Annotated in this window: 89 protein-coding genes and 6 tRNA genes; 50 read left to right on the top strand and 45 right to left on the bottom strand. The window is 66.0% G+C overall.

Translation table 11 applies throughout. The features are described 5' to 3' along the window. The 10 genes from AC5RW2_RS29535 to AC5RW2_RS29490 form a co-directional block, all read left to right on the top strand. Positions 1–839, top strand: an 839-nt coding sequence (locus AC5RW2_RS29535; RefSeq protein ID WP_494074812.1) for an SseB family protein, incomplete at its 5' end; no start/stop codon positions are given. Position 840: 1 nt separating this feature from the next. Next, on the top strand, positions 841–1,914 hold the full coding sequence (locus AC5RW2_RS29530) for an Imm61 family immunity protein (RefSeq protein WP_493962332.1): 1,074 nt from the start codon (positions 841–843) through the stop codon (positions 1,912–1,914). Positions 1,915–1,990: 76 nt separating this feature from the next. Further along, positions 1,991–2,440 (top strand): hypothetical protein, encoded by a 450-nt coding sequence (locus AC5RW2_RS29525; protein ID WP_493949389.1) that lies wholly within the window; start codon positions 1,991–1,993, stop codon positions 2,438–2,440. A gap of 49 nt (positions 2,441–2,489) precedes the next feature. Beyond that, positions 2,490–2,972 (top strand): hypothetical protein, encoded by a 483-nt coding sequence (locus AC5RW2_RS29520; protein WP_493962331.1) that lies wholly within the window; start codon positions 2,490–2,492, stop codon positions 2,970–2,972. Between the two features lie 58 nt (positions 2,973–3,030). Beyond that, positions 3,031–3,486, top strand: coding sequence for a hypothetical protein (locus AC5RW2_RS29515; protein WP_493949391.1), 456 nt, complete (start codon positions 3,031–3,033; stop codon positions 3,484–3,486). Between the two features lie 79 nt (positions 3,487–3,565). Continuing rightward, on the top strand, positions 3,566–4,015 hold the full coding sequence (locus AC5RW2_RS29510; protein ID WP_493962330.1) for a hypothetical protein: 450 nt from the start codon (positions 3,566–3,568) through the stop codon (positions 4,013–4,015). Positions 4,016–4,109: 94 nt separating this feature from the next. Next, positions 4,110–4,568: a hypothetical protein gene (locus AC5RW2_RS29505; RefSeq protein ID WP_493962329.1), complete on the top strand. Its 459-nt coding sequence runs from the start codon at positions 4,110–4,112 to the stop codon at positions 4,566–4,568. Positions 4,569–4,655: 87 nt separating this feature from the next. Continuing rightward, the gene (locus tag AC5RW2_RS29500) at positions 4,656–4,892 is read left to right on the top strand and encodes a hypothetical protein (RefSeq protein ID WP_493962328.1); all 237 of its coding nucleotides are present in this window, start codon (positions 4,656–4,658) and stop codon (positions 4,890–4,892) included. A 20-nt stretch (positions 4,893–4,912) separates the two neighbouring features. Beyond that, positions 4,913–5,815 (top strand): hypothetical protein, encoded by a 903-nt coding sequence (locus tag AC5RW2_RS29495; RefSeq protein WP_493962327.1) that lies wholly within the window; start codon positions 4,913–4,915, stop codon positions 5,813–5,815. 119 nt (positions 5,816–5,934) lie between these two features. After that, positions 5,935–7,362, top strand: coding sequence for an FAD-dependent oxidoreductase (locus AC5RW2_RS29490; protein WP_493949397.1), 1,428 nt, complete (start codon positions 5,935–5,937; stop codon positions 7,360–7,362). Between the two features lie 59 nt (positions 7,363–7,421). Here AC5RW2_RS29490 and AC5RW2_RS29485 read toward each other — a convergent pair whose 3' ends face one another. Continuing rightward, on the bottom strand, positions 7,422–7,655 hold the full coding sequence (locus AC5RW2_RS29485; RefSeq protein ID WP_494074811.1) for a hypothetical protein: 234 nt from the start codon (positions 7,653–7,655) through the stop codon (positions 7,422–7,424). A gap of 278 nt (positions 7,656–7,933) precedes the next feature. On the opposite strand from AC5RW2_RS29485, the gene AC5RW2_RS29480 reads away from it, so the two are divergent. Together AC5RW2_RS29480 and AC5RW2_RS29475 are read left to right on the top strand one after the other, a co-directional pair. Further along, positions 7,934–8,533 carry a TetR/AcrR family transcriptional regulator gene (locus tag AC5RW2_RS29480; RefSeq protein ID WP_493962325.1) on the top strand — a complete coding sequence of 200 codons (600 nt, stop codon included), beginning with the start codon at positions 7,934–7,936 and terminating at the stop codon, positions 8,531–8,533. Positions 8,534–8,626: 93 nt separating this feature from the next. Continuing rightward, positions 8,627–9,004 carry an ankyrin repeat domain-containing protein gene (locus tag AC5RW2_RS29475; protein ID WP_493962789.1) on the top strand — a complete coding sequence of 126 codons (378 nt, stop codon included), beginning with the start codon at positions 8,627–8,629 and terminating at the stop codon, positions 9,002–9,004. Positions 9,005–9,087: 83 nt separating this feature from the next. Here the strand turns inward: AC5RW2_RS29475 and AC5RW2_RS29470 are convergent, their stop codons facing one another. Next, complete coding sequence (locus tag AC5RW2_RS29470) at positions 9,088–10,587, bottom strand: catalase (protein ID WP_493939547.1); 1,500 nt, start codon at positions 10,585–10,587, stop codon at positions 9,088–9,090. After that, positions 10,588–11,049 carry a Fur family transcriptional regulator gene (locus AC5RW2_RS29465; protein WP_493962324.1) on the bottom strand — a complete coding sequence of 154 codons (462 nt, stop codon included), beginning with the start codon at positions 11,047–11,049 and terminating at the stop codon, positions 10,588–10,590. A 198-nt stretch (positions 11,050–11,247) separates the two neighbouring features. On the opposite strand from AC5RW2_RS29465, the gene AC5RW2_RS29460 reads away from it, so the two are divergent. The 4 genes from AC5RW2_RS29460 to AC5RW2_RS29445 all read left to right on the top strand — a co-directional run bounded on the left by AC5RW2_RS29460 (position 11,248) and on the right by AC5RW2_RS29445 (position 15,564). Beyond that, entirely contained in the window at positions 11,248–12,528 is a 1,281-nt protein-coding gene (locus AC5RW2_RS29460) for an MFS transporter (protein WP_493962323.1), read from the top strand. Positions 12,529–12,658: 130 nt separating this feature from the next. After that, positions 12,659–13,528 carry a zinc metalloprotease HtpX gene (htpX, locus tag AC5RW2_RS29455; protein ID WP_493949402.1) on the top strand — a complete coding sequence of 290 codons (870 nt, stop codon included), beginning with the start codon at positions 12,659–12,661 and terminating at the stop codon, positions 13,526–13,528. 7 nt (positions 13,529–13,535) lie between these two features. Next, positions 13,536–14,222 carry a histidine phosphatase family protein gene (locus AC5RW2_RS29450; RefSeq protein ID WP_493949403.1) on the top strand — a complete coding sequence of 229 codons (687 nt, stop codon included), beginning with the start codon at positions 13,536–13,538 and terminating at the stop codon, positions 14,220–14,222. 172 nt (positions 14,223–14,394) lie between these two features. After that, positions 14,395–15,564, top strand: a complete 1,170-nt coding sequence (locus AC5RW2_RS29445; RefSeq protein ID WP_493962322.1) for an NAD(P)/FAD-dependent oxidoreductase — start codon at positions 14,395–14,397, stop codon at positions 15,562–15,564. Between the two features lie 107 nt (positions 15,565–15,671). Here the strand turns inward: AC5RW2_RS29445 and AC5RW2_RS29440 are convergent, their stop codons facing one another. Further along, positions 15,672–15,854, bottom strand: coding sequence for a hypothetical protein (locus AC5RW2_RS29440; protein ID WP_493962321.1), 183 nt, complete (start codon positions 15,852–15,854; stop codon positions 15,672–15,674). A gap of 239 nt (positions 15,855–16,093) precedes the next feature. Further along, a complete protein-coding gene (locus tag AC5RW2_RS29435) occupies positions 16,094–16,585 on the bottom strand; it encodes a YajQ family cyclic di-GMP-binding protein (RefSeq protein ID WP_136787638.1) in 492 nt (163 codons plus the stop codon). 360 nt (positions 16,586–16,945) lie between these two features. On the opposite strand from AC5RW2_RS29435, the gene AC5RW2_RS29430 reads away from it, so the two are divergent. The 3 genes from AC5RW2_RS29430 to AC5RW2_RS29420 all read left to right on the top strand — a co-directional run bounded on the left by AC5RW2_RS29430 (position 16,946) and on the right by AC5RW2_RS29420 (position 18,670). Then, complete coding sequence (locus tag AC5RW2_RS29430; protein WP_493962320.1) at positions 16,946–17,245, top strand: hypothetical protein; 300 nt, start codon at positions 16,946–16,948, stop codon at positions 17,243–17,245. Positions 17,246–17,340: 95 nt separating this feature from the next. Continuing rightward, positions 17,341–17,422, top strand: a tRNA-Tyr gene (locus tag AC5RW2_RS29425). 174 nt (positions 17,423–17,596) lie between these two features. Next, a complete protein-coding gene (locus AC5RW2_RS29420; protein ID WP_493949407.1) occupies positions 17,597–18,670 on the top strand; it encodes a lipid II:glycine glycyltransferase FemX in 1,074 nt (357 codons plus the stop codon). A gap of 88 nt (positions 18,671–18,758) precedes the next feature. Here AC5RW2_RS29420 and AC5RW2_RS29415 read toward each other — a convergent pair whose 3' ends face one another. Next, positions 18,759–19,166, bottom strand: coding sequence for a hypothetical protein (locus tag AC5RW2_RS29415; RefSeq protein ID WP_493962319.1), 408 nt, complete (start codon positions 19,164–19,166; stop codon positions 18,759–18,761). Positions 19,167–19,369: 203 nt separating this feature from the next. On the opposite strand from AC5RW2_RS29415, the gene trxA reads away from it, so the two are divergent. Beyond that, entirely contained in the window at positions 19,370–19,759 is a 390-nt protein-coding gene (gene trxA / locus AC5RW2_RS29410; protein ID WP_493962318.1) for a thioredoxin, read from the top strand. Between the two features lie 99 nt (positions 19,760–19,858). On the opposite strand, the gene AC5RW2_RS29405 is transcribed toward trxA, so the two are convergent. Beyond that, positions 19,859–20,896, bottom strand: a complete 1,038-nt coding sequence (locus AC5RW2_RS29405) for a DNA-3-methyladenine glycosylase family protein (RefSeq protein WP_493962317.1) — start codon at positions 20,894–20,896, stop codon at positions 19,859–19,861. A gap of 130 nt (positions 20,897–21,026) precedes the next feature. On the opposite strand from AC5RW2_RS29405, the gene AC5RW2_RS29400 reads away from it, so the two are divergent. From AC5RW2_RS29400 to AC5RW2_RS29370, 7 genes are all read left to right on the top strand, one after another. Further along, on the top strand, positions 21,027–22,403 hold the full coding sequence (locus AC5RW2_RS29400) for a cystathionine beta-synthase (RefSeq protein ID WP_493962316.1): 1,377 nt from the start codon (positions 21,027–21,029) through the stop codon (positions 22,401–22,403). Between the two features lie 11 nt (positions 22,404–22,414). Then, positions 22,415–23,575 carry a cystathionine gamma-synthase gene (locus AC5RW2_RS29395; protein WP_493962315.1) on the top strand — a complete coding sequence of 387 codons (1,161 nt, stop codon included), beginning with the start codon at positions 22,415–22,417 and terminating at the stop codon, positions 23,573–23,575. A gap of 103 nt (positions 23,576–23,678) precedes the next feature. After that, the gene (locus AC5RW2_RS29390) at positions 23,679–24,134 is read left to right on the top strand and encodes a VOC family protein (RefSeq protein WP_493962314.1); all 456 of its coding nucleotides are present in this window, start codon (positions 23,679–23,681) and stop codon (positions 24,132–24,134) included. Positions 24,135–24,164: 30 nt separating this feature from the next. After that, entirely contained in the window at positions 24,165–24,824 is a 660-nt protein-coding gene (locus AC5RW2_RS29385) for an MOSC domain-containing protein (protein WP_493962313.1), read from the top strand. A 130-nt stretch (positions 24,825–24,954) separates the two neighbouring features. Then, entirely contained in the window at positions 24,955–27,024 is a 2,070-nt protein-coding gene (locus AC5RW2_RS29380; protein WP_493962312.1) for an oxidoreductase, read from the top strand. A gap of 16 nt (positions 27,025–27,040) precedes the next feature. Beyond that, entirely contained in the window at positions 27,041–27,589 is a 549-nt protein-coding gene (locus AC5RW2_RS29375; RefSeq protein ID WP_493962311.1) for a PadR family transcriptional regulator, read from the top strand. 365 nt (positions 27,590–27,954) lie between these two features. Then, the gene (locus tag AC5RW2_RS29370) at positions 27,955–29,934 is read left to right on the top strand and encodes a DEAD/DEAH box helicase (RefSeq protein ID WP_493962310.1); all 1,980 of its coding nucleotides are present in this window, start codon (positions 27,955–27,957) and stop codon (positions 29,932–29,934) included. 80 nt (positions 29,935–30,014) lie between these two features. Here AC5RW2_RS29370 and AC5RW2_RS29365 read toward each other — a convergent pair whose 3' ends face one another. Continuing rightward, positions 30,015–30,803 carry a putative protein N(5)-glutamine methyltransferase gene (locus tag AC5RW2_RS29365; protein WP_493962309.1) on the bottom strand — a complete coding sequence of 263 codons (789 nt, stop codon included), beginning with the start codon at positions 30,801–30,803 and terminating at the stop codon, positions 30,015–30,017. A 207-nt stretch (positions 30,804–31,010) separates the two neighbouring features. Here AC5RW2_RS29365 and AC5RW2_RS29360 point away from each other — a divergent pair. The 7 genes from AC5RW2_RS29360 (at position 31,011) to AC5RW2_RS29330 (ending at position 34,611) form a co-directional block, all read left to right on the top strand. After that, positions 31,011–31,082 (top strand) — tRNA-Thr (locus AC5RW2_RS29360). Positions 31,083–31,139: 57 nt separating this feature from the next. Then, positions 31,140–31,213 (top strand) — tRNA-Met (locus AC5RW2_RS29355). A gap of 104 nt (positions 31,214–31,317) precedes the next feature. Further along, positions 31,318–32,226: a DUF2797 domain-containing protein gene (locus AC5RW2_RS29350; RefSeq protein ID WP_493949418.1), complete on the top strand. Its 909-nt coding sequence runs from the start codon at positions 31,318–31,320 to the stop codon at positions 32,224–32,226. Between the two features lie 81 nt (positions 32,227–32,307). Next, the gene (locus AC5RW2_RS29345) at positions 32,308–32,562 is read left to right on the top strand and encodes a hypothetical protein (protein WP_493962308.1); all 255 of its coding nucleotides are present in this window, start codon (positions 32,308–32,310) and stop codon (positions 32,560–32,562) included. A gap of 33 nt (positions 32,563–32,595) precedes the next feature. Then, positions 32,596–33,057, top strand: a complete 462-nt coding sequence (locus tag AC5RW2_RS29340) for an FAS1-like dehydratase domain-containing protein (protein WP_493949420.1) — start codon at positions 32,596–32,598, stop codon at positions 33,055–33,057. Further along, positions 33,054–33,482: a MaoC family dehydratase gene (locus AC5RW2_RS29335; protein ID WP_493949421.1), complete on the top strand. Its 429-nt coding sequence runs from the start codon at positions 33,054–33,056 to the stop codon at positions 33,480–33,482. The genes AC5RW2_RS29340 and AC5RW2_RS29335 overlap by 4 nt, the downstream gene beginning before the upstream one ends. A 49-nt stretch (positions 33,483–33,531) precedes the next feature. Continuing rightward, positions 33,532–34,611, top strand: coding sequence for a UDP-N-acetylmuramate dehydrogenase (locus tag AC5RW2_RS29330; RefSeq protein ID WP_493962307.1), 1,080 nt, complete (start codon positions 33,532–33,534; stop codon positions 34,609–34,611). A gap of 13 nt (positions 34,612–34,624) precedes the next feature. Here AC5RW2_RS29330 and AC5RW2_RS29325 read toward each other — a convergent pair whose 3' ends face one another. The 4 genes from AC5RW2_RS29325 to AC5RW2_RS29310 form a co-directional block, all read right to left on the bottom strand. Further along, positions 34,625–34,945 (bottom strand): hypothetical protein, encoded by a 321-nt coding sequence (locus tag AC5RW2_RS29325; RefSeq protein WP_493949423.1) that lies wholly within the window; start codon positions 34,943–34,945, stop codon positions 34,625–34,627. 208 nt (positions 34,946–35,153) lie between these two features. Continuing rightward, positions 35,154–37,004: an HNH endonuclease signature motif containing protein gene (locus AC5RW2_RS29320; protein ID WP_494074810.1), complete on the bottom strand. Its 1,851-nt coding sequence runs from the start codon at positions 37,002–37,004 to the stop codon at positions 35,154–35,156. A gap of 391 nt (positions 37,005–37,395) precedes the next feature. Next, positions 37,396–37,734: a P-II family nitrogen regulator gene (locus AC5RW2_RS29315; RefSeq protein ID WP_414961419.1), complete on the bottom strand. Its 339-nt coding sequence runs from the start codon at positions 37,732–37,734 to the stop codon at positions 37,396–37,398. Beyond that, positions 37,731–39,050, bottom strand: a complete 1,320-nt coding sequence (locus AC5RW2_RS29310; RefSeq protein WP_493964238.1) for an ammonium transporter — start codon at positions 39,048–39,050, stop codon at positions 37,731–37,733. Before AC5RW2_RS29310 ends, AC5RW2_RS29315 begins: the two co-directional genes overlap by 4 nt. Positions 39,051–39,389: 339 nt before the next feature. Between AC5RW2_RS29310 and AC5RW2_RS29305 the strand changes: the two genes are divergently transcribed. Then, positions 39,390–40,637 (top strand): MFS transporter, encoded by a 1,248-nt coding sequence (locus tag AC5RW2_RS29305; protein WP_493964337.1) that lies wholly within the window; start codon positions 39,390–39,392, stop codon positions 40,635–40,637. A 50-nt stretch (positions 40,638–40,687) separates the two neighbouring features. Next, positions 40,688–41,485 (top strand): hypothetical protein, encoded by a 798-nt coding sequence (locus AC5RW2_RS29300; RefSeq protein ID WP_493964239.1) that lies wholly within the window; start codon positions 40,688–40,690, stop codon positions 41,483–41,485. A 99-nt stretch (positions 41,486–41,584) separates the two neighbouring features. On the opposite strand, the gene ftsY is transcribed toward AC5RW2_RS29300, so the two are convergent. Next, positions 41,585–42,805 (bottom strand): signal recognition particle-docking protein FtsY, encoded by a 1,221-nt coding sequence (gene ftsY / locus AC5RW2_RS29295; RefSeq protein WP_493950017.1) that lies wholly within the window; start codon positions 42,803–42,805, stop codon positions 41,585–41,587. A 79-nt stretch (positions 42,806–42,884) separates the two neighbouring features. Between ftsY and AC5RW2_RS29290 the strand changes: the two genes are divergently transcribed. The 3 genes from AC5RW2_RS29290 to AC5RW2_RS29280 all read left to right on the top strand — a co-directional run bounded on the left by AC5RW2_RS29290 (position 42,885) and on the right by AC5RW2_RS29280 (position 45,354). After that, positions 42,885–43,964 carry a CHAD domain-containing protein gene (locus AC5RW2_RS29290; RefSeq protein ID WP_493964240.1) on the top strand — a complete coding sequence of 360 codons (1,080 nt, stop codon included), beginning with the start codon at positions 42,885–42,887 and terminating at the stop codon, positions 43,962–43,964. 133 nt (positions 43,965–44,097) lie between these two features. Continuing rightward, positions 44,098–44,832 carry a glutamine amidotransferase gene (locus AC5RW2_RS29285; protein ID WP_493964241.1) on the top strand — a complete coding sequence of 245 codons (735 nt, stop codon included), beginning with the start codon at positions 44,098–44,100 and terminating at the stop codon, positions 44,830–44,832. A gap of 54 nt (positions 44,833–44,886) precedes the next feature. Next, positions 44,887–45,354 carry a GatB/YqeY domain-containing protein gene (locus tag AC5RW2_RS29280; RefSeq protein ID WP_493964242.1) on the top strand — a complete coding sequence of 156 codons (468 nt, stop codon included), beginning with the start codon at positions 44,887–44,889 and terminating at the stop codon, positions 45,352–45,354. 86 nt (positions 45,355–45,440) lie between these two features. Here the strand turns inward: AC5RW2_RS29280 and AC5RW2_RS29275 are convergent, their stop codons facing one another. Further along, on the bottom strand, positions 45,441–46,139 hold the full coding sequence (locus AC5RW2_RS29275; protein ID WP_493964243.1) for a flavin reductase family protein: 699 nt from the start codon (positions 46,137–46,139) through the stop codon (positions 45,441–45,443). 23 nt (positions 46,140–46,162) lie between these two features. On the opposite strand from AC5RW2_RS29275, the gene AC5RW2_RS29270 reads away from it, so the two are divergent. Next, positions 46,163–47,452 (top strand): ATP-grasp domain-containing protein, encoded by a 1,290-nt coding sequence (locus AC5RW2_RS29270; RefSeq protein ID WP_493964244.1) that lies wholly within the window; start codon positions 46,163–46,165, stop codon positions 47,450–47,452. Between the two features lie 164 nt (positions 47,453–47,616). Then, positions 47,617–49,653 (top strand): CocE/NonD family hydrolase, encoded by a 2,037-nt coding sequence (locus tag AC5RW2_RS29265; protein WP_493964245.1) that lies wholly within the window; start codon positions 47,617–47,619, stop codon positions 49,651–49,653. A gap of 9 nt (positions 49,654–49,662) precedes the next feature. Here the strand turns inward: AC5RW2_RS29265 and AC5RW2_RS29260 are convergent, their stop codons facing one another. The 7 genes from AC5RW2_RS29260 to smc all read right to left on the bottom strand — a co-directional run bounded on the left by AC5RW2_RS29260 (position 49,663) and on the right by smc (position 59,801). Further along, positions 49,663–50,145: a hypothetical protein gene (locus tag AC5RW2_RS29260; protein WP_493964246.1), complete on the bottom strand. Its 483-nt coding sequence runs from the start codon at positions 50,143–50,145 to the stop codon at positions 49,663–49,665. After that, the gene (locus AC5RW2_RS29255; protein WP_493964247.1) at positions 50,142–52,607 is read right to left on the bottom strand and encodes a molybdopterin oxidoreductase family protein; all 2,466 of its coding nucleotides are present in this window, start codon (positions 52,605–52,607) and stop codon (positions 50,142–50,144) included. Before AC5RW2_RS29255 ends, AC5RW2_RS29260 begins: the two co-directional genes overlap by 4 nt. 41 nt (positions 52,608–52,648) lie before the next feature. Further along, positions 52,649–53,431: a 5'/3'-nucleotidase SurE gene (gene surE / locus AC5RW2_RS29250; protein ID WP_493964248.1), complete on the bottom strand. Its 783-nt coding sequence runs from the start codon at positions 53,429–53,431 to the stop codon at positions 52,649–52,651. Then, positions 53,428–54,411 carry a 1-phosphofructokinase family hexose kinase gene (locus AC5RW2_RS29245; RefSeq protein WP_493964249.1) on the bottom strand — a complete coding sequence of 328 codons (984 nt, stop codon included), beginning with the start codon at positions 54,409–54,411 and terminating at the stop codon, positions 53,428–53,430. Before AC5RW2_RS29245 ends, surE begins: the two co-directional genes overlap by 4 nt. A 287-nt stretch (positions 54,412–54,698) precedes the next feature. After that, positions 54,699–55,400, bottom strand: a complete 702-nt coding sequence (locus AC5RW2_RS29240) for an esterase/lipase family protein (protein ID WP_493964250.1) — start codon at positions 55,398–55,400, stop codon at positions 54,699–54,701. After that, positions 55,397–56,176: an alpha/beta fold hydrolase gene (locus AC5RW2_RS29235; RefSeq protein WP_493964251.1), complete on the bottom strand. Its 780-nt coding sequence runs from the start codon at positions 56,174–56,176 to the stop codon at positions 55,397–55,399. The genes AC5RW2_RS29240 and AC5RW2_RS29235 overlap by 4 nt, the downstream gene beginning before the upstream one ends. A 16-nt stretch (positions 56,177–56,192) precedes the next feature. Then, a complete protein-coding gene (gene smc, locus AC5RW2_RS29230; protein ID WP_493964252.1) occupies positions 56,193–59,801 on the bottom strand; it encodes a chromosome segregation protein SMC in 3,609 nt (1,202 codons plus the stop codon). A 401-nt stretch (positions 59,802–60,202) separates the two neighbouring features. Between smc and AC5RW2_RS29225 the strand changes: the two genes are divergently transcribed. From AC5RW2_RS29225 to AC5RW2_RS29210, 4 genes are all read left to right on the top strand, one after another. Continuing rightward, complete coding sequence (locus tag AC5RW2_RS29225) at positions 60,203–61,228, top strand: 3-oxoacyl-ACP synthase III (protein ID WP_493964253.1); 1,026 nt, start codon at positions 60,203–60,205, stop codon at positions 61,226–61,228. After that, positions 61,174–63,963 (top strand): alpha/beta fold hydrolase, encoded by a 2,790-nt coding sequence (locus AC5RW2_RS29220; protein WP_494074809.1) that lies wholly within the window; start codon positions 61,174–61,176, stop codon positions 63,961–63,963. The genes AC5RW2_RS29225 and AC5RW2_RS29220 overlap by 55 nt, the downstream gene beginning before the upstream one ends. A 104-nt stretch (positions 63,964–64,067) precedes the next feature. Next, positions 64,068–65,093, top strand: coding sequence for an NAD-dependent epimerase/dehydratase family protein (locus AC5RW2_RS29215; RefSeq protein WP_493964338.1), 1,026 nt, complete (start codon positions 64,068–64,070; stop codon positions 65,091–65,093). A gap of 17 nt (positions 65,094–65,110) precedes the next feature. Then, positions 65,111–65,917, top strand: a complete 807-nt coding sequence (locus AC5RW2_RS29210; RefSeq protein WP_493964339.1) for a serine hydrolase domain-containing protein — start codon at positions 65,111–65,113, stop codon at positions 65,915–65,917. A gap of 2 nt (positions 65,918–65,919) precedes the next feature. Here the strand turns inward: AC5RW2_RS29210 and mutM are convergent, their stop codons facing one another. The 6 genes from mutM to coaD form a co-directional block, all read right to left on the bottom strand. After that, positions 65,920–66,912: a bifunctional DNA-formamidopyrimidine glycosylase/DNA-(apurinic or apyrimidinic site) lyase gene (gene mutM / locus AC5RW2_RS29205; RefSeq protein ID WP_493964255.1), complete on the bottom strand. Its 993-nt coding sequence runs from the start codon at positions 66,910–66,912 to the stop codon at positions 65,920–65,922. After that, entirely contained in the window at positions 66,905–67,624 is a 720-nt protein-coding gene (gene rnc, locus AC5RW2_RS29200; protein ID WP_493964256.1) for a ribonuclease III, read from the bottom strand. Before rnc ends, mutM begins: the two co-directional genes overlap by 8 nt. Before the next feature lie 11 nt (positions 67,625–67,635). Beyond that, positions 67,636–67,839, bottom strand: a complete 204-nt coding sequence (rpmF, locus tag AC5RW2_RS29195; RefSeq protein ID WP_127511582.1) for a 50S ribosomal protein L32 — start codon at positions 67,837–67,839, stop codon at positions 67,636–67,638. Positions 67,840–67,841: 2 nt separating this feature from the next. After that, on the bottom strand, positions 67,842–68,405 hold the full coding sequence (locus tag AC5RW2_RS29190; protein ID WP_493964257.1) for a YceD family protein: 564 nt from the start codon (positions 68,403–68,405) through the stop codon (positions 67,842–67,844). A 125-nt stretch (positions 68,406–68,530) separates the two neighbouring features. Next, positions 68,531–69,457, bottom strand: a complete 927-nt coding sequence (gene galU, locus AC5RW2_RS29185) for a UTP--glucose-1-phosphate uridylyltransferase GalU (protein WP_493964258.1) — start codon at positions 69,455–69,457, stop codon at positions 68,531–68,533. A gap of 45 nt (positions 69,458–69,502) precedes the next feature. Next, entirely contained in the window at positions 69,503–70,003 is a 501-nt protein-coding gene (gene coaD / locus AC5RW2_RS29180) for a pantetheine-phosphate adenylyltransferase (protein ID WP_493964259.1), read from the bottom strand. A gap of 62 nt (positions 70,004–70,065) precedes the next feature. On the opposite strand from coaD, the gene AC5RW2_RS29175 reads away from it, so the two are divergent. Next, entirely contained in the window at positions 70,066–71,307 is a 1,242-nt protein-coding gene (locus tag AC5RW2_RS29175) for an aminotransferase class I/II-fold pyridoxal phosphate-dependent enzyme (RefSeq protein ID WP_493964260.1), read from the top strand. A 3-nt stretch (positions 71,308–71,310) separates the two neighbouring features. Further along, on the top strand, positions 71,311–72,081 hold the full coding sequence (locus AC5RW2_RS29170) for a spermidine synthase (protein WP_493964261.1): 771 nt from the start codon (positions 71,311–71,313) through the stop codon (positions 72,079–72,081). Here the strand turns inward: AC5RW2_RS29170 and rsmD are convergent. From rsmD to AC5RW2_RS29150, 4 genes are all read right to left on the bottom strand, one after another. After that, entirely contained in the window at positions 72,064–72,654 is a 591-nt protein-coding gene (gene rsmD / locus AC5RW2_RS29165) for a 16S rRNA (guanine(966)-N(2))-methyltransferase RsmD (RefSeq protein ID WP_493964262.1), read from the bottom strand. The genes AC5RW2_RS29170 and rsmD overlap by 18 nt on opposite strands. Positions 72,655–72,657: 3 nt before the next feature. Next, positions 72,658–74,847 carry an ATP-dependent DNA helicase RecG gene (locus AC5RW2_RS29160; RefSeq protein WP_494074808.1) on the bottom strand — a complete coding sequence of 730 codons (2,190 nt, stop codon included), beginning with the start codon at positions 74,845–74,847 and terminating at the stop codon, positions 72,658–72,660. Beyond that, the gene (locus AC5RW2_RS29155) at positions 74,837–75,775 is read right to left on the bottom strand and encodes a DAK2 domain-containing protein (protein WP_493964341.1); all 939 of its coding nucleotides are present in this window, start codon (positions 75,773–75,775) and stop codon (positions 74,837–74,839) included. The genes AC5RW2_RS29160 and AC5RW2_RS29155 overlap by 11 nt, the downstream gene beginning before the upstream one ends. Positions 75,776–75,927: 152 nt before the next feature. Further along, a complete protein-coding gene (locus AC5RW2_RS29150) occupies positions 75,928–76,944 on the bottom strand; it encodes an LCP family protein (protein ID WP_494074807.1) in 1,017 nt (338 codons plus the stop codon). Between the two features lie 135 nt (positions 76,945–77,079). On the opposite strand from AC5RW2_RS29150, the gene AC5RW2_RS29145 reads away from it, so the two are divergent. Continuing rightward, entirely contained in the window at positions 77,080–77,556 is a 477-nt protein-coding gene (locus AC5RW2_RS29145) for a DUF3515 domain-containing protein (protein WP_493964264.1), read from the top strand. Positions 77,557–77,678: 122 nt separating this feature from the next. Here AC5RW2_RS29145 and AC5RW2_RS29140 read toward each other — a convergent pair whose 3' ends face one another. From AC5RW2_RS29140 to leuC, 6 genes are all read right to left on the bottom strand, one after another. Next, on the bottom strand, positions 77,679–78,830 hold the full coding sequence (locus AC5RW2_RS29140) for a D-alanine--D-alanine ligase family protein (protein ID WP_493964265.1): 1,152 nt from the start codon (positions 78,828–78,830) through the stop codon (positions 77,679–77,681). Beyond that, positions 78,827–79,861, bottom strand: coding sequence for an NAD(P)H-dependent glycerol-3-phosphate dehydrogenase (locus AC5RW2_RS29135; protein ID WP_493964266.1), 1,035 nt, complete (start codon positions 79,859–79,861; stop codon positions 78,827–78,829). Before AC5RW2_RS29135 ends, AC5RW2_RS29140 begins: the two co-directional genes overlap by 4 nt. Beyond that, on the bottom strand, positions 79,858–80,643 hold the full coding sequence (locus tag AC5RW2_RS29130) for a lysophospholipid acyltransferase family protein (RefSeq protein WP_493964267.1): 786 nt from the start codon (positions 80,641–80,643) through the stop codon (positions 79,858–79,860). The genes AC5RW2_RS29135 and AC5RW2_RS29130 overlap by 4 nt, the downstream gene beginning before the upstream one ends. A 6-nt stretch (positions 80,644–80,649) precedes the next feature. Next, on the bottom strand, positions 80,650–81,966 hold the full coding sequence (gene murA, locus AC5RW2_RS29125; protein WP_493949988.1) for a UDP-N-acetylglucosamine 1-carboxyvinyltransferase: 1,317 nt from the start codon (positions 81,964–81,966) through the stop codon (positions 80,650–80,652). Positions 81,967–82,192: 226 nt separating this feature from the next. Continuing rightward, positions 82,193–82,792: a 3-isopropylmalate dehydratase small subunit gene (gene leuD, locus AC5RW2_RS29120; protein ID WP_493941597.1), complete on the bottom strand. Its 600-nt coding sequence runs from the start codon at positions 82,790–82,792 to the stop codon at positions 82,193–82,195. Positions 82,793–82,807: 15 nt separating this feature from the next. Beyond that, complete coding sequence (leuC, locus tag AC5RW2_RS29115; protein ID WP_493964268.1) at positions 82,808–84,253, bottom strand: 3-isopropylmalate dehydratase large subunit; 1,446 nt, start codon at positions 84,251–84,253, stop codon at positions 82,808–82,810. A gap of 168 nt (positions 84,254–84,421) precedes the next feature. On the opposite strand from leuC, the gene AC5RW2_RS29110 reads away from it, so the two are divergent. Continuing rightward, positions 84,422–85,141 (top strand): IclR family transcriptional regulator, encoded by a 720-nt coding sequence (locus tag AC5RW2_RS29110; protein ID WP_493941599.1) that lies wholly within the window; start codon positions 84,422–84,424, stop codon positions 85,139–85,141. A gap of 7 nt (positions 85,142–85,148) precedes the next feature. On the opposite strand, the gene AC5RW2_RS29105 is transcribed toward AC5RW2_RS29110, so the two are convergent. From AC5RW2_RS29105 to AC5RW2_RS29070, 8 genes are all read right to left on the bottom strand, one after another. Beyond that, positions 85,149–86,147 carry a thiamine-phosphate kinase gene (locus tag AC5RW2_RS29105; protein ID WP_493964269.1) on the bottom strand — a complete coding sequence of 333 codons (999 nt, stop codon included), beginning with the start codon at positions 86,145–86,147 and terminating at the stop codon, positions 85,149–85,151. A gap of 71 nt (positions 86,148–86,218) precedes the next feature. After that, on the bottom strand, positions 86,219–87,829 hold the full coding sequence (locus tag AC5RW2_RS29100; RefSeq protein WP_493964270.1) for a GTPase: 1,611 nt from the start codon (positions 87,827–87,829) through the stop codon (positions 86,219–86,221). Continuing rightward, positions 87,826–89,598: a dynamin family protein gene (locus AC5RW2_RS29095; RefSeq protein WP_493964342.1), complete on the bottom strand. Its 1,773-nt coding sequence runs from the start codon at positions 89,596–89,598 to the stop codon at positions 87,826–87,828. Before AC5RW2_RS29095 ends, AC5RW2_RS29100 begins: the two co-directional genes overlap by 4 nt. A 122-nt stretch (positions 89,599–89,720) precedes the next feature. Further along, a tRNA-Glu gene (locus AC5RW2_RS29090) sits at positions 89,721–89,796 on the bottom strand. 50 nt (positions 89,797–89,846) lie between these two features. Beyond that, a tRNA-Glu gene (locus AC5RW2_RS29085) sits at positions 89,847–89,919 on the bottom strand. A 62-nt stretch (positions 89,920–89,981) separates the two neighbouring features. Continuing rightward, positions 89,982–90,053, bottom strand: a tRNA-Gln gene (locus AC5RW2_RS29080). Positions 90,054–90,197: 144 nt separating this feature from the next. Beyond that, a complete protein-coding gene (gltX, locus tag AC5RW2_RS29075) occupies positions 90,198–91,697 on the bottom strand; it encodes a glutamate--tRNA ligase (protein WP_493964271.1) in 1,500 nt (499 codons plus the stop codon). Between the two features lie 260 nt (positions 91,698–91,957). Beyond that, positions 91,958–92,731, bottom strand: coding sequence for a fumarylacetoacetate hydrolase family protein (locus AC5RW2_RS29070; protein ID WP_493943379.1), 774 nt, complete (start codon positions 92,729–92,731; stop codon positions 91,958–91,960). 109 nt (positions 92,732–92,840) lie between these two features. Here AC5RW2_RS29070 and AC5RW2_RS29065 point away from each other — a divergent pair. Beyond that, on the top strand, positions 92,841–93,840 hold a 1,000-nt coding region (locus AC5RW2_RS29065), incomplete at its 3' end, for a fibronectin type III domain-containing protein (RefSeq protein ID WP_494074806.1).

The following is a 93,840-nucleotide window of genomic DNA, read 5'->3' as shown; positions in this document are numbered from 1 at the left end:
CGGAACCGAAATACTCCCTGGACACCTACTTCAATTTCGACCAGCCCGCGCCCGATTTCGGTCTGGGAGAACCGGCCGACCAGGGGCCCGCATCAGCAGCCGGGCAGGAACAGGCAGGCCGGCGCGGGCTGGACAACCGCTTGGTCGCCGACGCCGTAACGAGATTCAGCGAGAATCCGGGGAAGGCGGCGGCGGTCAATGTGTTGCGCCACCTGATCGGCAGCGAAGTGTTGCTCGATGCCACAGATAACCCCGGGCGCCCGGGCATCAGCGTCGTCGAAGTCCACGGTTCGCCGTCCGTGCTCGCCTTCACCTCGCAGGAGAAGCTGGCCGAATTCCGGGCCTCCACGGGCCGGCCGGGGGCACCGGTGTCCTGGGTCCAGCCCGGCGAGGAACTGGTGAAGTTCGTCGACGGCCACCGGGACATTGCCTACCTCTACATCAATCCCGCTGGCCCCGCCTGCGCCCTCGGTCGTCCGGAAATCGGCTTCGCGGCCGGGAGCCTGGCCAATGTCGACCTGAAGCGGGCCGTGGCAAGCCAGAGCGGCACCGACGCCGTCGCCGAACAGCTCAAGCGGCCCGGCGCCGTCGTTCTGACGGTTGACCGTCCGGACGAGGGTGTCTCCGACGGAGGCCCGATCCTGCTCAAGGGCCAGGACGGCGGGCCGATTCTTCCCGTATTCTCGTCCGGGCCGGAAGTTGCCGCCTTCCGGCCGGCGGCGCGGTTCAGGGAAGTGCCGGCAACCTGGGCCATCGACATGCTGCGCCAGAGGCCCGAACTGTCGATGGTGGTGGACCCCGCCGGCCCGGAAGCGCTGCTCCGCGCCTCGGACTTCTGACATGGCAGCCTACCTGGGGCAGCTGGACGAAGCCCTGCTGGCGACAGCTGCAGAGTGGTTCGGGGGCCGCAGTTCCCTGGAGGACGGCGCCTGGACCGTCCGGAACAACTACGGCGTCCGGATGTCCATCGCCGCCGAGGCCGACGGCTTCGTCTTCCGGGACGTCATCGCGCCTTACTGGCCCGGGAAGCCGGAATACGTCCGCACCGCGGACCCGGAGGCCCTGCTGCGCTGCCTGTTGTTCCGGGCGGCGTTCTGGCAGCGCAAACGCCGCGGCCTGCGCTTTCTGGCTCTCTCCGACCAGGGGATGGATGACGCCGGCGGCTGGACGCTTCGCACCAAGCCGCACAAGTCGCCCGCCGTGCTCGAACGTACGGGACCCGGCGGCACCGTCACCGCCGGCTTTCCGGTGGCACGCGACGCGCGGATCTTCACTCGGTATGCTGCACTTCCGCTGGAGTCCCTCGTGGTGTCACTCGTCGCGGCGGACGGTGCCCCGCTGTTCGGGCCGGGCAGGCCGGGCCACGTTCTCCAAGGGCTGCCGGGCCGGCTGGCGGAACTGCCGCCCGAACGGATGGACAAGGCCGTCCAGTACGCCGCCCTAGCCGAACCGCTGATCCGTGACGATCAGTGGGCGTTCATGAACGCGGCCGGAGAGCGCACGACCGTCAGCGCGACAGCCGAAAGGTACATCCTGGACTTTGAAATGCCGCACGACAACGCGGACCGGAAAAGGTCCTACGTGCGCACCGAGGACCCGGACATACTTACGCGGTGCCTCTTGTTCCTCAGCGGCCGGGCCAACCGGTTCCTGGAGGCAGCGGACGCCGGGGACGGTTTCCTGCCCTACACCGACCGATACGGTTGCCGGGTCGAGGACCCCGACCAGGCCTACCCGGTTACCCTCACCGGCACCAGCGAGCGAGGGGAGTTCCGGGCCTTCTTCCCGACCGGCACCGGGGCGCGCCACCTGACCTATTACTCCGGGGCGCCCATCGAGGAGCTGCTGGCGTCGATCGAGTCGGACGACGGCTCGCCGCTGTTCGGCCCGGACCGGCTGGGAGCCGCCGGCTGAGGGCCGGATGATGCGGCAAGCCTGAGGAGCCGCACCGGTCCCTGGCCCGGCGACGCACCGCCGGCAGCCCATGTGGATGAGTGACGGGACGAAGCTTTCCGGGTCGTACGGCATCTGGCGAGGCGAAGAGATCGAACTGAACAGTACCCGGGCAGTCGCTGGAAAACTTGTCCTGATTCAGGATGGCGGGGAGCAGCCGGGTCCCGAATGGTCGCGACACACTTTTCCGAATCGTTTTGCTCGCACCCCGATTCGCTTCCGACGCATAGTGGATGCGAACGAGGTTTCGGAAGTTCATTCCATTCGTGCCACGGCAAAGCTGGACGCTGTGTCCGTTGAACTGCTGGCGGAGGACCACGAAGGTCGCCTAGCCGTCCGGACACTTGGCCAGGCTGCACCAAACTTCATGAACGGGTTCGTCGAGAAATTTGGGTTTGAGCGCTACGAGAATGCCTTTGTTTTCGGATGGGTTCCCCGGCACGCCCTCGCCGATATCACCATTGAACGCACTGAGCGGGACAAATGACGTCCCGCCATCCAACCGAGGCGCGGGAGGCCGGGAAGGGGGTTAGGCCATGTGGATGCAGGATGGAACGAAACTGACTGGCTATTACGGTACGTGGCGGAATCGTGAACTGGAACTGCGCTCACCGGTCTCATCCAGAGGCGAGTACACCCTTATTCAGGACGGGGGAGACCAGCCCGGGCCCGAATGGAAGCGCGACATCTTTCCGAACAGGTTCGGTCGGACGCCCGTGCGCTATCGTTTCCGCGTTCCGGAAGCCGATGTCTCCGATGTGCACGAGATCCTGACCACGGGCTTCGTCCCGCTGCACGACTCAACTGGCCACGATATACAGGTTTACGTGCGTGTCATCGCGCAGGACGATCAGGGCCGCCTAGCGGTCGAGACAGAACCCCGTGAACCGTGTCACCATTGGGATGCGCTGATCCGGAAATACGGATTCGAAGAATACGACCGTTCGTGGGTCTTCGGGTGGGTCCCAGGAAATGCGCTGACAGACCTCAAAGTCGAACGAATAGAACGATCGTCATGACTTTGACTGTCCTAGTTCAGGCCATGCCCCAGAGGACGGCTGGAGTGGAAATCGGAATATGTGGCGCAACGACGGCTCGAAACTGAGTGGTACCTACGGGACGTGGCAGGGACACGAATGGGAGCTGTGGAGTTCTGCTAGTGATCGCGGGTACCTGACTCTGGTTCAAGATGGTGGAGAACAGCCACGACAGGACTGGGAACGGCTGGATTTTCCCAACAGATTCGCTCGGACACCAGTCCGTTTCTACAAGGATGTCGACGCAGCTTCTGTCTCCGACGTCCATTCCGTTCGGGCGACGGCCAGGCTTGATAGCGTCGCCGTGGAGCTTCTGGCGGAGGACGGCGAGGGACGACTTGCCGTTCAAACGTTGGGTCCGGTACCGCCGAACTTCATGGATAGGCTCGTGGAGGAATTCGAGTTCGAGCGCTACGAGAACGCGTTCGTTTTCGGATGGGTCCCATCGCATGCCCTCGTCGGCATCTCTATCGAACGCACCGAGATATCAGAATGAATCCTGCTCGACACCCTGAGCGTCCACTCATATCAAGGTCGCGGCGCGAAACAGTAGGGGCATGGTGCGCTGTATGTGGATGAGTAACGGAACCAAGCTTTCAGGCTCGTACGGCACGTGGCGCGACGAGGCGTTCGAATTGGACAGCACCCGGCCGCTCAGGGGGAAGCTCGTCCTGATTCAGGATGGGGGCGACAGCCCGGGGCAGGAGTGGGCTGAGCAGCATTTTCCAAACCGGTTTGCCCGCACCCCGGTTCACTTCCGACGCATCGTGGACGCGAACGAAGTGTCGGACTTACATTCCATTCGTGCCACGGCCAAGCTGGACCGCGTGTCGGTCGAGCTGCTGGCGGAGGACCACGAAGGTCGCCTCGCCGTGCAGACTTTCGGACAGGCCGCACCGAACTTCATGGACGGGTTCGTGCAGGAGTTCGGATTCAAGCGCTATGAGAACGCCTTTGTTTTCGGATGGGTTCCACGACAGGCTCTCGCCGATATCGCCATCGAACGAACTGAGCGCCATGGATGATTTCCCGTCGTGGGGCGTCCAAGGTTCTGGGCGGGATATTCGACGGAGATCATTGGATTAGGGTGTGAACATGTGGCTTCGCAATGGAACTCCGTTGGACGGGATCTACGGAACGTGGAACGGCCGGGTGGTGGAGATCCAGCGGCGCACCCCCTACCAGGGGAGGCTGACGATCATTCAGGATGGCGGCGAGAAGCCTTCGCCGGAATGGTCCACACTGGAGTTTCCGAATCGGTTTGGCCGGACGCCTACCCGGCACTATCTGGAGGTTCCCGAATCAGAGGTATCCGATCTCCATGAGATCGCCGCTACGGGATCTGTTCCGCTCACCGGCAGCACGGGTCACGACATCCAGGCCCATGTGCGCATCATCGCGCAGGACCAAGGAGGGCGGTTGGCCGTTGAGACCATGCCGCGCGAATCCCGCATCCATTGGGATGCGCTCGTCCGGGAATATAGCTTCGAAGAATATGACCGCAGCTGGGTCTTCGGCTGGATTCCAGAGCATGCGCTGACGGATTTCAAATCGGAACGAGTGGAGCTGACAGCATGACCCGGACAATCCTGCAGAGGGCAGCGAGCCCAGTCTCGGGCCGCAACTACCTGCCCGGCAGCGGCCAGCAGGGGGTAGCACGTGTGGATGAGTGACGGTACGAAACTGACAGGTACCTATGGGACCTGGCAGGGGCGCGAATGGGAACTGGACGGTTCTGCTCCTTACAACGGCAAACTCACCCTTATCCGTGACGGCGGTGAGCAGCCGGGGCCGGACTGCAAGCAAATGGTCCATGAGAATGCCCTCGTGTTCGGCTGGGTCGAGCCACATGCCCTGCAGGACCTGAACATCGAGCGCACCGAGCGGGCGCACACAGCGTGATTAAGAGTGGAGCGAAAAGCATGACCCGGACAATCCTGCAGAAGGCCGTGAGCCCGGCCCTGAGCCGCAACTATCGAGCCAACTCCGCGGACACCGTGGCCGGCTACGTGCTGCGGGCGGCGGACGTCGTCGGGGCACGAACCCCGGACCTGCTGTTCGACGCCCACGGGCTGGGGTTTTCAGGGTCTCCGTGGCAGCGGGATGCGGAAACGATCGATGTGCTCCGCTTCCAGTCTCCGGTCGGGAACTACCTGCACGACGCGCTGGCTCCGGAGTTTGTGGACCGCGAGCCGTTCACCGGAACGGGCTTCACGTCCTGGAACGGTGGCCAAGCCCCGCTGTTCTATCTCGACGAAGTGCGGCTGCCGGCCGGCGCGGAACTCTGGCGCATCGGCCGAAACGGCTCGGAGGATCTCCTCGCGGTCTATGTCGATGTAGCCCGCGGCTGGGCGGCGGTCGCCGATGAGGCGAGGGTGGAGCCGAAGCCCGTACCGCCGTCGTCGTTGCTGGGCTGGCGTGCCACATGGCGCGGAGCAGATTTCATTGCCGACATGGTTGACGACGGCAACACCGTGGTGCTCGCATCGGCCGGGGAGCCCCCGGCGGACGTGTCGGGTTTCGCGAAGACCCCGCGGGGGGTCTGGCGGGCGAAGGTTGCGCTAAAGGACGTTACCGACCTCTACGAACTGAACGTCTCCTGCACCTTCAACGGGCTTCCTTTCCGGGTCCTCGATACCGCCATGGATGGCGACCGGCGCCTCTTCAGGCTCTCCTACACCGGTCACAACGCGGACTTCGCCGAGGGGATGCAGCTCGATATGGCCGATGCCGGGGTGTACCGGGCCATCGCGGCCGAGGACGACGTGCAGGATCTGCAATTCGTGCAGAACCGGCTGGCCGGCCTGCCGGGCGCCGGCCGCTGAGCGCTCCCTGCGCCAGATGAGACGCCCGGCACACCGTTAGGCGGCCAACCCGCGGGCATTTAGAATAGGAAACTGTGCGCTTATTGCGCAGGAGGATTCCACAAGAAGAAGGACTGCCCGTGTCTAACTCTGCCGAGGCCATCACCCAGCGTCCCCTGAGGGTGGCTATCATCGGCGCCGGACCAGCCGGCGTCTACGCCGCTGACATCCTCACCAAGGCGGAGCGGGACTTCGAGGTCAGCATCGACCTCTTCGACCGCTACCCGGCACCCTACGGCCTGATCCGCTACGGCGTGGCGCCGGACCACCCGCGGATCAAGGGCATCGTCAACGCGCTGCACAAAGTGCTGGACCGCGGCGACATCCGCTTCCTCGGCAATGTCGACTACGGCCAGGACCTGACCCTGAGCGACTTCCGGCACTTCTATGACGCAGTCATCTTCGCCACCGGTGCCATCAAGGACGCGGCGCTGGACATCCCGGGTGTCGAGCTTGAAGGATCCTACGGCGCTGCGGACTTCGTCTCCTGGTACGACGGCCACCCGGATGTGCCGCGGGAGTGGCCGCTGGAGGCCAAGGAGATCGCGGTCATCGGCAACGGCAACGTTGCGCTGGATGTGGCCCGCATTCTCTCCAAGCACGCCGACGATCTGCTCAGCACCGAGATCCCGGACAACGTCTACCGGGGCCTGAAGGGCTCGCCGGTCACCGACGTGCACATCTTCGGCAGGCGCGGCCCGGCCCAGGTGAAGTTTACCCCGCTGGAACTGCGCGAACTCTCGCATTCCCGCGACGTGGATATTGTGCTCTACCCGGAGGACTTCGACTTCGACGAGGGCTCCGACGAGGCCATCCGCACCAACAACCAGACCAAGACCATGGTCAACACGCTCACCAACTGGCTGGTGGAGGAACAGGACACCGGCGCCTCGCGCCGGCTGCACCTGCACTTCCTGCACACCCCGCTGGAGATCGTGGAGGGCACCGGGGACGGCGCCGGCCATGTTGCCGCCATCAAGTTCGAGCGCAACGAACTGGACGGCACCGGCAATGTCCGCGGCACCGGCGAAATTGTCGAATACCCGGTCCAAGCGGTCTACCGGGCCATCGGCTACTTCGGCTCCGAGCTGCCCGAGGTCGGCTACGATGCCCGCCGCGGCGTCATCCCCAACGAAGGGGGACGCGTGATCGACGAGGGCGGAAACCCCGTCCCCGGCATCTACGCCACCGGCTGGATCAAGCGCGGCCCCGTCGGCCTGATCGGCCACACCAAGGGCGACGCCTTGGAGACCATCGGGTTCCTGCTGGAGGACCGGCTGGACCTGCCGGCCGCCGACGAGCCGGACGAGGACGCCATCATCAAGCTGCTCGAAGAGCGCGGCGTCGCCTACACCACCTGGGAAGGCTGGCTGAAGCTGGACGCCCACGAGCGGGAGCTCGGCGCTTCCTTCGTCGCGGAAAACAACGACGACGGTGCTCCCGCCGTCGAGCGCGAGCGGGTCAAGGTGGTTCCGCGGGAAGACATGCTCAGGATTTCGCAGCACTGACGCGAAAGGGGAGGGCCGACGGGAAACCGGCGGCCCTTTCCGCGCCCGTGGCGTTTTCCCTAGCGCTTGACGTAGAAGCGCAGCACGTCGCCGCCGGGCAGTTCCACCAGTACCTTGTCGTCGCAGGGCGTGCTGAGGCTCGCTCCGGGGTAGGTGGAACGCAAGTTGTTGAGCAGTGTTTGATTCGGATCCGCGGACGGAATATCGAGCCCGCGTTGTTTGGGAGCCGGGCGGTGGAGCAAGGCCCGGAAGCGCCCTCCGCACCGCCGCAGCAGGGTCTGTACTGGAGCCACCATCGCTTTGTTGCCCGCTTCCTTGCTCGCTTCACTTCCGGCGGCCGGCCGGTCCGATTCCCCCGAGGTCGGCCCTTCCACCCAGTATGGGAGCCGCTGGCCGTTAACCCGTGAGGCGTTCCGGCAAGTCGCGGAAGAGTCTGTCATCCGTCCGGACCAGAGCCTGAGGGCCCAGCAGCTAAGCTGAAATCCGGCCGGATAGCCGACCGCTCCCGGGGAGCGCAACGGACCGGCGTCGCACCGGCAATGGTTTCGAGCAGCAGGAGGAAGCGCACCGCATGGCCAGGCCGCAGAACCCGCAGCGCAAGCCGCAGCTGCTCGAAGACATCCTGGTCTACCTGCAGGACAAGAACCTCTCCGACCTGTCCTTCCGCCCGCTGGCCGAGGCGCTGGGCATCAGCAGCTACATGCTGGTCTACCACTTCGGACACCGTGAACAGCTGCTCGAGGAGATCGTCCACCGGGTGGAGGTCCAGTTGGCGCCGCCGTCGCCGGAGCAGCTGGCCGGCTTAGACGCCCCTGCGCTGCGGCAGTTGCTGCTGCAGATCTGGGAACGTTCGCAGGGGGCGCAAAACCGCGTGCTTCAGCGGTTGGGGTTTGAGGCGGCCATCCAGCAAGCCGCTACCCACCAGACCGCGCCGCCGGGAACGGCAGTCCGGTTGCCGGGGCATGCCCGCTGGCGTGACGCCGCCGCCGGTTGGCTCAGTGCCCGCGGGGCCGCCGAGGAAAAGGCGGCAGCTGAAGGAGCGCTCTTCGCCGCCGGACTGTGCGGTTTGTGGTTCGGGCAGGTGGTCGTCGCTGAGCAGGCAGATCAAGCCGACGTGTCGACCGCGGCATTCCACCTGTTGCTGGGGCGTTTCCTGGAGGCGGCTCCCTAATAAATTTCTCAGCCGGGCTCCGCCGTCGTCATTCGGGTCAGGCTCGCACCGTGTGGGGGAATGAGCAACTACTCTGGGGGAGTGACCAACGAAATGCCGCTCAGTGAAGAACAGACCCAACGGATTGTCGGCATCGCCATGGATTTGGCCCGCGAGGGCAAAACCAGCGAGCTGGCGGAGTTCCTCGACCACGGACTGCCCGTGGATACGCTGGATCCGGACCGCAACACGCTGCTGATGCTGGCTGCCTACCACGGGCAGGAAGAGACTGTGGGCATGCTGCTGGGCCGGGGCGCCAATCCGGACATCCGCAACGTCCGCGACCAGTCCCCGGTTGCCGGCGCCCTGTTCAAGGGCGAGGATGCGGTGGTGGCCCAGCTGCTGGCGGCCGGCGCGGACGTGGACGCCGGGACGCCGTCCGCGCGCGATGCAGCCAAAATGTTCGGCCGCGAGCACCTGCTGGACAACTAGCCAACCCACGAGAACGAAAAAACTGCCCGGGACCGGCCGCAAGGGCTGGTCCCGGGCAGTTTCATGCCGTCAGGCGGGGGCAATTACGCCGAGTCGGTGTTCACGTCGACCGGGGAGATCTTGCCGGCCTGCAGTGCCTCAATGGCCTTGCGCACGCCTTCGCCGTAGGCCGGGTCGGCCTTGGTGCAGTTGGCGATGTGGCGTTCGATGGTCGCCTGGGAAGCGCCGTCGATGGCACGGGCGGTGTTCTCGAACAGTACCTGGCGCTGCTCGGCGGTCATCTTCTCGCGGAAGAGGATGCCGGGCTGCTCGTAGTAGTTGTCGTCGTCTTCGCGGAAGTTGAACCGGTCGGCCACGGCACCAATGGCCTGGGCCGGGTCGCGGTAGGCCGGCTGTTCCTGCCAGCGGCCGTAGCCGTTCGGCTCGATGCCCGGGGTGGCGCCCTGGTTGCCGTCAACGCGCATGGCACCGTCACGGTGGAAGGAGTTGACCAGACCGGCGCCACGCGGGTAGTTCACCGGGATCTGGTGGTGGTTGACACCCAGGCGGTAGCGCTGTGCGTCGCCGTAGGAGAACAGGCGACCCTGCAGCATGCGGTCGGGGGAGAAGCTGATGCCCGGAACCACGTTGGCCGGGGTGAAGGCAGCCTGCTCAACGTCGGCGAAGTAGTTCTCCGGGTTGCGGTTCAGCTCCCACTCGCCAACCTCGATCAGCGGGTAGTCCTTCTTGGACCAGACCTTGGTCAGGTCGAACGGGTGGTACTTGTAGGTCTCCGCGTCTGCCTCGGGCATGATCTGGACCATGAGCTTCCACTTCGGGAAGTCGCCCTTGTCGATGGACTCGAGCAGGTCGCGCTGGTGCGACTCGCGGTCCTCGCCGACCAGCGCGGCAGCCTCGGCATCCGTGAGGTTCTTGATGCCCTGCTGCGTGCGGTGGTGGAACTTCACCCAGTAACGCTCGCCGGCGTCGTTGATGAAGCTGTAGGTGTGCGAGCCGAAGCCGTGCATGTGGCGGTAAGACGCCGGGATGCCGCGGTCGGACATGACGATGGTGACCTGGTGCAGGGCCTCCGGCAGGTTGGTCCAGAAGTCCCAGTTGTTCTCGGCGCTGCGCAGGTTGGTGCGCGGGTCACGCTTCACGGCGTGGTTGAGGTCCGGGAACTTCAGCGGGTCGCGGAAGAAGAACACCGGGGTGTTGTTGCCCACCAGGTCCCAGTTGCCCTCTTCGGTGTAGAACTTCACCGAGAAGCCGCGGATGTCACGCTCGGCGTCGGCTGCGCCGCGCTCGCCGGCAACGGTGGAGAAACGGGCGAACAGTTCGGTCTTCTTGCCGACCTCGGAGAAGATCTTCGCCTTGGTGTACTTGGTGATGTCGTTGGTCACCGTGAAGGTACCGAACGCACCGGAGCCCTTGGCATGCATGCGGCGCTCGGGGATGACCTCGCGGTCGAAGTGCGCCATCTTTTCCAGGAACCAGACGTCCTGCAGCAGCATCGGGCCGCGCGGACCAGCGGTCAGGCTGTCCTGGTTGTCCACTACGGGCGCGCCCGCAACGGTTGTCAACGGCTTGGTGTTATCAGCCATTTAGTTATCGCTCCTTGTCGGATCTTCCAATTGAAGGTCTTTCGTGGCCGTGCAGGCGGGACAGATGCCCCAGAACGTGACCTCGGCTTCATCAATCGCGAAACCGTGGTCAGCGCCCACCGTCAGGCACGGCGCCTCGCCCACAGTGCAGTCGATGTCGGCAATATCGCCGCACCGCCGGCACACCACATGGTGGTGGTTGTCGCCAACCCTGGCCTCGTATCGCGCCGGGGAGCCTGACGGCTCGATCCGGCGCAGCAGTCGGGCGTCGGTCAACGCGGCAAGCACGTCGTACACGGCCTGTTTTGAAACCCCGCCCAGCTCGTCCCGCACCATGCCGGTGATGGAATCGGCGTCGGCATGCGGGTGCGTGCGGACTGCTTCCAGCACCGCGGTCCGCGGACGGGTGACGCGCAGCGAAGCCTCGCGCAACATGTCCTCGGGTTCCCTCATATCGACCATGCCAGCCATTCTGTCAGCTTTTCTGGACTCAGTCCAGAATATGTTTTGGAACGAGTCCAGAATAGTCGGTGAACGGCTGGTGTCATCAATCCCGACGGCGGTGCTTGGGTTTGCCGCCGACCGCGTCCGGGGCGCCACGTTTCACTGTTCCGCCGTATCAGTCCGAGAAAGGTGCTGCGGGCAACTAGAATCGCCGCCATGCCCAAATTGTTGGCCGATACGGCGCCGCTAAAGGAGAGCCTGGATTTCCGCAGGTTGTGGGTCGGCACGTCGCTCTCTGCCATCGGTGCACAGCTGACGGCGGTGGCAGCGAGCCTGGAGGTCTATCAGCTCACCGGTTCAACCTGGGCGGTGGGCGCGGTCGGCGTTGTCGGATTGATTCCGCTGGTGCTCGCCGGGCTCTACGGCGGCTCAGTGGTGGACGCCCACGACCGACGAAAAGTAGCACTGTATTCCGGCCTGGTGTTGTGGGCCTGCACCGCGGTGTTTGCACTGCAGGCGTGGTTCCAGCTGGAACAGGTGTGGTTGCTCTATCTAGTGATCGCGGTGCACTCGGCCGCTGCCGGGATCAACCAACCGGCGCGCAATGCAATTGTGCCGCGGCTGGTGCGGCGCGAGATGCTGCCCGCGGCTAATGCCCTGACCATGATGACGTTCGGGCTGGGCATGACCATCGGGCCGCTGGCTGCGGGTTTGCTGGTGGCCAATGTGGGCTTCGGCTGGACCTACACCCTGGACGTCCTGACGTTTACGGCGGCCATCTGGGCGGTGGTCAAGCTGCCGCCCATCCCACCCGAGGGTGAGGTGCGCAAGGCCGGCCTGCAATCGGTGGTGGAAGGCCTGCAGTTCCTGCGCACCCGTCCCAACATCAGGATGACGTTCCTGGTGGATATGGCCGCGATGGTCCTGGCCCAACCGCGTGCGCTGATGCCGGCCATTGGAGCGGTGATCATCGGCGGCGGCGAGGCAACGGCAGGCATCCTGCTGGCTGCGGTGGCAGCCGGTTCCTTTGTGGCGGCCGTGTTCTCCGGCCCGTTGGGAGGCGTCCGGCGGCAGGGGCTGGCGGTGCTGTGGTGCGTGGTGGTCTGGGGGATCTCCGTCGCCGGGTTCGGCGCCGTCGTCGTCATGGCCGGCCGTTCCGACGCCGCGGCTGCCGGCCACGTGAGTGAGTGGTTGCTGCCGGCGGCCCTCTGCCTTGCCGTAGCCGGTGGTGCGGACACGGTCAGCGGCGTCTTCCGCAACACCATCCTGCAATCGGCGACGCCCGACGCCATGCGCGGGCGGCTGCAGGGAATCTTCATCGTGGTGGTGGCCGGCGGTCCGAGGCTTGGCGATGCCGTCGCCGGTGGAGGCGGTCAATGGCTGGGCGAGGGGTTCGCCGCCCTCGCGGGCGGCATCGCCTGCGTGTGCATGGTCGGGCTGCTGCACCGGTTGCAACCCAGATTCGCCCGCTACGACGATAGGCACCCCGAGCCGTAGGCGCCGGGCCGCTGCGGAACTTGGCCCCGGATTCCGGCGTTGGATTAAGTGTCCGGTAGATACACTGAAACCGGACATGCTGCGTCGGCAGCGGCAGAGGGCCGCATCGGCGCGAGAGGACTTATACGCTGTGCACAACCACTTCAACGGACTGAAAACGGCAGGATTGCTGGGCGGACTCTTCGCCTTGCTGCTGGCGATTGGCGCGCTGTTGGCCAGCGGGACCGGCAGTGGCAGCTGGATCTGGATCATGGCCCTGATCGGTGTGGGCACCACGGCCTACAGCTATTGGAACAGCGACAAGCTGGCTATCCGCAGCATGCAGGCCTATCCGGTCACCGAAGCCGACCAGCCCGGAATGTACCGAATCGTCCGAGAACTATCTACGCGGGCGAACCAGCCGATGCCTCGGCTCTATGTTTCCCCGACCATGGCACCGAACGCCTTCGCCACCGGGCGCAACCCGAAGAACTCGGCGGTCTGCTGCACCGAGGGGATCCTGCGCCTGCTGGATGAGCGCGAACTGCGCGGCGTGCTGGGCCATGAACTGATGCATGTCTACAACCGGGACATCCTGACATCCTCCGTTGCCGCCGCCGTGGCGGGTGTCATCACCTCGGTCGCCCAGTTCCTGCTGTTCTTCGGCGGCCGCGACCGCAATGCCAACCCGCTCGCGCTGATCGCCATGTCCCTGCTGGCGCCGATCGCGGCCATGCTGATCCAAATGGCGGTCAGCCGCACCCGCGAGTACGACGCGGACGAGGACGGGGCCACGCTGACCGACGATCCGCTGGCGCTGGCCTCGGCGCTGCGCAAGCTGCAGTACGGCACGCAGCAGGCGCCGCTGCCGCAGGACCAGAAGCTGGTCAACACCAGCCACCTGATGATTGCCAACCCGTTCAAGGGCGGCGGCGTCAAGAAGATGTTCAGCACCCACCCGCCGATGGACGACCGCGTGGCGCGGTTGGAACGGATGGCCGGACGGCCGCTGGGCTACTGAGGCCGGCATGCGACTGCTGCTGATCCGGCACGGCCAGACTCCTTCCAATGTCCGTGGGTTGCTGGATACCGGGGCACCGGGGGCCGAGCTGACGGAGTTGGGCGAGGAGCAGGCCCGTGCGCTGCCGACGGCGCTCGACGGCGAGCGGATCGACGCGCTGCTGGTCTCCACTTTGGTGCGCACACAGCTGACTGCGTCTCCGCTGGCTGCCGCACGAAAGCTCGAGACCGATGTTCACGACGGACTGCGCGAAATTTCGGCGGGCGAGCTGGAAATGCGCGGCGACCGCGATGCCGTGATTGCGTACATGACCACGGTCTTTGCGTGGGCGTCGGGTGACCTGGATCGGCGGATGCCCGGCGGCCCGGACGGACACGAATCGTTCGGCCGCTTCGATGCGGTCATCGACGAAGCCCGGGCCTCCGGCGTCGGCACCCTTGCGGTGGTCAGCCACGGCGCCATGATCCGCAGCTGGGCCGGCGCGCGGGCGTCAAATCTGACCGTCCCGTTCGTCGCGCAGAACCAGTTGAGCAACACCGGAGTGGTGGTCCTCGACGAAGGCCCGGGCGGCTGGGAGGCGCTGACCTGGATGGGCCAGGCCGTGGGCGGACCCGCACTGGCCGCCCCGCTCGCCGACGGTCCCACCGCCGATGCGGTCAACCCGGACCGCATCCCCACCGATTCCCGGGACTGACGACAGGCCGGCCGGCCAGCCAGCGACCGCCGTCCCACTGTCCGGCGCCCTTACCCGCTACCCTTGACCGGACCAGCCTTGCCGGCGCCTGCCGCCTGTTCCTCCCACGTGTCACAATCCAGCCCTGCGCGGTGTCCTATGTTTGTAACCACAAAACTTCAGGGAGCTCGCGGTGAGTACACATCAACGGATCGTCGTTATTGGAGCAGGCTACGCCGGAGTCATGGCCGCGAACCGGCTGGCCGGCAGCAAGGAACTGACAGGCAAGATCGGCGTGACCGTCATCAACCCCTTCGCGGACTTCGTCGAACGGATCCGGCTGCATCAGGTGGCGGCGGGGAGCCGGGAGTCGGCCTCTGTCCCGATGGAAACGGTGCTGCACCCGCTGGCCACGCTGGTGGTCGGCCAGGCCGCACGGATCGATCCGCGCGCCCACAGCGTCCACTTCGACGACGGCCGCGCCCCGCTGGAATATGACTTCCTGGTCTATGCCCCCGGCAGCGCCAGCCAGCCCGCCCCTTCCGAGTCCGGGGGCTACGCACTGCACGACGCCCAGTCCGCCGCCCGCCTGCGGCCGGCCTTGGAGCAGTTGGCGCCCGGCGCCGTCGTCAGCGTGATCGGCGGCGGCCTGACCGGCATCGAGGCCGCTGCCGAAATTGCCGAGGTGCATCCGCAGTTGAGAGTGCAACTGGTCTCGCGCGGGCAGGTGGGGGAGGACCTGTCCGACGGCGGCCGCCGCGCCTTGCTCGCCCAACTCCGGGACCTCGGGATCCAGGTCATGGAAGGGCGCCGGGTTGACCGATCGGATGGGCAGCGGATCACACTGGCGGACGGCACGTGCCTGGACTCCGACTGCACCGTCTGGGCTGCCGGTTTTACCGCTCCAGGTCTCGCCCAAGCGAGCGGGCTGGCCACCGATGCCGACGGCCGACTGCTTGTCGACTCAGCCTTGGCCTGCCCCGACTTCCCGGAGATTTTCGGCGCCGGCGACGCTGTCCACGCGCCGGACACGGTTGCCTCGCACCTGCGGATGAGCTGTGCGATGGCCATGCCGATGGGTGCTCACGCCGCCGACAACGTTATTGCCCGAATCCGGCAGCAGAGCCCTCGGGAGTTGTCCGCCGGCTTCCTGCTGCGTTGCATCAGTCTGGGCCGGAAGTCCGGGCTGGTCCAACCCGTGCGGGCGGACGACACCCCGCGCCGTCTTGCCTTGAGCAAACGGGCCGGAGCTCTCGTGAAGGAGCAGGTGTGCCGCATGACGCTGTCCTGGATCAGGGGAGAACGGCGGCGCAGCGGATCGTACAGCTGGCCGAGCGGTCCTCGTGCCGTCAGGGTCCACTAACAGCGGCAGAGCAGGCCGAGCCGAAGCACGACGACGGCCGCGCACCTGGGGAGGTGCGCGGCCGTCGTCGCACAGGCTAGGTGGGGTCGTTTGACTGTTCGCCTCCGTCAGTCGGACAAGTCGCCCTTCCGGGGGCGCGCTTCGGCTACAGCAGCGAACGCCCGGGCAATGCTCTCCACCGCTTGTACTCCGCGGTCGTTGGCGTTGGGGGCAGCCTCAATGATTGCCTCTAGTACTGCGGCCTTGGCCTGCCGCTGCAATTCCCTAATCGTCTTTACTTCTTCATCCATTGTCGGCGACCCTCCCAGTTGCTGTGATGGTGCTTACAGGACGGATTTTATACGTCATCAGCATCTTGACGAGTTCTCAGGGGCTCTACTTCATCCCACGGCTGGTCAGGAACAGTGCCTACGGCATAGGACAAGACAAGGACCGCAGCCTGGTGTTGCGGCTGCGGTCCTTCCTGCTTCAGTGGACCCCCGTGGGGACTACCGCCTCAAGCGACGCTTTGGCCGAGGGTTGTCGTGCGCTACCGGTAATTAATGAACTGCAAATCGACGTCCAGATCAGAACCCTTGAGCAGGGAAATGACTTCCTGCAGATCGTCGCGGGACTTGGAGGTGACGCGCAGCTCGTCACCCTGGATCTGGGCCTTCACGGCCTTGGGGCCCTCGTCGCGGATGATCTTTGAGATTTTCTTGGCCTGGTCCTGGGCAATGCCCTCCTTGATGCCGGCCTCAATCCGGTATTCCTTACCCGAGGCGAACGGCTCGCCGGCGTCCAGAGACTTCAACGAGATGCCGCGCTTGACCAGCTTGGACTGCAGCACGTCCAGAACGGCTTTCACACGCTCCTCGGAGTTGGCCTTCATCAGGATCTTCTCGCCGCTGAAGTCAACTTCGGCACCGACTCCCTTGAAGTCATAGCGCTGCGCAATTTCCTTCTGCGCCTGGTTCAAAGCGTTGGCAACTTCCTGCTTGTCCACCTTGCTGACGATGTCGAACGAAGAATCGCTGGCCATGGTTCCTCCTGGGTCGGGGCGTTTGTGCTTGGCACCAGCCTACTGAATCGCGTAGCGGCGGCGCAGGTTTCGCAGATTTCCCAGCTTTCACGCAGCTTTCGTCCATCGTTCCTTCATCCGGATCCGCCAGAATCACTGTGTTGTATCAATCACCGATCTCCAGGAGAAGCACATATGGGAGCCCGCCCGCGGTACATCGTCACATCGATCAGAGAAGCCGCGGGTTCGTTCCTGACGGCCACCGCCGTCGCCACGGTGGTTGTGATGGGTTCCGCGCCGGCCTCGGCCGCCACTGCCTCCCCGTCAGCGGTGCAGCCCACTGCGAGGGCCGTCGGCACTGTTCCCTTGCTTCCGCGGGAAATGAAGGAGCTCGAGCGGCAACAAGGGCAAGAACTTACAGGCTTCGCAGGCGGCGACGCCAACAGCCCGGACGGCGACCGTATCAGCGCGGCCGGCGACCGCATCAGCGCGGCCGGCGACCGTATCAGCGGCGCCGGTGCGTCCGCTGAAGCTGGCACACTCCTCGAAGCTGACTCCGTGTCGCGCTTGGATGGCATCCGTCGGGAAATGGACCAGGCGGTGCAGATGCATTTGGTCACTGCGGCCCAAGCCGACCGCTTTGTGAGCCAGATGCACGAGCGGATTCTCCGGGGTTTATAGCTGCTAAGAACCCCGATTCGATTCTTGGGCCGATCTTTGTGTAAAGTTGTCTTGCTTCCTCACGGGGAAGCGGTCTTCTGATGAAGAAGGCGTTCGGCAGATTACCCGAGCGGCCAAAGGGGGCTGACTGTAAATCAGCTGGCATTGCCTACGGGGGTTCGAATCCCTCATCTGCCACCGAACGGGAAACCCCGTCTGACCAAGTGACTTACTGGTTGGACGGGGTTTTTCCGTACAAGCCGGTTTTACCGGCCGCCGCTGGTTCACCGCGACAGCGGGCCGGGACCGGCGTCGATAGACTTGACCGCGGATGTGACCGGCGGCGACTGGCCGCCATGACGAGGAGTTCTCTTGCGACAATTCACCGCCCGCTTCGCGACGCCGGAGGAAATCGAGGCATGGGACAGCCATGTCACGGCGAACCCCAATGGCGGCAACATGCTGCAGGCCAAGGCCTACGCCGCGGTGAAAGCGGAACACGGGTGGAAGCCGCTGTACCTCGCGTATGAAACCGACGGCTACACCAGCTACAACCTGGTGCTGGAAAAGCAGGTTCCGCTGCTGGGCAAGTACTGGTACATGATCAAGGGACCGGATGTCGCCTCTCCCGACGACCTGCCCGGCATTTTCGAAGCAAACCGCCGTTTCTGCCGTGAGCAGGCGCGGGGTGTCTTCGCGATCCGGATCGAGCCGGATGTGGAGGCCACTGATGAAACGCGCGCTCTGCTGGCACGCGAAGGGCTGGTCAAGATGCCGGACCTGCAGCCGAACGATCACACCGCCATCGTGGATATTGCTCCGGAGCCGGAAGTGGTCCTCAAGAGCTTCTCATCCCGCGGCCGCAACGCCGTGCGCCGGGCGATCCGCGAAGGCGCCGAAGTAGTCACGGCCGAGCCGACGGAGGAGAACTTCCGGGCCATGTTCAACCTGATGGGGCAGGTGCAGCAGGGCCAGAAAAACGTGCAGGTCCGCTCCTTCGAATACTTCAAGGCTTTCTGGGGCAACTTCATTGCCGCCGGACAAGGCAGGCTGCTGTTCACGTACGAAGACGGCAAGCCGTCCGTGGGAGCATTTGTGGTCAATTACGGACGCAAGGGCACCTACAAGGACGGCGGATCGCTGCCGCGGCGCAAGCAGTACGGCGATTCACATCTCATCCAGTGGACGGCGATGAACCAACTCAAGGAACTGGGCATCACCAGCTACGACCTGTGCGGAACTCCGCCGGCATCCGAGCTTAAGAACCCCGAGCATGAGTACTACGGGCTGGGCCTGTTCAAAACCAGCTTCACCAAGACCATCACCGACTTCGTTGGCTGCTATGACCAAGTGATCTCCCCGCTCAAGTACAAGCTGTGGTCGGCTGCCGGGGAGAAGATCGCCCGCGGGCTCTACGTGCGCCGCCGCCACCAGCCATTCTACTGAGCAGGGGAGCGGCCCAGCCAGGGTCGCTCCGCCGCAGCGGCCCGGCCAGTTCCTGAGCAGCATCCCTGCCCCTGCGCGCCAACACGCCTCACGCCGCTTCGCTTAGCGGCAGCGGATAGATGTCCCAGAGGAAGCAGTACGTGGTTGACCCGGAATTGTGCATGACGTTGTAGTACAGCCATTGCCACCCTGATGCGTCGTTATGGTCGGCTGCAGCAGGCGGACAGTCGGCAGGCGTGTACCACTTTCCATCGCTCCAGATGTAGTGCAGGTCGCCCACGTAGGTGGCTGCCGGCCCGGCGCCGGGTTTGCCGTGCGGCAGCCCGATCCTGTCCTTCAGCGAGGCGCCGTCGCCCACGGCGTACAGTTCGGTCTTCGACGGATCATGGGCGAACGGGAGCTTCTCGCTCAGCTGGTCCATCAAGCCGATGCTCTTCGCGATGGCGGCGTCGAGTTCCAGGCCGTCGGTGACAATCAGGACGGTGTAGCGGTTCATGTCGTTCCCCTCCGATGGCGGTGTCCGGTGGAATCGACCTTAGGGAGCCCGGCACCGCCGCCGGTAGGCTGCACGGCAGGTTGTGGATAACGGCCGAACCGCCACGGATAGGCTGCACGGCGGGTTGTGGATAAACCCTCGGCAGCTCATGCGCTGAGCGAACACGGGGCGACAGGCTGCAGCCCGGCGCGTAGCGTAGACCTATGGCAACCATCGATATCACCGAGGCCCAGTTCCCGCAGACCATCGAAGAGAACGACATCGTGTTCGTTGACTTCTGGGCCGACTGGTGCGGCCCCTGCAAGCAGTTTGCCCCCGTCTACGACGCGGCTTCCGAGCAACACAGCGACATCGTCTTCGCCAAGGTGGACACCGAGGCGGAACAGAATCTTGCCGCGGCCGCCGGAATCACCTCGATCCCGACCCTGATGGCCTTCCGTGAAAAGGTGCTGGTTTTCTCTCAGCCCGGCGCCCTAAACTCCACCCAGTTCACTCAGCTGGTGGACGCGGTCAAGGGCCTGGACATGCAGGAAGTCCACGCCCAGGTCGCTGCCCAGCAGCAGGCGGGGCAGGACGGCCAGGCAGCCGAGTAGCCTCCCGCGATCAAGAACCTCCCGAGGGAGCAGGGCGATTACCCTGCTCCCTCGGTGCGTTAACTGGGTGCCTTGACGCCTGCCCCCGCGCCGCCGCGTTCAATGCCAGCGGTGGTCCTGCGGCGCCAGCCGGGGGCCGAAGGCCGGTTTGCGGAAACCGCTGAGCACCAGCATTCGCACCACCCGTTGCCGGTGTCCCCGCCACGGTTCAAGGAGCTCAAGCATTCCGGCGTCGTCCGTCTTGCGCCCGGTGAGGGCGTAGCCCACAAACGCCGCCAGATGGAAGTCGCCCACTGACACCGAATCAGGGTCCCCGTGGGTGCGCTGCGCCGTCTCGGCCGCGGTCCACGGTCCAATCCCCGGTATGGTGCACAGCTTGCTGGCCAGTTCCGCTCCTGCAGGCAGCGACGCCAGCCGCTCCAGGGCGCCGGCGGAGGAACAGGCACGCATGATCGTGGCCGAGCGCTTCGAGTCCACCCCGGCGCGGTGCCAGTCCCACGACGGAATGCGCCGCCACCCCTGGGCGGTTGGCGGGACCATGAGCCCGTCCGGAGCAGGTCCGGGCGCAGGGGACCCGTGTCGCCGGACCAGGTATTTGTAGGAGTAGCGCGCCTCGATCGTAGTGATCTTCTGCTCCAGGATCACCGGCACCAGTTCGTCGATCATCCGCCCGCTGGCCGGCAGACGCAGCCCCGGATGCCGCCGCCGCGGCACGCTCACCAGCCGCGGCAGGCCCGCGTGGAATTCCGGTGCGTCGAAGCCGGACCAGTCATCGTTGACCCCCAGCAGGGCCGGCAGCCCGGCCAGTGCTTCTTCCGCGCCTGGCCCCCACGCCTGTCCCATCACGACGGCGGTGCCCCGGCTTCCTGCCTCGACCGGGCCGTGGGCGCCGTCTTCTTGGAGTGTGTGTTCCCAACGACCTTCGTTGTCCCGGTGCGGGCCGCGGGTGATGCGCAGGGTGGCCGCACCGGAGGAGGTATTCAGCGTCAGCCAGGCACCGGCGTCGTCAATCCGGGCGGTGGGATCCTGCTTGCCCCGGGACAGGATGGACAACGTCCCGTGCAGGTCGTAAGGCTCCGGGAACTCAACCGCCCTGGTGAGTCCGGTGGTGCCGGACACGGAGGCAGTGGAAAGCATGGATTAATCGTCGCACGCGGCGCCGACAGTTGCTGCCCGGCCCGCACTCCGGGCGCCCCCACCGGCGCCGGCGTGAACCCGTCTTACGCCGGATGTGCCCCGTTATGGGCTGGCAGGTAGATTTGGGTTCATGAAATATGCCAATTCTGTTCTGGACCTGATCGGCAACACACCGTTGGTCAAGCTGAACAAAGTGACCGAAGGTATTGCTGCCACCGTCCTGGCGAAGGTGGAGTATTTCAACCCGGGCGGATCGATCAAGGACCGCATTGCGGTGAAGATGATCGAGGAAGCCGAGAAGGACGGGCGGCTGAAGCCCGGCGGCACGGTAATCGAACCCACCAGCGGCAACACCGGTGTGGGGCTGGCGCTGGTGGCCCAGCAGAAGGGCTACAAGTCCATCTTCGTAACCCCCGACAAGGTGGGCCTGGAAAAGCGCGACGTGCTCAAGGCCTACGGCGCCGACGTGGTGGTTACGCCCACGTCCGTGGCTCCGGACAGCCCGGAATCCTACTACGGGGTCTCCGACCGGCTGGTGACCGAGGTGGACGGCGGCTACAAGCCGGACCAGTTCAACAACCCGGCAGCTCCGGCCAGCCACTATGAGACAACCGGCCCGGAGATCTGGCGCGATACGGACGGCCAGGTCACCCACGTGGTGATCGGCGCCGGCACCGGCGGAACGATCACCGGAACCGGGCGCTACCTGAAGGAAATTTCCGCCGACCGCCCCGGCGGCCCGGTGAAAATCATCGGCGCCGACCCGGAGGGCTCGGTCTACTCCGGCGGCACCGGACGGCCGTACTTCGTCGAAGGCGTGGGCGAGGACATGTGGCCGGACAACTACGACAAGTCCGTGCCGGACGACGTCCTGGCCGTCAATGACGCGGAAGCGTTCGCGATGACCCGCCGGCTGGCGCAGGAAGAGGGACTGCTGGTCGGCGGATCCTCCGGCATGGCCGTGGTGGCAGCGCTGAATGTGGCCAAGGACCTGGGCCCGGACGACATTGTGGTGGTGATCCTGCCGGATTCCGGTCGCGGCTACCTGGGCAAGATCTTCAACGACGAATGGATGAAGTCTTACGGCTTCATCGCCGGCGGAGAAGAAGCCACGGTGGGCGAGGTGCTGCAGCGCAAGAGCGGCCGGCTGCCGGATCTGGTGCACACCCACCCCTATGAAACGGTGCGCGACGTCATCGAGATCATGAACGAATACGGTGTCTCCGTGTTGCCGGTCCTGTCGCAGGAACCGCCGGTAGTCATGGGCGAGGTGGTCGGAGCCGTGAACGAACGGGAGCTGACTGCCAAGCTGTTCAAGAACGAAGCGAAGCTGACCGACAAGGTCGGCGACCATCTGGGAGCAGGAATGCCGCTGGTCGGATCGCTGGAGCCGGTGTCCGCCGCGCGGGAAAAGCTGCAGTCGGCCGACAGCGTGCTGGTCACGCTGGCCGGGGCGCCGGTGGGCGTGCTGACCCGGCACGACCTGCTGACCTACCTCACGAGCTGAAGGAGAGAAGAATGAGCGCAGAGAACAACCAGGGCTTCAACACCCGGGCCGTGCACGCCGGCCAGGTGCCGGACGAAGCCACCGGCGCGGTGGTGCCGGCAATCTACCAGTCTTCGACCTTCGCCCAGGACGGCATCGGCGGGCTGCGCAACGGCTATGAATACGGCCGCGGCACCAACCCCACCCGCGACTCGCTGCAGGTGCAGTTGGCGGCGGTGGAGGGCGGCAAGCACGCGTTCTCCTTCGCTTCCGGCCTGGCCGCCGAAGACGCGCTGATCCGCGCCCTGCTCGCCCCGGGCGACCACATTGTGCTGGGCAACGATGCCTACGGCGGAACCTACCGGCTGATTAACCGGGTGCTGGGCGCCTGGGGCATCGGCCACACCGTGGTGGACATGTCCGACACGTCGGCGGTAGCCGCAGCGGTCAACGAGCACAAGGCCCGGTTCCTCTGGGTGGAGACGCCGTCCAACCCGATGATGAAGGTCACCGACATCGCAGCGCTGGCCGAACTGGCCCACGGCGCCGGTGCGCTGCTGGTGGTGGACAACACCTTCGCCTCGCCGTACCTGCAGAACCCCTTGGCCTTCGGCGCCGACGTCGTGGTGCACTCGACCACCAAGTACATCGGCGGACACTCGGACGTAATCGGCGGCGCCGTGGTGCTCAACGACGACGCGCTCGCCGAGAAGATCGGCTTCGTGCAGTTCGCCGTGGGCGCCGTGTCCGCCCCGCTGGACGCCTTCTTGACCACCCGCGGCCTCAAGACCCTGGGCGTGAGGATGGACCGGCACTCTGCCAATGCGCAGGCCGTGGCCGAATGGCTGCAGGGCCGGTCCGAAGTCGAGGCCGTTTTCTACCCGGGCCTGCCCGACCATCCAGACCACGAGCTGGCCAAGAAGCAGATGCGCGGCTTCGGCGGCATGGTCTCGGTCTCCTTCACCGGTGGCGAGGCGGCGGCACGCAAGGTCGCCGAGTCCACCACGGTGTTCACGCTGGCCGAATCACTGGGCGGCATCGAGTCGCTGGTCAACTACCCGTCGGAGATGACCCATGCCTCGGTGAAGGGCACCGAACTGGCCGTGCCGGAGAACCTGATCCGGCTGTCCGTGGGCATCGAGGACATCGAGGACCTCATTGCCGACCTGGAACAGGCTTTCGCCCAGCTCTAGACACAGCTGACTTCACCAGCTCAGCAGCGCAGAGGCCTACGGTACCGGAGGACGGACCGTAGGCCTCTGGCGTGTCTCGGGCGCGGAAGGGAATACTGTGCCCATGGATCCGAACAAGCAGTACCCACCGGCCAGCGTTGTCCCCGGTCTGCAGTCGCGGAAAGCGGCGGAACTGATCGAGTACCTCACCGGCACCGTTGGGTTCATCGAACACGCCCGGTTCGAAGAGCACGGTGTAGTGCTCCACGCCGAGCTGCTGTGGCCGGAAGGCGGCATGGTGATGGTCTCCAGCCACGCAGAAGGCACACTCTGGGCGCGTGAGCCGGGCTCGGCCCAGCTGAATGTGTACACCCACGATCCGGATGACCTCTACGCCCGGTTGCAGGCCGCGGATGCCTCCATCATCCGCGACCTGCAGGACACCGACTATGGGGACCGCGGCTTCGCCATCAACGATCCGGACGGCAACCTCTGGGCCTTTGGCAAGTACCGCGGGCAGCCGCTGCCCAGCGCGGGCGGGTCCGAGGACCAGGACATCAGCTACGAAGGCCACGCCTAGGCAGGCGCCCGGCAAACATACGATGGCGACATGACGTCTGGATTTCTGCTGGCCCTCTGCCGGCTCCACGCGCTGAAGCCCGATGCCAGCAAGGTGGGAATCACCGGGATCGACAAGCGACCGGTCGACGGCAGGATCCCCCTCCACGCCCTGGGGCTGCGCGCTGATGTGCAAGCAGACCGCAAGAACCACGGCGGTGAGTTCAAGGCCCTCTACGCCTATGCCCAGGAAGATGCCGAGACGTGGTCGGAAGAGCTCGGGCGTGACATTCCGCCGGGTTTGTTCGGCGAGAACCTGCGGACCACCGGCGTGCAGGTCAGCGGCGCGTTGGTGGGGGAGCGGTGGCAGGTGGGCCCGGAGGTCGTCGTCGAAGTAACCATGCCGCGGATTCCGTGCGCCACCTTCGCCCGGCACATGGATGAGCCCCGGTGGGTCAAGCGCTTCCTGCAGCAAGGGCTGCCCGGCGCCTACCTCAAGGTCATCACTGCCGGCTCCCTTGCCGCCGGCGACAGGATCGACGTCGTCTTCCGGCCGGGCCACGGTGTCAGCGTGGCGGAGTCATCGCTGGGGCTCACCCCGGAGCAGGCGCAGGCCCTCCAAGCATCAGAGGCCAGCGGCGAAATTGCGCTGCACGGCAATGTCGGCAAGGCAGTCCGCAGGGCCCTGGGCCGGGCCCGGGTGCACGCCTAACGGCAACATAGCTGCCAACCGCGGTCCACGCGGGTCTCCACGCGCTCGCTGGCGCTCGCTTGGTCGACCACCGAGTCCACAAGCGCTGGCTTGGTCGACCACCGAGTCCACATGGTTGTCCCCTGGACCGATGCGCCGTAGTCTTTATGCAACTTGTTGTGCAAAGGAGTGCAGAGTGGCCGTGGCGTACCCGAACCTGTTTGAACCGTTGGACCTCGGCTTTGCCGTCCTGCCCAACCGGGTGCTGATGGGGTCCATGCACGTAGGGCTTGAGGAACTGCCCGGCGGGTTCGAGCGGATGGCCGCCTTCTATGCCGAACGCGCCCGCGGCGGCGTCGGACTGATCGTCACCGGCGGCATCGCCCCCAATGCCGATGGCAGGTTGCAGCCCGGCGGGGCGATGATGACGACGGCGGAGGAGGCCGCTCGCCACCGCGTCATCACCGATGCGGTCCACGCCGAGGGCGGGCGTATCGCGCTACAGCTGTTGCATGCGGGCCGGTACGCCGCGCATCCGGAGCCGGTGGCACCCAGCCCTCTGCAGGCTCCCATCAGCCCGTTCCGTCCCCGCGAACTGAGCGAGCAGGACATTGAGCAGACCATCGAGGACTTCGCCGCCGCTGCGGCGCTGGCCCGCGAGGCAGGGTACGACGGCGTGGAGATCATGGGCTCGGAGGGCTACCTGATCAACGAGTTCATCGTGGCCCGGACCAACCAGCGCACCGATGGCTGGGGCGGCAGCTACGCTAACCGGATCCGCTTCCCGTTGGAAATCGTCCGCCGCACCCGCCAGCGCGTGGGGGAGGACTTCATCATCATCTACCGATTGTCCATGCTGGACCTGGTGGAAGGCGGCTCCAGTTTCGAGGAAGTGGTCGAACTGGCCTGCGGCGTCGAAGCGGCCGGGGCCACCATCATCAATACCGGCATCGGCTGGCACGAATCCCGGGTACCGACGATCGCCACCTCGGTGCCCCGGGCGGGCTTCGCCTGGGTCACCCGCCGGCTGATGGGTGCAGTCGGAATTCCCCTGGTGGCAACCAACCGGATCAACAACCCGGACACCGCCGAACAACTCCTGGCCGATGGATGCGCGGACATGGTCTCGATGGCGCGGCCCTTGCTTGCCGATCCGGCGTTTGTGCTGAAGGCCTCGCGCGGCCAGGCGGACGAAATCAATACCTGCATCGCCTGCAACCAGGCGTGCCTGGACCACATTTTCGCCGGCAAGATCACCTCCTGCCTGGTCAATCCGCGCGCCTGCCACGAAACCGAACTGGTGATCGCACCGGCAGCTGAGCCAAAGTCGCTGGCCGTTGTCGGCGCCGGACCGGCCGGTCTGGCCTGCGCCGTCACCGCCGCCTCGCGCGGCCACAGGGTCACGCTGTTTGAAGCCGCGGAAGAGATTGGCGGCCAGTTCAACCTGGCCAAGCAGATCCCCGGCAAGGAGGAGTTCCACGAAACCATCCGCTACTTCGGCCGCCAGCTGGAGCTGCTCGGCGTCGACGTGCGGCTCAAGACCCGGGCGACGGCGGCCGAGCTGGCCGACGGCGGATTCGACGAGGTCGTGTTGGCTACCGGCGTGGTGCCGCGCATACCGGATCTGGACGGCGTGGACCACCCGAGCGTAGTCGGCTACCTTGACGTACTGCGCGACCACCGGGAACTCGGTGACACGGTGGCAGTGCTGGGTGCCGGCGGCATCGGATTCGACGTCAGCGAGTACATCACCCAGGCCGGCCCCAGCGCCACCTTGGACCCAGAGCGGTTCCGCGAGCACTGGGGGATCGACGACGACCCGGCCGTCCGCGGCGGCCTCACCGAACCGCGGCCCGGCCGGCCGGCCCGGACGGTCATCCTGCTGCAGCGCAAGGACGCCAAGATCGGCGCCGGGCTGGGCAAGACCACCGGATGGATCCACCGCGCGGAGTTGAAGAGCCGTGGCGTGCAGATGATCCCTGCCGCCACCTACCGCAAAATCGACGACGACGGACTGCACCTGACCGTCGACGGCACCGACTCGGTACTCGCCGTCGACAACGTGGTGCTCTGCACCGGGCAGGAACCACAGCGGGAGCTGCTGCAAGCGCTGGAGCGCCTGCGCCTGCCGGTCCATCTGGTGGGCGGCGCAGACGTCGCCGCCGAACTCGACGCCAAACGCGCCATCAATCAAGCAACCCGGCTCGCCGCGGCGCTCTAGCGGAAGGTACCCAACCATGTCCCTGCCGCACGCCATCCTCACCGCGCTGCTGGAGAAACCCGGATCCGGCGCAGAACTGGCCCGCCGGTTCGACAAGTCTTTCGGCTTCTTCTGGCCGGCCACGCACCAACAGATTTACCGCGAATTGGCCAAACTGGAACTGAACGGGCTGGTCCGGTCCACCGGCCGCGACTCCAGCCGGGGCCGCGCGAAGGACTACACGGTGCTCGCCGCCGGCCGGAAAGAACTGAGCCGTTGGACGCTGGAACAGCAGGAGCCTCGGCCCGTGCGTGAGGAATTGATGATCCGGCTACGCGCGTCCTCGGTGCTGGGCGACGTCCCCATCACCGCTGAACTCGAGCGGCATCTCGGCCTGCACCGCAGCCAACTGGCAACCTACCTCCAGCTGGACGAACGGGGGACATGGAACGACGCCAACCGGCTGCAGCGTGCCGTGCTGCAGGCCGGCATCATGTTTGAGCAGACGTGGATCGAATGGGCGGAACAAACGCTGGCGCTGCAGCCCGCAGCGGTGGCTGATCACGCAACCAGCGCGCCGAGGTGACCTGCTGTGCCGAACGTCACCGGCCGTCGTCGTACCTTCCCGAAGAAATGAGCTCCCGGTATGACGTACACTGGATGCATCCCCCACTGTCGGTATTCCCTTAGTTCTGCGCGATAATGCCACTCACGGTCTTGTCGAAGCGTCTGATTGGTGTGTGGGTCCGCCTCTAAACGGCGGGCAGTTTCATGTTTGGGAGCGCCGGCTAAAGAAAACGCCGCTAGGTTTCCCCGCAGAGTGCGGGCAGCCAGCGAAGCGGCGGAAAGCCCTGCCACGGGATTGGAATAGCGCCGGGCTTTGAGTCAGAGGATCGCGGACATCGATGTGCCGCGGCCACCGGTCCCCAGCTGAATACGAGGAACTGCCCCGTGTCCGAAAACACTGTTAATATCCTGCCCGAAAACACCGACGCCGCTCCGGCCGTTGAAGAAGAGAACACCGTACTTTTCACCGACTTCGGCCTCGACGGCCGCGTCCTGGCCGCTCTGAACGACGTCGGCTACGAAAAGCCCTCGCCGATCCAGGCCGCCACCATCCCCGTGCTGCTCGAGGGCCGCGACGTCGTGGGCCTGGCCCAGACCGGCACCGGTAAGACCGCTGCCTTCGCCATTCCGGCGCTGTCCCGGATGGCCGAACTGCCGCCGACCAAGAACACCCAGATCCTGGTGCTGGCACCCACCCGCGAGCTGGCCCTGCAGGTGGCGGAAGCGTTCTCCTCCTACGCCGCGCACATGGACGATTTCACCGTGCTGCCGGTCTACGGCGGCTCCGCCTACGGCCCGCAGCTGGCCGGCCTGCGCCGTGGCGCACAGGTTGTTGTCGGCACCCCCGGCCGCGTGATCGACCACATTGAAAAGGGTTCGCTGGACCTGTCCGAACTCCAGTACATGGTGCTGGACGAGGCCGACGAAATGCTGCGCATGGGCTTCGCCGAAGAGGTGGACCAGATCCTCTCGAAGACCCCGGAAGACAAGCAGGTGGCCCTGTTCTCGGCGACCATGCCGACCGCCATCCGCCGGATCGCCAAGAAGTACCTGAAGGACCCGGCCGAAATCACGGTCAAGGCCAAGACCACCACCGGCACCAACACCCGTCAGCGCTACCTGCAGGTCATGGGCCCGCACAAGCTCGACGCCATGACCCGGATCCTGGAAGCCGAAGATTTCGACGGCGTGATTGCCTTCGTGCGCACCAAGATGGCCACCGAGGACCTGGCCGACAAGCTTAAGGCCCGCGGCTACCGCTCCGCCGCCATCAACGGCGACATCCCGCAGCAGCAGCGTGAGCGCACCGTCGAGGCCCTTCGCGACGGCAAGATCGACATCCTGGTGGCCACCGACGTTGCCGCCCGCGGTCTGGACGTCGAACGCATCACCCTGGTGGTCAACTACGACATCCCACATGACACCGAGTCCTACGTGCACCGCATCGGCCGCACCGGCCGTGCCGGACGCTCGGGCGACGCCATCCTGTTCATGACCCCGCGCGAGAAGTACCTGCTGCGCGCCATTGAGAAGGCCACCCGCCAGCCGGTCGAGCAGATGCACCTGCCCTCCGCCGAGACCATCAACAACCTCCGGATGCGCAAGTTCGCGGAAAAGATCACCGAGACCCTGGCTTCCGAAGACGTTTCGATTTTCCGTGACCTAATCGCCAACTACGAGACCGAGCATGACGTTCCGGCAGCCGAAATTGCCGCTGCCTTGGCCGTCATGGCCCAGGGCGGACGCCCGCTGATGGTCCAGGACCTGCCGGAAGCACCGAAGGGCCAGCGCGAGCGCGCCGGCGGCGGACGTGACTCCATGAATTCCCGCGGCCCGTCCCGCACGCTGACCGAGGGCAACGCCACTTACCGGATCGCCGTCGGACGCCGCAACCGCGTGATGCCCGGCTCCATCGTCGGCGCTATCGCCAACGAGGGCGGCCTGTCCGCCGCCCAGATCGGCGGCATCGACATCCGCTCCGACCACTCGCTGGTCGAGCTGCCCGCGGACCTGAGCAAGGACCAACTGCGCGCACTGTCCAAGACCCGCATCGGCGGCGAACTGATTCACCTGGAGCTCGACGCCGGCCGCAAGCCGCGCCGGGACCGCGACGACGTCGGCGGCGGTCACCGCGGTGGATTCCGCAGCGACCGGGCAGACCGGCCGTTCACCAAGAAATTCGACAACGACCGCCCCTACAAGAAGAAGTTTGACGGGGATCGTCCGTACAAGAAGAACGACGGCGAACGCAGCTTCAGCGGCGACCGTGCCGACCGTGGTGGCTTCGGGGGCGAACGCAGCTTCGGCGGCGACCGCGACCGCAGCTTCGGCGGCCCGCGCAAGCCCCGCCACACCCGCGGCTGATCACCGCCGGATCCGCTCGCAACCCTCCGGGGCATCTGTCATGGACAGGTGCCCCGGCGGAGTTTAACCGCCTTTCGGGGTCAGCGCTTCTTGGTACCGGAGACCACCGCGGACCCATGCTCGGCGGAATAAGCCACTTCGGCTTCAAGCCCGCAGCTTGCAAAGATGCCAGAAGCCGTCTCTGCCTGGCGTTCGCTCGTTTCCACCAGAACAGTTCCGCCCGGTGCCAACCACTCTGGTGCGCCCGCCGCAACCCGGCGCATGACCGCCAAACCGTCAGCACCGCCGTCGAGCGCCCACTCCGCTTCGTGCAGACGGGCCTCGGATGGCAGCAGGGCGATCTCCTGTGTGGGCACATACGGCACGTTGGCAGCCAGGACGTCAACACGGCCCCGCAGCCTCACCGGCAATGCATTGAAAAGGTCGCCCTCGTGAACCTGTCCGACCGGCAGGTTCTTACGCGCGCAGGCAACCGCCGCCGGGTCGACATCAGCGGCGTGCAGCTCGGGGGGTGCCAGTTGCACTCCCAGCGCCGCCGCCACCGCCCCAGAGCCGCAGCACAGATCGATGACGACTTCGGTGTTGGCCGGAGCCAGGGCAACCGCCCTCTGGACCAAGAACTCCGTCCTCCGTCGAGGCACAAAGACTCCGGGAGCCACAGCAATACGCAAGCCGCAGAACTCAGCAAAACCGAGGACCTGCTCCAGCGGCATACCGGCAGCCCGCTGTTCCACTTTGGCAGCCAGTACTCCCGGCGGCCCGCCTTCAGCCAGCAGCAGGTCCGCCTCTTCCTCAGCAAATACGCAGCCCGCCTGACGCAGCCGGGAAACAATTCCATCCCGGGGCGCGGATGACTGGGAAACCTGCATGAGTTCCTTTCGAGCGGTGCCCCCAGACTACCCACCAGTGGCCGTTCTGCGCCGCACTCCGTGTGATCTTCACTGCACTTTAGAGGCGATTCTGTGCATCTGAAGGGTCGATTCCGCGGCCGTTCGAGGCCCGCAGTGTGGCATTCACCACGGGCGCTCAATACGATTTCATCCCGGGGCAAATTGCTGGTAATGTATTTCTCCGTTGCCCCCCTAGCTCAGTGGTAGAGCGCGTTCTTGGTAAGAACGAGGTCACCGGATCGATTCCGGTGGGGGGCTCTGAATGGCAAAGCCCGCGTCTGTGTCGCGAGACGCAGCGCGGGCGTTCCCATTCGTGGCGGTGTAGCTCAGCTGGTTAGAGCGCACGACTCATAATCGTGAGGTCCCCGGATCGAGTCCGGGCACCGCTACAGATCCTTGAAGGGTCCGGTCGGAACTACGGTTGCGGACGGGCCCTTCAGCTTGTTTCGGGAGTCTGCCGGTCGGCGCCTCTGCCTTGACTAGAGTGGACGCCATGCCCGCCCTCTATCTTGCCCACGGCATCGTCTGGACCGCTGCGGGGCCTCAGCTGCGCCTGGTCTCCCCGGATGGCGCGCCGGAGGACGTCCCGGTCAGAGCCGGGACCCGGCTGGGCTTTCGCGTGCTGGATGCCCAGGTGTTCTGCCTGGGCAGCCACCGCGTGTATTCCGCAGAGAAGCGGACGCATGTTCCGTGCCGTTTGCAGGCGCCGGCGGAGCGCGGCTACCAATGCGTGAACTGCTTCCTCAATGACGACTTGCGCTTCCTGCATGACAGCCACCGCAGCGGCCGGGCGCCTGAGGGGCTGCTGCTGTACCTCGCGCAGCCACACTGGCTCTACGTGGCGACCTTCGCCAACGGTGCCAGCAAGGTAGGAACGGCAGCCAACCTACGGAAGTCATTGCGGCTGGCCGAGCAAGGCGCCGTGGTCGCCCGTTACGTTGCCAAGACGCATGACGGGCGGGTGGTCCGGGTGCTGGAGGACATGGTTTCGGGAGCTACCCAGCTGACCCAAGCTGTGCGCAGCGCTGCCAAGTATGCCGGGCTCCTGACCCCGCTGCCTTCGGATGACCTGGAGCGCATCAACGAAAGCCACGCTGCTACTGTCCGCAATTTGCTGCCTGCCGCTCAACTGGAGGGTTTCGACGTCGTCGACGAACAGTGGCAGCTACCGGAACTAGCGGCGCCGGTGTTGGTCGACGGCATCTGGCGGAGCTACCCGAGCAGCTTTGATTCAGGAGACCACGGGCTCACCGTGCGGGGCATGCTCGGCAGCGTCGCGGCGGCGCAGCTGACAGAGGGCGGACCGCGCTTTTTGGCGGACCTCGGGCGACTGAAGGGCCGCCGCATCGCACTGGGGGACTTCGTCTCGGAGCTGCCGGCCATGCAGGAACAGCTGTTCTAGCGAACGATCACGACTCCGGCCGAAGCACAGCAAATTGCCCCGCGGTTCGGCTGGTAGCGGTGCGGCCGGTAATCTTGAAGTATGAATCCTTGGGACCTCGGCTCGCCGCTGTACCGCAAGCTGGTGATCTCTGCCATGGGGCTGATCGGCGTCGGGATCCTGCTGTCCGTCATAGGCGCCTCGGCCAGCATGCAATGGCTCATCTGGGCCGCTATTGCGGTCATTGCCACCGGACTGCTGACCCATCTGGCAGGGCTACTGGTACGATTCCGCGACGCCCGGGCGCGCCAAGCGGCCGCGAATCCACGCAGCACGCCGCCGGCCAAGCGACGTTAGTCCATTCCCGCTCACTCCACCTGAAGGAGATCCATGTCCGAGCAAGCCGGGGTCAACCCCGACCTCGCTGGCCGCGTGTATCCGGCCGGAGCTGCCTACACCGTGGGCCGCGAGAAAATCAGGGAGTTCGCCTCGGCGGTGAAAGCTACGCACCCCGCGCACTTCGACGTTGAAGCCGCGCGCGCACTCGGCTACGCCGATGTGGTGGCACCGCCCACCTTCGCCATCATCGTGGCCCAACGCGCAGATGCCCAGCTGATCGAGGACCCGGACTCCGGCATCGATTTCTCCCGCGTCGTCCACGCCGACCAGCGGTTTGTGCACCACCGGCCCATCGTTGCCGGCGACGAGCTCGTGGCTGAGCTCCACGTGGACCAAGTCCGTGCCATGGGCGGCGGGGCCATGATTACCACCCGCGCCGAGATCAGCACTGTAGCTGGCGAGAAAACGGCCACCACCACGTCGTCGATCCTGGTGAGAGGGGAAGGCCAGTGAGCGTCGAACTGAACGAACTGACCGTTGGACAGGACATCGGCTCACGAGCCATTGAGGTCTCCCGCGCCGACTTGGTCAGGTACGCCGGAGCCTCGGGTGACTTCAATCCGATCCACTGGAACGGACGCTTCGCCGAGCAGGTGGGACTCCCGGGCGTCATCGCTCATGGCATGTTCACGATGGGTGCCGCCGTGCAGTTGGTAACCGACTGGATCGGCAACCCGGCCGCCGTCGTTGACTACCAGACACGGTTCACCAAGCCAGTCCTCGTGGAGGATGTCGACGGCCCCGGCGCGAGCATCGAAGTCAGCGGTGCCATCGGCGCCATCGACGAAGACAACGGGACTGCGCGAGTCGACCTGACGGTGACCGCTGCGGGTGTGAAGGTGTTGGTCAAAGCCCAGGCGGTCGTCAAGGTTTGGTGAATCTCGCTGTGAACCCCGCAGTGCGCCCGGCAGCGGAGGGGCTGGCGCCGTGACGGGAACGATTCTTGCGCCGCTGACAACGGCCGGTGTGGGCGGCGTGGCCCGGCGCTACGTTGAGGCTGGCTCCGAGTCCGCGATTATTGATGCTGTCAGGGCTGCCGACAATTCCGGCGACGACCTGCTGATCGTCGGGGGCGGGTCCAACCTGGTGATTTGCGACGACGGCTACCCCGGTACCGTCGTGCGTGTCGCCAGCAGCGGCTACACCGTCGATGAACAAAACGGCGTCGTGGCCCTCACGGTTCAAGCAGGCCATCCTTGGGACGACCTCGTCGCTGTGACTGTCGACAACGGTTGGGCCGGGCTGGAAGCGCTCTCCGGTATCCCCGGGCTCACGGGTGCCACACCCGTGCAGAACGTCGGCGCTTACGGCTCCGACGTCTCGCAGACCATCTCTCGGGTCCGGACCTGGGACCGGAACACTGGTTCGATTCGGGAATTCGAGAACAGCGACCTCGAGTTTGGTTACCGGGATTCGGTCCTGAAACGGAGCACCGTCAACGGTTCGCCGCGCTTCGTGGTGTTGGCAGTAGAGTTCCAGCTGACGACTGGGCGGCAGAGCCTTCCGATCCGTTACGCCGAGTTGGCGCGCGTGCTCCTTGTCGAGGTCGGGGGAACGGCCAAGGCCTCAGACGTTCGGCGTGAAGTGCTCCGGCTCCGAGCGTCCAAGGGCATGGTCCACGACCCCGCGGACCGAGATACGTACAGCACCGGATCTTTCTTCACCAATCCCATCGTCGATGCCGCAACCGCGGAAGAACTTCCCGCGAACGCGCCCCGGTGGCCGGCCGGCGACAAGATCAAGCTGAGCGCTGCCTGGCTCATCGACCATGCCGGCTTCGCCAAAGGCTTCGGTCTAGAGGGCACAGCAAACGGTGATCTCAAGGGGCTCGAACTAGCCGGTGGCCGCGCGTCGCTGTCGACCAAACACACGCTGGCAATCACCAACCGTGGAGAAGCCAGCGCAGAAGACATGCTGGCGATCGCCCGCGCGGTACGGGATGGAGTTGAACGGACCTTTGGTATTCGGCTTCAGCCCGAGCCCCTTCTGATCGGTTGCAGCCTCTAAGCGCAGCTATTGCCTAGGGGAGGTCTTCGCGCGTGATCAGGGCATCAGCCGGCTGGAGCGGAGCTTCCGGTGCCTTGCGGACGGCTAGTTCCTCATGCCTGACCAGGAACCGGACGATGCTGGGCCGCAGTTCACGGAGATTGACGAGGCCGCTGCTGCATAACCAGGAGACCAAGCGGTAGCTGTGATTCACCTGAACCAACCGGTCAGTACCATGATCGAACAGCCACTCTGGCGACAAGAAATCGTGCATCGGCGGCAGCAGAAAGTCTGCGGGCAGGAGCCTCGCGAACGCGTCCTGTGGCTCGAAGCACTGTTCAACCTGCAGGATCAACCACCACTCCTCGGATAGGTAGGCCGGCCCGCAGGTGTCTAGGCACCTTCGTAGATGCGACTCAAGTCTGAGGGACCGATCTTCCCGGATTGGACGGGATTGACGCTGCTGTGCGAAGAAATCGCGGAGCACATCGTCGACGGTCGGCTTTGGCTGGTTGTTCCTGCTCACTGTCGGTCTCTTTCCTGCATAAATTTGAATCCGTCTCTTAGAAAGGCGGAGGGGTCTCGTCGCCTGGTGGTGCGTCCTGTCCCTCTCCGCTTGAAGGCTCGGCCCTAGCTGGGGGCTCGGCGTCGTCTTTTGGTGTGGGGTAGGTGAGGGCCCAGCCTTCGTCCGGGGTGGTGGTGTGGGTGTGTCCGGAGCGGGTGGTGAAGTGCAGGGTGCCGTCGGTGTCTTGGGTGAGGGTGCCGCCGCCGTGGTGTTTGGTTTTGTGGCCGGGTTTGCAGCGGGCGTTGAGGTTTTCGGGGACTGTTTTGCCGCCGTCTTCCCAGGCGATGGTGTGGTCGATCTCGCATTGGTCGGCGGGGACGGTGCAGCCGAATTCTCGGCAGTGCCGGTCGCGGAGCCGGACGAGGCGTTTGAGCCAATCGGGCGGGGTGCGCAGGTCTTTGGCCGCGGCGATGGCGTGGCCGTAGTCGTCGGTGAGTACGATCAGCCATGTTTTGGCCAGCGCGGTGAGGTTGCGGGTCATCTCCGGCGGGATGGGTCCGTAGCCGGTGAGTTCGCCGGGGTCTTCGGCCAGCCGGAGCAGGGTGGGCAGCGGGGCGGTGACGGCGACGGAGGCGGTGGTGTTCGCGCCGGCGCAGGTGCAGGAGCCCTGGCCGGGCGATCCGGACGCTGCCGGGCCGGTTGCGGCTGGTTCTGTGGCCGGTGCTGCGGTGGCGGGTTGGTAGGCGTGGTCGGGGTAGCGCAGGAGCATGTCGGTGAAGACGTCGGCGCGGAGTTGGCCGAGGGTGCGGGTCTCCCCGGCGGTTTGCAGTTTCCTGGCATGGGCCTGCATCAGGTTGTAAGCGAGCAGGGCTTTGTCCGCGGAGGTGCGGATGTAGAGTTCGGCCATGCCGTCGTCCTGCGGCAGGTATTGGACGGTGCGCCGTTCCATTGCGGCCCGGTGCCGGGTCTCGAGGGGTTCGGGGTGCAGCCGGTCGCGGGCGGAGCGGGCGCGGGCGTGGACGGATTCGAGGGTGATGGCCCCGGCACCGGGCAGCACCGCGTTCTCGAACTCGGCCAGGGTATCCGGGGGCAGGTCGGCGCCTTTGCGGGCGATCGCGGCGGCGCGGGGCAGGTCGATCGCGCCGTCGTCGAGGGCGGCGAGGGTGGCGGGCAGGTGGGTGCCGATCTGGTGCGCGTCGGCCAGTTCCGCGGCGGCCTGTTTGCCGGGCACGGCGAGGATGGGGGCGAGTTCCTGGGCGGCGTGCCGGCTGATCCCGTCCGGCGCGCCGGCATCGGTGCCGGTGGCGGGCCGGAGCACGGCCATCCGGTGGATGGCGCGGGTGCGGCGGGACTGGGTCCAGGCCTCGTGCTTGCGCACCGCCTTGAGGTATTCGAGCACGGACCAGTCATCCAGGCTGCCGGGGTCGGTGCCGGCGAGCAGCCCGGCCAGTTCCGCCGGTTCCAGCTCCCGCCAATCCTCCTCCCACAACTCCCGCGCCGCCGGCGTCTTACCTTCAGCAACATTCTCCTGATCTATAGCATCGGCTCCAGCATCAAGTGCTGAAGGCGTTTCCTTTGCGCCGGTGGTGACGTCGGCAGCGGCAAGCACGTCAGGCGTGCCGTCAGAGGCGGTAAGCCCGTCGGCAGCGGCAAGCACGTCAGGCGTGCCGTCAGAGGCGGTAAGCCCGTCGGGAGCGGCAAGCCCATCGGTGGCGGTAAACCCGTTAGTGGCGTCGGATTCGGTTAGCCGGTCATCGGCGCTTTCGCTGGAAGCGCCGATGGACGCTTCGCGAGAGGAGCCTGCGCCGGGTTCTGGAAAAGGAGTTATTGCGGAGTCCGGGGACGAGACGTCACCGGAGCCGGAGATGTCCTCCGGCTCCTGTGCCTCGTCCAACGGTTCCGCTGCCATACTTCAACGCTATGCAGTGCAAGCTCGGGGTAGAACGAGTGTTCGACCTATGTGCATAAAAGCCGGCGGCCACGTACCTGTGGAGGACAAGCCGACGCTGTGGAGGACTAATCACCCCCTGTGTAGGACAAGACCCGCCTGTGTAGGTCGAGTCCACAGCGAGTCGTCGCGGGTTCTGGCCGGCGACCCCAGCAAAGGTGTTCTGGCTGGCACCCCAGCAAAGGTGTTCTGGCTGGCAACCCCAGCAAGGTGATCTGGCCGGGAACCCCAGCAAGGTGATCTGGCTAACAACTTCAACAAGCGGGGGCTGCACACAGCAAGACCCGGCTGCCTGGCCGCCAGAGGGGCGGCCAAGGCAACCGGGCCTCGGATCTGCCAGAGAATGTGCAGTCTAAAGGGCCGCCTCACCACGTTCGCCGGTGCGCACCCGCACAGCTTCTTGGACATCTACCAGCCAGACCTTGCCGTCGCCGGCATGGCCGGTATTGGCCGTGGCGACGAGGACATCAACGATGTCGTCTGCCTGTTCGTCGGAAACCAGGACTTCGATACGGATCTTGGGCAGCAGGTCCACAGTGTATTCCGCGCCGCGGTAAACCTCGGTGTGGCCGCGCTGCCGGCCGTATCCGCTTGCCTGGCTGATGGTCAGCCCCTGGACGCCATAGCTTTCCAGACTGTTGCGGATGGCGTCGAGCTTTTGCGGCCGGATGATCGCGGTGACCAGTTTCATGCGTTGACCTCTTCCTTGATGGCGGATCCGATGCCCGCGTTATGGGCGCTGCGGTCGGTAGCCGGGTGCGGGATGAATGTGCCGCCGGTGCCCAGACCGCCGAACTCGTAGGCGGATTCCGCGTGCTGGGTCAGGTCCACGCCGGTGACCTCTTGCTCTTCCGTCACCCGGAAGCCGATGGTCTTGTGGATCGCCAGACCGATCAAAACGGTGAGCACCGCGCAGAACACCACGGATACCGCCGCCGCCACGGTCTGTGCCCACAGCTGGGCGACACCGCCGCCGTAGAAGAGTCCGCCGCCCACACCCTCAACCGGCAAGGCGATGAAGCCAAGCGCCAGTGTGCCGACCAGGCCCGCCACCAGGTGAACGCCCACCACATCCAGCGAGTCGTCGTAGCCGAACCGGTACTTCAGCCCGACTGCCAGCGCGGCCAGCACGCCCGCTACCAGGCCCAGACCGATGGCGCCCAGCGGGGAAACGTTGGCGCAGGCAGGTGTGATGGCCACCAAACCTGCAACTACGCCGGATGCTGCGCCCAGGGAAGTGGGGCGGCCGTCGCGAACACGCTCGATCACCAGCCAGCCCAGCATCGCGGCGGCCGGAGTGGCCATCGTGTTGACCCAGATCAGGCCGGCTTCCTCGGTCGTTGCAGCCGCACCGCCGTTGAAGCCGAACCAGCCGAACCACAGCAGGGCGGCGCCAAGCATCACCAGCGGAATATTGTGCGGGCGCTGGGCCGGGTCCTTGCCGAAGCCCTTGCGCTTGCCCAAGATCAGGGCAAGGATCAGGCCGGCCACGCCCGCGTTGATGTGCACCACGGTGCCGCCGGCGAAGTCGATCGCCTCTCCGGCCCAGGCCCCGATAACCCCGTCAGCGCCCAGCAGTCCCCCGCCCCAGACCATGAAGGCCAGCGGGCAGTAAACCAGCGTGACCCAGATCGGTACGAAGACCACCCACGCGCCGAACTTTGCCCGGTCGGCGATGGCCCCGGAGATGAGCGCCACGGTGATGATCGCGAACGTCGCGCCGTAGCCTGCACCAATCAAGTCTTCGCTGTTGAGCAGCGACTCGAGGCCGAAGGCCGCGAACGGATTGCCGAAAAGTTGGGCCACTCCCTCGCCGCTGCTCATGGAGTAACCCCACAGCACCCAGACCACCGCCACCAGCGCAATGGCGGAAAAGCTCATCATCATCATGTTCAGGGCGGATTTGGCCCGCGTCATGCCGCCATAGAAGAACGCCAATCCCGGCGTCATGAGCAGCACCAAGGCTGCCGAAATCATTACCCAGACGTGACCTGCTGACAGATCCATCTTCACGTCCTCTCGTCCTTCGGCAGGTAGCTTCCCGCCGCTGCCTCAAGCCTGCCGACGGCGTGTTTCGGCGAGCAGGAAGCTTCATTGCGGCCGCGTTACAAGAGTCCCGCCCAGGTAAAACCGGCTTGTCGGGCATGTTTCGGCAGTGTTACGGGGCAGGCAGCGCACGACGGCGGTGCTCGCCCTCCGAGGCAGTGTGTTACCTCCGGGCGCGGCGCCAGCAGCGCACGATGGCGGTGCCCGCCCCTCCGGGCGGCGCGGCCTGCTGTCCCAGCAACCCCACAAGGACTCCGATCACGCCGGGCTAGGCTTAATGACATGCCAGTTTCCCGCCGCATGGAGCGCCGTATTCGCCTGCCCGGCCTGCAACGTCAGGACAAGGAGGCGCAGACACCGCTGCCGCGCGACATCAAGGTCTTGGTTGCGGCGGCTTTCGTGATCGCGCTCGGTTACGGTTTAGTGGCGCCGGTGCTGCCGCAGTTCGCCGCAAGTTTCGACGTCGGTGTGGCGGCCTCCAGCGTGATCGTGAGTGTGTTTGCCCTCGCCCGGCTGGTGTTCGCGCCGGCCGGTGGCGCGCTGGTTGGCCGCTGGGGCGAACGCCGGGTCTACCTCACCGGGTTGCTGATTGTGGCCGCTTCAACCGGCGCCTGTGCGTTGGCGCAGGACTATTGGCAGCTGTTGATCTTCCGTGGTCTGGGCGGCCTGGGCTCCACCATGTTCACGGTGTCAGCCATGGCGCTGATCCTGCGGCTGGCCCCGCCGAACGGCCGCGGCCGGGTCTCCAGTCTCTACGCGGGCACCTTCCTGATGGGCGGCATCCTGGGGCCGGTGGTCGGTGGCCTGCTGGCCGGATTCGGGCTCCGGATGCCCTTCGTGGTCTATGCCCTGGCCCTGCTCGTGGCGGCCGCCGTCGTCGCCGCCTTGCTGAAGAAACCGGCGCCCAAGACCGCCGACGACGCACCGGTGCCGGCGGCGATGGATCTACGCGAGGCGCTGTCGGATCCGGGCTATCGCGCCGCCGTCGTCTCTGCATTCGCCAATGGCTGGGCCACCTTCGGGGTGCGGATGGCGCTGATTCCGCTCTTTGCCGCCGCCGTGCTGGGTGCGGGCGCGGCGACCGCCGGCCTGGCGTTGGCCGTCTTCGCGGTCGGCAACGCGCTGGCGCTGACCTTTTCCGGCCGACTGGCGGACACCGCCGGCCGCCGTCCGCTGGTGGTCGCCGGGCTCACCCTCGCCGGACTTGCCATCGCAGCCATCGGCTTCACCGATTCCGTGCCGGTATTCGTAGCGGCCTCGGTTATTGCCGGCTTCGGGTCCGGGCTGCTGGGCCCGGCACAGCAGGCTGCCGTCGGGGACGTCATCGGCAGTGACCGCAGCGGCGGCAAGGTGCTGGCCGTCTTCCAGATGGGCACCGACGCAGGTGCCATCGTCGGCCCGGTCCTTGCCGGCATGCTGGCCGACCGGCTCAACTACGCCTGGGCCTTCGGGGCCACCGGTGCGGTCATGCTGGCCGCCGCGCTGCTCTGGCTGGTGTTCGGCCGCGAAACGCTGACGAAGCCGGTCAAGGAACCCGCGGCGGACTGACCCGCGCAGCACCGTAGCCAAGGACCATGTCCACCGCTATTCTCTGAGCCATGACGGTTGGGGGACGTATTTTCGCGGTGCTGGCCGTGCCGTTCTGGGCCGTGCTGCCCGGCTTCGGGCTGATCGATTTGTCGACCATGTTCGTGGAGGATTCCTACTTCGCCGAGGTTGCGGCGCTCGAGACCAGCTGGGGTGTCCTCACAGTGTTCGCGGTGGCCTTGCCATTCGGCTGGGCGGCGTTCCGGCCGCAGGACATCCGGCCGGTCCTCGCCCTGCTCTGGCTGACGACGGCGGCGCTTCTCTTTGCTGCCTTGTTCGGCTTGAGCTTCGGGCCGGTGGTGATGGCGGCGGTGCTCGGCATCATGTCCGTGGGCCTGTGGTGGTCCGCCCGGCGCGCCGGCAAGCGGTTCGAGAAGCCCTGGCCATCACTGGACTGGCCGTTGCTGGTGCTCGCCGTGCTGGCGTTGCCGTTCTGGGTGGCCTATGCCTGGTACGCCCTCGCTGTTTCCCGCACCACCGGATCGGCGCCGGAGCACTGGACCATGGGCATTGATCACTGGCCGGTCCAGGGCGCCCTCGGCCTGACACTGGCCGCGGCGAGTTTGCTGCATGCCCTCTGGCCCGAGGCACGTCAGCTGCTGCGCACCGCGCTGAGCTTCAGCTATGTTTCGCTCGGCATCAGTTGGCTGCTCGGTCCGGAGACCGACGGCAGCGTGGACGTACAGTGGTTGGCGATCGCCGCGTTGTTCTGGGGTCTGCTGGTTGCCCTGCGCGCTCCGGTCCTGCCGTCCGAACCCGGCGCGCAGTCACCGAAGCGTCGGCTCAATCTGCGCTCGACCGCGGCTTAAACAGGAATCCCTCCTGCCGGATGTCCGGTAGGAGGGATCGCCGTCGTGCAGCGTGCTGTGCCTTAAAGCGTGCCGTCCCCTTGATAGGCACGCGGCTTATTAGTTCAGCAGCGCGTCCACGAAGTCTTCGGCTTCGAACGGGGCCAGGTCGTCGGCGCCTTCACCCAGGCCCACCAGCTTCACCGGCACGCCCAGGCTGCGCTGGATGGCGACGACGATGCCGCCCTTGGCGGTGCCGTCGAGCTTGGTCAGCACGATGCCGGTGATGTTCACGACCTCGGCGAAGACCTTGGCCTGGTTCAGCCCGTTCTGGCCGGTGGTAGCGTCCAGCACCAGCAAGACTTCGTCGACCGTCGCCTGCTTTTCGATCACGCGCTTGACCTTGCCGAGCTCGTCCATCAGACCGACCTTGTTCTGCAGGCGGCCGGCGGTGTCCACCATGACCACATCGACTTCCTGCTCGATGCCGGCCTTGACCGCTTCAAAGGCGACGGAGGCTGGGTCCGCGCCATCGACGTCGGACTTCACCGTGGGAACGCCCACGCGCGAGCCCCAGGTGGCCAACTGCTCGGCCGCGGCCGCACGGAAGGTGTCCGCGGCGCCCAGGATCACGTCCTTGTCCTCGGCCACCAGCACGCGGGCCAGCTTGCCCACGGTGGTGGTCTTGCCGACGCCGTTGACGCCCACCACCATCATCACGGCGGGGCGGTCGGCGTGGCGCATCACGGCCAGCGATCGGTCCATCGACGGATCCACCAGCTTGACCAGCTCCTCGCGCAGCATGGCCTTGACCTGCTCCGGATTCCGGCTGCCCTCCACCTTCACCCGCTCCTTGAGCGCATCCACCAACTCCAGCGTCGGCTCCGTGCCGAGATCGGCCAGCAGCAGGGTCTCTTCGATTTCGTCCCAGACGTCGTCGTCGATTTTGTCGCTCGCGAGCAGGGCCAGCAGTCCCTTGCCCAGCGCGTTGTTGGACTTGACCAGCCGGGCGCGCAACCTGGCCAGACGGCCCTGCACCGGCGCCGGCGTCTCCACCGGAATGGTCTCCAGCGCTGCGGCATCCTCCGGAATCTCGACGCCGGCCGGCAGCGGTTCTTCTTCGGTCGGCACCCCGATCGGTGGCGCGGTGGCTGTCGGTCCGCGGGGCGCTTCCAGCGTGTCGGTACCGCCCCCGGCCGGCGGTGTGGCCGGGTCGTTGGCGTCCCGGGTGGTGGTGTAGGTGCCCGGCGGAGTCCTGCGCCCGCGCAGCAACAGCGTTGCCACCAGGCCGATGACGGCGATGGCGATGACTACGTAAATAATGATCAGGGTTGCGTCCACGGGGTCTAGCCTACCGGCCGCCACTACCCGCCGTGCCGCTGCACCGGAGGCCGTTTGCCCTCGGCGGTACACTGCGGGCATGTCCACCAACTGCGGTGAGGAACGCGGCCCGAAGACCGCACCGTCCGGTCCCAAGTCCGCGCCGGCCGGTCCCAAGTCCGCACCGGCCGATCACGAGCGCGGCGCATCGCCTCTGCCGCCGGGCGCCGAGCCTGATCTCAAAGGCCCGGCCGCCGACATGCTGCTGCATGCGGTCCGCGGACATTTTCGTCAACTTGCCGAACTGGCCGAACCCGCCCGGCGTAACGCCCCCGACGCCGTGCACCAGATGCGCACCGCGACCCGCCGGATGCGCTCGGTTTTGCAGGCCTACCGCAAACTGCTGGACCCGCCGCCGGACCGGCTGCAGGCCGAGCTGAAGTGGCTCGCCGGCGAGCTGGCTTTCGCCAGGGATGCCGAGGTGCAGACCGAACGCCTGGGGCGGTTGCTGGCTGTTGCCTTGGAGGACCAGCCCCACACAGAGGCCCAGGGCCTGCTGCCGGGCGCTCCCGGCACTGCACCTGCCGTCCGCCGCCTGAGCACCGAGTTGGTGGAATGGCTGGACGCCGGACACCGGCAGGTGGTGCTGGCCCTCGACGGCGAGCGCTACCGGCGGCTGGTGGCCGACGTCGAGGACTGGCTGGACCACCCGCAGCTGGCACCACTGGCCGCAGAACCCGCCCGGGAGGCGGTGCCCCGGCTGATTGGCCGGCAGTTCAAGCGTTTGCGGGCAGCAGCCAACTCCGCCCTCGCCGCCCCGGAGTGCACGGAACAGGCCGAGGAAGCGCTGCATGGGGCTCGGAAACGGGCCAAGCGGCTGCGCTATGCCGCCGAAGCGGCCGCCGTGCTCTCCCCCGTCGACGCCGTTGCTTTGGCCGAGGCCGCGCACGAAGTCCAGAGCGTGTTGGGTGAACACCAGGATGCCGTGGTGGCACGGCAACTGCTGCGCCGGGTGGCGGCCAAGGCCGCCTACGACGGGGTAGATACCTTCCTTTACGGCCGGCTTGATGCCCTCGAACAAGCCGCTGCCCAGGAGGCAGTGTCACGCTTCCGCATGCTGTGGCCTCGCTTTCCCTCGGCCAAACCGAAGAGCTGGGGCAAACCGTGGAAGCCGGCCTAACGGCCGGGGCGGATGCGGGCGGCGGCAACTACGGCCCGCGGCCTAGGAATCCCCGCACCAAGCGCTCCCACGACAGGCGTCCCGGGCCCGACCGACGTACCGGCGGGCGGCGCGGCGACTGTACGATCAACGCATGAAGCCGTTCCTGCTGCTGGCCACGCGTGCCGACGACACCGCAGCCGATGAGGAATACGCGGCCTTCGTCCGGTTTGCCGGTCTGGAGCCGGACCATCTGCGCCGGATTCGGCTGGAAGCCGGGCCGATGCCGGCCATCGATCTGGACGACTACAGCGGCATCATCCTGGGCGGCAGCCCGTTCACATCCAGCGATGATGACGCGACCAAGTCGCCCGCCCAGCTGCGGGTGGAAGCCGAGCTGGAGCAACTGCTGGACACCGTCGTCGCCCGCGATTTTCCGTTCCTCGGAGCCTGCTACGGCGTGGGCACGCTGGGCCGGCACGGCGGTGGAGTGGTGGACCGGCAATACGGCGAGCCGATTGGCGCAGCCCAGATTGTGCTGACCGACGACGGCGCCGCCGATCCCCTGCTCACCGGTCTGCCGCGGGAATTCAGCGCGTTCGTGGGCCACAAGGAAGCCTGTTCCATGTTGCCCGCGGGCGCCGTCCACCTGGCCGAATCCGAGCATTGCCCGTATCAAATGTTCCGGCTCCAGGACAACCTCTATGCCACCCAGTTCCACGCAGAACTGGATACCGAAGGCCTGCTGACCCGGATCTGGATCTACCGGGACGCCGGCTACTTTCCGCCGGGTGAAGCGGAGACCGTGATGAAGCAGGTGCGCAACAAAACGGTGTCGGTCCCGCAGCGAATACTGCGCAACTTCGTCGCCCGCTACGCCACCACCTGATGCCACCATCTGATTACCTAACCGACCAGCACCACACCGAAGCGAGGAATTGACGTGAGTTTAAAAGAGCAACTGCAGGCCGACGTCGTCGTCCATATGAAGGCCGGGAACAAGACGGCGCTGACCACCGTCCGCAACGTGCTGGGCGAGATCGCCACCAAGGAAAAGTCGGGCAAGACCCCGGTGGAGCTGGACGATGCCCAGACCACCGCCCTGCTGCAGAAGGAAGCGGCCAAACGCCGCGATACGGCGCGTATCTACACCGAGGCCGGCGAAGCGGAGCGGGCCGCTGCGGAGAGTGCGGAAGCGGAAATCATCGAGGCCTACCTGCCCAAGCCGTTGAGCGAATCCGAGGTGGCGGAGATCGTGGACAGCACCATCGCCGGCCTCAAGGCCGACGGCGTGGAACTGTCCATGCGGCAGATGGGAGCGGTGATGAAGCCAGTCACCGAGAAGGTTGCCGGCCGCTACGACGGCAAGGCGGTCAGCGAGATGGTCCGCGCGCGGCTGGCCCAGCAGTAACCCGCCGCAAGGTAAAGCGCCGCCCCCCTCAAAGCCGCCTTTGCCCCTTAGGCGGGATGAGCGGCGGTTAGGCGGGGTGAGCGGCGTCAGGCGGGATGGCCGGCGTCGAGATCCTTGACGTCGCTGAAGGACAGAAGGTCGGTGATGTCGCCCCCGCGCGTCTGAAGCGGGGACAACAGGAAACCGGTGTGATCACCCATATCGACCTTTTTCACGACACGCCCGACCATAACGCGCGCTGCGTCCGCCAACAGCGGAACGTCCTCCGGGCCTGGCTCCCAGTCGCAGCGGGTGAACTTGTCCACCTCGTCACCGGTGGTTTCACCGAAGAGTTCTGCGAGCGCCCGCTGGCTCCGCGCCAGCACATGCACCGCAAGGACACCGGCATCCAACGCCACGGGATGGGTGTGGTTCTGCTTCGAGATGCAGACCAGGAACAGAGCAGGCTTCAGGCTGCACTGGGTGGCGAAGCCGACCAGGCAGCCGGAACGCTCGCCGCCGCCGCCCACCGCGGTGACCACGTACATCGGATAATCAAAGCCCTTCGCGAAGTCGCTCATGGGCTGCTCTGACGGTGCCTGTTTCTGCGCCATGTCCCCATCATGCCGTACATCACAGCGGCCCGGCCTGACCCTCTCGACGGCGGCGGCTGTCTCGTCCGCACCCGCCCCTCCGGCCCGGTTGGTGCCTTGACGGTCCATCTGGGGCGTGGTTGGGTCGAAATATCCCACCCGACCAACCGATCCTCCATAGCCGTGCGCCTTGCACTGGTTGATGAGGGTCACCACCAACAACGGGAGGCATTAATTTGAAGAACGTATTTGTTCTGGGACTGACAGATTTCCAGGCAGGTGAACTGCAAACTGTCCGCGGAGCCGAAAACTACACTTTCCACAGCCTGCTGGACTACGACCGATTGGTCGGCGCGCAGGACATCGATTTCCACGGCTTGCTGGAGGCCGCGCGGCAGCAGTTGCGGGACTTCGACGGCAGTGTGGACGCGATCGTCTCCCACTGGGACTTCCCCACCAGCGTCATCGGCCCCATCCTCGCCAAGGAATACGGCATCGCCGCGCCGACGCTGGAGAGCGTGCTCAAGTGCGAGCACAAGTATTGGAGCCGGCTGGAGCAGCAGGCATCCATCCCTGAAGTGGTTCCGCAGTTTGCCTCCTTTGATCCTTTCGACGACGACGCCTTGCAGCAGATCGACATTCCGTTCCCCTTCTGGGTTAAGCCGGTGAAGGCGCACTCGTCCAACCTCGGCTTCGAGATCCGCAGCGCAGAAGACTTCGCCGACGCCATCGGGCAGATCCGGGCGGAGATCGAGCAGGTCGGCGATGCCTTCAACGAGGTCCTGAAGATGGTGGACCTGGCGCCCGAATTGCAGAACGCCGGCGGCAACACATGCCTGGCCGAACAGTTTGTTTCCGGAACCCAGGCGGCCCCGGAAGGAACCATGTTCCGCGGCTCGTACAACGCCCACGGGGTCTTTGACATGCACAAGGACGCCGCCGGCACGAGCTTCGAACGGCTGGACTACCCGGCGAACAGCGTCCCGGAGACGGTTCAGCAGCGCATGATCGAGCTGGCCGAGCGGTATCTGCGGCATGTTGGTTTCGACAACGGCTGCTTCAACGCCGAATTCATGTGGGACCAAGCCGAGGACCAGCTCTGGCTGATCGAGGTGAACACCCGCATTTCCCAGTCGCACAGCGATCTCTTCGCCAAGGTGGACGGGGTATCCAACCACGAGGTGGCCATCGACATTGCGCAGGGCGTCGAACCGTCCATGCCGCACCGCAAGGGTGAATTCGCGGTCGCCTCCCAGTGCATGGTCTTCCACGACGAAGACGCGATCGTCACTAGCGTCCCGGGCGAGCTGGACATAGCCCGGCTGGCCAAGCAGATCCCGCACGCCAATTTCACCCTGCAGGTGCAGGTGGGCGATCGGTTGTCCGAACTGCCCAACCAGGACAGCTACCGCTACGTCGTCGGCATCCTATATTTGGGCGCCGATGACCGGGACCAACTGGTGGAGCGCTACAACGCAGCTGTCGACCTGCTGCCGTTCAAGTTCGAGCCCGTCCCCGCGGCCTAGCCCGCTGCCTAGCCCCGCCGCCCGTGCCAAGCCGCCTGTGCCGGGCCGCAGCCACGCGGCCCGGCACACGCGCTGCACCCGGTGCAGACAATTTCCGGTGCAGACACACCCGGGGCAAACAACTTCCGGTGCACACCGCCGCCGAAAGGAGCACTGAGCACTGCATGAAAACCATCGAGAACCTTCCGCATAAAGTCCGTGCCATCGAAAACGTCTTCATTCCCATGCGCGACGGCGCCCGGCTGGCGGCGCGAATCTGGATGCCGGAGGGTGCCGAGCAGCTTCCGGTGCCGGCCATCCTGGAATACATCCCGTACCGCAAGCGGGACAACTCCCGCGGCCGCGACCAGCTGAACCATCCCTACATGGCCGGCCACGGCTACGTGAGCGTCCGGGTGGACATGCGCGGCAGCGGCGATTCCGACGGCGTGATGACGGATGAATACCGGCCGCAGGAACATGAGGACGCCGAAGACGTGATTGCCTGGCTGGCCGACCAGCCGTGGTGCGACGGCAAGGTGGGGATGATGGGCATCTCCTGGGGCGGATTCAACAGCCTGCAGATGGCCGCCCGCCAGCCTCCGGCCCTGAAGGCGATCATCAGCGCCTCGGCCACCGACGACCTCTATGTGGACAACATGCACTACATGGGCGGCTGCCTGTTGGCGGACAACCTCTCCGAGGCCACCGTTATGTTCGCGTTCAACAGCCTGCCGCCGGACCCGGAAATCGTCGGCGAGAGATGGCGCGAGATGTGGCACGAGCGGCTCTCCGGCAGCGGCCTCTGGCTGGAGACCTGGCTGGAGAACCAGACCCGCGGCGACTATTGGAAGCCGGCGTCGGTCTGCGAGGACTACTCGCAGGTGAAGATCCCGGTCATGGCGGTGGGCGGCTGGGCGGACGGCTACACGAACGCCATTTTCCGCCTGATGGAGAATCTGGACGTGCCGCGCCAGGGATTGATCGGCCCCTGGGGGCATAAGTACCCGCATTTGGGCGTGCCCGGCCCGGCCATCGGCTTCCTGCAGGAAGCGGTGCGCTGGTGGGACCACTGGCTGAAGGACAAGGACACCGGCATGATGGAAGAGCCGATGGTCCGGGCCTGGATGCAGGACGCGGTCTCCCCCGAACCGTCCTATCAGGACCGTCCCGGCCACTGGGTTGCCGAACCGTCCTGGCCGTCGCCGAACATCGAGAACCAACGCTGGCAGCTGGGCCGTTACGGCTTGTTCCCGGAAGGCTCGCCGGTAGAGCCGGGCGGCGGCGTCGACCTGCTTTCGCCGCTGAGCGTTGGCATGTTCGCCGGCAAGTGGGCGTCCTACGCGGCGCTGCCCGATCTGCCCTCTGACCAGCGCGAAGAGGACGGCGGCTCGCTGGTCTACGAGACGGAACCGCTGGAGGGCGATCTTGAAGTCTTCGGCCGGCCGGTTGCCGCGTTTGAGGTCGCCTCGGACAAGCCCGTGGCCCAGTTGGTGGTGCGGCTCTCCGACGTGGCGCCGAACGGGGAGGCGACACGGGTCACCTACGGCCTGCTCAATCTGACGCACCGCGACGGCAGCGAGCAACCGCAGCCGCTTGAACCCGGCGAGCGCTACCGGATCGAGATCCCGCTCAATGGCCTGGCGCAGTCGTTCCCGGCCGGCCACCGGCTGCGGCTGTCGGTCTCGACGTCGTACTGGCCGCTGGTGTGGCCGGCCCCGGAACCGGCCACGGTCACTATCTTCTCCGGCGGCACCTTGGACATCCCGGTGCGCAAGCCCCGTGCCGACGACGGCGAACTGCGTCCCTTCGCGGAACCGGAAGCGGCCCCCGAGCTGGCGACCACGCTGCTGAACCCGGGCAACCACCACTGGCGGACCATTCGCGATCTGGAGACAGGCACGTCAACGGTGGAAATCATCAATGACCAGGGCAGTTTCCGGATCGACGAAACCGGCACGGACATCCGGCGGGTGAGCAACGAGTGGTACAGCTCCCGCGGGAACGACGTGAATTCGGTCCGCGGCGAAACCCAGACCATCCGCCGCTACGAACGCGGCGACTGGCGGATCGAGGTGCAGACCAGGACGGTGCTGACCTCCACCCCGACGGATTTTGTGGTGAACGCGCAGCTGGATGCGTACGAGCTGGACGAGGACAACGGCAATCCGCGCGTCTACTCGCAGAACTGGCAGCGCAGCATCCCCCGGCAGCTGGTCTGACCCGCCGCGTTAGCTGATCAGGATCTGCGTCGAGGACTCCTTGAGCTTCGCGTTGGCCCAGTGCATCTGGCGCACCGTCTCGGGGTGGCACTTCTGCGCCACCGCCAGCAGATCAGGGTGCTTGATGCCCTGGGCCGCCTGGGCCAGCATCTCCCAGTCGGCGGAGACCCCGGAGGCTTTTAGGTAGACCTCCCGCAGGTCGCGCAGCAACAGCAAGGCGACGTCGCCGCGGCGTCCCAGCAGTTCGCTGCCCTTTTCCCGCATCCGTTCGGCCCAGGCGCCCTCGTCCTTGGGGTCCGGGTCCAGGTCCAGCCCGTACTGCCGGCCGATGTCGGCGATCTCCCGCACGTGCTGCTGGGACCAGCGGGCCAGGTCGCGGCCGAGGTGGTAGACCTCATGGTCCACCTTGTGCCGTTCGGAGACCTGCAGGAGCTCGTGCGCCAGATCGTTTTCGGACCGGTGCAGCTCTTCCAGTACCAGGCCGATTTTCATGACAGTCCTCCCGCTGGGGTCGTTTGCAACTGTTCGTCGACGCCCGCGCTGGGGCCTCCGGCGCTTTGCCGGCCGATCGGCCGCACCGGCGCGGAGGCGGTGTTGGTGGGCGCAGGCGCCGGCCCTTCGCCGGAACCGATTTTCTCCAGCCGGGCCGCGGCGGTCTTGTAGATGGGCTGTTTGGACGCGGCGTCCCAGTCGGTGATGGTCAGTTCGTTGGCCGCACGGCCGGCGCCGTCGGGCTCATGGCCGCCGTCCGTGTCCCAGTAGCCGTAGTGGAAGGGCAGGAAGAGCACGCCGTCCCTGATGCCGCTGATCCGCACCTGGGCCTGCACGGAGCCCCGCGGCGTCGTCACTTCGGCGAGGTCTCCTTCGGCGATGCCGTAGGCTGCCGCGTCGGCCGGAGACATTTCCACCCAGACCTCGGGGGCCGCCGCCTGCAGTTGCGGAGCCCGGCCGGTCTTGGTGCGGGTATGGAAGTGGTAGAGCGTGCGTCCGGTGATCAGCTGCAGCGGGAAGTCTTGGCTGGGCAGCTCGTGCGGCGGCAGATAGTCGGCGGCTTTGAGCAGCGCCTTGCCGTCCGGGTTCAGCGCCTTGTACTCGTCCGGCTCCAGCGGGGCGCCGGTGAGCAGGTCCCGGCCGTAGCTTTCGCAGTAGTCCGGCGCGCTCCAGAACTTACCGTCGGCATAGATCCGCTCGGTGCCGTCCGGGTTCTCCTCGTTGCACGGCCACTGGATACCCGAAGCGCCGCGCAGCTTCTGGTAGGTCATGCCGGTGTAGTCGCACGGCCGGCCGCGCGTACACTCCTTCCACGCTTCGAAGGCCGATTCCGGGTCGTGCCACTTCACCAGCGGCCCGCCGTCCTTGTCGCGCAGATCCAGCCGCCGGGCGTAGTCCAGAAAGATGTTCAGGTCGGCTTTGGCCTCCCCCGGCGGATCCACTGCCTTCTCCGAGAGGTGGACTGTCCGGTCAACGTTGGTAAAGGTGCCCGTCTTCTCGCCCCACGTCGCAGCAGGGAGCACGACGTCGGCCAACTGCGCGGTTTCGGAGAGGAAAATGTCCTGCACCACCAGGAACAACCGTTCCTGGTCCAGGATCGAGCGGATGCGCCGCAGTTCGGGCAGCGACACGGCCGGATTGGTGCCGCTGACCCAGAGCATCCGGATGGACCCGTCCTCCACGTACCGCATCATCTGCATCACGTGCGTGGGCGGCGACATGTGCGGGATCGCCATCGGGTCCACGTTCCACACCCGGGCCAGGTCCTTGACGTGGGCGTCATTGGACCAGTTGCGGAAGGCCGGGAAGTCGCCGTCGGCGCCGCATTCGCGGGTGTTCTGCGCGGTGGGCTGGCCGTTCATCTGCAGGATGCCGCAGCCGGGCTTGCCCAGCATCCCGCGGAGGATGTTGATGTTGTTGACCTGAACGGCCGCGGCGGTGGCCTGGTTGGACTGGTAGAAGCCTTGGAGCACCGTGGAAAACAGCCGCTCGGCCTCGCCGATGATCCGGGCGGCTTCGCGGATCTTCTCCGCCGGCACGTCGCAGATGTCCGCGGCCAGCTCCGGCGGGTAGTCCTTCACCCGCTGCTCCAGCTCCTCGTAGCCCACCGCATGGGCCTTGACGTACTCGTGGTCTACCCAATCGTTGGCGATGATCTCGTGCAGCAGGCCGTTCATCAGCGCCACGTTGGTGCCCGGCCGCGGCGCCAGATGGACGGTCGCGGCCTGCGCCACCGGCGTCGAGCGCGGATCGATGCAGACGATTTTCGGCGGGTTGGGTCCGGCCAGCCGGTCCAGCACCCGGGACCAGAGCACCACCTGGGTCTCCGCCATGTTGTGCCCGTAGAGGGCGATGACGTCCGCGTGGTCGATATCGGTGTAGGAACCGGGCTGGCCGTCGCAGCCAAACGACGCCTTCAGGGCCGCCGCGGCCGTTGCTGTACACAGGCGGGTGTTGCCGTCCACATGGCTGGTCCCCAGCCCGCCGTGGGCCACCAGGCCCAGCGTGTAGTACTCCTCGGCAAACAGCTGGCCCGTGGTGTAGAAGCCGATCGCGCTGGCGCCCTGTTCCTCCAGCAGTTCCTTGGTCCGGCCCACCACCCGGTCCATCGCGGTGTCCCAGTCGGTTTCGACCAGCTGGCCGTTTTCCCGGATGAGCGGTTTGGTCAACCGGTCCGGTGACCCGTTCGCCTGCCAGCCGTAAAGGTCCTTGGGCCCCAGCCGCCCGTGGTTGACCCGGTCCGTGGCCCGTCCGCGCACGCCGGCCATCCGGCCATCCTTGACCGCAATGTCCAGCGCGTCTCCGTTCGAGTGCAGGATGGAGGCGGTCTGCACCCACCGGTCCACGTCCTCGGGCTGTAGCCCGTCCTGCAGGTACATGTCCACCCGCACCGGCCAGTCCTGCCCCGCGGCATACGGGGTCCGTGTCCCCCATGGTTCGGCGATCCGGTCGATGCGGCTCATGATGCCTCCGATTGCTCCGCGTTGTCAGGGAACTGGATTTTTCAGGTACGACGCCTTTCCGCAACGGCAGAGAGGTCCGGCAAGTGGCTTTCGGTGACCGGCAGGATCCCGGTGACCGTGGCGAAGCCGGCCGCCAGCAGTGCGAAGTCGCTCTCCGGCGGGGCCAGCTCCTGGCTGTCCGCGATGGCCAGCCGGAGATGGTCTTCGCCCCGTTCGGCCACCGTGGTTTGGACAATGCCGAACTCAGCCAGGGTGGCGGTCCGGAATTCGGGCAGCGCGGATCCGTCGACGTTCGGCACGTTCAGGTTCAAGACGGTGCCGACCCGCTGGTCCATCAGGTACGGCAGCAACCCGGTGGCCAACCGGGCCGCGGTGTCCCAGTTCAGCTGCTCCGGGTTCAGCCCGGTGTCCAGCGAGACCGCCATGCCGCGTCCGCCGTTCACCCCGGCGGTCAGCGCGGCGCCGACGGTGCCCGAATGCAGGATCACCCGGCCCACATTCGCCCCACGGTTCACACCGGAGAGCACCAGGTCCGGCCGCTCGCCAAAGGCCCCGTGCGTGGCGATCATCGAGATGAAACCGGGGGTGCCGTGCACGGCGAAGGCCGGCACGGACTCGAGCCCTTCCAGCGTGCGCTGCTCAACCCGGATGCGGCCCTCGTCTTCCCAGGCCGTAATGGACGCGCTGCTGCCGCTGGCCTCCGTGACCGGGGCCGCGATGGTGACGTTCAGCCCGGCCTCCAAGGCTCCGGCGGCCAAGGCATGCAGCCCCGGGGAGTCGATGCCGTCGTCATTGGTGATCAGGACCATCTTCGGCGTCTTCATTGTTTCCACACCATTCGGGCCAGTTCGTCCGGGCTGGCTTGCTGGGCCGCGGTCGGCTCGTCGGCACGGTAGGCCGAGACCGTCACCAGCTTGGTCAGGTTGCGGATGGCGCCCTGCTCGCCGGTGCCGAGGCCATGGCGGGTGACGTTCAGCGCGCCGGCGGCAGTGCCCAGCACCACCGCCTCATGCATGGTCCCGCCGTCGGCCAGCGTGGCAGCGACTCCAGCGGTCAGCGAGTCCCCTGCGCCGTGGGTGTCCACACTTTGCATCTCGGGCACGCGGATCTCACTGATCGCGCCTTCGTGCAGCATCAGCGACGGCTTGTGCGCCCGAGTGACAATCACCGTGTCGGCACCTTCAGCGTGCATGGCGTGCATCGCTTCGATGATCGCCTCCGGCTCGTCCGAAGAGGCACGGCCGCTGTCGGTGAGTTCGTCGTCGGCAATCTTGGCCACGGTGACGCCGCCGGCGAGCGCCGCGGTGAGCCGGTCTCCGGTCAAATCCGTGAGCACCCGGCAGCCCGCGGTGCACAGATCGGCAGCGAGTCTCCGGTAGACGTCGGACGGGACGGCGTCTTCGCGGACCGCCCCGCTGAGGATGGCGGTGCCGGCTTCCATTCCCGCCTTCAGGGTCTGCCCGTAGAGTTCATCCAGATCATGCCGGGTCAGCTTTTCGCCCGGGTTCTCCGCCACCAGTTCCCGTTCGCCGGCCCGCCGGTCGTGGATGTAAGCCCCGCTGCTGCCCTGCCCCTCGATAGGAATCACCTCGACGCCTTCGTCCTCGATCAGGTGCCGGATTACGCTGCCGGTTTCACCGGAGAAGACGGCGCACATGGTGACGGACGCACCAAGCCCGGTCAGCATCCGAGCCTGCCAGACCCCTTGCCCGCCGGCGTGCAGATGGATATCCGGGCGGCCGTCAACATCCTCCACCGTTACGGTCAGTCCGGGCGACGGCGCGAAAATAACTACTGAACCCATTGAACACCTCGCCCCAAGCAGCTTGTCCGGCTTATCGTCATGCCTGCCTCCTTTGCTCGGGCAGTCAGCATGGCAACGCCGCTGCCCGGTATCAACAGTGGTCTTAGTTTCGACACTAACGCGGCTGAGCCAGCCGGACAATGGGCGGACAGCCCGGGTGGTGGACCAAAAGCCCTCGGGCCTGCGATGGTCGACCGGTGGTCGACCAAAGCCGCTTGCGCCTGCGTGGAGGCCCGGGGAGACGCGCCTGCGGGGAGACCACTCCGGCGGCACCGGCCTCCCGTGCGCTAGGAGGGCGTCGCTCCGGCCAGCACCTGGTCGATGATGTCGTGGACGCGTTTCTCGGCAATGATTTTGAAGTGCCCGGTGGTTTCCAGCCGGATGTTCACGCCGCCTTCCAGCCGGCAGCCGCCCGGAATGTGCGGGTCGAATGCGCTGTAGACGGAGACGATCCGGTGATTGACGTTTAGGTTCGCCAACAGCTGACGCAGCACGCGGTTCTTCGGCGAAAAGGCGCGCACCATCGGGGTCACCGCGAACGTGGCGTAGCGGGAACCGGAAAAAGGGGTCCCGATCGCCACCATCCGCTGCACGCGCCCGGCCGACGCCGCCGTCGTCATCACGAACTTGCCGATCAACCCGCCCTTGCTGTGCGCAACAATCGTCACGTTCTCCAGCTCCTGCCGGCGCAGGTAGTCGCCCACGATGCCGGCCATTCGCTCAATGCTGCCGACGTTGTAGCCCAGCGGCTCGACCACGTGCACCGGATGTCCGCGGCCGTGGACGTGTTCAATCAGCGGGCGCATGAACTTCCACGACTCGTAAATGCCCGGAATAACGACGACGGGACTCGCCTCCGGCGCGGCGCCCTCCCGGTACTGTGCGGGGTCGGCCCGGGCGAGGACTCCGCGAACCTGCTGCCGGGCAATGTAGGCGTAGTCCAGCAGCCAGCCCCAGGCCAGCCGCAGCACACGGGACAACTGGTTCATGACCGGTCGGCGACGGTGGCATCCCCGCGAGGTCCGGACGGCGCCAAGCACAACTGCGCCACCGGCCCGGGTGAGCGGAACATCATCACGTGCCCCTCGCCGTCGATGTTATCCACCGTGGTTCCCGGCAGGGCATCGGCCAGCTCCCGGCACCAGTCCAACGGCACGACCGGGTCCCGGCTGCCGCGGATGATCCGCACCGGCACACGCACGCCGGCGATCCGATCCTCCAACTGGTGGCCGAGCATCGCGGGCAGCAAGGTGAGGTACCAGCGCGGACCGCAGCGCAGGTAGTCGGTCACTTCGATCGCGTCCACGGCCAGCGGTTCCCGGAACCCGTCTTGGAACAGCCGCAGGCCCTGCTTCCAGGCGGTGCGCTCGCGCCGGTTGGCGGTCGGCGCCAGCAGCACCAGTGCGGGGGTGGCTTCCGGGTGCAGCAGGGCCAACTCCGTGACCACTTGGCAGCCCATCGAGTGGCCCACCAGCACCGCGGGCCCGATCCCCAGCCGATCCATGGCGCCGTGGACCAGGCGGGCCAAGTCCACCAGATCGAGGGCGCGCTTTGGCTTGGGCAGCCCGCCGTGGCCGGGCAGGTCGACCAGATGGACTGTGCCGTGCCGGGCGAGTTCGGCCGCGAGGGGTTCAAAGTAGCGGGCGGAAACGCCGATCCCGTGCACCAGCACGAACACCGCCGGGCCGGATCCGACCGTCCGGACGCGCAGCCGGCAGCCGTCGATGGTTATCAGCTGTGATGCTTCTCCCGGGATCTTCACCATCGCGCGTCTCTCTTCCTTAGTCGACCAGGGCCTTGGCGTGCTCCAGCCGCTGCGAGATGACGGTGGTCACGCCGTCGCCGCGCATGGTCACGCCGTACAGCGCGTCGGCCACTTCCATGGTGCGCTTCTGGTGCGTAATCACAATCAGCTGGCTGGATTCGCGCAGCTCTTCGAAGATGGTGATCAGCCGGCCCAGGTTGGTGTCGTCCAGCGCAGCTTCCACCTCATCCATCACGTAGAACGGGGACGGCCGGGCCTTGAAAATCGCCACCAACAGGGCCACCGCGGTCAGCGAGCGCTCACCGCCGGAGAGCAGCGACAGCCGCTTGATCTTCTTGCCGGCCGGCCGGGCCTCCACTTCGATGCCGGTGTTGAGCATGTCCTCCGGATCGGTGAGCACCAGTCGGCCCTCGCCGCCCGGGAACAAGCGGCCAAACACCCGCTCAAACTGCACGGCGGTGTCGTGGTAGGCCTCGGTGAAGACCTGCTCCACCCGCTCGTCGACTTCCTTGATGATGTCCAGCAGGTCCTTGCGCGTGGCCTTCAGGTCCTCCAGCTGGGTGCTCAGGAACTGGTGGCGTTCCTCCAGCGCGGCGAACTCCTCCAGCGCCAGCGGATTGACCTTGCCCAGCGCCGCCAGATCGCGTTCCGCCTTCTTGAGCCTTTTCTGCTGTTCCTCGCGCACGAACGGGACGCCTTCGACGACGGCGTTGCCTTCCTCGTCTACCGGGGCGCGCAGCGCGGCCCATTTGTCGTTCGACGCCGCCTTGGCGACCGGCACCGGCTGGTCCGGCCCGTACTCGGCGATCAGGTGGTCCGGCGTTAGGCCCAGCTCTTCAATGGACTTGGCCTCCAGGGCCTCGATTTTCAGCCGCTGCTGGGCCCGGGCCAGTTCATCGCGGTGCACGGTGTCCGTCAGTTCGCGCAACTCCGCGGCGAGCGCATCGGTGGACGAGCGCACGGTCGACAGCTCGGCCTCCCAGGCAGCGCGCACCTCTTCGGCCTCATCGCGTTCCCGTTCGGCCAGGTCCACCGAAACGTCCAACCAGGCCAGCGCCTGCTGGGCGCCCTGGGCCACGGCGGCGGCCTTGGCTGCCTGCAGCCGGCGTTTGCGGGCGCGCTCTGCAGCCTGTGCCCGGGCATGGCGTTCAGTCGCGGCTGCCCGTTCCAGCGAGGCCGCCCGGTTGCCGATGGCCGTCAGCTGTTCCTCGCCCGAGCGCAGCGCCAGCCGGGCTTCCATTTCCACCTGGCGTGCGTGGGTTGCCGCGGCGGCGAGCGCGTCCCGCTTGTCGGTGGACGGCTCGGCATCAGCCGGTTGGTCTTCGGCGGCCTGCGCCGCGCCCAGCCGTTCGGTGATCTCGGCCAGTTTCTGCTGCTCGGTCACGATGTTGGCCTCGGCGGCAGCCACCAGCTTGGCCAGCCGTTCACTCTCGCCGGTGGCCGACCGCAGCGCGGAGCCGAGCTGTCCCAGCCGTTCGGCGACGGCTGCCAGCCGGGCGTCGGATTCGTGCAGCTGTTCCAGCGCCGCGTCGGCCCGCAGCTTGGCTTCATCCCTGCGCCCGGTCGCGCCGGCGATCGCGAACTTGGCCCGCTCAACGCGGGCCGTCGCGGCTTCGAGCCGCTGCGCGGTCTCGTCCACGGCCGCCTGCACTTCCAGCAGGCTGGGCCCGCCGGCGGAGCCGCCCCGCGCGGAGCAGGACGTGAAGAAGTCGCCCTCGCGGGTGACGGCGGTCAGCGTCGGGTCGGCTGCTATGGCGCGGGCGGCGGTTGGCAGGTCTTCAACGACGACGACGGCGCCCAGCAGCGCGCGGACTGCACCCTCGACCCCCTGCTTGGCCTGGACCAAACTATTCGCCCACATGGCCCCCTCCGGGGTCTCCACGCGGTCGCTGGCGCTCCCGTGGTCTACCACCGGACCGGCGATGAGCAGCTCCACCTGGCCGGCGTCGTCGGCCTTCATCAGTTCCAGCGCCCGGACGGCGGCGTCCGGGTCGGCAACGGCAACCGCTTCCGCCAGCGGCCCCAGTGCTGCGGCAATGGCAGCCTCGTAGCCTGGCTCCACGCTGATCAGGTCTGCCAGCGGGCCGAGCACGCCCTCGGTGCCGGAGGCCAGCAGTGTCTCGCTGCCGTCCCGCCGGTTCAGCCCCACTTCAAGTGCTTCCTTGCGGGCGGTCAGGGCGTCGCGTTCCCGTTCGGCCTCGCGTTCGTCTGCCCGCAGCTGCTCCAGTTCCGCTTCGATCTCAGCCAGTTCGTCGCTGGCCTCCTCATAGGCGGCGTCCAGGCCTTCTTCACCTTCTTCCACCCCGGCCGCCTGGGATTCAAGCGCGGTGAACTCGGCCTGGGCGTGGCGGCGGCGCTCCTCGCCTTCGGTGATCGATGTGCGGAGCCGGCCCAGCTCAGCCTCCGCCGACTCCACCCGGGAACGTGCCGCCCCCACCTGGCCGGCCAGCTTGGCCAACCCTTCGCGGCGGTCGGCGGCGGCGCGCAGGATGCTGGTCAGCCGCTTCTCTTCGTCCTGCGCCGCCCGCTCGGCAGCGGAGCGCGCCTCGATCGCGTCGTCCAACACCTCACGGCGTGCCTCAAGCTCGAACTCCAGCTCGGCCTGTTCCTCGCGGACTTCGGCCGCCTGCTGCTCCAGGATCTCCGGGTCCCGTCCGCTGTCCGGTTCCTGGTCGGCGGAGCCGAGCAGCCGCCGTCGTTCATTGGCAAGGCTGGCGAGGGCGCGGAAGCGTTCGCGGGTGGACGAGAGCCGGTACCAGTTGTCCCGCGCGGCGTTGAGTTTGGGCGTGGCCTCGGCCGCCAGCCGTTCCAGTTCGGCCAGCCGCCGGCGGCCTGCACCCAGGGTCTGCTCCACCTCGGCCTGCCGGGTCTTCAGCGCAGCCTCGTCGGCCACCTCCTGCTCCAGCGAGGTGCTGAGTTCCACCAGCTCGTCCGCCAGCAGCCGGGCGCGGGAATCGCGGACTTCAAACTGCACCTGCTGGGCCCGGCGCGCCACTTCGGCCTGCTTGCCCAGCGGGGTCAGCTGGCGGCGGATCTCGCCGGTGAGGTCGGTGAGCCGCTGCAGGTTCGCCTGCATCGACTCCAGCTTGCGCACCGTCTTTTCCTTGCGGCGGCGGTGCTTGAGGATGCCTGCGGCTTCTTCCACGAAGCCGCGGCGGTCCTCCGGGGTGGCGTGCAGGACCTTGTCCAGCTGGCCCTGGCCGACGATCACGTGCATCTCCCGGCCGAGGCCGGAGTCGGAGAGGAGTTCCTGGATGTCCAGCAGCCGGCAGTTGCTGCCGTTGATCGCGTATTCGGAGCCGCCGGTGCGGAACAGCGTGCGGGAAATGGTGACTTCGGAGTATTCGATCGGCAGGGCGCCGTCGCTATTGTCAATGGTCAAGGAGACATGCGCGCGGCCCAGCGGCGGCCGGCCCGCGGTGCCGGCGAAGATGACGTCCTCCATCTTGCCGCCGCGCAGGGTTTTGGCGCCCTGCTCGCCCATTACCCAGGCGAGGGCGTCCACCACATTGGATTTGCCCGACCCATTCGGACCGACAACAGCGGTGACGCCGGGCTCAAAGTCAAAGGTCGTCGCCGACGCAAAAGACTTAAAGCCCCGCACAGTCAGAGATTTAAGATGCACGTTGTGTCTCCCGCGGCGGACGTTTCCTTGGATTAATCTACCGTGTCCACCGCAAATTCCCCGGCACCACGGGCTTGTCCGGGCTTGTACGGGCTTTTACCCGTGAGGCTGGCTGCGTCTTCGTTGCAGACCGGCGCCTGAATAAGAATCCGCCCGGGCGCCTACTTCCTCTGCAGGTAAATCTTGGCGGCCGATGGAAACGCGTTTCGGGGTTACCGCATAATCCCAAGGGTCGCCCGAAACACGTCCCGGAGCAGTAGCAGAGACAAATGACACAAACCAATGCCTTTGTCCGTATGTGCGGAACGCTGGCGCGGGGTGCATAGTTAAGACTTCGGGTGCCCATACCGGATGCTCCGTGTACAGGTGACCGTCCCCGAAAGACGAATAAAGGCTGGATATTGATCGGTAACGCGACGTTTCGACATCACAACGCGGCTTTGCTGGCCGTCTCTAGCGTGGAGGCGCCGGTAGCCGTCAGTTCCGCCGAGTTCGATGAGCGCCTCGCTCCCAGCCTGAAGCGCCTGAAGCTCTCCCGGAAGTTGCTGGAACGTGTTGCCGGCGTCACCGAGCGCCGCTGGTGGTCACCTGAGACATCCTTCGACGACGCCGCCATCGAAGCCGGCGCGAAGGCTCTTGCTGAAGCCGGTGTGGAGCCGGGCCAGGTCGGTTTGCTGATCAATACGTCCGTGACGCGCAAAAACCTGGAACCCTCAGTGGCGGTGAAGATCCATCACGGGCTGGGCCTGCCGTCGTCGGCCATGAACTTCGATCTGGCCAACGCCTGCCTGGGCTTCGTCAACGGCATCACCCTGGCGGCCAACATGATCGACGCCGGCCAGATCAAATACGCGTTAATCGTCGCGGGCGAGGATGCCCAGCCCACCCAGGAAACCACCTTCGAGCGCCTGAACCATCCAAATTCCACCCGTGCCGACTACCTGCGCGAGTTCGCCACCCTGACGTTGGGCTCGGGCGCTGCCGCAGCCGTGATCGGCCCCGCTGATGTCCATCCCGAATCACACCGGATCCTCGGCGGCGTCTCCAGGGCCGGCACGGAGCACCACGAACTGTGCGTGGGCGGTCCGGCCGGCATGTTCACGGACACCAAGGGCCTGCTGGACAACGGGCTGGAACTGGTGGTCAGTGCCTGGCACGAGGCCCACCGCGACGGCTGGAACTGGACCGGAATGGACCGGTACGTCACCCACCAGGTCTCCACCTCGTACACCAACGCGATCATCAAGGCGGTTGACCTGGTCCGCGAACGCGTGCCGATCACCTTCCCGAAGTGGGGCAATGTGGGGCCGGCCTCGCTGCCGATGACGCTGGCCCAGGAGTCGCAGACCCTGAGCAGCGGCGACCGGGTGCTATGCATGGGAGTGGGCTCCGGCCTGAACACCACCATGATGGAGATTGCGTGGTAGCCGAGCCCCTCTGGCCCGGAGTCGACCCGGCCTGGTCCCGCCGCGTCCGCGTCCCCTCCACCGCCGCCGTGGATCCGGCCGGCAGCGCGCACACTTGGCACCTTTTGGACAACGGCCCACAGCTGGCCGAACGCGGGATAGAGCCGGCCGGCACCCTGCTGTCCGTGCACGGCAACCCGACCTGGTCCTACCTCTGGCGCAGCCTGCTGGCCGCAGCCGGTGACGTCGCGGCGCCGTGGCGCGTGGTCGCCGTCGACCAACTGGACATGGGGTTCTCCGAGCGCACCGGGCGTTCCCGCCGGCTTGAAGACCGGATCACGGATCTGGGCGACCTGACCGCCGAACTGGGCCTCACGGGTCCGGTCGTCACGGTCGGGCACGACTGGGGCGGCGTGATCTCGCTGGGCTGGGCGACCCGGCACCGCGGCCAGCTCGCCGGCGTCGTGCTGACCAACACCGCCGTCCACCCCGCCGGCTTCGGCCTTCCGGCCCCGCTGAAACTCGCGCTGCACCCGGCCGTCCATCAATGGGGAACGACGACGTCGGCCGCTTTCCTGCGCGTCACCCACGCCTTGGCGCATCCTCCTTTGGAGAAGGACGTCAAGGAAGCGTTCATGGCACCGTACCTGCACGCCGCCCGGCGCACGGGAGTGGGCAACTTCGTGGCGGACATCCCGGCAAACGAGAGTACGCCCAGCTGGAGCACGCTGAACGAGGTGGCCGAGGGCATCCGCGACCTGGACGTTCCGGCGCTGATCATGTGGGGCCCCAAGGATCCGGTCTTCTCCGATCGCTACCTGCGCGACCTGCTGGACCGGCTGCCGCAGGCGGACGTGCACCGCTTCGAAGGCGCCGGACATCTGCTCCCCGAAGACCGCGACATCGCCACCCCCCTCTTCACCTGGCTGGCGACCGCCCCGGTGGTCGACCGGTCTCTACTCGGCGCTGGCGCGCCTCCATCGACCACCGACGAGAGCACCCCGGTGGTCGACGAAGCGAGCGCCTTCGGTGATCGACCAAAGGCCGCCAGGCCTGCGCGGAGATCCGTGGAGACCTTCCGCCCGATGCTCGCCGAACTTCGCGAACGCCGCTCCGACAACTCCCCCGCCGTCGTCGACATGGCGCCCCTGGCCGCCCCCGGCGCCGGACCGCGGACGCTGACGTGGGCCGAGTTGGCCGGACAGGTGGACCTACTGGCCGACGGACTTGCCGGGATCGGCGTGAAGGCCGGCGACCGGATCAATCTGCTGGTCCCGCCGGGCATCGAACTCACCAGCCTGATTTACGCCTGCCTGAAGCTCGGCGCCGTCATCGTCGTGGCCGACGCCGGACTCGGCCCGGCCGGGCTCAGCCGCGCCATCAAGGGTGCCGGCCCCAAGTTCATTGTCGGCATCGAACGCGCCTTCATTGCCGCCCGGCTGTTCAACTGGCCCGGCCAACGCATCAGCGTCACCGAAATGGGCGAGGCCAAGCGCAAGCTCTACGGAATCGCGCACACGGTGCCCGAGTTGGTGGAAGCTGCCGCGGCCAGGTCAGTGGTCGACCGGCCTCTACTCGGCGCTGGCGCGCCTCCATCGACCACCGACCCGGATCCCGACGGCGACGCCGCCATCCTCTTCACGTCCGGCTCCACGGGTCCGGCCAAGGGCGTGGTCTACACGCACCGCCGGCTGGCCGCCATGCGGGATACGCTGAAGGACACCTACGGGCTGGAGGCCGGCACGTCGCTGGTGGCCGGCTTCGCGCCGTTCGCCCTGCTGGGGCCGGCCCTTGGCGCCACATCGGTCACTCCGGACATGGACGTCACCGCGCCGAAGACGCTCACCGCAGCCGCCCTGGCCGACGCCGCTGCCGCGGTGCACGCCACCGCTGTGTTCGCCTCGCCGGCCGCGCTGGCCAACGTCCTGGCCACGGCCGACGGCCTGACCGACGAACACCGCGTGGCGCTCTCCAACGTCGAACTGCTGCTCTCAGCCGGTGCCCCGATTCCGGAGCCGCTGCTGGCCAAGGTTCAGTCGCTGGTGCCGTCCGCAACGCTGCACACCCCCTACGGGATGACAGAGGCCCTGCCGGTCACGGACATCAGCCTGGACGGCATCCGCGCCGCGGGTTCTGGCAACGGAGTCTGCGTCGGCATCCCGGTGTCCGGAGCCAAGGTGGCGATCGCCGCGGTGGCTGCTGACGGCAGTGTCGCCGACCAACCGTCCACCGACCCCGGCGTCACTGGCGAGATACTGGTCAGCGCCCCGCACGTGAAGGACCGCTACGACCGTCTCTGGATCACCCAGCAGCACAGCGCGTCCGTGCCCGGCTGGCACCGCACCGGCGACGTGGGTCATCTCGACGGCGAGGGTCGGCTCTGGGTGGAGGGCCGGCTCGCGCACATCATCACCACTGCTTCCGGCGTCGCCACTCCCGTGACGGCCGAGCAAGCGGCGGAAACGCACGACGGCGTCCGGCTGGCTGCCGTCGTCGGCGTCGGTCCGGTGGGCGCCCAAGTGCCGGTTGCGGTCCTGGAAACGCTGCCGCCGGCCGCTAGACCGGGAACCGCACCGCATTCACTCGGCGAGGAGGTACGCGCCGCCGTCGCTGCCTCCACTGGTTTGGATCTGGCGGCGGTGCTGGTGGTGCCCGAACTGCCCACCGACATCCGGCACAACTCCAAGATCGACCGGGCCAGGCTCGCCGGATGGGCGGCCACGTCGCTGGCCGGGGGACGGATCCGCAAGCCGTGAGTAAGAACAAGCCCGTGGACAACCGGTCTCTACTCGGCGCTGGCGCGCCTCCATCGACCCCCGGCCAGACCCCGGTGGTCGACCAAGCGAGCGCCAGCGAGCGCGTGGAGACCCGCGCGACCGAACACACCGACAAGCGCACCGTCTTGGTTACCGGGGCCAGCGGCATGCTTGGTGGCGCCGTCGCGCGGCTGCTGCTGGAGCAGGGCCATCAGGTACGGACCTTCCAGCGCCGTCCCGCCGACGTTGGCGCCGACGCCCAGACGGTGCTCGGGTCGCTGACCGATCCTGACGCCGTTACCAGTGCCGTACAGGGCGTAGACGCAGTCATCCACTTGGCCGCCAAGGTCTCCTTCACCGGCGAGTGGAGCGAGTTCGCGGCCACCAACATCGAGGGCACCCGCACGCTACTGGCCGCGGCCAAGTCCGCTGGGGTGCGCGATGTGGTGTTCGTGTCCTCCCCGTCCGTGGCGCATTTCGGCGAAGCGATCGCCGGAGCGGGCGCGGGGACCGCTGATCCGGAGCGGGCACGCGGCCACTACGCACGGTCCAAGGCCGCCGCCGAACTTCTTGCCCTCGCCGAGGACTCCCCCGGCTTCCGGGTTGCCGCCATCCGGCCGCACATTGTCTGGGGCCCCGGCGATACCCAGCTGGTCGAGCGTGTGGTGGCGCGGGCGCAGGCTGGCCGCCTGCCCCTGCTGGACAACGGCGCCGCCTTGATCGACACCACCTACATCGACAACGCCGCGGCCGCCATTGTCCGGGCGCTCGAACGCATGGACCAGGCGCACGGCCAGGCGTTGGTGGTCACCAACGGCCAGCCCCGCCCAGTCGGCGAGCTGATCGCCGGCATTTGCGGCGCCGCCGGCGTGAAGGCGCCGGGCTGGTCGGTCCCGGGCTGGCTGGCCAGGAGCGCCGGTACCGCGATCGAACGTGCCTGGACAGCGGCCGGAAAGCGCGGGCTGGTCAAGGACGAGCCGCCGATGACCCGGTTCCTGGCCGAGCAGCTGTCCACCGCCCATTGGTTCGACCAGCGCCGCACGCACGAAGTGCTGGACTGGAAACCGAAAGTCAGCATCGACGAAGGGCTGCGCCGGCTGGCAACCCACTACACCGGAACGAGGAGCTAGGAGCAACTGTGGAGAGCATGAAGCTGATCGATTCGTGGCCGGTGGAGAACGCGGCCACCGCCGTCGTCGCCGCTGACGGCACCGTCCTGGCCGTTTACGGCGACCAGCAGCGCCGCTTCCCGCTGGCCTCGGTCACCAAGCTCCTCAGTGCCTATGCCGTGCTGCTGGCGGTTGAAGAAGGCGCACTGGAACTCGACCAGTCCGCAGGGCCAGAGGGCGCCACGGTACGTCACTTGCTGGCCCACTGCGCCGGTTACGATTTCGGCGACCGCACCATCCGCTTCGCTCCCGGAGACCGGCGGCTCTACTCCAACGCTGGTTTCGAGGTCTTGGGCGAAACGTTGGAGTCCGCCACGGGCATGAGCTTCGCCGAGTACCTGCGGGAAGGCGTGTTGGTCCCGCTCGGCATGTCGGAGACCGATCTGGACGGCTCCCCCGCCGCCGACGCGACCTCCACAGCGGCCGATCTGTCCCGCTTTGCCGCCGAACTGCAGAAGCCGTCGCTGTTGGCCCCGTCCACTCTCAAGGAAGCGACGCACGCGGTCTATCCCGGTCTGGCCGGCGTGTTGCCCGGGTTCGGGCGCCAGCAGGACAACGACTGGGGGCTCGGCTTCGAAATCCGCGACCACAAGGACCCGCACTGGACCGGTGCGAACAGTTCGCCGAACACCTTCGGGCACTTCGGCCAGTCCGGCACGTTCCTTTGGGTGGATCCCGACGCCGGGGCCGCCTGCCTGGCGCTCACCGACCGCGCCTTCGGCCCGTGGGCGGCGGAGGTCTGGCCGAAGTACACGGACGCCGTATTGGCGGAACTGGAGAAGTAGTTCTACCAGCGGCCGTTGCGCGGGCGTGGTTGGCAGACGGGGCAGGTGTACGACGAGCGGTTCATGAAGGTGTCTCGGCGGATCTTCGTGGACAGGCCTAGCTCGCTGCAGCGGTAGCAGGGCTCGTTTTCCCTGCCGTAGGCGTTCAGGTGCCGTTCGAAGTAGCCGGACGCACCGTTGACGTTCACGTAGAGGGAGTCGAAGCTGGTGCCGCCGGCCGCCAATGCCTGGGTCATGACATCGCGACAGGCATCGAGGAGGCGTTCCGCGTCCTTGCGGCGCAGCGTTTCCGTGGGGCGGGCGTAGTGAAGCTTCGCGGCCCACAGTGCCTCGTCCGCATAGATGTTGCCGATGCCGGAGACCAAGGCTTGGTCCAGGATGGCGCGCTTGATGCCGGTCTTGCGGGCACGGAGGCGCTGGTAGAACGCGTCAAAGGAGAAGGCCGGGTCCAGCGGGTCGCGGGCAATGTGGGCGGCTTCGACGGGGATCAGCGGCAGGCCGGTCTCCGAGATGCCACCGGCGTGGCCGTCACGAGTGGGGGCCAAGTCTGCCAGGAACATGCCGCCAAAAATCCGTTGGTCGACGAAGCGCAGCTCGGCCGGCATGAGTGAGCCGTCAGCGTCACTGGCCGGGCTAAGCGTCAGCCGCACTTTGAGGTGCTTCTCGTCCCGTTGTGCGCTGTCCTCAACCAGCAACTGTCCGCTCATGCCCAGATGCGCCATCAGGGCGAGTTTGGGCTCATCTCCGGCGTCGCCGTCGGATACGTTTCCCAGACCCGTTGGGGCCGATTCCTGCAGCGGCATCCAGAGGAACTTGCCTCGCCGGACGACGTCGGTAACGTGCGTGCCGACCAAGTTTCCGCGGAGGTCTTCGGCGCCGAGTGCATGCCGGCGGATGGAACGTTCATCAAGTACCTCGACGCCGGTGATGGTGCGGCCGCGGACCCACTGGGCCAACCCGCGGCGGACCACCTCCACCTCAGGCAGTTCAGGCATCTGATCCGGCGCTCCCCGTCACAGATTCAGGCAATGATGCGCGCAGGTTCCGCCAGGTCGAAGCGGCGGCTTCCTGTTCGGCTTCCTTCTTCGAGTGGCCAGTGCCCTGGCCGTGCTCGGCGGTGCCGATCAGGAGCGTGGCCACAAACGTCCTCGCGTGGTCCGGGCCTGAGCCCTCCACGCGGTATGTCACGTTGCCCATTTTCCGGGCTGCAGCGAGTTCCTGAATGCTGGTCTTCCAGTCCGTCCCGGCGCCAAGGGCGTCGGCGTCCGCCAGCAGCGGCCCGATCAGGCGCATCACCAACTGGCGGGCGGTTTCAATGCCATGGCACAGGTAGGTGGCACCGAACAGCGCCTCCATGGTGTCGGCAAGGATGGAGGACTTGTCCGCGCCATTGGTCAGCTTTTCGCCCTGCCCGAGCAACACGTGCTGACCCACGTCCAGCGAGCGGGCAATCCCGGCCAGCGCCCGGGTGGACACCACTGCGGATCGCCGCTTGGCCAGTTCGCCCTCGGGCAGGTCCGGGTTGTCCCGGTACAGCGCGTCGGTCACGGAGAAACCCAGGATCGAGTCGCCAAGGAATTCCAAGCGCTCGTTTGTGGGTAGGCCGCCGTGCTCGTAGGCGTAAGAACGATGGGTTAAAGCCAGACGGAGCGTCTCGGCGTCGATATCGACACCGAGACGCTCCAAAAGCTCTTCAGTTGAAGGCATACCGGACGTTGTTACGCGTCGGCTACCTTGCGGCCCTTGTACTCAAGGAACAGCGCGGTGCCTGCCGAGTCGGTGACAACCTTGGCCTGGTGCGGCAGGCTGTACGTGACACGGCCGTTCTCAACGGTCTTGACCAGGTTGGGCGCAGTGGCCTTCCACTGGGACCGGCGGGCGCGCGTATTCGAGCGGGACATCTTCCGCTTGGGAACAGCCACGGCTAACTCTCTTCTCTCTCGTCTGACTCTTTACTTTTCGGCGCCTCGTCGGCGGCCGTGCCGGCCAGCCCAGCTAGGGCTGCCCAGCGAGGATCCACAACCTCATGATGGTGACCCGGATCCTCTTCAAGGCGCATCCCGCATTCTGGGCACAAGCCTTGGCAGTCTTCCCGGCACACCGGCTGGAACGGCAGGGCGGTCACCACTGCGTCCCTCAGCACCGGCTCGAGATCGATTAAATCGCGCTCAACCCGCCGCTGTTCGTCCTGCTCTTCTTCCTCGAGGAGTTCAGCATCCTCATAGTAGAAGAGTTCCTGCACTTTGACGTCGAGGTCGTACGCGATGGGATCCAGGCACCGCCCGCACTCCCCCGTGACAGCCACGGAAACAGTGCCGGAGACCAAGATTCCCTCATGCACGGCCTCAAGCTTCAGGTCCAACTCCATGTCGGAGCCTTCCTGAACGCCAATGAGCGCTGCCCCGAAATCCTTCGGCGCAGCTATATGTTCTTCAAGAGTCCGCATGCTGCCCGGGCTGCGCCCGAGGTCCTTGACCGCAAGGGTCAAACGCGAACTTTGATCATGGTTCAAGACCAATGTACTGAAAACTCCTAAAGAACATACGACCGACGTATCATCTTAGCTTGGATCTGGCGCTGGCCCAAACCGGCCGTCCCGCGCCAGTCTTAGCCTTAAACGGCCGCCGTCAAGGGCGACTCTGCCTGGATCTGGTCGGCAAGGTCAACGATCCAGGAACGCAGTTCGGGTCCCAGGTCTTCCCGTTCGGTAGCCAGCGAGATGACCGCCTTGAAATAGCTGAGCTTGTCGCCGGTGTCGTAGCGACGGCCCCGGAAGACCACGGCATAGACGCCGCCGCCGTCTTCCTCGGACTTGGCCAGGGTTTGCAGCGCGTCGGTCAGCTGGATTTCACCGCCGCGCCCCGGCGCGGTCTGCTCCAGGACATCAAAGACGGCCGGGTGCAGGACGTAGCGGCCGATCACCGCCAGGTTCGATGGTGCATCGGCGGTGGCCGGCTTCTCCACTAAACCGTGGACCTTCACGTGCTCAGCACCGTCAATCGCGCTAACGTCCGCGCAGCCATAGGCGCTGATCTGTTCAGGGTCGACTTCCATCAGGGCGATGACGGACCCGCCGGTCGCCTGCTGCACCGCGATCATCTCGGAGAGCAGCTCGTCGCGCTCGTCAATGAGGTCATCGCCCAGCAGGACGGCAAAGGGCTCGTTGCCTACGTGCTGCTTGGCGCGGAGAACCGCGTGCCCCAGCCCCATGGGATCGCCCTGACGCACGTAATGGATGTCCGCCAGTTCGGAAGATTCACGGACGGCGGCCAGCTTCGCTTCGTCGCCCTTGGCCTCCAGCGTCTCCTCGACAAACGGCACGCGGTCGAAGTGGTCCTCCAGCGACCGCTTATTGCGCCCGGTGATCATCAGGACGTCTCTCAGGCCGGCACGCGCCGCTTCTTCGACGACGTACTGGATGGCCGGTTTGTCGACCACCGGAAGCATTTCCTTGGGCATCGCTTTGGTCGCCGGCAGGAACCTGGTTCCCAAGCCTGCGGCGGGGACAACGGCTTTGCGTACTAGTGGAGCATGAGACATGGGTAAGAGATTAGCCCAAGCAACCACTCAGCCGTAATCGGCGGGTCATCCGCCCGATGCGGATATCGGGGCTGCTCCCCCGGTCTGGAAGCGGTTAAGAACTGCCTTGGGGACGAACTCGGAAATGTCTCCCCCCAGCGAAGCGACTTCTTTGATCAGCGTTGAAGACACATGCGAATAGCTGCTATCCCCGGCAAGAAACACGGTCTCGATGCCCGCCAAGTGCCGGTTCATGTGAGCCATCGGCAGTTCGTAGTGGTAGTCCTGCGACGAGCGCAACCCCTTGACGATGACACCGGCTCCACGGCTGCGGCAGTATTCGGCGAGCAGTCCGTCGCCCATGGGTTCAACGCTCACCCCGCGGAGGTAGGACAGCGTTTCGCGGGCCATGGTGAGCCTCTCGTCCAGAGTGAAGCGGTACTTTTTGGCGTAGTTGGTCGAGACGGCAACGATGACCTCGTCATACATGCTCGCAGCACGGGCAATGATCTCCACGTGGCCTTTGTGGAGCGGGTCGTAGGATCCTGGGCAGACAGCACGGCGCATAGAGTCGAATCTAGCCGATCCGGCAGTCCGCGCACCACGCGTCAGTGGTAATACTGGGACTCATGAGCACAGTAATGAGGCAACTCGTCCACGGCCGCCGGGACGACGTTGCGGCACCATGGCAGCGGACCGCGGCAGGGTCGAACCTCCTTGGCGACAACGGCGGGCTCGGCGTGACCATCTTCGAAGAGATGACCACGCTGGCGGCCCGGACCGGTGCCATCAATCTGGGACAAGGTTTCCCCGACGAAGACGGTCCCGCCGAAATCGCTGCTGCCGCGATGGAAGCCATCCGCAACGGCGCCAACCAGTACGCGCCGGGAAAAGGGACGCTCACGCTGCGCACCGCCGTCGCGCGTCATCAGGAACGGTTCTACGGACTGACCCCCGACCCGGAAACTGAAATTATTGTCACGACCGGAGCAACGGAGGCTCTGGCAGCCACCCTGCTGGCGCTGACCGGACCGGGCGACGAAGTCCTGACCTTCGAACCCTTTTATGACTCGTACGGCGCCGTCATCGGATTGAGCGGCGCCCGGCACACCACGGCGCCACTGTTGGCTCCGGACTTTCAGCCGGACCTCGACGCACTGGAGGCAGCCTTCTCGGAACGTACCCGCATGGTGGTGGTCAACAATCCGCACAACCCCATGGGCAGCGTCTTCTCCCATGAGACGCTGGCCCGGATCGTCGAACTGGCACACCGCTACGATGCCCTGATCGTGACCGACGAGGTTTACGAACACCTCACCTTCGATGTCCCGCACATCCCGATCGCGACGCTGCCGGGCGCGGCCGAGCGGACGCTCACCATTTCGTCGGCCGGCAAGACGTTCTCCTTCACCGGCTGGAAGGTCGGCTGGCTCTCCGGCCCGGCGGATCTGGTGGCAGCGGTGCGGACGGTCAAGCAGTTCCTTACCTACAGCTCGGGCGCCCCGTTCCAGGATGCCGTGGCACTGGGACTCGGGCTGCCGGACTCCTTCTACAGCGGCGTCGCCTCGGAGCTTAAGGCCAAGCGGGACCTGCTCAGCGCCGGCCTGCGGCAAGCGGGCTTTGACGTGTTCACCCCGCAGGGCACCTACTTCGTCAACGTGGACACCGCCCCGCTGGGCTATGCCGACTCCCTGGAGCTGGCCCGGCGGATGCCGGAGCAGATCGGTGTGGCGGCCATCCCGGTGCCGGTGTTCTGCCACCCCGACGGCGCCCGGCGGACCCGTTCGCTGCTGCGCTTCGCTTTCTGCAAGAAGACCGAGGTCCTGCAGGACGCCGCACAGCGCCTCGCCTCCCTGCAGAAAGGCGCCTGAGCCGTGGCAGAACGCTATCTCGGCGGCAGCGGCGTCCACGCCAGCATCGAGAAGGACGACCGTGTCCCGGGGTCCTACGTGCTCAGCATCGGCGGCGCGGAGCAATCACACGTCAATCTGCGGCATCCCGACAACGTGTTCTATGAATACCTGCGCAGGATTGCCAACGTCGTCGACCTCGCCGGCCCACCGGGCGTCCCGCTGCGGTTCCTCCATCTGGGGGCCGGAGCCCTCACCTTGGCCCGGTATGTGCAGGCCACCCGCCCCGGGTCGGAGCAGGTGACCGTGGAGTTGGAGCGGGAGCTGCTGGACTTCGTCCTCGAGCACCTGCCGATGCCAGACGGAACCGATCTCACGATCCACTTTGGCGATGCGCGGCACGAACTGGCCTTCGGCGATATTGAGGGAGCGTTCGACGTCATTGTGCTGGACGTCTTTGCCGGCGACGACGCCCCGGAACACCTCGCGGCCTCCGGCTTTTATGAGGAGTTGCTGGACGTGCTGGAACCGGACGGTGTGCTGCTGGTCAACGTGGGCGATGATCCCCCGCTGGCGTTCGCTAAACGGCAGACCCGGGAACTGGCATCGGCCGCCGGGTCCGTGGCTGCCCTCGCCGAGACCGGCATGTTCACCAGCACCAGGGCCGGCAACATCGTGCTCGCCGCCCGCCGAGGTGGTTGGCCGGCCGAGTGGTCCGACGCGCTCCGGGCCGCCGGTCCGCACCCCGCGGCCGTTCTCACCGGTGCCGAGCTGGAGTCATTCGCCTGGGGCTGACGTCTCCATGACTGGCTCGGCGAACCACAGTTGGGTCTCGCCGTACTTCTTGGCCGCAAACCGCTCGAGCCCTTCCGGCCAATCAGGTTCGGGAGAACGCGAAGAGCGCTCGACGACGACGACCGCGCCGTCGGCCAGAAACGCCGACACAGACCCAAGGACCCCGCTGAGCGAGTCCTCCCCCAACGGGTAGGGCGGATCCATCAGCACCAGGTCCCAATGTTGTCCGGCCGGCAGGTCATCGAGAAAACGTTCCGCTTTCATGCGGTGCACTGTGGCCGTCTTCCGGCCCAGCTTCTGGTTGACCAAGTCGGCGTTGCGCTGGCACACCGCGGCGGCCTTGTCTGCCGCTTCGACCAAATCGACTACCGCGGCTCCACGGCTGGCGGTTTCCACTCCGAGCGCGCCGGAGCCGGCAAAGAGGTCCAGCACGCGCGCACCGGCGAGGACGTCGTAGGACTCCAGTCGGGAGAACAACGCCTCCTTGACCCGGTCCGTCGTCGGCCTCGTGTTGTCGCCCGGCACGCTGGCCAGGGTGAGTCCCCCGGCCACGCCGGCCACGATCCGGCTCACCGGTTACCCGCGCTCAAGGAAGGCCTCGCGTTCGGGGTTCAGGTACAGCTCGATGGCCTCTGCCAGCTCCGGATAGTGGGACAGCGTGGAGTCGTGCTGCAGGATGGCGGTGGCGTCTTCACGGGCGCGGGCGATGACCGCCTCGTCCTTGATCACGCGCAGCAGCTTCAGCGTCGATTTGCCTCCCGATTGCGAGGCACCGAGGATGTCCCCCTCACGGCGCAGCTGCAGGTCGGCCTGGGATAGTTCGAACCCGTCGGTGGTGGCGGCGACGGCCTGCAGCCGCTCCCGGCTGGGGTGGCCCGGTTCCAGCTGCGTCACCAATAGACAGGTACCGGGGAGACCGCCGCGGCCCACCCGGCCCCGAAGCTGGTGGAGTTGCGAAATCCCGAATCGGTCAGCGTCCAGGATCACCATCATGGTGGCATTGTGCACGTCGACGCCGACTTCGATCACCGTGGTCGATACCAGGATGTCCAGCGTGCCGTCATTGAACTCCGCCATCGCGGCGGCCTTCTGCTCGGACTCCATCCGCCCGTGCAGCATGCCGATCCGCACGCCCGACAGGACCGGCAGGCTGCTGATGTGCTCGATGATGCCGGCCACCGAAGCCATCGGCCGTTGTTGCTCCTGCTCCAGTTCGTCCGGCGGATCGGCTTCCTCGAGTTCGTCGTCGCCGATCTTGGGGCAGACGACGTAAACCTGCCGGCCGGCGTCGACCTCTTCGCGGGCGCGCTGCCAGATCCGTTCCTCCCAGGCAGGATGCTCCTGCAGCGCCACCATGTGAGTACTGATCGGCGCCCGCCCGGCCGGCAGCTCGGTCAACACCGATGTCTCCAGGTCCCCGAAAACGGTCATCGCCACGGTCCGCGGAATGGGCGTAGCAGTCATGACCAGCAGGTGCGGCGGCGTGTCGGCCCGGCTGCGCAGTTTGTCGCGCTGCTCCACACCAAACCGGTGCTGCTCGTCCACCACCACCAGTCCCAAATCCAGGAACTGCACGGTGTCGGACAGCAGCGCATGGGTGCCGACGACGATTCCCGCTTCTCCGGTCGCTACGTCCAGCAGCGCCCTGCGCTTGGCGGTACCGGTCATCGATCCGGTCAGCAGCACCACCTTGGTGCCGTCGGCGTCGCCGCCGAGCATGCCGCCCCGTGCCAGCGGACCGAGCGTCCGGCTGATCGACTCGTAGTGCTGGCTGGCCAGCACTTCGGTCGGCGCGAGCAGCGCCGCCTGGCCGCCGGAATCGACCACCTGCAGCATCGCCCGGAGGGCGACCAGGGTCTTTCCGGAACCGACCTCACCCTGCAGCAATCGGTTCATCGGTGCATGGCCTGCCAACTCGGCGGCGATGGTCTGACCGATGTCGCGCTGGCCCTTGGTCAGTTCGAAGGGCAACCGGGCGTCGAACTTGTCCGCAATTCCGCCGGCCCGTCCCGGGCGCGCGGTGGCCTGTTCTGCCGCCGCGATGGCCCGCTTCCGCCCCAGCGCCGCCTGCAGGACCAGCGCTTCCTGGTACCGGAAGCGGTCCCGGGCAGCGCTGGCGGCCTCCATCGTCGTGGGCCGGTGGATCTGCTCATAGGCCTCAGCCAGGGAGAGCAGACGATCACGGATCGCGATGTCAGCCGGGATGGGGTCTCCGACGCGGCTGAAGTCCACGATGTCCAACAGCGCATCCACTGCGGCCTTGATCCGCCAGCTGCCGAGTTTTGCCGTGGCCGGGTACATCGGTACCGGACGCAGGGCTTCCTCCGCGTCAAAGTCGAAAGCGTCCTCAAGCAGTTGATAGTCCGGGTTGGTCAGCGTGAGGCTGCCCCGGTAGGAGGTCACCTTGCCGGAGAACATGGCAAGGGTCCCGGGCTTCAGCTCGCGTTCGGCCTGGTAGCCGTTGAAGAAGGTGAGGCTGATGTCCGAGGAATTGTCGGTCACAACGACTTCGGTCAGCGAACCGCGGCGGGCACGCATCCGGCGCGACGTGCACTTCAGGACCCGGGCCACCAGACTGGCGTCCTCGTCAAACGGCAGCTCGGCGATCATGGTCAGTTCGCCGCGCTTCAGGTACCGGCGTGGAAAGTAATTGAGCAGTTCCCCGGTCACTGTGAGGCCCAGGTGCTTCTCGAGCGCGGTCGCCGAACGCTTGCCCAGCCGCCGCTCCAGCGGGACACTCAGCTCATCGGGCAGTTCAACCGCCATGGCTGTGCTCCGGCGGGCCGGCCAGCTCCGTCATGGTGACATTCATCGGCTCGCCCAATTCGCGGATGAGTTCCAGGGCTGCGTCGCCGTCCGGCACGTGCGCGTGGACGCGCCAGCGGTAGCCGCCTTCGACTTCGGTCACCGCACTCATGATGACCGAATCGCCCAACTCGTCGAGCTTCAAGCGCAGCGTTGCGGCGTCCAAGGGACTGAGGTTGATGGTGCACATCACCTCGACGCCTTCATTAATGTGGTCCAGATGCAGATGCGGATCCTGCACGTTGAATCCGTGCAGGCCGTCCAGCAGTTCAGGCTGCAGTTCCTCGCCCAGGGCGCTGGCACGCAAGGTGTCCATGATGAGCAGGAAGCCCACCGCCCCGGCGTCGACAATGTGGGCCGATTCGAGGGCACCGAGCTGGGCTTCGGTCCTGACAACTGCCGCCAGAGCCTCCTCCACGACGGCTTCCAGCGTCGCCGCCAGACCCTGGTTGCTGTCATCGCCATGCTGGGCGCCGTGCGCGGCCGAAGCAGCCCGGGAAACCGCAGCGATGACGGAGAGCATCGTTCCCTCGACCGGCTCGCTCAGCGCAGACCAGCAGCGGATCTCGGCACGCTGCAGGGCCGCGGCCAGCAGCGGACCGGTCAACCGTGTGGTCCCACGCAACGGTTCCGCCATCGCGGCCAGGAAAACGGACAGCAAGGTGCCCGAGTTTCCGCGCGCTTCCTCCATGGCGGCTTGGCCGGCACCGGCCAGGAGTTCACCGACGTCGGTCGTGGGGTTCGCCGAGGCGGACTGAGCCGCCGCCCGGATGGTCAGGTAGAGGTTGGTCCCGGTGTCCCCGTCGGCCACCGGGAAGATGTTGATGGCATTGAGGCGGTCGCTGTGGTTCCCGAGGACCACTTCGGCTTTGGACAGCCAGCGGCGCAGCGCTTCGGCATTGGCAGCAATCTTCGTCTGCAACATGATCCCATCTGCATGCGCCGGCGATGCCCGCCAACGATCGTCCTCAGTTCTCCGGCGTTAACTGAGCCTACCGCAGCCTGCCCAGCTCATCGGAAAGCCGCGGCGGCGTTGTGGACCTACTTAAGATCGGCTGTGCTGAGGTATTCGCCGAGGCCGTCGTTCTGCAGAGCGTCTGCGATCTCGGCGATGGCCGCCTCATCCGGTACCACGATCGACTGGCCGTCCGCGGACGTGCCGGTGCCGAGCGTCGGAAGGGTGAACATCTGAATGTTTTTTGAACGCACGTTTCGAAGCGACACGCCCAGGGAGCCGGCCTTCATCGCATCAAGTTCATTGTCCACACTGATGAACGGCGAGAATCCCGAGACGACCTCGTTAATGCGCACCGGGTTGGTCAGCGTTTCTGCCGTCAAGAACTTGGACATCAGAGCCTTTACGAACAGCTGCTGGTTGCGAACCCTCGAATAGTCGCCGTCGCTGAAGGCCTTGCGCTCCCGCACGAAGGACAGGGCCGATTCCCCGTCCAGCGTCTGGGTTCCGGCCGGGAAGAACTCGCCGGTCGAACCGATCGCCGAGAAGGTCTCAGGGTTAGTGATCTGTACGCCGCCCAGGGCATCCGTGAGTTCCTTGAACCCTGCGAAGTCGATGATCGCCACGTGATCGACGCGGGTCTCGAACAGGCCCTCAATGGTTTCCACCACCAGCGGAACACCTCCGAACGCCATGGCTGCATTGATCTTGTGCTCGCCCTGACCCGGAATCTCCACCCAGGCATCACGCATGATCGACATGACATAGACGTTGTCCCGGTTTTCGGGGATGTGCATCAGCATCATGGTGTCCGACCGGCTGCCATCCGAGGCCTCGGTGAAGTCCTTGTCCGAACCCAGGAGCAAAATGTTGACCGATTTATCGTTGGGGTCCTTCGCCGCCCGGTTGCTCGGAAAGGCCGACTCAATCGTCTGCGATTTGCTGTTGAAAGAGTTGGCAAGGTTGAAAATGTAGCCACCTCCCACAATCGCGGCCACAACAACAATGCCCAGCAGCGTGAAGAAGACCGTTCGAATGGGGTCTTTTTTGCGCTGGCGGCGCTGCCGCCGTGGGCGGTACTTGTTGTCATGTTCAACAGTCAATGAGGTCTCTTCCTAGGGAGGGGCTAAGTAAAAGGATAAAGCCCGCGGCACGCTTGCCCTTGCAGGATCCCCTCTGGGCGTGGCCGGGGTCACGGCCGCTCAGGGGGTCTGCAAGGACCGGGATACGCTAGCAGTATGACCCGCGTTTTCCCCAATCGCCGCCGTGCCGTCCTGTTGTCGCTCGGATTGTTGGGAAGCCTCACGGCGTGCTCGCCGGTGGTCACTGTGGACGCTGCACCGGATGCTGCCAATCCCGGCTGTGCTCCGATGATGGTGATCCTGCCCCAGTACGTGGCCGATTTCCCGCGCCGCGAGACGAGCAGCCAGGCCACGGCCGCCTGGGGGGACCCCTCCCAGGTGATCCTGCGCTGCGGAGTGCAGGTGCCGGGTCCGACGACGGATCAGTGTGTGTCCGTCAATGACGTGGATTGGGTGCTGCGCGAGGGCGAGAACGGCTACTGGACGGCGACGACCTACGGGCGCACGCCGGCCACGGAACTGATTTTCAAGCCCGACGACGTGGCGGAGAGTTCCGTACTGATGGATCTGTCCGCGGCAGCCTCCGAGATTCCGCAGGAACGCAAGTGCCTGAGCATCTCGGACGTGTTGTAGGGGTCCAAGGGACTCCACGGGTCTCCACGCAGGCGCGAGCGCCGTTGGTCGACCACCGAGGCGCTGTCGGTGGTCGATGGAGGCGCGCCAGCGCCGAGTAGAGACCGGCCGACCACCGGTGGCTAGCGCAGGCCTGTCTTGCGGTTGAGTGCCAGGTAGAGCAGTTCGTCGATCAGTTCGGTGTAGGGCAGTCCGGACTTGGCCCACATCTGCGGGTACATGCTGATGGGCGTGAAGCCGGGCATGGTGTTGATTTCGTTGATGATCAGTTCACCATCGGGCGTGTAGAAGAAGTCCACGCGCGAGAGGCCCTCTCCCCCGAGAGCGTCAAAAGCCAGGGCTGCAAGCTCCCGAACCTTCTCGGTGGCTTCCGCTGGCAGATCTGCCGGACAGCTCAGTGCGGCAGCCGCACCATCGATGTACTTTGCTTCAAAGTCGTAGAACTGGTGCTCCCCGGGCTGCACCGCGATCTCGCCGGGCAGGCTGGCGCGGGTCGGTTCGGTGCCGCGGCCCTGAAGCACAGCGACTTCGATTTCCCGGCCGCTGATGCCGGCCTCCACCACCACCTTGGGGTCGTGTTCGCGGGCCGCTTCGATAGCGGACCGCAGCCCCGATGGTTCGGTCACGCGGGTAATTCCCATCGAGGACCCGGCGCGGGCGGGCTTCACGAAGACAGGGAACTGAAGCGAGGCCGCCCGCTGGAGCGCAGCCTCGGCGTCCTGCTGCCACTGGCGGTCGGTGATGACCACGTAGGGGCCCACAGTAAGGCCCGCCGACTCGAAGACCACCTTCATGAAGTGTTTGTCCATGCCTACCGCCGAGGCCAGCACGCCGGCGCCGACATAGCGCACGTCAGCCATCTCCAGCAGACCCTGCAGAGTGCCGTCTTCTCCGAACGGTCCGTGCAGCAGCGGCAGCACCACGTCCACGTTGCCCAGGCTTTGCGGAACCTGCGCAGCCGGAGCCACCACCAGCTCCGGAGCGGTGTCGCGGCTGGCCAACATGACCGGTTCTGCAGTCGCGGTGATCTCCGGCATGGCACCCGCCGCCAGCGACCATTGGGCCGGATCCTCGGCGACCTGCACCCACTGGCCGTTGCGCGCGATCCCGATGGGAACGACGTCGTACTTGTCCTTGTCGATGGCGCCCAGGACACCGGCAGCGGTGACGCAGCTGACCGAATGCTCGCTGGAGCGTCCGCCGAACAGCACCGCGACGCGGGGCTTGCGGCCGGCTGATGGCACCGGCGCGGCCGGGGTGGATTCGTCGTTCACTGCAGCTCACCTTCGGACTTGAGTTCACGGGTCAAGAGACGTGGGGCCAGTTCCTCAACGGCAATCTGTCCCTCGAGGACGGCCACGACGGCCTCGGTAATCGGCATGTCGACACCGAGCTTAGTGGCCAAATCCAACACCGCGCGGCCGGACTTGATGCCTTCGGCGGTTTGGGTCATCTGTTCGGACACTTCATCGAGTGTCAGCCCCTCGCCCAACAAGCGGCCGGCAGTATGGTTCCGGGACAGCGGCGACGAGCAGGTGGCGACGAGGTCGCCCAGCCCGGCCAGCCCGGCCATGGTCTGCACGTCTCCGCCCAACGCCAGGGTGAGCCGGGTGGTCTCCGCCAGTCCGCGCGTAATGACCGTGGCTTTGGTGTTGTCACCCATGCCTTTGCCGTCGCATATCCCCACGCACAAGGCAATGACGTTTTTGACGATTCCGCCGATCTCAACGCCGATGACATCGGGATTGGTATACGGGCGAAAATAGCCCGCGGTGCAGAGCCTGGCGATCCACTGCGCCACCTCTTCATCTGTGCAGGCCACCACAGAAGCGGTTGGTTCCTTGCGCGCGATCTCCATGGCCAGGTTGGGACCGGAGATGACCGCCACCCGGTCGTCGGACAGCCCCAGCTCTTCCTTGATCACTTCGCTCATGCGTGCATCGCTGCCACGCTCCAACCCCTTCATGAGCGAAACAACTACCGCCTCCGGATCCAGCAATGGTTTCCATGCAGCCAACTGCGGCCGAAGGGTCTGCGCCGGCACGGCCAGCACCACCAGCGGTGCATCGACAAGGACGTCGGCCACCTCCGCGGAAGCAACGACGTTGTCGGGCAGGGCGATGTCCTTCAGGTACTTTGCATTCCGGTGTTGGGTGTTAATCTCCTCCGCTACCTCGGGACGCCGCGCCCACAGCCGAACCTGGACCTCGGGGTGGGCGTCAGCAACTACCTTGGCGAAGGTAGTGCCCCAGCTTCCTGCTCCGAGAACCGCGATGGTCGCGGGCAGATCGGGGCGTCCGGTCACAACTTCTCCTCTGGCGGTAATTCTTCCGTGTGCACCGCTGGTCCGACGCCGAAGTCCCGGCCGGTCGTTTTCTGCCCGTGAGCAGAAGGATCCCAGCGGACGGCAGGGGGTTCTTCGCCGCGCATCTCGGCCAGCAGCGCAGTGATGCTGTCCATAATCCTATTCGTTGCGGCGTCGAGCACCGTCTTGGTGATCGGCATCCCGGCGAACTCCGACAGGTCGACCGGTGCACCGGCTACAACATGAGCCGTTTTGCGTGGGAAAAGACTCGGTTTCTTGGCATAACGGGGCAGCAAGTCATTGGCTCCCCAGTGTGCCACCGGAATCACAGGGGCTCCGGTCTGGAGCGCGAGCCGGGCGGCTCCCGTGTGCCCGCGCATCGGCCACAACTTCGGATCACGCGTCAGCGTGCCTTCCGGATAGATGATGACGGCGCCGCCTTCATCCAGCACGTCGCGGGAGACTTCCAAGGAGCGGTTGGCCCCGGAGCTGCTGCGTTCGACAGGAATCTGGCGGGCCGCGGACAACAGTTGCCCCACCACCGGGATCTTGAACAGCGAGGCCTTGGCCAGAAAATGCGGGAGAAGGCCCTGATTGTAGACATAGTGGCCGACAACCAGCGGATCAATCTCCGTGTTGTGGTTCGGACAGACAATGACGCCCTGGTCTTTGGGGAAATTCTCGGTGCCTGCCCAGTTGCGCCGCAAGACCAGATTCAGGACCGGCCGGACTGCGTTGGCCAGGATACCGATGACCACGCGCTCTTTGGAATCTGCTGCCATGGCTGCCTAGTCGACGTCGAAGTCCGCGCCGAGGCCTTCCAGTTTTGACTGGAAGTGCTCGTAGCCGCGATTGATGAGTTCGATGCCGGTGACCCGGGAAGTTCCAGCCGCAGCCAGTGCGGCAATCAAGTGGCTGAACCCGCCGCGCAGGTCGGGAATATCGATCTCCGCTCCGGAGAGCTGCGTGGGCCCCGAGATCACGGCAGAATGCAGGAAGTTCCGTTGCCCGAAACGGCACGGAATGCTGCCGAGGCATTCGCGGTGCACCTGGATGTTGGCCCCCATCCGGATTAAGGCTTCGGTAAAGCCAAACCGGTTCTCGTACACCGTCTCGTGCACAATCGAGACGCCGTCTGCCTGGGTCAAAGCCACCACCAGCGGCTGCTGCCAGTCCGTCATGAAGCCGGGGTGCACATCGGTCTCGAGTACCAGCGGCGACAGGCTCCCACCCGGGTGGTAGAACCGGATGCCGTCGTCGTCGATATCAAAGGCCCCACCGATCTTGCGGTAGGTGTTCAGGAACGCAGTGAGATCGCCTTGGTTGGCACCTTCGACGTAGATGTCGCCTTGGGTGACCAGCGCCGCCGACGCCCAGGAAGCCGCCTCGTTGCGGTCGGGCAAAGCACGGTGGTTGAAACCAATCAGTTCCGGCACGCCCTCGATGCGGATGACGCGGTCCGTCTGAACGGAGATGATGGCGCCCATCTTCTGCAGCACAGCGATCAGGTCCATGATCTCCGGCTCGATAGCGGCCCCGCTCAGCTCCGTGATGCCCTCGGCCCGGGTTGCGGTCAAGAGCACCTGTTCGGTGGCCCCAACGCTGGGATAGGGCAGCGTCAGCTTCGCGCCCGTCAATCCCCGGGGTGCAGAGATGGAAATGCCACCGGGCCGCTTGTCCACGATGGCACCGAACTGACGCAGCACGTCGAGGTGGTAGTCGATGGGACGGTCGCCGATGCGGCAGCCGCCCAGATCGGGAATAAAAGCTTCGCCGATGGCGTGGATCAGGGGGCCGCAGAACAAGATCGGAATGCGGGAATCACCGGCGTGTGCGTCGATGTCCTTCATCTGGGCGGTCTTGACGTTCGTGGGATCTAGCGTCAGGTCACCGGTCACGGGGTCTTTGGTGACCTCGACGCCGTGCAGGCGCAGCAGGCTGGTGACAATCTCCACATCCCTGATCTCGGGCACATTCCGGAGGACCGAGGCATCGTTGCCGAGCAGGGACGCGACCATCGCTTTGGGAACCAGGTTCTTGGCACCACGGACGGGCACCTTTCCCGTCAGGGGTACGCCACCACGAATGGTCAAAACACTTGCCATGAATACCTGTTTCCTCAAGCTAGTTTAACGCCGAACTGGGCCTAGGGCTCAGCTAAGCATATTGGCAATCCGTGACCATTCCGAAATAAACAGAGCGCGCGTCCTGTGTCTTTCGACGCGTTGGCCGTTGACTTGCATAATGCGGACCATACACGCAAATCGGCGCCTTCGAGGGAGCTGTAACAGGTCCCTTAAAGGCGCCGATCCGGTGCAGGAATGCCTGCGGTCAGACCTTGGCGGGAAGCGTTGTCGGCTTCCACGATGGTCGGGTGGCTTCGTAGGAGGTGATTTCTGCCTCATGGTGAAGCGTCAGGCCGATATCGTCCAGACCTTCGAGCAACCGCCAGCGGGTGTAGTCGTCAATCTCGAACGGAGCGGTGATGGTTCCACAGATGACCGTCTTGGCTTCCAGGTCAACCGTGATTTCGGTGCCCGGATGGTTCTCGAGTTCCTTCCAAATCAGCTCGATGTCGTCCTGGGCCACTTCGGCGGCCAGCAGGCCCTGCTTGCCGGAGTTCCCACGGAAGATATCGGCGAATCGGGACGAGAGCACTACGCGGAACCCGTAGTCCTTCAGAGCCCAGACAGCGTGTTCGCGCGAGGAACCTGTGCCGAAGTCAGGGCCGGCAACCAGGACGGATCCGCGGTTGAACGGCTCCTGGTTCAGGATGAAATCCTCATGCTTGCGCCAACCGGCGAACAGGGCATCTTCAAAGCCGGTCCGGGTGATGCGCTTGAGGTACACCGCCGGGATGATCTGGTCGGTGTCCACGTTGGACTGCCGCAGGGGAACGCCGATGCCGGTATGGGTGGTGAACTTCTCCATTGTGCTTCAGGCTCCTTAGGCAGCAGACCGCGTGGCGGCGTCGTTGTTGACTGGGTCCAGATCCGAGGGCGAGCTCAGGGTGCCTCGCACCGCAGTGGCGGCAGCAACGACCGGCGACACCAGATGAGTCCGGCCGCCCTTGCCCTGCCGCCCTTCAAAGTTACGGTTGGAGGTGGAAGCGCAGCGCTCCCCCGGAGCCAACTGGTCCGGGTTCATGCCCAGGCACATGGAGCAACCGGCGAACCGCCACTCCGCACCGAACTCTTTGAAGATCTGGTCCAGCCCTTCGGCTTCGGCTTCGAGCCGGACGCGCGCCGAGCCGGGAACCACCATCATGCGCACGTTCGGCGCCTTCTGCCGGCCGCGGATGATGTCTGCGGCAATGCGCAGGTCCTCAATCCGGCTGTTGGTGCAGGAGCCCAGGAAGACAGTGTCCACCGGGATGTCCTTCATAGGAGTGCCGGCTTCGAGCCCCATGTAGGCCAGAGCACGTTCCGCCGCAGCCTTGGCGTTCTCGTCGGCAAAGTCGTCCGGCGACGGCACCGCCTCGGACAGGGAAACACCTTGCCCTGGGTTGGTGCCCCAGGTCACGAAAGGCTCAAGGGTGTCGGCGTCCAGGAAGACTTCGGCGTCAAATTCGGCGTCGTCGTCGGTGCGCAGCGTCTGCCATTGGTCGACGGCGGCGTCCCAGTCGGCACCTTCCGGTGCGTGCGGACGGCCCTTGAGGTAATCGAAGGTGGTCTGGTCCGGTGCCACCATGCCGGCCCGGGCGCCCGCTTCGATGGACATGTTGCAGATGGTCATCCGGGCTTCCATGCTCAGCGCGCGGATGGCGGAACCACGGTATTCCAGCACGTAGCCCTGCCCGCCGCCGGTGCCGATCTTGGCGATGACGGCCAGGATGATGTCCTTGGCGGTGACCCCGGGACGCAGCGTGCCCTCGACGTTGACGGCCATCGTCTTGAACGGCTTCAGTGAAAGCGTTTGGGTCGCCATGACGTGCTCGACCTCGGACGTTCCGATGCCGAAGGCCAGCGCGCCGAACGCGCCGTGCGTGGAGGTATGGGAGTCGCCGCATACCACTGTCATGCCCGGCTGGGTGAGTCCAAGCTGGGGACCTACCACGTGCACAATCCCCTGCTCGGCATCCCCGAGTGAGTGCAGGCGGACGCCGAATTCCCGGCAGTTGGCGCGCAGTGTCTCGATCTGAGTCCGGCTGGTCAGGTCGGCAATCGGCTTGTGGATGTCCAGTGTGGGAGTGTTGTGGTCCTCGGTGGCAATGGTCAGATCCGGCCGACGCAGCTTCCGCCCCGCCAACCGCAGCCCCTCGAAGGCCTGCGGGGACGTTACTTCGTGCACCAAGTGAAGGTCGATGAAAAGGAGGTCCGGCTGGCGGGCTGCGCCTTCTCCGTCGCCGCGGCGCACCACGTGCGCCTCCCAGACCTTTTCAGCGAGCGTCATGCCCCCAGTGTTACCGGCCATGGCCAGATCCCTCCATCAATACCAACGCAGGCGTGCATCCCAACGGGAGACCTGCTTCAAGTGTGTGATTCAACTCTTCCAGCACCGGCTCGAATCCCGCCAGCGAATCGACTTGTATCTCAAATAGTGAGATGACAATATCATTCTATGGACAATCCTAGTGGTGTTGGTGTCATCGACAAAGCGGCCATGGTGCTCGATACGCTCGAGGCCGGCCCCACTTCGCTGGCACAGTTAGTGGCCGCAACCGGCTTGGCCCGGCCCACCGCGCATCGGCTTGCCCTGGCCTTGGTGCATCATCGGCTGGTCAGCCGGGATATGCAGGGCCGGTTTGTGTTGGGCAGCCGGCTGGTGGAACTTGCCGCCGCGGCAGGGGAAGACCGCCTGATTGCGGCGGCGGGTCCGGTCCTGATGAACCTTCGCGACGCCACCGGCGAAAGCGCACAGGTCTTCCGCCGACAAGGCGATTCCCGTGTCTGCGTCGCCTCGGCCGAGCGGCCGATTGGTTTGCGGGACACCATTCCGGTGGGCACGCAGCTCTCCATGAAGGCTGGCTCTGCCGCGCAGGTCCTGCTGGCCTGGGAAGACCACGAACGGCTGCTTGAAGGTCTGCATGGCGCCCGATTCACCCCGACGGTCCTCGCCGGGGTGCGCCGCCGCGGTTGGGGCCAAAGCCTTGGCGAACGCGAGCCGGGAGTGGCGTCGGTCTCGGCGCCGGTCCGCGGACCATCGGGACGGGTCATCGCCGCCGTTTCCATTTCAGGCCCGATTGAGCGGCTCACCCGGCAACCCGGCCGGCTGCATGCCGAGGTGGTCTGCAACGCGGCAGCCCAACTCACCGAGGCCCTGCGCAAGACCAACGACTAGCAACTGTTCAGCCACCAAAGTGGTCCCAACCCCTGGCTTGAACGGCCGCACCGTCCAGAGTCGCGGGAGCCGATCCGTTTCCACGAACCGCTCCGACGGCCACGAAGCCTTCCGGTAGGGCAGCTGCTGCCGGGAACGTGCACAGCAGGCCGTGGTCCTCTCCGCCGCCGAGCACCCAGTCCATCGGGTCGGCTCCCAACAGGTCCGCTGCCTCGCGCAGCGGTTCAACAAAGTCCTGCAACTCCGCCGCGAACAGATCCACGGAGGCGGAGCTGGCGCGGGCCAGCCGGGCAGCGTCGCGGAGCAGGCCGTCCGAAACGTCCATCATGGCGGTCGCGCCTGCCTTTGCCGCGGCCGGGCCTGCCTGCAGCGGAGGCTCGGGCCGGGACTGGATGCCGGCCAGTGCCTGCAGCGAAGCCCGGACCTCGCCGGTGAAGTGCGGGCTGTCGAGCAGGCACAATCCGGCCGCCGCCTTCCCCAGCGTCCCGGCCACGGCCACCACGTCGCCGGGGCGCGCACCGTTGCGCAGCACCGGGCGGCGGCCTTCCAGATCGCCGGTGACGGCCGCCGTGACCACCAGCGCGTCACCCCGGCCCAGATCGCCGCCGACGACGTAGCACCGGTCCGCGCCAAGTTTCCGGATCGCCTCGGCCACCCCATCGGCCAGGTCCTCAACCCAAGCCACCGGCGTCGACCCAGGCAGAGTCAGGCTGATGACCAAAGACGTGGGCACGGCCCCCATCGCGTTGATGTCCGAGAGGTTTTGCGCCACGGACTTCCAACCGACGTCGTAGCCGGTGCTCCGGTATCCAGACGGCCACTCGAGCCGGAAGTCCTGATCCTGGACCAGCGTGTCGATCGAAAGCACGGTTCGTGCGTCCGGTGCCTCAATCACGGCAGCATCGTCGCCGGGACCGACCGGGACGTGGGCCGGGCCGAGGCGCGGGAAGATCCTGTCCAGCAGCGATCCCTCATCCAGGTCGTTGATCATCAGTTCATCGGTCAATCTGTGCGTTCTCCCTTGTCATCTCGCGCGCCAGCCGCACTCCTCACGGTCGCGACGGCTTCCCGACGGCGTCATTCTCCGGCGGCCTTGGCAACCGCGCGCCGGAATTCCCGGTACAGGGTAACCGCATTCTCCACCGGCTGGACGATCCGCTCTTCCGCCACCTGCGCCACGGAGGCACGCAGCCGCCGTCGTGCCTTTGCTGCCCTGGATCTGGCGACGAGGCGCGATATCAGGCCCGATGCCAGCGCCAACAGCATCCCGAGGAGGAGCCCGGCGGCCAGCAACAAGGTGGGCACGGGGAAGCCCTCAACCCTGGGTGTTTCCGGCACCGGAAACTGGAAGTATCCCAGCGCCGCGATGCCCAGAAGCCAGAGCGCCCCAGCCAAGGCGGCCGCCAGGGCGCACCATTGAATCACGCCGAAGACGGGCCACCACCAGGACGCCCGGTCAGACCGCAGGTCGGTGCCCGCGAGTGCTTGGTCCAAGTCGTCAGGGAGCGTGTCCTCTGCGGACCGTGCCGCCCGGCGGATGGCCGCGCACCACGGAGCGCTGGCCCCTTCACCGGCATGCTCGGCGAACTGCCGGACCGCCTTGTCGGACTGTGCCTGTTGCGCCGGGCCCGGCGCCGGCATCGACGAGCGATTAAGCATCGGGCTGACGTCTTTGCGGTCAAGATTAAGCCGTTTGAGCGGGTCCCGGCGCAGCTTCCCCAGCCAGCGGACCAGCGGCCATCCCGTCCGGGCATGTGACTGGCGGCGGTAGGACGTTGCGACGGCGTCGCAAATCGCATCCACGCCCGCGGCCTGCGCGAGCTGTTCGGCCAGTTGCGTGCGGGCCGGCTTGCTGACGCCTGCCGGTTCCGCGCCAAGGTCCTGGTTCAGTGCGTTGGCCGCGTTGCGGACATCGGCGATGAGCCGGTTTGTTGCGGCCTGCCGCTGGTCGGCGAACGCGGTAATAGCCGCCTTGAGCTCGTCGACGCCGGCGCCCGTCCGGGCGGAGACAGGATAGACGTCTGTCCGGCCCAGCCCGTCCTGGACCAGGATGTCCCTGAGCGACGCCAGGACCGGTTGCAGTTGGTTCTCCGCCAACCGGTCCACTTGGTTCAGCACGACCAGAGTCACCGCCCCATGGGATGCCAGCGGCCGCAGGAATCCGTAGTGCACTGCCGCATCGGCGTACTTCTGCGGATCCAGGACCCAGACCAAGACGTCCACTTGCCCTGCGAGCCGTTGCACAATGTCGCGGTGCTCGACGGCGGTGGAATCGAAGTCGGGCAGGTCCAGCAGGATCAGGCCGCCGTGTCCGGCCAGCGACTCATCAGCGACGAAGTGCCGGTGGGCGACCTGCAGCCAATCCAGAAGCGGTTCGCTGCCGGCTGTTCCCCAGATGCCGGCCAGAGTTTCGGAGGTGGTCGGCCGACGTGCAGCCACAGTGGCGTGATCGGTGCCGGACACGGCATTGAACAGAGAGGACTTCCCGCTGCCCGTGGCTCCGAAGAACCCGACCACGGTATGTTCAGCAGACAAGGAGCGACGCGCGCTTGCACGTTCCAACACGTCGTTGATGGACGCAAAGTCCGCCTTGGGCAGTACGCCATCGGCCAGTTCAGCAGCTGCATTCAGGGCCTCCAGCCGCCCCTCCAACACGGACGCCTCGGGCTTTCCCCGGTGCCGGCTCATTCCGGTGCCTCCGAGTCCGTTTTTGTCCCCACCGCCTGAAGACGTTCTGCCAGTGAGCGCAGGGACTCAGAGTGCTGCCTCTGTTGCGGGACCCTGGACAGAAAGCGCTCCGCTTCGGCCTGCATCATCCGGCGTGTGCGCTCCTCCAGTTGGGAACGGGCCTTGCGTGCCAGCCGGCGCACGGCGTCCTCGCCGAAGACCGCTTCGAGCAGCTTCTGGCCAACCACGGCCGTTCCGCCTGCAACGCCGATCTCTAAACCTGTCAGGCCGCCGGTGGCCGCGAAAATCACTACCATCAGGGTCACCCCGAGCCCGTTGACTCCGAAGGAGAGCATGCGGGCAGTGAACCGCTTGTCCTCGCCCTCGCTGCGGATCAGTTCCAGCAGATCCGCCTGCCAGGCCCGGATCTCCCGTGCCACCCCATCCGAGAACCCGGCGCTGGGGGTGGACAGGTCGTCGCTGCCGAGCAATCCCTGCCCTGCCGGATCAACCCGCCATCCTGCCTCGGTTTGCTCTGCCGCTTTGGCCGCCGCCTCCACAATGACGGCCTGCAGCCCGGACTCGATGGCTTCCTCGACCACCACCGAGGGTGCTGGTTTGCCGGAAAAGAACGCACCGATCCGGTCCCGGAGCCGGCCGATGCCGTTCTCGATGCCGCGGAAAAATTCTCCGGTACCGACAAAGTCCTGCCACCGGGCCAAGACCTCGCCGCGCAGAAGCGTTCCGTCCTGCGTCGCCTCGAGAGCTTGAAGGGTGGCTGCTTCATAGGCGCGATCGACGGTTTTGCGCAGTCTCTGGCTGGCGGCTTGCTGATCGTCTGCGGCGACGGCGCCAGCTTGGACCGTGTGGGCCAACGAGCGAACGGCGCCACCCAGCGTGCGGCGGGCAATATCGGCACGGCTGGAACCGTCAGCGGCAAGCTGCTCAAGCCAAGCGCGGATCGGGTCCACGGCACCAACCGGCAGCATGCCTTGTCCATCCAGCGTGGATTCAAGGACGACGAACAGTTTGGCGGCAGCGAGCCCCTGCCGCTGCAGCAGTCCGGCCAAATCGGTGCGAACCTCCGCCTCCACGTCCTCCGGCACCCGGTCCAGGACGACGGCGACTTCAATGTCCCGCTGTGCGGCGTCGAGGAGCAACGCCCACGGCACAGCATCCGCATAGCGGTTGGCCGTGGTGACGAAAACCCACAAGTCGGCCGCCGCCAGCAGTTGTCCGGCCAATCGTCGGTTTTCATCGGAAATCGAATCAATATCCGGCGCGTCGAGCAGGGCAATGCCGGCAGGGATGTTGCGGTCCGCCAACAACACGAGCGAGGTTCCGGCCGGCTCGGCTGCCGGTTCTGCCCCACGCGCGTGGGCCTGGGTTGCGTCGTGTGCCGGTGTTCCGGTGATGCGGCTGAGGCCGGGCAGAATCCGCCGGTCCGTGAACCAGGTTACGTCGCTTGGATGGTGCAGCAGTACGGGCTGGCGCGTCGTCGGCCGAATGGCGCCCGTGCGCGTCGCCGGATACCCGGCCAGCGCGTTCACCAGGGTTGATTTTCCGGCGCCGGTGGAACCTCCCACCACAGCCAGCAGCGGTGCTTCCAAGGTGCGGTAGCGGGGCAGAATATAGTCGTCCAACTGGGCCACCGCGGCGCGGATCGCGCCGCGTGCCTCGACGGCGCCCGGCACGTCCAACGGCAAGTCCACGGCCTCAAGCGTGCTGCGGCTTTCTTCCAGGAGCGCGACGGCGTCTGCCGCTCCCCCGTCTTGGCCCTCGGGCAACATGCTGGTCACGTTCCCCATCATGCCAGCAGGAGCCGTCAACTAGGCGAACCGCGGCCGCAGCGAGATGCACGTCACCTGGCAGACAAAAACCGGCCCCGGACGTGATGTCCGGGACCGGTTGTTGGTGACCCCAGCGGGATTCGAACCCGCGTTACCGCCGTGAGAGGGCGGCGTACTAGGCCGCTATACGATGGGGCCGCATAGCTTGCACTGTTGAAGGCCGGTGCTGCCTTGTCCTGTACGGACAGTGACCCCAGCGGGATTCGAACCCGCGTTACCGCCGTGAGAGGGCGGCGTACTAGGCCGCTATACGATGGGGCCGTAGGTTTGTTTGGAGTTTGCCTCCGCACAATCCAGCCCCCGCGAAAGCGGAGGCTGTAGCGCTGGGATACCAGGACTCGAACCTAGAATGACGGTACCAGAAACCGTTGTGTTGCCAATTACACCATATCCCAATGGCACTTTCGGAGCCGGTGGAGACGGGCTCTTGCCCATTCCCTAGCGCCTCAGCACGAGTAATTACTTTACCGGATGCCTGCGCGAAAGTGCAAAACGAGCAGCAAACGGCCGGCTGGGCCGCCCGCTGCTCGGCTTCAGGCTCAGCCGCGGAAGGACTTCAACCGTGCCAGCGAGGATTCCTTGCCGAGGATCACCATGGACTCGAACAACGGCGGAGAGATGCGGCGCCCCGACACAGCGGTCCGGACCGGCCCGAAGGCCAGTCTGGGCTTAAGTCCCAGACCATCGACCAAGGCCGAACGCAGCGCCGCTTGGATATTCTCCGCGGTCCACTCCTCCACCGGCTCAAGCGCCGCCAACGCGGCATCCAGCGCCTCGGTGAGATTCTCCGGCAGCCCCTTGCGGGCGTCTTGTGCGACGTCGATCTCGTCGTCGTTCTTGAACAGGAAAGCGAGCATCTCCGGCGCTTCGCCCAGCAGCGTGATGCGCTCCTGGACCAGCGGGGCCGCATCGGCCAGAATCATCTGCTCGCGTTCGGTCAGCCTCTCGCCGACCAGGCCGGCGTGCTGCAGGTAGGGAACCAGCCGGAGCTTGAAGTCACCCGGTTCCAGTAGCCGGACGTGCGTTCCGTTGATGGCTTCGGCCTTCTTCAGGTCGAACCGGGCGGGATTGGCCAACACGTCGTGGATATCGAAGTTCGCCACCAACTGGTCAACGGTGAAGATGTCCTCGTCAGCGGACAGCGACCAGCCCAACAGCGACAGGTAGTTCAGCAGCCCTTCGCGGATGAAGCCGCGTTCGCGGTGCAGGAAGAGGTTGGACTGTGGATCACGCTTGGAAAGCTTCTTGTTGCCTTCACCCATCACGTACGGCAAGTGGCCGAACAGCGGCATGTAGCGGGCGACCCCGATCTCGGCCAGCGCCCGGTAGAGCGCGATCTGGCGCGGTGTGGAAGACAGCAGGTCTTCGCCGCGGAGGACGTGGGTGATGCCCATCAGCGCGTCATCCACCGGGTTGACCAGGGTATAGAGGGGCTTGCCGTTGGCCCGTACCACCACGAAGTCCGGCACGCTGCCGGCCTTGAAGGTGATGTCGCCGCGGACCAGGTCGGTGAAGGTGATGTCTTCGTCCGGCATCCGCACACGCAGCACCGGCTCGCGGCCTTCTGCCTTGAAGGCGGCGACCTGCTCCGGTGTCAGGTGCCGGTCGAAGTTGTCGTAGCCGAGCTTGATGTCGCGGCCTGCGGCACGGTGCCGTTCCTCGACCTCCTCCGGGGTGGAGTAGGACTCGTAGACGTGCCCGCCCTCTTTGAGCTTGGCGATCACGTCTTGGTAGATGTCGCCGCGCTGGGACTGCCGGTAGGGCTGGTGCGGGCCTCCAACTTCAACACCCTCATCCCAGTCGATGCCCAGCCACTTCATGGCGTCGAGCAACTGCTGGTAGCTTTCCTCACTGTCGCGGGCAGCGTCAGTGTCCTCGATCCGGAACACCATGGTGCCACCGGTGTGCCGGGCATAGGCCCAGTTGAACAGCGCGGTACGGATCAGGCCCACATGCGGGGTGCCCGTGGGAGACGGGCAGAAGCGCACGCGGACAGGAGTTTCGTCGTCGACAGTGGGAATGGCAGCAGCATTAGTCATGATGGCTCCCAGTTTAGTCTGCTGGACCAGTCCCCCGTTCCGGTCGAGGGCCTGCTACTTCGGGTCCCTGCTGCGACCCAGCCACGACCTGAGATACCGGTACAGGTAAAACAGCGCCAACAGGATGCCGACGGCGAGGAAGGTTGCCGTGAGCCAGGCGGGGCCGCCCAGGTAGTGCGTGGCCCGGGCCGCCACAGAAAAAGTGGCGATAGACCCGAGCGCAAAGACTGCGAACGATCGACGGCCGGAACGCACGAGGATCAGCGGCGCGCCGTGTTCGAGAGCGTGCCGATGCCTTCGATCTCCACCTCGTAGCGCTGGCCGGCTTCGATGGTGCCGACGCCGGATGGGGTGCCGGTCATGATCACGTCGCCGGGCAGCAGGGTGAAGGCCTGGGAGGCGTAGGAGACCAACTCCTTGACGCCCCAGATCATCTGCGCAGTATTGCCGTCCTGCTTCAGTTCGCCGTCCAGCCGGCCGCGGATGGCCAGGTCCTCGGTGTCCAGTTCGGTCTCGATCCACGGCCCGAGCGGCGCCGAGCCGTCGAAGCCCTTGGCGCGGGCCCACTGGTTGTCGGTGCGCTGCGCGTCGCGGGCGGTGAGGTCGTTGCCGCAGGTGTAGCCGAAGATAACATCGTCCACCCGCTCCACCGGGACGTCCTTGCAGATCCGCCCGATGATGACGCAGAGTTCGGCCTCGTAGGAGACTTCGTCGGAGAACTCCGGCAGTACCAAGGGCTCGTTCGGGCCGATCACCGAGGTGTTGGGCTTGAGGAACATCAGCGGGGCGGCCGGGGTCTCGTTGCCCATTTCCTTGATGTGTTCGGCGTAGTTGCGGCCGATGCCGATCACCTTGCTGCGCGGGATGATTGGGGCGAGCAAGCGGACGTCCTCCAGCTTGTGCCGGGCTCCGGTGGGCTGAATGCCGTTGAAGAACGGGTCGCCGGCGATGACGGTGACTTGCTCGCTGCCCTCCTCGCCTTCGACGATGCCGTACTGGGGGTCGGAATCAAGGACAAAACGGGCTATACGCATGGGGTTTAGCCTACCTTCTGTCACATTCGGTGCGGTGGCATGCGTGGCATACGATCTCGTTTGGATGCATAAGAATGCGTCATCTTGATCACTTAGCTGGGGGCTTTACTTGACTCTTCGTACATGGCATGCCAAAGGGACTGCCCTCATATCGACATTGGCTGTCTTACTGGCCGGCGGGGTTGCTCCCGCGGCTGCAGCGACGTCCACGTCGCGCTTCCAGATCGACACAAGTGCGCCGACGCTGCACTCTTACCAGATTACTTCGGGCAACATCGACGCGTCCAAGGGCGGGACTGTTACTGCCCGACTGCACATTACGGATGCTACCTGTTTGGACGGTATCCCGACGGTAACCCTCGACAATGCCATCGGCAACTCGTACGGATCATGGATGTCCGTCCGCCGCGTGTCCGGCGACTGCAAGGACGGCGTGTACGAAGCCTCGGCTCACGTGTCCGCGGGTGACCTCGGGTTCCAGCCGTTTGGCGAGTGGAGCACGATCCTCTTCCCGCTGAGGGATACCCTCGGCAACAGTGCCGGCCTATACAGCAATAGCTTCTTCGAGCGCCGATACTTCACATATGGATTGGCTCCGGAAGCACCAGCAAGCATCAGTATCAGGGCCACAAACACCGTCGAGTGGTCCGCAACTTGGTCTGAACCGGAAAGTTACGGTTCTCCGATCGGGAGCTATCGCGTCAGTCTGAAGAACGTCGATGAGGGCATCACCGTCGAGACCTTCACTACGACGACCGCTGGCTGTGCCGGGTGCAACATCGTGTTGGAGCCAAACACCCGGTACCAGCTCTCCGTCATCGCCCTAAACGGCATCGGTGAATCTGAATCCCGAAACAGCTCTGTCTTCTCTACTGCCACGGTCTTTGAACCGCCGGTTGTCAACACGGCGAAACCCTCGATTTCGGGTCAGACCACCCAGGGCCAAACGCTCACGGTTACCCCGGGTACCTGGACCCCAGGTACATCCCTGACGTACCAATGGTTCCGCAACGGGACACCCATCAACGGGGCCAACGAAATCAGCTACACGCTGACCTCCGAAGACCTCGGCAAGCGCATTACCGTCACCGTCACCGGCTCGAAGCCGG

The organism is Arthrobacter sp. B0316-1-20, from assembly GCF_059091865.1.
The sequence above is the reverse complement of the archived record's forward strand: the minus strand, read 5'-3'. Positions and strand labels throughout refer to the sequence as shown.

Coding starts and splice junctions, on each gene's coding strand:
- AC5RW2_RS29530 (WP_493962332.1), top strand. CDS start 841: ATGGCAGCCTACCTGGGGCAGCTGGACGAAGCCCTGCTGGCGACAGCT.
- AC5RW2_RS29525 (WP_493949389.1), top strand. CDS start 1,991: ATGAGTGACGGGACGAAGCTTTCCGGGTCGTACGGCATCTGGCGAGGC.
- AC5RW2_RS29520 (WP_493962331.1), top strand. CDS start 2,490: ATGTGGATGCAGGATGGAACGAAACTGACTGGCTATTACGGTACGTGG.
- AC5RW2_RS29515 (WP_493949391.1), top strand. CDS start 3,031: ATGTGGCGCAACGACGGCTCGAAACTGAGTGGTACCTACGGGACGTGG.
- AC5RW2_RS29510 (WP_493962330.1), top strand. CDS start 3,566: ATGAGTAACGGAACCAAGCTTTCAGGCTCGTACGGCACGTGGCGCGAC.
- AC5RW2_RS29500 (WP_493962328.1), top strand. CDS start 4,656: ATGAGTGACGGTACGAAACTGACAGGTACCTATGGGACCTGGCAGGGG.
- AC5RW2_RS29495 (WP_493962327.1), top strand. CDS start 4,913: ATGACCCGGACAATCCTGCAGAAGGCCGTGAGCCCGGCCCTGAGCCGC.
- AC5RW2_RS29480 (WP_493962325.1), top strand. CDS start 7,934: ATGGCCAGGCCGCAGAACCCGCAGCGCAAGCCGCAGCTGCTCGAAGAC.
- AC5RW2_RS29475 (WP_493962789.1), top strand. CDS start 8,627: ATGCCGCTCAGTGAAGAACAGACCCAACGGATTGTCGGCATCGCCATG.
- AC5RW2_RS29470 (WP_493939547.1), bottom strand. CDS start 10,587: ATGGCTGATAACACCAAGCCGTTGACAACCGTTGCGGGCGCGCCCGTA.
- AC5RW2_RS29465 (WP_493962324.1), bottom strand. CDS start 11,049: ATGGTCGATATGAGGGAACCCGAGGACATGTTGCGCGAGGCTTCGCTG.
- AC5RW2_RS29460 (WP_493962323.1), top strand. CDS start 11,248: ATGCCCAAATTGTTGGCCGATACGGCGCCGCTAAAGGAGAGCCTGGAT.
- AC5RW2_RS29450 (WP_493949403.1), top strand. CDS start 13,536: ATGCGACTGCTGCTGATCCGGCACGGCCAGACTCCTTCCAATGTCCGT.
- AC5RW2_RS29440 (WP_493962321.1), bottom strand. CDS start 15,854: ATGGATGAAGAAGTAAAGACGATTAGGGAATTGCAGCGGCAGGCCAAG.
- AC5RW2_RS29435 (WP_136787638.1), bottom strand. CDS start 16,585: ATGGCCAGCGATTCTTCGTTCGACATCGTCAGCAAGGTGGACAAGCAG.
- AC5RW2_RS29430 (WP_493962320.1), top strand. CDS start 16,946: ATGAAGGAGCTCGAGCGGCAACAAGGGCAAGAACTTACAGGCTTCGCA.
- AC5RW2_RS29415 (WP_493962319.1), bottom strand. CDS start 19,166: ATGAACCGCTACACCGTCCTGATTGTCACCGACGGCCTGGAACTCGAC.
- trxA (WP_493962318.1), top strand. CDS start 19,370: ATGGCAACCATCGATATCACCGAGGCCCAGTTCCCGCAGACCATCGAA.
- AC5RW2_RS29405 (WP_493962317.1), bottom strand. CDS start 20,896: ATGCTTTCCACTGCCTCCGTGTCCGGCACCACCGGACTCACCAGGGCG.
- AC5RW2_RS29400 (WP_493962316.1), top strand. CDS start 21,027: ATGAAATATGCCAATTCTGTTCTGGACCTGATCGGCAACACACCGTTG.
- AC5RW2_RS29395 (WP_493962315.1), top strand. CDS start 22,415: ATGAGCGCAGAGAACAACCAGGGCTTCAACACCCGGGCCGTGCACGCC.
- AC5RW2_RS29390 (WP_493962314.1), top strand. CDS start 23,679: ATGGATCCGAACAAGCAGTACCCACCGGCCAGCGTTGTCCCCGGTCTG.
- AC5RW2_RS29385 (WP_493962313.1), top strand. CDS start 24,165: ATGACGTCTGGATTTCTGCTGGCCCTCTGCCGGCTCCACGCGCTGAAG.
- AC5RW2_RS29380 (WP_493962312.1), top strand. CDS start 24,955: ATGCGCCGTAGTCTTTATGCAACTTGTTGTGCAAAGGAGTGCAGAGTG.
- AC5RW2_RS29375 (WP_493962311.1), top strand. CDS start 27,041: ATGTCCCTGCCGCACGCCATCCTCACCGCGCTGCTGGAGAAACCCGGA.
- AC5RW2_RS29365 (WP_493962309.1), bottom strand. CDS start 30,803: ATGCAGGTTTCCCAGTCATCCGCGCCCCGGGATGGAATTGTTTCCCGG.
- AC5RW2_RS29350 (WP_493949418.1), top strand. CDS start 31,318: ATGCCCGCCCTCTATCTTGCCCACGGCATCGTCTGGACCGCTGCGGGG.
- AC5RW2_RS29345 (WP_493962308.1), top strand. CDS start 32,308: ATGAATCCTTGGGACCTCGGCTCGCCGCTGTACCGCAAGCTGGTGATC.
- AC5RW2_RS29340 (WP_493949420.1), top strand. CDS start 32,596: ATGTCCGAGCAAGCCGGGGTCAACCCCGACCTCGCTGGCCGCGTGTAT.
- AC5RW2_RS29320 (WP_494074810.1), bottom strand. CDS start 37,004: ATGGCAGCGGAACCGTTGGACGAGGCACAGGAGCCGGAGGACATCTCC.
- AC5RW2_RS29315 (WP_414961419.1), bottom strand. CDS start 37,734: ATGAAACTGGTCACCGCGATCATCCGGCCGCAAAAGCTCGACGCCATC.
- AC5RW2_RS29310 (WP_493964238.1), bottom strand. CDS start 39,050: ATGGATCTGTCAGCAGGTCACGTCTGGGTAATGATTTCGGCAGCCTTG.
- AC5RW2_RS29305 (WP_493964337.1), top strand. CDS start 39,390: ATGGAGCGCCGTATTCGCCTGCCCGGCCTGCAACGTCAGGACAAGGAG.
- AC5RW2_RS29300 (WP_493964239.1), top strand. CDS start 40,688: ATGACGGTTGGGGGACGTATTTTCGCGGTGCTGGCCGTGCCGTTCTGG.
- AC5RW2_RS29290 (WP_493964240.1), top strand. CDS start 42,885: ATGTCCACCAACTGCGGTGAGGAACGCGGCCCGAAGACCGCACCGTCC.
- AC5RW2_RS29285 (WP_493964241.1), top strand. CDS start 44,098: ATGAAGCCGTTCCTGCTGCTGGCCACGCGTGCCGACGACACCGCAGCC.
- AC5RW2_RS29265 (WP_493964245.1), top strand. CDS start 47,617: ATGAAAACCATCGAGAACCTTCCGCATAAAGTCCGTGCCATCGAAAAC.
- AC5RW2_RS29260 (WP_493964246.1), bottom strand. CDS start 50,145: ATGAAAATCGGCCTGGTACTGGAAGAGCTGCACCGGTCCGAAAACGAT.
- AC5RW2_RS29255 (WP_493964247.1), bottom strand. CDS start 52,607: ATGAGCCGCATCGACCGGATCGCCGAACCATGGGGGACACGGACCCCG.
- surE (WP_493964248.1), bottom strand. CDS start 53,431: ATGAAGACGCCGAAGATGGTCCTGATCACCAATGACGACGGCATCGAC.
- AC5RW2_RS29245 (WP_493964249.1), bottom strand. CDS start 54,411: ATGGGTTCAGTAGTTATTTTCGCGCCGTCGCCCGGACTGACCGTAACG.
- AC5RW2_RS29240 (WP_493964250.1), bottom strand. CDS start 55,400: ATGAACCAGTTGTCCCGTGTGCTGCGGCTGGCCTGGGGCTGGCTGCTG.
- AC5RW2_RS29235 (WP_493964251.1), bottom strand. CDS start 56,176: ATGGTGAAGATCCCGGGAGAAGCATCACAGCTGATAACCATCGACGGC.
- AC5RW2_RS29220 (WP_494074809.1), top strand. CDS start 61,174: ATGCATGGGAGTGGGCTCCGGCCTGAACACCACCATGATGGAGATTGC.
- AC5RW2_RS29210 (WP_493964339.1), top strand. CDS start 65,111: ATGAAGCTGATCGATTCGTGGCCGGTGGAGAACGCGGCCACCGCCGTC.
- mutM (WP_493964255.1), bottom strand. CDS start 66,912: ATGCCTGAACTGCCTGAGGTGGAGGTGGTCCGCCGCGGGTTGGCCCAG.
- rnc (WP_493964256.1), bottom strand. CDS start 67,624: ATGCCTTCAACTGAAGAGCTTTTGGAGCGTCTCGGTGTCGATATCGAC.
- galU (WP_493964258.1), bottom strand. CDS start 69,457: ATGTCTCATGCTCCACTAGTACGCAAAGCCGTTGTCCCCGCCGCAGGC.
- coaD (WP_493964259.1), bottom strand. CDS start 70,003: ATGCGCCGTGCTGTCTGCCCAGGATCCTACGACCCGCTCCACAAAGGC.
- AC5RW2_RS29175 (WP_493964260.1), top strand. CDS start 70,066: ATGAGCACAGTAATGAGGCAACTCGTCCACGGCCGCCGGGACGACGTT.
- AC5RW2_RS29160 (WP_494074808.1), bottom strand. CDS start 74,847: ATGGCGGTTGAACTGCCCGATGAGCTGAGTGTCCCGCTGGAGCGGCGG.
- AC5RW2_RS29145 (WP_493964264.1), top strand. CDS start 77,080: ATGACCCGCGTTTTCCCCAATCGCCGCCGTGCCGTCCTGTTGTCGCTC.
- AC5RW2_RS29130 (WP_493964267.1), bottom strand. CDS start 80,643: ATGGCAGCAGATTCCAAAGAGCGCGTGGTCATCGGTATCCTGGCCAAC.
- murA (WP_493949988.1), bottom strand. CDS start 81,966: ATGGCAAGTGTTTTGACCATTCGTGGTGGCGTACCCCTGACGGGAAAG.
- leuD (WP_493941597.1), bottom strand. CDS start 82,792: ATGGAGAAGTTCACCACCCATACCGGCATCGGCGTTCCCCTGCGGCAG.
- leuC (WP_493964268.1), bottom strand. CDS start 84,253: ATGACGCTCGCTGAAAAGGTCTGGGAGGCGCACGTGGTGCGCCGCGGC.
- AC5RW2_RS29110 (WP_493941599.1), top strand. CDS start 84,422: ATGGACAATCCTAGTGGTGTTGGTGTCATCGACAAAGCGGCCATGGTG.
- AC5RW2_RS29100 (WP_493964270.1), bottom strand. CDS start 87,829: ATGAGCCGGCACCGGGGAAAGCCCGAGGCGTCCGTGTTGGAGGGGCGG.
- AC5RW2_RS29095 (WP_493964342.1), bottom strand. CDS start 89,598: ATGTTGCCCGAGGGCCAAGACGGGGGAGCGGCAGACGCCGTCGCGCTC.
- gltX (WP_493964271.1), bottom strand. CDS start 91,697: ATGACTAATGCTGCTGCCATTCCCACTGTCGACGACGAAACTCCTGTC.
- AC5RW2_RS29070 (WP_493943379.1), bottom strand. CDS start 92,731: ATGCGTATAGCCCGTTTTGTCCTTGATTCCGACCCCCAGTACGGCATC.